The organism is Pseudomonas sp. FGI182, assembly GCF_000511325.1.
Taxonomy (GTDB): domain Bacteria; phylum Pseudomonadota; class Gammaproteobacteria; order Pseudomonadales; family Pseudomonadaceae; genus Aquipseudomonas; species Aquipseudomonas putida_Z.
Genome location: NZ_CP007012.1, coordinates 192,672 through 306,402 on the forward strand (window position 1 = coordinate 192,672; position 113,731 = coordinate 306,402).

The window sequence follows — 113,731 nt, forward strand, 5'->3', positions numbered from 1 at the left end:
GCCAAGCCAGCCGCCAAGGCCACTGCTGCTGCCAAACCTGCAGCCAAGCCGGCTGCCAAGGCCACTGCTGCTGCCAAACCTGCAGCCAAGCCAGCAGCCAAAGCCACCGCAGCCGCTAAACCTGCAGCCAAGCCAGCGGCGGCCAAAACGCCAGCCAAAGCCGCTGCTGCCAAGCCGGCCGCGAAACCAGCTGCCGCCAAGGCCCCAGCACGTGCGGCTGCCAAACCCGCCGCCAAGCCAGCAGCTGCGAAGCCTGTTGCCAGCAAGCCAGCCGAAGCCAAACCGGCTACGCCAGCCGCCAGCACTCCTGCCGCCGCGACCAACTCGGCCACCCCGGCAGCTTCGGTAGCGCCATCGGCACCTGCCAGCACCCCGGCTCAGGCACCGTCTTCGGCGTCCTGAAGCGCTGCCGCCGCGACGCGCAACCGAACCAGCGCGTCGTGGTGGCGGGCCTGGGCCGGCGCCAGCCGGTCCAGCCAGTTTTCCATGGGCTCATGGGCGCCCACCGGCCACTGTCGCGAACGCTCCTGCAAGCGTTCCAGCAAGGCTTTCTCGGCTTGTAACTCCAATCCTTTCACCTGCTCCCGCAACGCCGCCAGCTGCGCATCACCTTGCGCCGCTGCTCGCCACTGTTGGCGCAAGCTACGTAACGGGTTGACCACTTCGCGCTGCCAGGGCTCGGTAACCTCGCGCAATGCCTGTACGCGATCGTCCCGCACGGCCACGCCATGTGCCTGCAACCAGGTTGCGCACAGCAGCAGACAGACATCGCCACCCAGCGCCTGCAGGTCTAGGCAGGCGGCTTCTACGCCGGGCCTGGCGTACAGGGCCAGGGCGTGATTCCACAGGTCGGTGTGCATGGTTCCACTCGCGCTATGGGCCGAGGAAGCTGGTAGACTCCGCGACCATCATGATCAGACTATCCAACCTCACTTTACAGCGTGGTCCGCAGCGCTTGCTAGAAGGCGCCGAGATGACCCTGCACACCGGTCACAAGGCCGGCCTGATCGGCGCCAACGGCGCCGGAAAATCCAGCCTGTTCGCCTTGCTGCGCGGTGAGCTGTCGCCCGATGCCGGCGATTGCCAGCTGCCCGGTGACTGGCGCATCGCCCACATGCGCCAGGAAGTCGATACCCTCGACCGGCTGGCCGTGGACTATGTGCTCGACGGTGACGTGCGCCTGCGCAAGGTCCAGGCCGAGCTGGCCGCGGCCGAGCAGGCCCACGACGGTACTGCCCTGGCGCGCCTGCACATTGAGCTGGATAGCGCCGACGGCTATACCGCCGACGCCCGCGCACGCAAGTTGCTGGCCGGCCTTGGTTTCACCAACGAACAGATGGACCGCCGCGTCGGCGACTTCTCCGGTGGCTGGCGGATGCGCCTGAACCTGGCCCAGGCCCTGATGTGCCCGTCCGACCTGTTGCTGCTCGACGAGCCCACCAACCACCTGGACCTGGACGCTATCCTGTGGCTGGAGGACTGGCTCAAGGGCTACCCCGGCACGTTGTTGCTGATCTCCCACGACCGCGACTTCCTCGATGCCGTGGTCGACCATGTGCTGCACGTCGAGCAGCGCAAGCTGAACCTGTACAAGGGCGGCTACACCGCCTTCGAGCGCACCCGGGCCGAGCGCCTGGCGCAACAGCAGCAGGCCTACGAGAAACAGCAGGCCCAGCGTGCGCACATGGAAAAGTACATTGCCCGCTTCAAGGCCCAGGCCACCAAGGCCCGTCAGGCACAGAGCCGGATCAAGGCCCTGGAGCGCATGGAGGAGCTATCGGCGGCGCATGTCGATTCGCCGTTCGACTTCGTTTTCCGCGAGTCGCAGAAAATCTCCAGCCCGCTGCTCAGCCTGTCCGAAGGCCGCCTGGGCTACGGTGACAAGGCGATCCTCGACAAGGTCAAGCTGCAGCTCACCCCCGGTGCGCGCATTGGCCTGCTCGGCCCCAACGGCGCTGGCAAGTCGACCCTGATCAAGAACCTCGCAGGCGAACTCGAGCCACTGTCGGGCCGCCTGGTGCGGGGTGAGAACCTGGCCGTGGGCTACTTTGCCCAGCACCAGCTGGATTCGCTGGACGACAAGGCCAGCCCGCTGCTGCACCTGCAGCGCATTGCCCCCGCCGAGCGTGAGCAGACCCTGCGCGACTTCCTGGGTGGCTTCGACTTCCATGGCGATCGCGTCGACGAGCCGGTGGTGAACTTCTCCGGTGGCGAGAAGGCCCGCCTGGCGCTGGCCCTGATCGCCTGGGAGCGACCGAACCTGCTGCTGCTCGACGAACCGACCAACCACCTCGACCTGGAAATGCGCCTGGCGCTGACCATGGCCCTGCAGGAGTTTGCCGGTGCCGTGGTGGTGGTGTCGCACGACCGCCATCTGCTCAAGAGCACTACCGACGACTTCCTGTTGGTGGCTGACGGCAAGGTCGACATCTTCGATGGTGACCTGGACGACTACAGCCGCTGGCTGGTCGAGTACCGCCAGCGCAGCGCGCCGGCCAGTACCGCCCCGGTCAACCCGGACAAGACCGACAAGAAGGCCCAACGCCAGGCTGCCGCCGCCTTGCGCCAGCAACTGGCCCCGCACAAGAAGGCCGCTGACAAGCTGGAAGCCGAGCTCAACCAGGTGCACGCGCAACTGGCCGAGATCGAGACCGCGCTGGGTGATGGTGGCCTCTACGACGCGTCGCGCAAGGACGAGTTGCGTGACCTGCTGGCGCGCCAGACCAAGCTGAAGCAGCGCGAAGGCGAACTGGAAGAGGCCTGGATGGAAGCGCTGGAAACCCTCGAGAGCATGCAGGCCGAGCTCGAGGCGCTGTCCTGATGGAGGAACTGCGTTCGCTGCTGCCAGGGCAATGGATGGACACCTTCTGGCTGGGCTTGCAGATCCTGTTGATCCTGGTAGCGGCCTTCGTCCTGCAGCGCATCGTTGCACGCGGGCTGAGCCGCCTGAGCCAGCGTTACCCGTTGCCGCCGGAGCTGCTGGTGCCGGTGCGTGGCGGCCTGCGCTGGCTGATCATGGGCAGCGCGTTGCTGTTCGTGCTGGAGCGCCTGGGTGTATCGGCGACTGTGCTGTGGACAGCTCTGTCCGGCTTCGTCGCGGTGGCGGCGGTGGCCTTCTTCGCCATGTGGAGCGTGCTGTCCAACCTGCTGTGCGCGGTGCTGATCTTCACCGTCGGGCCGTTTCGTATTGGTGACGTGGTCGAACTGGTCGACACCCTGGACAAGCCGGGCGTCAAGGGCCGGGTGATTGCCATCAACCTGCTGTTCACCACCCTGATGGAAATGCCCGAGGCGGGCGGGGCGCTGGTGCAGGTGCCCAATAGCCAGTTCTTCCAGAAGTCGGTACGGCGCTGGCGCGGGGCTGAGGTGCAGTCCATGCAAAAAGAGTCGTCCGCCGAGGCTGACTGAACCTGCACCGGCCTCTTCGCGGGTAAACCCGCTCCCACAGGAGTTCCGCAGCCCTTGGGGACAGCGCGATACCTGTGGGAGCGGGTTCACCCGCGAAGAGGCCAGCACAGGCAATACAAATCCTTCAGAAATCGCTGGTTATTTTTTCACCAACACCTTAGCTTAACGTTTTGCAACATATGTTCGAGCGAGGTGTGTGATGTCGATGGAAGTGTGGTTGGGCTTCTTTGCCGCCTGTTGGGTGATCAGCCTTTCACCCGGTGCCGGGGCGATTGCCTCGATGTCCAGCGGCCTGCAATACGGCTTCTGGCGTGGTTACTGGAACGCCCTGGGCCTGCAACTGGGCCTGGTCGTGCAGATCGCCATCATCGCCGCCGGCGTCGGCGCCATCCTGGCCGCCTCGGCCACGGCCTTCCAGATCATCAAATGGTTCGGCGTCGCCTACCTTGTCTACCTGGCCTACAAGCAATGGCGAGCCTTGCCGATGGACATGAGCGATGAATCCGCCGTGCGCCCTATCGGTAAACCGCTGAGCCTGGTGTTCCGTGGCTTCCTGGTCAACGTCAGCAACCCCAAGGCACTGGTGTTCATGCTGGCGGTGCTGCCGCAGTTCATCAACCCGCATGAACCGCTGTTGCCGCAGTATGTGGCAATCACCGTTACCATGGTCACCGTGGATATGCTGGTGATGGCGGGGTACACAGGGTTGGCTGCGCGGGTTTTGCGCTTGCTGCGTACGCCCAAGCAGCAGAAGCGTTTGAACCGGACGTTTGCCGGGTTGTTCATTGGCGCGGCCACCTTCCTGGCGACCCTGCGCCGCGCGCCAGTCTGATAGGCCCGGGGGCTGCTTTGCAGCCCATCGCGACACAAGGCCGCTCCTACAGGGATCGCATGGCGGCCTTTGCTATTTCTGCTTGTCCACCAACCCCTTGAGCAAATCCACCGGCAGCGGAAAGACGATGGTCGAACTCTTGTCCCCGGCAATCGTCCCCAGCGTCTGCATGTAACGCAACTGCATCGCCCCAGGCTCCTTGCTCAGCATCTGCGCCGCCTGCATCAATTTCTCCGACGCCTGCAACTCACCCTCGGCATGGATCACCTTGGCCCGTCGTTCACGCTCGGCCTCGGCCTGGCGGGCAATGGCACGCACCATCGATTCGTTGAGGTCGACGTGCTTGATCTCGACGTTGGCCACCTTGATGCCCCAGGCATCGGTCTGTGCATCCAGCACCTGGCGAATGTCCGAGTTCAGCTGCTCGCGTTCGGCCAACAGTTCATCCAGTTCGTGCTTGCCGAGCACCGCGCGCAGCGTGGTCTGGGCCAGCTGGCTGGTCGCCACGAGGAAATCCTCGACCTGGATGATCGCCTTCTGCGGATCGAGCACGCGGAAGTAGACCACGGCGTTGACCTTGACCGAGACGTTGTCGCGGGTGATCACATCCTGCGGTGGTACATCCAGCACCACGGTGCGCAGGTCGACCCGCACCATTTGCTGGATCACCGGGATCAGCAGGATCAGCCCCGGCCCCTTCACCTGCCAGAAGCGCCCCAGCTGGAACACCACGCCGCGCTCGTATTCGCGCAGGATGCGGAATGCCGACAGCAACAGCATCGCCAGCACGATCAGCACCGCGCCGAAGCCCAATTGCATGAACATGGTCATTCTCCTTGCGCCGCGGGCGCGGCGGCGCTCACTTCCAGCATGACGCCATGGCGCGCGGTCACCCGCACGTTCTGGCCCGCTTGCAGTGGCGTTGCACACTGCGCCTGCCATTGCTCGCCCTGGGCCAGCACAAAGCCACAGAACGGGTTGCCCGCCATCACTTGGGTGACGGTGACCAGGCTGCCGACCAGGCCGGCGTCACCGCTGACCAGCGCCCGTCGGCGGGCCTTGAGCGCCATGCCCAGCACACCGCCGATCAGCAGCGCCGAGAGCACCGCCAGGGTGCCGATCAGGGCCAGCGGGATACCGAAACCAGGGGCATCGGTGTCGATCAGGATCAGCGCGCCGACCACGAAGGCGACGATGCCGCCAAAGCCGACCACGCCGAAACTGGGCAGGAAGGCTTCGGCGATCATGAAGGCGATGCCGAGCAATATCAGCGCCACCCCGGCGAAGCTCACGGGCAACAGCTGCAGGGCATACAGCGCCAGCAGCAGGCAGATGCCGCCGACCACGCCGCCTACCGTCGAGCCGGGGTTCATGAACTCGAACAACAGGCCGTACACACCGATCATGATCAGAATCAGCGCCACGCTGGGGTTGGTGATAACCGCCAGTACCTGAGTGCGCCAGTCCGGCAGGTGCTCGACCAGGCTGGCGCCGGCAGTCTGCAGTTGCTGGGGCTGGCCAGCGACACTGAGCGTTTTGCCATCGAGCTTGCGCAGCAGGTCGGGCAGGTCATCGGCCACCAGGTCGATCACGTCGAGCCGCAAGGCCTCGCTGGCGGACAGGCTGACCGCCTCGCGCACAGCCTTCTCCGCCCAGTCGGCATTGCGCCCGCGCAGCTGCGCCAGGCCACGGATGTAGGCCGCCGCATCGTTGACCTGCTTGCGCGCGAGGGTTTCGTCATCGCTGCCTTTGGCCTTGTCGTCCTTGGGCGTGCCTGGCGGGGCGCCTATCTGCACGGGCGTTGCGGCACCTAGGTTGGTACCGGGCGCCATGGCTGCGACATGGCTGGCATAGAGGATATAAGTGCCGGCGCTGGCGGCGCGGGCACCACTGGGGGCGACGAAGGTTGCGACCGGCACGGGGCTGGCGAGAATCGCCTTGATCATCTGGCGCATGGCGCTGTCCAGCCCGCCCGGGGTGTCCATGCGGATAACCACCAGTTGCGCACCCTGCGCCTTGGCCTGGTCGAGGCTGCGCATCAGGTAGTCGGCGCTGGCCGGGCCGATGGCGTCATCGATGCCCAGCACCCATACTGCACCGGGCGCTGCCCAGCCGCCTGGCGTGATACCAAGCAGCAACAGCAGCAACAGCCAGCGCCAGCAGCGGGTGATCACCTGTCGTCACCTCGTTTGCCTCTATTGCACAAGTTTAGCCCTGCCTGCTGGTACCCGGCCTAAAATTGGAAATTGGGGGGCGAAACCGGAGGTGCATCATGCGTATGGCAAAGACCCTGCAGGATCGCCTGGACAAGGCCAACTGCGATTACGACATCATTCCCCATCCACATTCGGCCACCAGCCTGGAGTCGGCCCGTACGGCCGGCGTGCCCGCCGAGCGGGTCGCCAAGTCGGTGATGCTCGATGACCGTCATGGCAACTACATCATGGCCGTGCTACCGGCCAACCGGCATCTGGACATGACCAAGGTGCGCATGTCCGGGGCCTGGCAACTGACCCGGGAAAGCGGCCTGCCGAGCCTGTTCGGCGACTGCGAGCGCGGTGCCGTACCGGCGCTGGGCGATGCCTACCAGATAAAGATGCTGCTTGATTCGAGTCTTACCCGCCAAGGCGATGTCTATCTGGAGGCGGGTGATCACGATCACCTGATCCACATGAGCATGGAGCAATATCTGAAGCTGGTGCCGCGCGCCGAAGTGCGTGAGCTCAGCTGATGCTCTCAACCCATGCCGGGCCGGCATCGTCGACGACCGGTCTGGCGACGAGGAGGAACCATGGATAAGCCGATTCATCCTTTGTCCGAGATTTTCAAACAGCTGGGGCTGTCTGACGATCCGGTCGATATCGACCGTTTCATCACCACCCATTCGCCGCTCGACGACGATATAAAGCTGGTTGACGCGCCTTTCTGGAACGATTCACAGCGCGCTTTTCTGAAAGAGAAGTACATCGCTGATGACGACTGGATTCCGATGATCGACCAACTGAACGAGGCTCTGCACCTGCGCAAAAAATAAAGCGCCGAGTGGTGCCTGACGAGTGATTGGCCGTTGCTATGCTCAGGAAAACAACAAGGGGATAGCGCGATGAAAGATCCCTACGCACCAGGCTTCTGGTGCTCCGTGACGATCCTGGGCACGTTGACGGCCAGTTATTTCTACGGCATACGGCAAACGCAACAGATGAACCAGGCGGTGCATTTCCTGTATGCCGCTGCCGCTGTCACTGTGGCGGTTGCACTGGTGGCGCTGGCCTGGATCGCCTGGCAGCAACTGCACCTGAACAAGCGTGAGGTGGCGCAGGGGCGAACGTTGCTGACCATCTGGAACACCAAGGTCGCGCTACGCCGCGTCGAGACGGTGTTCGACCGTTACTTCTGGGGCAGCTACTGGCATTCGGGGCGCACCTTCGAAGAGGTCATGGGCGAGCTCAAGGGCACGCCGCTGGAGCAGAGCCTGGATGCCCTGAAACGCCAGTGCCGCTTGCTCGATCGCGAAATTCATGACCACCATCACCACTGGCTGGCCAATGCCCGCGACCTGTCCAGCGTGGCCCAGGCCATGGCCCGTGAACGCTACCAGCTGGATGTGGGAGAGCCGACCCGCAGCGGCCATGGCAACACCGCCGTGCTCAACCGGGACCTGGAAGTGCTGGTGTACACCTGGTCGGCGCGCCTGCGCAGTTTCGACCATCAGCTGGACGAGCTGGAGCGCGCCTACCACTGAGGTGCTTCATTCGCCGCGGATGTATTGCTCCAGTTTGAGGATCAGGTTTGCCTGTTCGGCGATGGTTTCCTTGACTAGGTCACCGATCGACAGCAGGCCGAGCAGCTCGCCATTGCTGACCACCGGCAGGTGGCGCAGGTGGCGGTTGGTCATCAGGTTCATGCAGTACTCGAGGTTCTGCTTCGGTTCCACGGTGACCACCGGCGCACTCATGATCTCGCGCACGGGGGTAGCGGCGGACGAGCGGCCCTTTAGCACCAGTTTGCGCGCATAGTCCCGTTCACTGACGATACCCACTACCTGGTTGGCCTCGACCACCGGTAGCGCACCGACGTTTTTCTCCGCCAGCAGCTTCAGGGCGTCGAGTACCGAGTCATCCGGGCCGATGGTGTACACGGTCTGGTGCTGGGACTTGGTCTTGAGGATTTGTTCGACGGTCTTCATACGGGCCTCTGCGGGTGAAAAAAGCGATGTCTCGGAGTAAATAAAGCATCCGGTACGGCGCTCTGCACGGCAATGCAGGAAACGGCATCGAGTCGATTGAAAAACGTCATGAGCGGTCGCCTGTGCCGGCCTCTTCGCGGCTAAAGCCGCTCCCACAGGGTGGGAGCAACTGTCTTGTGTTGCCTGTACTGGCCTCATCGCCGGCAAGCCAGCTCCCACAGGGATAGCGCCTGGCTCGAGGCCGATGCGGTCGAGGTGGGAGCAACTGTCTTGCTCAATTTCAAAAAGCTGGCGCGATCCCTGTGGGAGCGGGCTTGCCCGCGAACACGGGCGAAGCCCGTGCCATCCACCACGGTGTTGGCTTCGCGGGCAAGCCCGCTTCCAGGCGGCTCACGCTGCGTTCTGGATTTACGTTGTACCTTCAGGCTGCGGTAGCACTAGATCGAGCCATGATGTACCCGTTCTGAGCATGGCATTTAACCGCACGATGAACGTTCTCATGCAGGCCACGATAGCGACTTTGGGAAGTTTTCCGCGCTCCCGCAGTGACTGATAACGAGCCTTGAGTGCTGGGTTGTATTTCATCGCCACAAGGCATGCCATGTACAGCGATCGCCTGACCGCAAATCGCCCGCCAGAGATAGAGCGCTTGCCCATGAATTTCCCGCTGTCGTGGTTGAAGGGCGCCACCCCAACCAGGGAGGCAATTTCTCTGGACTCAACCCGACCTAGCTCCGGCAGCAGCGCTATTAGTTTGCCCGCTGTCACCATCCCAATGCCTTTCACTTTGATCAGCTGGGCAACCCGTTCGTCGTTCAGCATCGCGATTTGCTGTTCGATCTCACACTCAACCCGTTTGATCTGCGCCTTGAAGTGTTTCAGGTTGGCATTCAGGTAGTTAGCAACTGCAGTCGATTGCACCTGCTTCAGGCGCCGCAGGTCGTCATCTCGCTGTTGAACCATCCGATCACGTTGCTGAAGCAACTCTCGCAGAAGCGCTCGTTCGGGGCTGACTCGCAGAGAGGGTTGATCTGGAATGACTTCGGCATAGTGCGCCAGAACCTCGGCGTCGATGGCGTCAGTCTTGGCCTTGATGCCTAAAGAGTCAGCGAATGACCTGGCTCGCCTGGGATTGACGCGTATGACCTTGTAGCCAGCGTCCTGTAGAAAACACATGACATCTCGCTCGTAGCCACCCGTCGCCTCTAACAGGACGCGCTTGATACTGAGCTTGCGAAGGCTCTCCAGTAGCGCCTCAAACCCTGTTGGATCATTGCTTAAATGCATTTTGATGCCCTGTGGCCGCACCGCAGCATCAAGGGAGAGACTGGAAACATCGATACCCAAGAAGGAAGCCATCACCAAAACCTCCTAAACTCAACACAGTGAGAGGACTTTGGCTTGGCCCACGCTTGTGATTCGAGATCAGAGCCGCATCCAACTGTTCGGGCTCTCGCCAAAGTGGAACGGTGAATGGCAGCTTTTGCTCCCACACGTGCTCAAGGCACCTACGGCATTCAGCTTGCCATTCACCGCTCTCACTCCAAATTCTAATCCCCCATCAAGACACAAGCGGCTTTAGCCGCGAAGAGGCCGGTAAAGTTGGCTCAGAGCTTCGGCATCTGCCCGATCCGCGCCACCATCTCGCTCACCACCTGCAAGTCCAGCATGAACTGCTCAACGGTCTTGAACTCGTTGTCGTTGTGCCCGGTGTATTTCACATCCGGCATGGCCAGGCCGAACTGCACGCCGTTAGGCAAGTCGTGTACCGAGGTGGCGCCCGCCGAGGTACCGAACTCGTGCTTCATGCCCAGGTTCTCGGTGGCCACATCAAGCAAGGCTTTGACCCATTCGCCCTCGGGGTTGCGGTACATCGGCTCGTCCAGGCTGTAGTCGAAGGCCACCGAGGTATGGCTCTGCCGGGTCCATTTGCCCAGCTTGTCAGCCAGTTCGTCCTTGATCGTGGCAATTGGCTTGCCTTTCGGAATGCGCAGGTTCACCGCCAGTTTCAGGCCTTTTTCATCCACCCCGACAAAGGTCAGCGAGGCGGTCAGCGGGCCCATGAACGAATCCTTGAAGGCCACGCCGAGCTTGTTGCCCAGGTAGTCCAGGCCCCAGTTGTCGGCAGCATAGCGGGCGGCATCGGTGAAGTGGTTGTGCTTGAGCGGCACATCCTTGCCCAGGCCGTTGATGAAACCAAGCATGCGCGCCACCGGGTTGACCCCGGACTCCGGCTCCGAAGAGTGAGCGGACACGCCGGTCACCGTGAGCAACACCTGCTTGCCATCGGCCTTGGCAGCGATGCTGAAGTCGCCGCCATTGCGCTTCACGTAATCGGCGCCGGCTTTTTCCAGCTGGCTGGCCAGCTTCGCCGGGTTGTCGGTGACCAGGGTCGCGACCGAGGTTGTCGGGATCTGGTTGGTGGCCAGGCCGCCGGTCAGGTTGACGATCTCGGCACCCTTGCCACTGGCCTGGCGCTTGCTGAAGCTGGCCATGATCGTGCCGTAGCCTTTCTCGGCGATGACCACAGGGTAGCCGCCATCGAGTGCCAGGTTGTAGTCGGGCGTGGGGTTGCGCTCGAAGTAGTAGGGGATGGCATCACCGCTGGTTTCTTCAGTGGTGTCGATCAGCAGCTTGAACTGGCGAGCCAGCGGCAGGTTCTCGTCCTTGGCCACTTTCAGCGCGTACATCGCCACGACAATGCCGTTCTTGTCGTCTTCGGTGCCGCGGCCGTACATGCGGTCACCGACCAGGGTGACCTTGAACGGGTCCAGGCGCGTGCCATCGGCCAGCTTCCAGTTGTCCGGGTTGACCGGCACCACGTCGGCGTGGGCATGGATGCCGACCACTTCCTTGCCGCTGCCCAGCGAAATCTCGTACACCCGGTTGTCGATATTGCGGAAAGCCAGGCCGAAGCTGTCGGCCAGGGCCTTGATCTTGTCGGCGATCCTGAGGAACTCGGGGTTCTCGTGCTGCGGCGTGCCTTCGACGTTGAAGGTGGGGATAGCCACCAGTTCACGCAGGGTTTCGCTGGCAGCCTTGCCGTACTTGATGCGGGTATACAGGCCGAGCAGGCGGTTGATCTCGTTCTGCTGCTCGACAGCCAATGGCTTGCCGGCCAGGTAGGCATCCAGGGTTGCCGCGAGGTTGTCGGCCTTGGCCAGGTCGCTGCCTTTGAGCTTGCCGAGGAACTGCTTGAAGTCGCTTGGGTCGCTGCCGTCGAAGGCTTTGACGATGGCCGCGGACTGCTGCTGGGTAAGGTTGGCCTGTGCCGGTTGGGTGAACAGGCCGATGCTGGCCAGCAGCAGGGTGGTGGCGGTAAGTTTTTTCAGGTGCATGGTTGTGCGCATTCCTTCGCCAATCATTGTTGTGGGTTACCCGTCGGGAAACGGGAAGACGCCCACGCTAACACCAATGACCCGTGGCACGGGAGTGCCAGAAACGCGACATGTCGCACAAACGAAAAAGCCCCGGGCACAGGCCCAGGGCTTTTTGATATGGCGCACTCGGCGGGATTCGAACCCACGACCCCTGCCTTCGGAGGGCAGTACTCTATCCAGCTGAGCTACGAGTGCAACGCGCACGCATGATACCCATCTGATCCGATGGCGTCCATCGCCTTGATCTGTAGCCGTTTTTACCTTTCGCCGAGAGCTGCCGACAGCAGCAATCACAAACGCATCTATCCATATGCGATATCGATATTTCCACAGCAGTTATTATGCCCTCTATTCTCTGGTCACAACTTGTTATAACAAGTATTCGATCAGCGAAGAGACCCCATGGCCGAACTGCTCCCCCTGTCCCCGGTACCGCTTTACACCCAGCTCAAGGAATTGCTGCGCGAGCGCATCCTCGACGGCACTTATCCATCGCATAGCCGCATGCCCTCGGAAAGCGAACTGGGCAAGGCTTTCGACGTCAGCCGCATCACCGTGCGCCAGGCGCTGGGCGACCTGCAGAAGGAAGGGCTGATTTTCAAGATCCACGGCAAGGGTACCTTCGTAGCCAAGCCCAAGGCTTTCCAGAACGTCAGTACCCTGCAGGGGTTGGGCGAGTCGATGACGCAAATGGGTTACGAGGTGATCAACCGCCTGCGCAGTTTCCGCCATGTGCCAGCCAATGCATTGGTGGCCGCGCGGCTGCAGGTCGAGGAGGGCAGCCTGGTCACCGAGATCCGCCGAGTACGGCTGATCAACCGCGAGCCGGTGTCGCTGGAGCTGACCTGGTTGCCCAAGGCCGTCGGCGAAAAGCTGGAAAAGGCCGACCTCGTCACCCGCGACATTTTCCTGCTCCTGGAAAACGACTGCGGCATTGCCCTTGGCCACGCCGACCTGGCCATCGATGCCGTGCTGGCCGACAGCGACCTGACCCAGGCCCTGGATGTTGAAGAAGGCTCGCCGATCATGCGCATCGAGCGCCTGACCCATGCCGCCGACGGTACGCCACTGGACTTCGAACACCTTTACTACCGCGGCGATGCTTTCCAGTACCGCCTGCGCATCGACCGCCAGAAGGGGAGCAAGGCATGAGCATCCAGACCCAGGACTACGACATCATCGTCATCGGTGGCGGTACCGCCGGGCCGATGGCGGCGATCAAGGCCAAGGAGCAGGACAAAAGCCTGCGCGTGCTGCTGCTGGACAAGGCCAACGTCAAGCGCAGCGGTGCCATCAGCATGGGCATGGATGGCCTGAACAACGCGATCATCCCAGGCCATGCCACCCCCGAGCAGTACACCAAGGAAATCACCGTGGCCAATGACGGTATCGTCAACCAGACCACGGTGCATGCCTACGCTACCCACAGCTTCGAAACCATCGAGCAACTCGACCGCTGGGGGGTGAAGTTCGAGAAGGACGAGACCGGCGACTACGCGGTGAAAAAGGTTCACCACATGGGCGCCTACGTGCTGCCCATGCCCGAAGGCCACGACATCAAGAAGGTGCTGTACCGTCAGCTCAAGCGTGCCCGGGTCGAAATCAGCAACCGTATGGTCTGCACCCGTGTGCTGCTCGATGGTGAAGGCGCGGCCGCTGGCGTGCTGGGTTTCGATTGCCGTAGCGGAGAGTTTCGCGTGGTGCGGGCCAAGGCGGTGATCCTTGCCTGCGGCGCGGCCGGGCGCCTGGGCCTGCCGTCGTCGGGCTATCTGATGGGCACCTACGAGAACCCGACCAACGCCGGTGATGGCTACGCCATGGCCTACCATGCAGGTGCCGAACTGGCCAACCTCGAGTGCTTCCAGATCAACCCGCTGATCAAGGACTACAACGGCCCGGCCTGTGCCTACGTCACCGGCCCACTGGGTGGATATACCGCCAACAGCAAGGGTGAGCGCTTTATCGAGTGCGACTACTGGAGCGGCCAGATGATGTGGGAGTTCCATCAGGAACTCGAGGGCGGCAATGGCCCGGTGTTCCTCAAGCTCGATCATTTGGCCGAGGAAACCATCCAGAACATCGAAGAGATCTTGCACAGCAACGAGCGCCCCAGTCGTGGCCAGTTCCACGCCGGGCGTGGCACCGATTATCGCCAGCACATGGTCGAGATGCATATCTCGGAGATCGGTTTCTGCTCGGGGCATTCGGCGTCGGGGGTGTGGGTCAATGAAAAGGCCGAGACCAGCGTCAAAGGGCTGTATGCCGCGGGCGATATGGCAGCGGTGCCGCACAACTACATGCTCGGGGCCTTCACCTATGGCTGGTTTGCCGGTGTGAACGCTGCGCATTACGTGACCGGGCGCGAATTCGCCGAGGTCGATGCCGAACAGGTCGAGCGCGAGCGCGCGCGGGTGTTTGCCCCGCTGCAGCGTCAGCATGGCCTGCCGCCAGCGCAGGTCGAGTACAAGCTCAGACGCATGGTCAACGATTACCTGCAACCGCCGAAGGTGACCAAAAAGATGGAAATCGGCCTGGCGCGCTTTGCCGAGATCGAACGTGACCTGGACCAGATGAAGGCCAGCAACCCTCATGAACTGATGCGTGCGATGGAAGTTTCGGTGATTCGCGATTGCGCCGAGATGGCGGCGCGGGCCTCGCTGTTCCGCGAGGAAAGCCGCTGGGGGCTGTACCACCACCGGGTGGACTTCCCTGAGCGCAACGATGGCGAGTGGTTCTGCCATTGCCATCTGAAAAAGGGCGAGAACGGTGAAATGACCAGCTTCAGGAAAGCGGTCGAGCCTTACCTGATTGCGTTGGACGCACAAGAGCAGACCGCCTACGACCAGCTGCGGGTAAAGGCCGATGCAGCCTAGGCGACGCTGTGTCCTGTGAACACTTCGAAGAACGAGGGCCGCAGGCCCCGAGGACTCCGTGAAATGGCCTACCAGCCGCAAGAAATCTTCTTCCGCAGCAGCGCCCCCGTCACCATCGACGAAGACAAGTGCATCGCCGAAAAAGGCTGCACCGTCTGCGTGGAGGTTTGCCCCATGGACCTGCTGGCGATCAACCCGGCCACGCAGAAGGCCTACATGGCCTTCGACGAATGCTGGTACTGCATGCCCTGCGAAAAGGACTGCCCCACGGGTGCGGTGAAGGTCGACATCCCGTACCTGCTGCGCTGATTCATCCCGCCATCCGGCGCACCACCGGACGCCCTCCTGCTGTGCCCCTCGTTTCCCACCACCCAAGCCGGGCGGCGGAGACGACCCAACTCTTATAACGACTCGAGGGGAAACACCCATGCGCCTTGTTGCAACCGTGGCCGGCCTCGCGCTGGCGCTCACTGGCCTGAATGCCAGCGCCGAAACCATCCGCATCGCCATTGGCACCCAGGACACCACCATCAACTGCGCCACTGGTGGCCTGCTGATACGCGAGCTTGGCCTGCTGGACAAGTACCTGCCGCATGACGGCAAATACAGAGATGCCAAGTATCAGGTGGAGTGGAAGAACTTCACCAGCGGCGCGCCACTGACCAATGAAATGGTCGCTGGCAAACTCGACTTCGGTGCAATGGCCGACTTCCCCGGGTCGTTCAACGGTGTTGCCCACCTGGATGCCGGCAAGCGCAGCCTGTTCATAAGCGTGCTGTCGGGCAGCGTGCACGGTAGCGGCAATGGCATCGTCGTACCGGCGGCGTCCAGCGTGCAGTCGCTGGCTGAACTCAAGGGCAGGACCATTTCCGTGCCGTTCGCCTCCACCGCCCACGGCATGCTGCTGCGTGCCGTAGCAGCCCAGGGCTGGGACCCGCAGAAGGATGTGCGAATCATCGCCCAGGCGCCGGAAATCGCCGGTTCCGCCCTGCGTAGCAACCGCATCGAGGCCCATGCCGACTTCGTGCCGTTCGCCGAACTGTTCCCCAACCGCGGCTTCGCCCGCAAGATCTATGACGGCGCCCAGGCCAACGCACCGACCTTCCATGGCGCTTTGGTCGATGCCGATTATGCGAAGAAATACCCCGAAGTGGTCACCGCCTACCTGCGCGCCAGCCTCGAAGCCGATCGGCTGATCGCTGCGGAACCTGAGAAGTACAGCGAGTTGATCGAGAAAGTCACCGGCATCGAGGCCGAGGTCAATTATCTGTTCCACGGCCCGCTCGGCCTGCAGACTCGCGACCTGACATGGAAGCCTGAATACCGTCAGGCTGTCGCAACCTCCATCGATACGCTCAAGCTGCTTAAAAAGACCGACCGCGGCCTCGACACCGACAAGTTCATCGACGACCAATACATCCGTGCGGCCTTCAAGGAGGCTGGCCTGGACTACGACAAGGCGCTGAAAGACTACGATCCGCAGCCACTCAAGGCCAATGACGCGCTGACAGGCAAACCGATTACCGACTTCAGCCGCCTGGCACAGATCTGGGTGCGCGGTGAAGGCAAGGTCCGCCACTACGCTTCGCCGGAGGCCGCGCTTGGCGCCTTGGCCCAGCTGGAGCAGGAGGGCAAGGACATCCGCGCCATCTACGCCCAGGCCGCCGACAGCGGAATCAAGTTGCTGGCGAACCAGGCCTGGTTCGTGCGTAACGCCAAGGGTGAACTGGCAGCGTTCCTGCTCAAGGACCAGGCCGAGCAGTATGCCAAGGCCCATGGCGGTGAAGCGCTGGACTTCGTCAGCGCCAACCAGAAGCTGGTCGCCCAGCGCTGACCGGGAGGCACCGACATGACCTGCAACCTCAAGCGCTGGCCGGTGCGCCTGGCTTCGCTGCTGGCCTGCCTGCTGTTCTGGCAGGTCGCGGCGAGCGTGAAGCTGGACCTCGGGCTGCTGACGTTCACCTATGTCCCCACACCGAGGGCGGTGCTGGAAGCTGCCTGGCAGTTGCTGACCTCCAGCACCCTGCTGGCGCACCTGGGCAGCAGCCTGTCACGGGTGTTTGCCGGTTATGGCGCCGCGGCGCTGATTGGCGTGGCCCTGGGGTTGTTGATCGGCCGCTCGAAATGGGCCGAGGACACCCTGCTGCCGCCACTCGAAGTGCTGCGGCCGATTCCGGCGGTGGCGTGGATCCCGCTGGCGATCCTGATGTTCCCATCGTCGGAACTGTCGATGGTGTTCATAACTTTCACTGGCGCGCTGTTCCCGATCCTGCTGAACACCGTGCACGGCGTCGAGGCCATCGACCCGCGCCTGGTGGCGTCGGCGCGCAGCCTCGGTGCAGAACGTTGGTCGATCCTGCGCGAAGTGGTGTTGCCTGGAGCGCTGCCAAGCATCGTCACTGGCCTGGCCATCGGCATGGGGACTTCATGGTTCTGCCTGGTCACCGCCGAGATGATTTCCGGACAGTTCGGTATCGGCTACTACACCTGGGAGTCGTACACCTTGCAAAACTACCCGGACATCATCGTCGGCATGCTGCTGATCGGCGTGCTGGGCATGGGCAGCAGTGCCCTGGTCAAGCGACTTGGGGAATTGGCCACGCCTTGGTACCGCACGCGGAGGGCCAGCTGATGAACAGTTATCAACCAGCGCCAGGGCGTATCGACGGGCGTGGCCTGTCGATACGACTGGGGCATGGCAGCGAAGCATTCGAGGCGGTTCAGCGTCTGGACTTTGTCGTAGAGCCTGGCGAGTTCGTCTGCATCCTTGGCCCCTCCGGATGTGGCAAGTCGACGTTGCTTGGCGCCCTGGCCGGGCACCTGGTGCCCAGCAGCGGCCAGTTGAGCGTGGATGGCCAGACCGTTGCCGGGCCGTCACCGCAGCGTGGCATGGTGTTTCAGCACCACACCTTGCTGCCTTGGCGTAGCGTGCTCGACAACGTGGCCTTCGGCCTGAAGATGCAGGGCCAGAGCCGCGCCGAACGTCGCCGGCAGGCTCGTGAAATGCTGCAACTGGTGGGGCTGGCCGACTTTGCCGGGCGCTGGCCCAGTCAGTTGTCCGGCGGTATGCAGCAACGGGCCGAGATTGCCCGGGTGCTGATCAACCGCCCGCGCCTTTTGCTGATGGACGAACCCTTCGGTGCCCTGGATGCGCAAACCCGTGCACGCATGCAAGAGCTGTTGCTGGATATCTGGGCAAGCATCCGCACCACCGTGGTGTTCGTCACCCACGATATCGACGAGGCGCTGTTCCTGGCCGACCGTATCCTGGTGATGAGCCCGCGACCTGGCCGCTTTATCGAAGACCTGCACCTGGAGTTTCCGCGCCCACGCCGCGCCAGCCTGCTGACCAGCCCTGAATTCACTCACCTCAAGCGTCACTGTCTGGCCTTGCTCCGTCACGAGGAAGGCCGCGAACTCCCGCGCCTGACCCCGCTGGGCCTGCCGGACACTGAGCACCCACCGCTACGGATCGCGCTATGACTGAACGAACGACTGACAACCCCGACATCCTTGCTCTTCTGCCTCGTCTTGGTGCCGCTGATGCAGGCGTGCGCCGCATCGCCCTGATCGAACTGGCCGACCTGGAAGACCCGGATGGCTTGCCATGGCTCACCGATGCACTGCTGGTGGATGCCGCCGACGAGGTGCGTGCCGAGGCCGCGCGCCTGCTCGAGGCCTGGGAAGAACCCGAAGTTGTGCAGGCCCTGTGCGCTGCGCTGGCCGATGCTGCCGAGCCGGTACGGCTGGCTGCCGCCCAGAGCCTCAGCGAACTCAAGAGCCTTGAAACTGGTCAGCTGATCCTGCCATGGGTCAAGCATGCCGATGCCTTCGTCCGTGCCAGCGCCCTGCGTGCCTTGCGCGAGCTGCGCCTGGATGATGCTGCAGAGCCTGCACTGCTGGCCCTGGCCGATGGCGACGCCGCGGTCCGGCGTGAGGCAGTGGGTATTCTTGGCTGGCTCAAGCACCAGCCGGCATTGCCAGCATTGGCAAAGCTTGCCGCAGACGAGCCGGACACCGAGGTGCGCCGCGCGGCCATTGGTGCGCTGGGCCTCGCCCGCGACAGCGCGGTGGTGCCAGCATTGGTGGCTGCATTGGCTGACAAGGCCTGGCAAGTGCGCGAAGAAGCCGCCACCACGCTAGGCAAGGTGGGCCTGGCCCCAGCAGGCCCGGCACTGGTAAATGCCCTTGCCGATGACTTCTGGCAAGTACGTCTGCGTGCGGCACGGTCCCTGGGGCGGCTGCGTCATGTTGCGGCCCTGGACGCGCTTGGCGAGTTGCTTGGCCACGGCATTGCCAACCTGCGCAAGGAGGCGGCTCTGGCCCTGGGTGAGCTGGGCCAGGCGCGTGCCTTGCCGGTGCTGCAGGCCGCCGAGGCCGATAGCGACCCCGAGGTGCGCAAGGCTGTGCGGATCGCCATGGCGCAACTGCGCGGGGCCTCCTGATGAACGCCCCGCAAGCTATTCGCAACATGCGCGGGCCCGGGCAACTGGTGCTGCAATGGCAAGACGGCGAACACAGCCTCAGCCATGCCCGCCTGCGCGGTGCTTGCCCCTGTTCACAATGCCGAGCGGCACGGCTGCAGGGGAGCATCAGCCTGGTTCGCGATGATGTGCGCGTGGTGCAAATCGAGCCGCAAGGATATGGCGTGCAGCTGGTGTTCAGCGATGGGCATGAGCGGGGTATCTACCCTTGGGCTTACCTGCGTGACCTCAGTGCCCGGTAAGACCTGAATTCGCAAGCGGTCCGCGCACCCTGTGGGAGCGGCTTTAGCCGCGAAGAATCCAACTCGGTGCATGGCACCGGCTGCGCCGGTGTTCGCGGCTAAAGCCGCTCCCACAGAGGCCCTGCTAATTCAGTGAGTCATGGGCAGTTCTATGAGTACGGGCCCGTGCCCACAGGCTCAGAGCGCAATCAGCTCCGGCCTCAGCCCTTCGACCCGGCGCACCGGCGGCGTCAGGTAGCCGCCATCCCCGGTGATCTGGTGCAGCACCTTCTCCCGCAGCTCGTGAAGTGCCACGCCCGTACGCAACCGTGGGTGTGGCAGGTCGATCTCCACCACCGACTTGATCCGCCCCGGGCGCGGCTCCAGAACCACCACCCGGTCGGCCAGGTAGGTGGCCTCCTCGGCGTCATGGGTGACCAGCAGCGTGGTGATGCCGGCTCGTTCGCGAATGGCCAGCAGCTCGTCCTGCAGTTGCTGGCGGGTCAGCGCATCCAGCGCGCCGAACGGTTCGTCGAGCAGCAGGATACGCGGGCTGGCTACCAGGCCTCGGGCGATCGCCACGCGCTGGGCCATGCCGCCGGACAGCTGGTGTGGGTAGGCCGACTCGAAGCCGACCAGCCCCACCAGTTGCACGAATTCGTGTACCCGCCGCGCGCGCTCACCCTGGGTGAGTGGTTCGTTGACCAGGCCCAGGGCAATGTTCTGTTCCACGCTCAGCCAGGGGAACAGCCGGTGTTCCTGAAACACGATGCCGCGTTCGCTACCAATGCCGCTGACAGTGTGGCCGTCCACACGGATGTTGCCGCTGTAGTCGGTATCCAGCCCTACCAGCAGGCGCAGCAGGGTGGATTTGCCACAGCCGGAAGCACCAACGATGGCGATGAACTCACCCTGGTTGATCGACAGGTTGAAGTTGCGGATGGCTTCCAGCGGCTGGCCATCGACGCTGAACACTTTGCCGACCCCCTCGAAGCTGACCAGGGGCGGGGTGACGTCGGGCTGGTTGGCCGCGTGCAGGTGCGAGGTATTGAAGGCGTTCATGCGGTTCTCCAGCGCGTGGCGCGCGATTCGAGGCGTTGTCCAAGGGTGCCGAGCAGGGCGCCGACCAGGCCGATCAGCAGCATGGCGGCCATTACCTGGTCCATGCGGAACAGTTGCTGGGCGCCGATCATCAGGCTGGCGATGCCACCGTCCGAGGGCATGAAGTATTCGGCACCGATGGTGCCCAGCCAGGCGTAGATCAGCGACAGGCGCAGGCCGGCAAAAATGGCCGGGGCTGCGCCGGGCAGCACCAGCAGGCGCAGGCGTTGCCACAGGTTCAGGCGCAGGGTGCACGCGGCTTCACCCAGCTGCGGCGAGAGGCTGGCGATACCGCGCTGGGTGGCGATCAGCAACGGGAAGAACGCAGCCATGCCGACGAATACCTGCTTGGCCCCTTCACCCAGGCCGAACCAGGCTGTGAGCAGCGGCACCCAGGCAAACAGCGCCACCTGACGCAAGGCCGACAGGCTGGGCCCGAAGATACGTTCGGCATTGGCCGAAAGCCCCAACAGCAAACCGACCAGCAGGCCAGCGCCACCGCCCAGCAGCAAGCCGGCCAGGGCGCGCTGCAGGCTCAGCAGCAAGGCCTGCGGCAGCGAACCATCGGCCAGGCCGGTCAGCAGGGTGCGCAACACTTCAAGTGGCGAGGTCAGGATGTTGCTGTCGACCCAGCCAAAGCTGCTGCTGGCCTGCCACAGGGCCAACAGTGCCAGTGGCAGCAGCAGGCTTTGCCAACCCCGCGGCACGGGGCCACGGTGCTGCTCCCCTGTGGCCGCTTGCGGCCAGTACAGCAGGCGCTTTTCCAGGGCCGAGAAGCCGCGCTCCAGCAGTGCGCCGACCAGGCCGATCACCAGGATGCACAGCAGCACCAGGTCGAGCATGAACAGCTGCCGTCCCCACACCATCAGGTAGCCAATCCCTTCGCTGGAGGCCAGCAGTTCGACCGCCAGCAGCGAGGTCCAGCCGGTGGCCAGGGCCAGGCGTACGCCGGTGAGGAAGGCGGGCAGGGCAGCCGGTAGCAGCAGGCGCAGGAACAGTAGATGGCGAGGCAGGCGCAGCACCGCAGCGGCCTCTCGCAGCTTGGGCTGGGCATCGCGTACACCGACCAGCGTGTGCAAGGTAACGGGGACCACCACGGCTTTCACCAGCACCACCAGCTTGAGCAGCTCACCGATCCCGAAGAACAGCATGAACAACGGGATCCAGGCCAGGGTAGGTATCTGTGCCAGCGCCACGAAGGTTGGCAGCACCAGCGTCTGCGCCCGCCGCGAAGCACCCAGCCAGACCCCCAGCAGCAACCCGCTGCCGATGCCGACCGCCAGCCCCCAGAACAACCGCTGCAAGCTTATCCACAGGTGCCCCCACAGCTCGCCGGAGCCAAACTCCACCGCGCTCTGCCACACCAATGCTGGTGCCGGCAGAATCTGCTCGCTCATCCAGTGCTCCCGGCTGGCCACTACCCACAGCACGGCAATTGCTGCAGGCACCAGGTATGCGAGGCCTTTGTAGGAGCGGCCTTGTGTCGCGATAGGGCCGCGCAGCGGCCCCCGGAGCCACCTCCGATTCCTGCTCAGAACTCCATTCATCGGCCATCTCTCGAAGCGTTGTTAGATTATTCATTTATGGAATTAAAAATTCTAAAAAATGATTTTCAAGAGATAAGAGCATGCGCTTCATGCATACGGAAGCCCCTCGTCGTTGCGTTTTCCTCATATTTTCCATGCGTTTTCCGCAAGCCTGCCGCAGGCCCGCATGCCGCCTGATTTATGCCTTCCAGTTACTGAAGAATGAAGTTTTGATCTTTGTAGGTTCTAACCAGACCTGCCTAGCTTCTGGCCAAAGCGCCGGCCATCGCCGGTGGCAGCCTGCCAAGGAGCCTTGCCATGAAAACCCCGCTGCGCCACCTGATCACCGCCCTTGGGCTGGCCTTCACCCTCAGCGCCCACGCAGCTGAACCGGCCAAGCCAGCAAGCATCCGCATCGCCGTGCCCGACCTCAGCGCGGGCAGCAAGCCCAGCGCCGGTGGCGTGGTCGACGTGCTGCGTGACCAGCAACTGCTGGAGAAGGAATTCGCCAAGGACAACATTCGCATCGACTGGCACTTCTTCAAGGGCGCCGGGCCGGTGGTGAACGAAGCGTTGGCCAACGGCCAGGCCGATTTCGCCTACCTCGGCGACCTGGCCGCCATCGTCGGCAAGGCCAATGGCCTGGACACCCGCGTGCTGTCGGCGGGGGTACGTGGGGTGAAGAGCTACCTGGGCGTGGTGCCCGGTTCCGGCATCAAGACCCTGCACGACCTCAAAGGCAAGCGCGTGGCGGTGTTCCGTGGCACCGCCAACCAGCTGTCGTTCGCCAGCGCCCTGGCCAGCCAGGGGCTTAGCGAGCGCGACCTGAAGGTGATCAACCTGGACTTCAACGCCGCCAATGCCGCACTGGCCGCCAAGCAGATCGACGCCACCTGGGGCCTGTCCAACCTGCTGTCGCTGCGCGAGCGCGGGCTGGTAGAGCTACCGGTCAACTCGCATGACCTGGAAGGTGCCGGCAGTACCCAGGCGGTACTGCTGGGCACTGGCGATTTCATCCGCAAATACCCCGAGCTGGTGCAGCGCCTGGTCAATGCCCAGCAACAGGCCAGCGCCTGGCTGCGCGACGAACACAACCGCGAGGCCTATGTCGAGCTGGTGGCCAGCAATGCCAACTGGCCGCGCAGCATCCTCAACGATGACCTGGCCAAGGAAGACCTGGCCCATTACTTCGATCCACGGCTGGACGCCGAATTCGTCGGCCAGCTGCAACAGGGCGTGGACCTGGCCGCCAAGGAGCGCCTGATCCGTCGTGGCTTCCAGGTGGCCGACTGGATCGAACCACGTTTCCTCGATGCCGCCCTGCAACAGAAACAGGCCGTGCAGGCCGCCCGCTGAACCCCGATAACCCGACAATGACCGCAAGGACACGACCATGAGCAACGCCGCCCTGGCCACCGCGCCACAAACCCTCGAACTCGACATCCACCCGGTTGCCGGCCGCATTGGTGCCGAAATTCGCGGGGTGCAATTGTCCGCCGACCTTGATGCCGCCACCCTCGACGCCATCCAGGCCGCGCTGGTGAAGCACAAGGTGATCTTCTTCCGTGGCCAGACCCACCTGGATGACCAAAGCCAGGAAGCCTTCGCCAAGTTGCTCGGTGAGCCGGTCGCCCACCCCACCGTGCCGGTGGTGGATGGCACCAGCTACCTGTTGCAGCTCGATGGTGCCGAAGGCCAGCGGGCCAACTCCTGGCACACCGACGTGACCTTCGTCGACGCCTACCCCAAAGCCTCGATCCTGCGCAGCGTGGTGGCACCGGCATCCGGTGGCGACACCGTGTGGGCCAACACCGCCACGGCCTACCAGGAGCTGCCCGAGCCGCTGCGCGAGCTGGCCGACAAACTGTGGGCGGTGCACAGCAACGAATACGACTACGCCAGCGTGAAGCCCGATGTGGACCCCGCCAAGCTGGAGCGCTATCGCAAAGTGTTCACCTCGACGGTGTACGAGACCGAGCACCCGGTGGTGCGCGTGCATCCGATCAGTGGCGAGCGGGTGCTGCAGCTGGGGCACTTCGTGAAGCGCATCAAAGGTTATTCGCTGGCGGATTCGCAGCACCTGTTCGCGGTGCTGCAAGGGCATGTGACGCGCCTGGAGAACACTGTTCGCTGGCGCTGGCAGGCGGGGGACGTGGCCATCTGGGATAACCGCGCGACGCAGCATTATGCGGTGGATGATTACGGGACCCAGCCGCGGGTGGTGCGGCGGGTGACCCTGGCGGGTGAGGTGCCGGTCGGGGTGGATGGGCAACTCAGCCGCACTACGCGTAAAGGCTGATATCGCCGGGGCCGCTTTGCGGCCCTTTCGCGACACAAGGCCGCTCCTACAGGCGATCGCATACCCTTGTAGGAGCGGCCTTGTGTCGCGAAACGGGGGCAAAGCCCCCGCCAGCTACAACTCGGTATCACAGGCAATCAATTGTCTGACCAGCCCCTGAGCCAACGGCGATAGCCCATACCCCACCCGGCTCACCACCCCATAACGGGTATAGAACGCTTCTTCCTGCTCCACCGTCAGGTCGGCCAGCTGCAATGCCACCAATCCCCCGTCACGCTGATACGGCCGCAAGTTGGCATTGCAGGCAATGCCGATGGTGTCCGAATGCATCACCACATTCAGCAGTGCATAGCCATGCTCGCACTCCACCGTCGGCAGAAAATCCTGTCGCCCGCTGAGGTCGCTGAGGATCTTGCGGATGTTCGGCGGGCGGAAGGTGGTGGCCAGGGGGTAGTCGAACAGGTCGCGCGCCCGCACGCTCTCGCGCTCGGTCAACGGGTGCCCGACGCGGCAGCAGAAATGCCAGCGCTGCGGCGTCAGCTTGTGCACCTGGTAGTCCGGGTCGGACTCGAACTGGCGGGTGTCAGCGACGAAGAACTCGATCTCCTCGGCAACCATCTTGCGGTTCAGCGCCTGCCAGTTATCCACCTGGAAGCAGGTACGCGCCGCGGGGTATTCGGCGACGAAGCGTGCCACCGCCCGCGGTACCAACCCCCCTGCTGGCGCTGGGCCGGAGCCGAAGCGCACCACGCCGGTAGTGGCACCGTTGAACTGGTGGATCTCGTTGACCAGGTTGTGCGCCCCATGCACCAGCCGCCGCGAATGCTCCAGCACCAGCAGGCCCTGGCGAGTCGGCGCCAGCTCCTTGCTGGCGCGGTCCACCAGGCGGCAGCCGATGTTGTGCTCGAGGGTCTGGATGCTGCGGCTGAACGCTGATTGCGACAGGTTCACCGCAGCCGCCGCAGCAACGAAGCTGCGGTGCTCGACAAGGGCAATGTAGTGGCGCAGCTGACGGAGATCGATATGCATTTTTTACATTGAAACTTTCGGTCGAATGCAATTGCTGACAAGGGTTAGCCCCCTTATAAAGGGAGTCACTTATTCCACAAAATATGATTTACAAATATTTATATCACCTAAAAGAATATAAGCCCGACTGACCGCGATTCGGTTCCGCCAACGGAAATGCTCGCCAGGGCCCATGCCTCAAGGAGCATTTGCATGTCCGGAGTTTCCCGTTGGCCTGCGCGCGCGTCGCGTTTCACCTTGCAACCCTTGGCTGCCGGCGTGCTGCTGGCGGCGTCCTCTGCCAGCTTCGCCGAAGAGCCGGTCACTGCCACCCCGGCGGTGGAGCAGGAAGCCAAGCTCGGCACTGTCACGGTCAATGCCCGCCGCCGCGAAGAAACCGCGCAAAGCGTGCCCACGCCGATCAGCGTGCTCGACAGCGAAACCCTGGAAAGCCAACGCATCTACCGCGTGCAGGACCTGCAGCAACTGGTACCCAGCACCAACGTCGCCTACGTTCATGCCCGCCAGTCGAGCATTTCGATCCGTGGCCTGGGCAACAACCCCGCCAGCGATGGCCTGGAAGGCAGCGTCGGCATCTACCTGGACAACGTCTACCTCGGCCGCCCCGGCATGGCGGTGTTCGACCTGCTGGACGTGGAGCAACTGGAGGTGCTGCGCGGCCCGCAAGGTACGCTGTTCGGCAAGAACACCACCGCCGGCGTGCTCAACATCACCACGCGCAAGCCCACCTTCCACCGCGAGGGCAGCATCCAGCAGTCGATTGGTGAAGACGGCTACCTGCAAACCCAAGGCAGCTTCTCGGGGCCGATCAGCGACACTCTGGCCGGGCGCATCAGCGCCTATCGCACCGAAGACGACGGCTATGTGAAGAACATCCACAACGGCGACGACCTCAACGGCGGCAAGCGCCAAGGTTTTCGTACCCAGCTGCTGTTCAAACCGAGCGAAACCTTCAACCTGCGCTGGATCGGCGAATACAACGAAGAAGACTCCGACAACGGCATCCTCAGCCTGTACAGCACCGGCCCTACCATCAATGGCGTCAACCGCTACGAAAGCCTGGCCGCCCAGGCCGGCGCGACGTTGGTGTCGGGCAAGCACCGCAAGGTCAACTTCGACGCCGACCAGCAGGTGACGGTGTTCCAGGGCGGTACCTCGGTGGAGGCCAACTGGACCCTGCCCAACGACTTCACCCTGACCTCGATCACCGCCTACCGCTGGTGGGACTTCACCCCGCGCAACGACGACGGCCTCAACGTGCCGGTGTTCTACAGCGCCGGGGTGTCGGTGCGCGACAAGCAGTACTCGCAGGAAATCCGCCTGGCTTCGCCCACCGGTGGTGCCTTCGACTACGTGCTGGGTGCGTACTACTTCAAGCAGGACCTGGACAACAAATCCTTCACTTTCTACGGGCCGCAGGCGGACATCTGGAACCTCACCCCGGCCGGCGCCCTGGCCAACGTCGACACCATTGGCAACGGGCACATCGACACGGACAGCTACGCGCTGTTCGCCCAAGGCACCTGGCACATCACCGACCGCCTGGACTTCACCGCCGGCGTTCGCGGCACCTATGAAGAAAAGAGCGCCTGGGTGACCCGCGATGCACCAACCGGCGGTGCGGCAGTAACCGGGGCCGCCGCAGCAGCACGCCAGGGCCGGGTAGGCGCCTACGATTCAGGCGACCTCAACCAGTACAGCTTCAGCCCCTCTGGCCTGCTGGGCCTGAGCTACCGCTTCAACGAGCAATTGCTGGGCTACGCCACCCTGACCCACGGCGAGAAGTCTGGCGGCATCAACCTTACCGTTGGCGCTGCGCCACGGCTGGGCACCGACTCGCTGCTGGTCGGCACCGAGCGGGTTAACAACGCCGAACTCGGCTTGAAAAGCTCGCTGTTCGACGACCGCCTGCAGCTCAATACCAACCTGTTCTGGGCCGAAGTGCATGGCTACCAGGCCAACGTCTACGACCAGATCAACCGCGTGCAGTACCTGGCCAACGCCGGCCGCGTGCGCTCGCGTGGCCTGGAGTTCGAAGCCACGGCGCTGCCGCTGCGCGGCCTCACGGTCAACTTCAACGGCTCGTGGAACGACGTGCGCTACACCGAGTACAAGGACGCCCCATGCCCGCCGGAAGTGAGCCTGGCCAATGCCACTGCCACCTGCGATTTGTCCGGCCACCAGGTGGTCGGCGCCTCCAAGTACATCGCCAACCTCAACACCCAGTACAAGTGGCAGGCCAGCGAGCACATCGAACCCTACGTCACCGCCAGCTACGCCTTCCGCTCCAAGGCGGTGGGCACCATCGACGATTCCGATTTCGGCCAGATCCCCAGCTACGCGCTGGTCAACCTTTCCGCCGGTGTGCGCCTGGACCAGGGCGACGGCGTGGTCGACCTGTCGTTGTGGGTGAAGAACGCCGGTGACAAGACCTACTTCACCAGCCTGTGGAACTCCGCCAACGGTGGCTATGCCGGCGTGCTCGGCACCCCGCGCACTTTCGGCGCCACCGCCCGTTACGACTTCTGAGCACAAGGAGCTATGCCATGAATGCCAAGACCGAAACCCCTGCATTGCCTGAAGGCGCCTGCCTGACCGCCAAGGTTCCCGAACGTGACGAGGCGCTGCTCGGCGACGTGGTGGTCAACCCGTATCGCCTGGCGCCGCTGACCGCGATCATTCGCGACGGTGGGCGCAGCCTGAGTGCCGCGCACGTGCGCGTGCTGGGGCGGGGCGAGCGCGGTGTGGACATCGCCTACGAGGTGTCCGACCGTTCGTTGTGGACCTATGGCGGCATCCCGGTATTCGGCCTGTACCCGGATCACGTCAACCAAGTGGAAGTGACCTACAAGCTCGACGGCGAGCGCATCCGCGAGCAGTACCAGATCTACGCCCCGGCCGTGCGTCTGCCGGTGGTGGCCAGGCAGACCGCCGCCTTGCCTGAAGTGCAGCCAGTCAAGGTAGCGCCAGGTTTTGAACAGCGCCTGTACCTGTTCAACCACCTGCAGGGGGACATCCCGGGCGGGCGCGCCTTCAAGTGGAATGCCCTCGGCGGTGCGGCGGAATGGGACCAGGTGGGCAACAACTGGATCGCCGACAGCAATGGCGATGTGCGCTGGTACCTGGACATCGAGCAGATCCACGACTCCAACCGCCGCGATGGCCTGGGCGGCACCATGGGCTTCCAGCAGACCCGCGACGGCAAGCTGATCTGGGGGCAGGGCCAGACCTACTCCAAGTACGACCTGCTGGGCCGGCGCATCTGGCAGCGCAGCCTGCCCGACAAGTTCGCCGACTTCTCCCATGAAATCCGCGAGACCGCCAATGGCACCTACCTGCTGCGGGTGGGCACCAGCGACTATCGCCGGCCCGACGGCAAGCGCGTGCGCTCGATCCGCGACCACATCATCGAGGTCGACGAGGCCGGTGACGTGCTGGACTTCTGGGACCTCAACCAGATCCTCGACCCGTACCGTGGCGACCTGCTGGAAACCCTGGGCAAGGCAGCCATCCAGTTGCCGGCCGGGGTGCAGAAACAGGACGAGCGGCTGGCCAATGAACTGGCCGAGGGTGACCTGCCCTTTGGTGACACCCCGGGGGTGGGCACCGGGCGTAACTGGGCGCACGTCAATGCCATCGACTACGACGCCGATGACGACAGCATCATCGTTTCAGCACGGCACCAGGGCGTGGTGAAGATCGGCCGCGACAAGCAGGTGAAGTGGATTCTCGCCTCGCCCCAAGGCTGGCCTGAGCGTCTGCGCGAGAAAGTGCTGAAGCCGGTGGCGAGCGAAGGCTTCGACTGGTCGTGGACCCAGCACACCGCCTGGCTGACCGGCAAAGGCACGCTGACCGTGTTCGACAACGGCTGGGGCCGCGACTTTGCGCCGACCAGGCTGACCGGCAACTACAGCCGGGCGGTGGAGTACCGCATCGACGAGGCCAAGGGCACGGTCGAACAGGTGTGGGAATATGGCAAGGAGCGCGGTGACGAGTGGTACAGCCCGGTGACCTCGGTGGTGGCCTACCGGCCGGAGACCGACACCCAGTTCATCTACTCGGCCTCGGTGAACTTCCTGACCCCGGAGAAACTGACCACCACCGTGCTCAACGAGGTGCGGCGCGGGACCCAGGAGGTGCTGGTAGAGCTGAAGGTGCACAGCCGGCAGCCGGGCAGCGTGGGTTACCGAGCCCTGGTGATCGACCTGGCCAAGGCCTTCTGACCCATCCCTTCCGGGAGGGCCGTCGGTCCTCCCATCACATTTCCTTCAGCTCGTTCGTCTAACCTGTACTGGCCTCTTCGCGGGCACGCCCGCTCCCACAGGTACTGCACCGAGATCGAAACCGGTGAGGTACCTGTGGGAGCGGGCGTGCCCGCGAAGAGGCCCATTGCCATTATGCAAATGATGAAATTTCCGCCAGGGTGTTCAACCATTCGTTCTTTTTTTCGAACAGCCTATTGTCCAACACCCCAGCAGCCGCTTAGCATTCGTTTGAGATTTCAAACGCTCGATGCCCTGCCTTGGGCGCTTTTCAACAATCAACAATTCGGGAAGCCGACATGCAGCTCAAAGACGCTCAGTTGTTCCGCCAGCAAGCCTACATCAATGGTGAGTGGCTGGATGCGGACAACGGCCAGACCATCAAGGTCACCAACCCGGCCACTGGTGAAGTCATCGGTACCGTGCCGAAGATGGGCACCGCGGAAACCCGCCGCGCCATCGAAGCCGCCGACAAGGCTCTGCCGGCCTGGCGTGCCCTGACCGCCAAGGAGCGTTCGGCCAAGCTGCGTCGCTGGTTCGAACTGATGATCGAGAACCAGGACGACCTGGCTCGCCTGATGACCACCGAACAAGGCAAGCCGCTGGCCGAAGCCAAGGGCGAAATCGCCTACGCTGCCTCGTTCATCGAGTGGTTCGCCGAAGAAGCCAAGCGCGTCTACGGTGACACCATCCCGGGCCACCAGCCAGACAAGCGCCTGATCGTCATCAAGCAGCCAATCGGCGTTACCGCGGCCATCACCCCGTGGAACTTCCCGGCCGCCATGATCACCCGCAAAGCCGGCCCGGCCCTGGCCGCTGGCTGCACCATGGTGCTCAAGCCTGCCTCGCAGACCCCGTACTCCGCCCTGGCCCTGGTCGAGCTGGCCCACCGTGCCGGCATCCCGGCTGGCGTGCTGAGCGTGGTTACCGGCAGCGCTGGCGAAGTTGGCGGTGAACTGACCGGCAACTCCCTGGTCCGCAAGCTGTCCTTCACCGGCTCGACCGAAATCGGTCGCCAGCTGATGGAAGAATGCGCCAAGGACATCAAGAAGGTTTCCCTGGAGCTGGGTGGCAACGCCCCGTTCATCGTGTTCGACGACGCCGACCTGGACAAGGCGGTCGAGGGCGCGATCATCTCCAAGTACCGCAACAACGGCCAGACCTGCGTCTGCGCCAACCGTATCTACGTGCAGGACGGCGTCTACGACGCGTTCGCCCAGAAGCTGGCCGCCGCTGTTGCCAAGCTGAAGATCGGTAACGGCCTGGAAGAAGGCACCACCACTGGCCCGCTGATCGACGGCAAGGCTGTCGCCAAGGTCCAGGAACACATCGAAGACGCCGTTGGCAAAGGCGCCAAGGTACTGTCCGGTGGCAAGATCATCGAAGGCAACTTCTTCGAGCCGACCATTCTGGTCGACGTACCGAAGACCGCTGCCGTCGCCAAGGAAGAGACCTTCGGCCCGCTGGCGCCGCTGTTCCGCTTCAAGGACGAGGCCGAAGTCATCGCCATGTCCAACGACACCGAGTTCGGCCTGGCCTCGTACTTCTACGCCCGCGACATGAGCCGTGTGTTCCGTGTTGCCGAAGCCCTGGAATACGGCATGGTAGGTATCAACACCGGCCTGATCTCCAACGAAGTGGCACCGTTCGGTGGCATCAAGGCTTCGGGCCTGGGCCGCGAAGGTTCCAAGTACGGTATCGAGGACTACCTCGAAATCAAATACCTGTGCATCAGCGTCTGATAGCACGGTAACGGCTTTACCTCTGCCAGCGGGGCGCGAGAGCGACGTCTCGCTGGCCTTTTTTACATCGCAGTACCTGGTGGCCAGGGCGTTCACGGCAGTCGATCAACGAATACTGTTCGCGAGCACTCCCAGCCACCCCCGAATAAAAGCGCCACTCCAGACCGGCGCAATGAGGGCATTATGAGCAAGACCAACGAATCCTTGATGCAACGTCGTGTCGCCGCCGTCCCACGTGGCGTTGGCCAGATCCACCCGATCTTCGTCGATACCGCGAAGAACTCGACCGTGATCGACGTTGAAGGCCGCGAACTGATCGACTTCGCCGGCGGCATCGCAGTACTGAACACCGGCCACCTGCACCCGAAAGTGGTTGCGGCCGTGCAAGAGCAGCTGACCAAGGTCAGCCACACCTGCTTCCAGGTGCTGGCCTACGAACCTTATGTAGAGCTGTGCGAAAAGATCAACAAGCTGGTCCCAGGCGACTTCGACAAGAAGACCCTGCTGGTCACCACCGGCTCCGAAGCCGTTGAAAACGCCGTCAAGATCGCCCGTGCCGCCACTGGCCGCGCTGGCGTCATCGCCTTCACCGGCGGCTACCACGGCCGTACCATGATGACCCTGGGCCTGACCGGCAAGGTCGTGCCGTACTCCGCTGGCATGGGCCTGATGCCAGGTGGCATCTTCCGCGCCCTGTTCCCGAGCGAACTGCACGGCATCAGCGTTGACGACGCCATCGCCTCGGTCGAGCGCATCTTCAAGAACGACGCCGAGCCGCGCGACATCGCCGCGATCATCCTCGAGCCGGTACAAGGCGAAGGCGGCTTCCTGCCAGCGCCGAAAGAGCTGATGAAGCGCCTGCGCGCCCTGTGCGACCAGCACGGCATCCTGCTGATCGCCGACGAAGTACAGACCGGCGCTGGCCGCACTGGCACCTTCTTCGCCATGGAACAGATGGGCGTTGCGCCTGACCTGACCACCTTCGCCAAATCCATCGCTGGCGGCTTCCCGCTGGCCGGTGTGTGCGGCAAGGCCGAGTACATGGACGCCATCGCTCCTGGCGGCCTGGGCGGCACCTACGCCGGTTCGCCGATCGCTTGCGCCGCGGCCCTGGCCGTGATCGAAGTGTTCGAGGAAGAGAAACTGCTGGACCGCAGCAAAGCTGTGGGTGAGCGCCTGACCGCTGGCCTGCGCGAAATCCAGAAGAAGTACCCGATCATCGGCGACGTCCGTGGTTTGGGCTCGATGATCGCTGTCGAAGTCTTCGAGAAAGGCACTCACACCCCGAACGCTGCTGCCGTTGGCCAGGTTGTCGCCAAGGCTCGCGAGAAGGGCCTGATCCTGCTGTCCTGCGGCACCTACGGCAACGTCCTGCGTATCCTGGTTCCGCTGACCGCCGAAGACGCTCTGCTGGACAAAGGCCTGGCTATCATCGAAGAGTGCTTCGCTGAAATCGCCTGATGTGACGTGCTTCAGAAAAAACCCGCTTCGGCGGGTTTTTTTTGTGCCCACGAAAGCCTTGGGGCGCTATCGTTGTCGGAGGATTTGCTCAGGAAGCTGCGACGGACTGTGTGTCAGGGCTATTCAGGAGTTGGCGATGAACGCTGCAGACCCCACCCCACCAAGTGTACTGATTGTCGAGGGCGACCCCTGGGTACGCGACATGCTCAGCGAAATGCTGTTGAGCGTGCGCTGTGATGCCCGCCTGCAGGTCTGCGCCGACGGCTCGCAGGCCTTGAGTGCGCTGTCCAGCAAACCCGACCTGATCATCGCCGCGCGCGAACTGGCCGGTGTCGATGGCCTCGACTTGTTGCGCAAGGTGCGCGCCAAAGGTTCGGGGTTGCCGTTCATTCTCATGAGCAACCGCAGCGACAGTGCCAGTGTGCGCGAAGCACTGCCCTTGCACCCCACGGCCTACCTGAGCAAGCCGCTGAACCTGGACACCCTGCGCAAGCGCCTGGAAGAATTGCTGCTGGCGGTTGGCGAAGAGATCGCCTGCCCGGTGCCAGCCTTGCAGGCTGGTGCCAGCCTGCCGGCCTACCTCGAACAGCGTCGCGCTACCGCCGATGGCGGGCCGCTGCTGGCCGATGTGCAGGTGGCGATCAAGCGCGCGCTCAACCCCCAGGGCCTGAACCTGAGAGTGCTCGAAGAGGAAGTGCAGGGCGACCCGCAGATCACCGCCGTGCTGATCGCTGCGGCCAACAGCGCAGCGCTGCACCGCGAAGCACCGGTGCAAACGTTGCTGCAGGCCTTGAACAAGCTTGGCAGCACCCAGAGCATGAACCTGATCCTGGGCATGACCCTCAAGCGCAGTGCGCGCCTCAGTGACCCGCTGCTTGCGGAGCATGCGGCCCGTTACTGGGAGTTGTCGCTGCACGCTGCCGAATATGGCCGCACCTTGGCACGCATGCTCGAGCTGGACGAAGGGCGTTGTTATTGCGCGGGATTGCTGCATTGCCTGGGCGACCTGGCGGTGCTGCGCTGCCTGCAGGAATGGCGGCTGGCTGGGGGCGAGCTGGATGAGGACCAGGTGCAGCTGTCGCTCAACGAGTTCGGGGCGGCGTTCGGCTCGGCGCTGCGTACGCGCTGGCGGTTGCCGCTGGGGTTGCGCGAGTTGATCGCGGCGATCTACCAGCTGGGCGGCGGGGTGTATTCGCGGGAGATCCTGGCCATGAACCTGGCCGGGCAATTGTCGCGGCTGCCGGCCGAGCAGGGGCTGGAGAAGGTGGCCAGCAGCAAGACTGCGCGGCTGCTCAAGCTTGGCCTGCCGGAACTGAGGCGGTTGCGTAAGGTGGAGAACCCTGAGGTGAAACCGCAGCAGGAAGAACCGCCTTTAGCTGAGGGTGAAGTTTCGGGCTGAGATCTTGGGGCCGCTTTGCGGCCCATCGCGACACAAGGCCGCTCCTACACGGGTGCGCGGTTGCCTGTAGGAGCGGCCTTGTGTCGCGATAGGGGGGCAAAGCCCCCCCAAAGGCTCAGCCGCGGACGATCTGGTTCTTGCCCTGTCGCTTGGCCTGGTACATCGCCGCATCGGCCCTGGCATACAGGCTGTCCAGTGCCACATCCTCGTCAGTCAGCCCGGTCACCCCCTGGCTCACCGTCACCCCGTAGGTCTGCTCACCATGGCTGAAACTCAGCCGCTGGATCTGCCGCTGCAAGCGCTCGGCAATCTGCTCCGCGACCTGGGCACTACAGCCGGGGAACACTGCCGCGAACTCCTCGCCACCAATGCGCCCGAACAGGTCACCTCGGCGTAGCACGGCCTTGCCGCTGTCGGCGATCTGCTGCAATACCTGGTCGCCTTCCTGGTGACCGTAGCTGTCGTTGATGCGCTTGAAGTCGTCGATGTCCAGCAGCAGGAAGGCCAGTGGCGTACCGTCTTCGCGGGCGCTGTCGAAGGCTTGCTGGGCGCATTCAAAAAAGTGCCGGCGGTTGCTGCTCTGGGTCAGCACGTCGATTGTGGCCAGGCGCTGCAGTTCACCTTCGAGCTGCTTCTTCTCGGTGATGTCTTCAGCGATGCCGACGATGATCACCCGGTCGCCATCGCGTTGCTGGTTGATGTAGCACTTGTCGCTCAGCCAGCGTAGCTGGCCGTCGGCATTGAGGATGCGGTACTCGCGGTCTTCCACCGAGCCCTTGAGCAGTACCTGGGCCAGGCTGCGCTCGGCGAACTCCAGGTCATCGGGGTAGATGCTGTCGCGCCACTCGTTGTAGTCGGCCAGCACCAGGCTGGCCGGGCGGCCGAAGATGCGCTCGTAGGCGGGGCTGACGTACAGCACCTGACGGGTTTCCCAGTCGAAGGCCCATAGCACCGCGTTGACGCTATCGAGCAGCGAGCTGAACAGCTGTTCGCGCTCGCTCAGGCGGGCAACCTCGCCCTGGGCGTGGAGCAGCGCAAGCAAGGTCTGGGCGGCTTCGGGAGGCGGGGTGCCGGGCAGTGTCGTTGGAATGTTCTTGGCCATGTGCACGGAGCAGATCTCGGCGTGAAAGCGTGCGGCCAGCATCTGGCCCGCCACGCGGGCGATGTGCCAGATATGAGTGTAAACGAGAGGGCGAAGTTCCGGGCGGCACGCCCCGCCAAAGGGGCGTGCCGATCAACGGCGGTCAGGCGCCGGTCGGGCGCAGGGAGTAGGTCTTGAGCTGTGCCGCGAAGTCGCGCAGGGCATGGATGCCGCTGGTTTCCGCCTCGTGTACCCAGTCCTTCATGGCGGCCAGCATGTCGTGGCCGTTGGCGCTGGTGCGCGCCCAGATCTGCTGCAGGGCCAGGCGTTTTTCGTAGATGGTCTTCAGCGCCTGGCTGTGGGCGAGCATCGACTCGATGCGCACATGGTGGCGGTCTTCCAGCAGGCTGGTCTCGCGCGACAGCAGGCGCTTGGCGCGGCGGAAGTGGTGGCGCAGCGAGGCATCGGCGCGGGCCAGTTCCTGCTTGACCAGCGGGCCGATCACCAGCTTGCGGTACTGGGCCATGATCTGGAAACGGTTGTTGAGGATGGCCATGGCGGTGTCCATGTCCAGGCTGGCCTTGCCGGCCACCCGGTGGGCGATGGGCGCGACGCGCTGCACCTTGGCCAGGCGCAGCAGGCAGAACAGGCGGATCCACGCCCAACCCATGTCGAACTCCCAGCGTTTGACCGACAGCTTGGCCGAGTTGGGGTAGGTGTGGTGGTTGTTGTGCAGCTCTTCGCCACCGATGACGATGCCCCACGGCACCAGGTTGGTGGCGGCGTCACGGCACTCGAAGTTGCGGTAGCCGAGGGCATGCCCCAAGCCGTTGACCACACCGGCGGCCCAGAACGGAATCCACATCATCTGCACTGCCCAGATGGTGATGCCGATGGTGCCGAACAGCAGCAGGTCGATTACCGCCATCAGCGCGATGCCGCCCAGCTTGTAGCGCGAGTAGAGGTTGCGCTCGATCCAGTCGTCCGGGCAGTTCTTGCCGTAGATGCGCAGGGTTTCGGGGTTGCGCGCCTCTTCCCGGTAAAGCTCGGCACCCTTGCGCAGCACCGTGCCCAGGCCCTTGTACAGCGGGCTGTGCGGGTCGTCGGGGGTTTCGCACTTGGCGTGGTGCTTGCGGTGGACGGCAGTCCATTCGCGGGTGTTCTGCGCCGTGGTCAGCCACAGCCAGAAACGGAAGAAGTGCTTGAGCGCGCCATTGAGCTCCAGGGCCCGGTGCGCGGAATAGCGGTGCAGGTAGACCGTGACGCTGACGATGGTCACGTGGGTCATCAGCAGGGTGATGCCGACCAGTTGCCAGGCCGACAAGTCGAGCAGGCCGTTGTACCACATAGGTGTAAATACCCTCGGAATGCAGGAGGAGGGGCTGATTATCCCTTGGGCAGGAAATAAATACAGTCACCCGTTCAGATAGGAAGTCACGACATGTTTCAGCCTTTATAATGCCCCATCATTTTTTATGGGCAATTGCACCCGACATGTCTGTTTCCGTTCGCGACGCCTTGCGCATGGCTGCGCTGTATGTGGTGCTCTCGATCCTCTGGCTGACGCTGGCCGAGGTGGTGTTGCACAGCATGACCGAGGATCCCCTGGCACTGACCGTGGGCCGGCAGATCAACGTGGTGGTCTGGGTGCTGCTGAGCGCCTTGCTGATCTATGTGTCGCGGGTGCGGCTGCTCGACTTCATCGGTGTTGGCGCGCGTATGCGTGGTGAAGACCGTGAACGCCTGCGCATGGCTGCGGCAGTGTTCGACAGCACCCTCGAAGGCGTGCTGGTGACTGACCGCCATGGCCTGATCGTGCACGTCAACCGTGCCTTCATGCGCATCACCGGCTACCAGCAGGACGAGGTCATCGGCCAGCGCCCGAACAAGTTCAAGTCGGGCCGCCATGGCCTGGCGTTCTACCAGCAGATATTCGCCACCCTGGCGGAAAAGGGCGAGTGGAGCGGCGAAATCTGGAACCGGCGCAAGAGTGGTGAAATCTACCCGCAGTGGCAGACCATTTGCGCCATCCGCGACGATGAAGGCGAGCTCAGCCATTACGTGGCGGTGTTCAGCGACATCAGCGCGATCAAGCATTCGGAACAGGAACTGGCCTACCTGGCCCACCACGACCCGCTGACCGACCTGCCCAACCGCCTGCTGTTCAACGACCGGGTCGAGCAGGCCCTGGCGGCAGCCCAGGCCAACAAGCGTGGTTGTGCCCTGCTGTTGCTGGACCTGGACCACTTCCAGAGCATCAACGACGGCCTTGGCCACACCATTGGCGACCAGTTGCTGAAACTGGTGGGCGAGCGCCTGGGTGAGGTGCTGGGCAGCGGCGTGACCCTGGCGCGCCTTGGGGGCGACGAATTTGGCGTGCTGGCGGAAAACTGCCATGAGGTCGGCCAGGCGGGCAAGCTGGCGCAGGGCATCATCGAGCGCATGCGCGAGCCGTTCCTGTTCGACGGTCACCGCCTGTTCATCAGTGTCAGCGTGGGCATCAGCCTGTTCCCCAGCGATGCCTTGAGTGCCGAGCAGCTGCTGCGCAATGCCGACTCGGCGTTGTACAAGGCCAAGAGCAACGGGCGGGCCTGCTATGCGCTGTACACCGAAGAGCTGACTGCCCACGCCCAGCAGCGGGTTGAAACCGCCGGCGAGCTGCGCCGGGCCCTGGAGCAGGACGAGCTGCGGGTGTTCTACCAGCCGGTGCACGACCTGGCGAGCGGCCGCCAGGTCGGCGTCGAGGCCCTGGTGCGTTGGCAGCACCCCCAGCGCGGCCTGGTGCCGCCGGGCGAGTTCATCCCGATTGCCGAGCGTACCGGGCTGATTGCCGAGATCGACGCCTGGGTACTGCGCCAGGCGTGTCGGCAGATGGTGCGATGGCAGGGTGAAGGGCGGCAGTTGGCGTTCGTGGCGGTGAATATCTCCAGCCGCCTGTTTGGCCAGCACGAGCTGTACCAGCAGGTGGCCGAGGTACTGCACGACACCGGCCTGGCACCGGCCTTGCTGGAGCTGGAGGTGACCGAGAGCGCGGTGATGGAGGACCCGGAGGTGGCCCTGGAGCAGTTGCATCGCCTGCGCGAGCTGGGGGTCACCCTGGCCATCGACGACTTCGGCACCGGTTATTCATCGCTGCTGCGGCTAAAGCGCTTGCCGGTGCAGAAGCTGAAGATCGACCAGGGCTTCGTTGCCGGGTTGCCGCTGGATGAGGACGACATCGCGATCGTCCGGGTGATCATCGCCCTGGCCCGCAGCATGGGCATGCAGGTGCATGCCGAGGGCATCGAGCAGGCAGAGCAGGCCAGTTTCCTGCTGCATGAGCTGTGTCAGCTGGGGCAGGGGTACTGGTTCGGGCGGCCGGTGCCTGCCGGGGATCTTCGCTGGGGTTGAAGGCCCCTTCGCGGGCATGCCCGCTCCCATAGAATAGAACTGCACATAACTCATTGAATCAGCAGGGACCCTGTGGGAGCGGCTTTAGCCGCGAACACCGGCGCAGCCGGTGCCATGCACCGCGTTGGATTCTTCGCGGCTAAAGCCGCTCCCACAGTGTATGAGGATCGCTTGCGAATTCAGTTATCTGCGCGACAGCGCAGCCCAAAGGGCTGGGCCATCTCCCACAGGGATATCGTTGTATTCAAGCCCTGTGCAGTACCTGTGGGAGCGGGCGTGCCCGCGAAGCATTCAGCGCTTGTTCAAGCCTTTCGCCAACCGGTCTCCACCCAGCTGGATCAACGCCACCAACGCCACCAGCATGGCAATCACGGTCAGCATGATCTGGCTGTCGAAGCGCTGGTAGCCATAGCGGTAGGCGATGTCCCCCAGTCCCCCGGCACCGATCGCTCCGGCCATGGCCGAGGAGTTGATCAGGGTCACCAGGGTAATGGTGAAGCCCCCGACAATCCCCGGCAGCGCCTCTGGCAGCAGCACGTGCCAGACAATGTGCCAGCGTCGGCAGCCCATGGCCTGCGCAGCCTCCACCAGGCCGTGGTCGACTTCGCGCAGGCTGACCTCGGCAATCCGCGCGAAGAACGGCGTGGCGGCAATGGTCAGTGGCACCACCGCCGCCCACACGCCATAGGTGGTACCCACCACCAGGCGGGTGAAGGGGATCAGCGCGACCATCAGGATCAGGAACGGTATCGAGCGGAACAGGTTGACGAAGGCACCCAGCACCCGGTTCAGCAGCGGCGCCTCGAAGATCCCGCCTTTGTCGCTGGTGACCAGCAGCACCGCCATCGGTACCCCCATCAGCAGGGCGATCAGCGACGACACGCCGACCATCAGCAGGGTATCGAGCAAGCCTTCCAGCAGGCGATCAAACCACATGGCCCAGTACCTCCACATCCTCGGCCCAGCGGCGGGCGCGTTCCAGCAATTGATGGGTGTCGTGCGGCGAGTGCTGCACCGACAGGATCAGCTGCCCCAGGGCATGCTCGCCAATGGTTTCCACACCGCCCTGCAGCAGGCGCACGCGGCCGCCAAGGTCGTTGAACAGGGCAGACAGTTCGGGCTCGCCGAGCAGGGTCAGCCTCAGCACCACGGCACTGTCGCGGCTTGCCGGGCTGGCCCGCAGGCTGGCTTGCAGCGCGGCTGGCAACCTGGCTTGCAACGGCGCCAGCAGGGTACGGGTGACCTCGTGGCGTGGTGAGCCAAACACCCGCCAGACCTCACCCTGCTCGACCACTTCTCCACGTTCCAGCACCACCACCCGGTGGCAGATATCGCGGATTACCGCCATTTCGTGGGTGATCAGCACGATGGTCAGGCCCAGGCGCTGGTTGATGTCGCGCAACAGTTCGAGAATGGAAGCGGTGGTTTCAGGGTCCAGCGCCGAGGTGGCCTCGTCGCACAGCAGGATCTCGGGGTCATGCACCAGCGCCCGGGCAATACCCACGCGCTGCTTCTGCCCGCCGGACAGCTGCGCCGGGTACACGTGGTGCTTTTCCTGCAGGCCGACCAGCTCCAGCAGTTCGCGCACCTTGCGCTGGCGTTCGGCCTTGGCCACGCCGGCCACCTTCAGGGGCAGCTCGACGTTCTGCCACACGGTCTTGGCCGACATCAGGTTGAAGTGCTGGAAGATCATGCCGATACGCCGGCGCAGGGCTACCAGGTGGTCCTCGTCGAAGGGCGCGATGTCTACCTGGTCGATCAGCACCCGGCCCTGGCTGGGTTGCTCCAGGCGGTTGATAGTACGCAACAGCGATGACTTGCCGGCGCCGCTGCGGCCGATGATGCCGAAGATCTCGCCATGGCGGATGTTCAGGTCGATGCCTTGCAAGGCCGGTTGCGCCTGGCCCGGGTAGGTCTTGCCCAGGCCGATGAAGCGCACATGGGCTTCATTGACCTCCGGGCGCAAGGCCTGCTCCCTGGCCGTTGGCGGCAGTGGTTGTGCGGTGGGCGCCCGGAGCGCGCTGGCCTGGCTCATGTCAGCCCTCCCAACCGGCCTGGTAGAGCTTGCCGTGGGCTTTGTCCAAGGCTGCGCGCACCACTGGCGAGTGCTGGTAGATGTCGACGAACCTGGCCAGGCGTGGGTCGTCCTTGCTTTGCGGGCGAATGACGAACTGGATCACGTACTCCTTGTTCTCCAGGCCGTCGAACAGCAGTGCGGAGCCGGCGTCGAAGCTGTTGGCCAGGCGGATGTAGGCCGGGTAGCCCTGCACCAGGTCGGCGTCGTCATAGGCGCGAACCAGCTGCACGGCCTCGACCTGAAGGATCTTCAGTTTCTTCGGGTTGGCGACGATGTCGTCCTCGGTGGCCTTGTAGCCGACCCCCGGCTTGAGGGTGATCAGCCCGGCCTTGGCCAGCAGCTGCAGGCCACGGCCGCTGTTGATCGGGTCGTTGGCGATGGCCACGCTGGCACCTTCGGGCAGGTCGGCGAAGCTCTTGTACTTTTTCGAGTACAGGCCGACGTTGTTGATGATGCCCGGGGCGTAGGGCACCAGGTTGAAGCCCGCGGCCGCCTTGGCGTTTTCCAGGAACGGGATGTGCTGGAAGTAGTTCACGTCGATGTCGCCGCTGTTGAGGCTGACATTGGGTGCGATCCAGTCGCTGAACTCGACCAGCTTCACTTCCAGGCCTTGCTTGTGCGCTTCTTCCACTGCGGCTTCCAGCGGGATGGCAAAGGCCGAGGTGGTGCCGATTTTCAGCGGTTCGGCAGCCAGCGTGCTGGCGGACAGGCCGAGGGTGAGGGCAATGGCCGCGACGGGCCGGAACAGTTTATCAAGCATGGTGCAGGGCTCCAGTCGGGGCAGGGGTAGAGGTAAAGCGGTAAGCCGAGCCAGGGTGGTCGGCGGGCAAATGCGGGTGGTCGGCCTGGAACAGTTTTTCGCGCAGGGTGCCTTCGGCGTAGGCGGTCTTGTAGCGGCCACGCTGTTGCAACTGCGGGATAACCAGGTCGATGAAGTCCTCGAAGCTTTCCGGGGTTACGGTGCGGGTCAGGTTGAAACCGTCCAGGCCGGTTTCATCGATCCAGGCGATCAGCTGTTCGGCTACCTGCTCGGGCGCGCCGACCAGGGTCACGTAACGGCCACCCAGGGCGTGCTGCTGCAGCAGGCGCCGGCGGGTCCAGGCGTTGTCCTGCAACTGGCGCGTGGCCGACTGGATGGCGTTGCCCTGGCTGAAGGCAATCGGCTCGTCCAGGGCGTAGGCGGCGAAGTCGATGCCGGTGGACGCTGCGAAGTGCGCGACCCCGGCCTCGGCGCTGGCATGGCGCAGGTACTCGGCATGCTTGGCCTGGGCCTGCTGCTCGGTGGCGGCGACGATCACCGTGATGCCCATGAACACCTTGACCGCTTGCGGGTCGCGGCCAGCGGCCTGGGCGGCGGCGCGCACCTTGTCGACCTGAGCGCGGGTGGCGGCCTTGTCCTGGCCACTGATGAACACGCATTCGGCATGGTTGCCGGCGAAGGCCAAGCCACGCTGCGAGCTGCCGGCCTGGAACAGTACCGGTGTACGTTGCGGCGAGGGCTCGCACAGGTGGTAGCCGTCGACCTTGTAGAACTCGCCCTGGTGGTTGACCTTGCGCACCTTGTCGGGCCTGGCATAGACGCGCTGCTGGCGGTCGGCGACCACGGCATCGTCGGCCCAGCTGCCTTCCAGCAGCTTGTACAGCACCTGCAGGTACTCGTCGGCCTGGTCGTAGCGGCGGTCATGCTCGGGTTGCTGCGTCAGGCCCATGGCCCGGGCAGCGCTGTCGAGGTAGCCGGTGACGATGTTCCAGCCCACCCGGCCATTGCTCAGATGGTCCAGGGTGGAAAGGCGCCGGGCGAACAGGTACGGCGCTTCGTAGGTGAGGTTGGCGGTAAGGCCGAAGCCCAGGTGGCGGGTGACGGCGGCCATGGCCGAGACCAGCAGCAACGGGTCGTTGACCGGTAGCTGGATCGACTCCTTGAGGGTGACGTCCAGCGACTGGCCGTAGATGTCGTAGGTGCCGACGATGTCGGCGATGAACAGCCCGTCGAACAAGCCGCGCTCCAGCAGGCGCGCCAGGCTGGTCCAGTATTCCAGGGTCTTGTACTGGGTCGAGGTGTCCCGTGGGTGGGTCCACAGGCCGTGGTTGATGTGCCCGATGCAGTTCATGTTGAAGGCATTGAGCAGGATCTGCTTGGCCATCAGATGGTCCCCCGGCGTGGTGGGTTGGCATCGTTGAGGTAGTAGTTGCCGATGGCGTGGTACTTCCAGCGCACCGGGTCGTGCAGGGTGTGCACGCGGGCGTTGCGCCAGTGGCGGTCGAGGTTGTGTTCGGCCAGGGTGGCCTGGCTACCGCCCAGTTCGAACAGGGTGGTGCCGGCCGCGAGGGAAATCTCGGTGCTGATGGCACGGGCCTCGGCCACCGCGATGGAAGCGGCGGCCACGTTGTCGGCAGTGCTATCGTCGCGGGCGCGGTCCAGGTATTCGCCGGCGCGCTCGAGCAAGGCTTCTGCGGCGTGCAGGCGGATCGCCAGGTGGCCGAAGCTCTTCAGCGTCAGCGGGTCATCGCTGGCCTTGTCCAGGCCGGAGTCGACCCAGGGGCGGCTGCGGGTGCGCACGAAGTGCAGGGCATCTTCGTATGCGGCGCGGGCGATGCCGGTGTCGATGGCGGCATGAAGGATCTGCGCCAGCGGGCCGACCGGGGTGGGGCGTTCGAAGGCGCTCTGGAACGGCACCACGTCGGCGGCGCTGACGTACACGTTGTCGAATACCACCGAGCCACTGCCGGTGGTGCGCTGGCCGAAGCCGCTCCAGTCGTCGATCACCTGCAGGCCCTGGCTGTCGGCCGGGACGAAGGCCAGGTGCTGTACGCCGTGCTCATCGACCACCGAGGTGGGAATGCGCTGGGCGTAGATGGCGCCGGTGGAGTAGAACTTGCGGCCGTTGATGCGAAAGCCATCGCCGTCGCGGGTCAGGCGAGTGGTGCGCTCGTTGGCAGTCTTGGTGCCCAGTTCGGCCAGGGCGTTGCCGAAGCGGCTGCCGGCCAGTACTTCGGCGTACAGGCGCTGTTGCTGTTCGGGTGTGCCGTTTACCCGCAGCACTTCCAGGCCATAGAAATGATTTTGCGGGATTTGCCCGAGCGAGCCGTCAGCCTGGGCGATGCGGGCGATGACCTTGGCCAGGGTGACGTTGGACACGCCGGCGCCGCCGAAGGCCTTGGGCACGCTGATGGCCCACAGGCCGGAGCGGGTGAACAGTTCCAGTTCGGCGTGCGGCAGACGGCGCTCGCGGTCGCGCAGGGCGCTGTCGCGGCGCAGGTGTCGGGCGACTTCTTCGGCGACGTTCAGGGCTTCGGTGTCGCTGGTGATGATGTTTGTAGTCATGGTGTTTCTCCGGGGCCTTGGGGCCGCTTTGCGGCCCATCGCGACACAAGGCCGCTCCTACAGGAGGTACGCGATCCCTTGTAGGAGCGGCCTTGTGTCGCGATGGGCTGCAAAGCAGCCCCAAGGCCCACAAATCAGATCCAGGAATGCCGCGCGGGCAAGGTGCCGTTGAGGTGGTAAGCGCCAACCGCGTGGTACTTCCAGCGCACCGGGTCATGCAGGGTGTGCACCCGGGCATTGCGCCAGTGGCGGTCAAGGTTGAACTCGGCGAGGGTGGCGCGGCTGCCGGCCAGCTCGAACAGCTTTTCGCTAGCCTGCAGGGCAATCTCGGTAGTCAGCACCTTGGCCTCGGCCACCGCGATCGAGGCCCGCGCCGCGCTTGCTGCATCGATCGGCGCGGCGTTGACCTCGTCGAGGACCCGCGCGGCCTTGCGCAGCAGCGCTTCGGCGGCGTGCAGCTCGAGCTTCAGGCGGCCAATGTCGGCGATCACATAGGGGTCGTCGCTGGCGCGGTCGACCTTGGCCTCGATCCATGGCCGGGCCTTTTCGCGCACGAAGCTGATGGCGTCTTCGATCGCCGCTTCGGCAATGCCAGCATCGATCGCCGCCTGGATCAGCTGCGAGGCAGCGCCCTGGATGTTGGGAATGTCGCGCTGGCGCCAGTTGTCGATCACCAGGTCGGCATCCACCGGTACCTGGTCGAGCAGCACGGTGCCGCTGGCAGTGGTGCGCTGGCCGAACCCGGACCAGTCATCGACAATGCGCAGCCCCGGGCTGCCTCGGCGCACGAATGCCAGGCGCTGGCGGCCTTCGTCGTCCAGTGCCTTGACCGCCACCCAGTGGGCGAACAGGGCGCCGGTGGAATAGAACTTCTCACCGCTGATGCGATAGCTGTCGCCGACGCGGGTGATCCTGGCCTTGAGGGTCAGGGTGTCCTTGGTGCCGCGTTCGGGGCCGGCATTGCCGATGCGCCAGCCATCGAGCACGCTGCGGAAGATCACCGCCTGTTGCGCCTCGGTGGCAGTCAGGCGCAGCAGTTGCAGCATGCCGAACTGGTTCTGCGGGATCTGCCCCAGGGCCGGGTCGGCGGCGCTGATCAGGCGGAACACTTCGGCCACGGTCTCGAATGACACATCGGGGCCGCCATGGGCCTTGGGTACGCTGATGCTGCCCAGGCCGCTGCGGGTGAACAGTTCGATCTCGGCCCATGGCAGTTTGCGTTGCTGGTCGCGGCGGGCGGCCTGCTCGCGGGCGACCTCGGCCAGTTCGCGGGCCGCTTGCAGGGCTTCGGCGTCGTTGCGCAGTACCTTGGCCGGCAGCAGCAGGGGCGAGCTGTCGAGATCGCTGTGGAATTGGGTATTGGGTTGGCTGGACATCAGTACCGCTCCTTGGCTGCACTCAATGCCCTGGCGTTACGCACTGGGGTGATTGTGATCCTGACCATTCCTGACCTCACAAAAAAGTAATGCCGCTACAGCTGATCGCGACAGATGTGTGCTGGTCCGGTGGTCCGGTTTATATACCCTAATGCTTTATAAAAAGTTTATGAACTAACTCTTTGGAATATGTATAGATGGAAGGAGGAGAGTGTCTGTTCCAGGCAGGCGCGATCGGTGTAGGAGCGGCCTTGTGTCGCGAAAGGGCTGCAAAGCAGCCCCGGCAATCTCGGCGGTGATGCTGAAAAAGCCTGGGGCCGCTGCGCGCCCCATCGCGACACAAGGCCGCTCCTACAGGGATCTGTGTATGTGCGTGCCTATTCGGAAGCAGCAGTACCGAGGAACTTGCGCAAGAACTGCCGGGTACGCTCTTCCTTCGGCGCCGCAAACAGCGCCTTGGCCTCGCCCTGTTCCACGATCACGCCCTTGTCGAAGAAGATCACCCGGTTCGCCACATCGCGGGCAAAGCTCATCTCGTGGGTAACGATGATCATGGTGCGCTTCTCCTCGGCCAGGCCGCGGATGGTCGCCAGCACTTCACCCACCAGTTCGGGGTCCAGCGCCGAGGTCGGCTCGTCGAACAGGATCACCTCCGGTTCCATGGCCAGGGCGCGGGCGATGGCCACCCGTTGCTGCTGGCCACCGGAAAGGCGCCGCGGGTAGGCATCTTCCTTGCCCGCCAGGCCAACCTTGGCCAGCAGGCGCCGGCCCAGTTCGATGGCCTGCTCGCGGGGCGTCTTCTTGACGATCACCGGCCCCTCGATCACGTTTTCCAGGGCGGTGCGATGAGGGAACAGGTTGAAGTTCTGGAACACGAACCCGGCCTGCTGGCGCAAGCGGCGAATCGCACTTTGCTGCCCACCCAGCGGGCGGTTGGCATCGATGCTGATGTCGCCAATCTGGATCTGCCCGGCATCGGGTGTTTCCAGCAGGTTGAGGCAACGCAGGAAGGTGGTCTTGCCCGAGCCGCTGGGGCCGATGATGGCCACCACTTCGCCGGGCTGCACGGTCAGGTCGATACCGTTGAGCACGGTCTGGCCCTTGAACCGCTTGGTCAGGCCTTTGACTTCAATCATGCTCAATGCTCCTGGTCATGCTGGTTGACTCGCGCTTCCATGCGGTTCTGGAAGTGCGCGAGGATGCTGCACAGCACCCAGTAGATGACCGCCACCGCCACGTACATGGTGAACACTTCGAAGGTGCGCGCGGTAATCAGCTGGGCCTGGCGGAACAGCTCGGGCACCTGGATGGTCGCCGCCAGGGCGGTGTCCTTGACCAGCGAGATGAAGCTGTTGCCCAACGGCGGCAGTGCGGTGCGCAAGGCCTGGGGCAGGATCGCCCGGCGCATGGCCTGGACGCGGGTCATGCCGATACTGGCGGCGGCTTCCCACTGGCCACGGTCGATCGAGGAAATCGCCGCGCGCAGGATTTCGCAGATGTAGGCGGCCATGTTCAGCGACAGGCCGATCAGCGAGGCCGGGATCGGGTCGAGCTCGATGCCGATCTGCGGCATGCCGAAGTAGATGACGAACAGCTGCACCAGCAGCGGCGTGCCGCGGAAGAACGACACGTAGACCCGCGCCAGCCAGTTCAGCGGCAAGATCTTCGACAACCGCATCAGTGCCAGGGCAAAGCCCAGCAGCAGGCCGAAGAACATGCCGCCAACACTGAGCAGCACTGTATAACCCGCGCCCTTCAGCAGGAAGGGCGCGGAGTCGACAACGAGTTGCAGGCTTTCAGCAATCATTTGGTGACATCGGCACCGAAGTATTTCTCGGACAGCTTGGCCAGCGTGCCGTCAGCCTTGAGCTTGTCCAGTGCCTTGTTGATCGCTGCCAGCAGTTCCGGCTCGCCTTTGCGCAGGGCCACGCCGCTTTCCAGGCGCGAGAAGGCATCGCCGGCCAGTTCGGTGTCCTTGGCTTTTTGCGCGTATTCCAGCGCGGCCAGGCGGTCGATCAGGATGGCGTCGATACGGCCGTTGCGCAGGTCGGCGAACTTGCTCGGGTCGTCTTCATAGGTGCGCACATCGGCTTGCGGCACGTCCTTCTTGACCCATTGCTCGTAGTTGGTGCCCAGGCCCACGCCGACCTTCTTGCCGGCCAGGTCTGCGGCCTTGTGGATGTTCAGCTGCTCGGCCTTCTTCTTCAGGATCAGCGCCTGGATGCCGGAGATGGTGTAAGGCTCGGAGAAGTCATACTTCTTCTTGCGCTCTTCGGAAATGGTCACCTGGTTGATCACCACGTCCAGGCGCTTGGACTCCAGTGCGGCGAGGATGCCGTCCCACTTGGTCGGCTGCACCTTGGCCTTTACCCCCAGCTCCTTGGCCAGCAGTTCGGAGAGTTCCACTTCGAAGCCGGTCAGCTTGCCGTTTTCGTCCTGGAAGCTGAACGGTGGGTAGGTGCCTTCGAGGCCGACGTTGATCACGCCTTTTTCCTGGATGGTCTTCAACTGCTCGCCGGCGAAGGCCTGGCCGAGCAGGCCGGCACCCAGCAGGAGTGCCAGGCTGGCGTTGAGTAGCGGTTTGGCGAATTTCGACATTTCAGAGCCCCGCGCTTGTTGTGTAAGTGGTGGGTGGCGACTATAGGGTCGGCTGCTTAGGCCAGGAAATACTAAAAAATTATTTTGTTATTTCCTTTTTAGTTTTTGCCAGGTGCTGGCTGCTTTGAGGGTAGGCGAGGTTGCCTGCTCCGTCATCGCGGCTTATGCCTGACTTAGCGCAGGATGGAATAAAGCGTTGTTTTTTCCAAGGGATGGATTTGCCGTAGAGTGGATTGCATGTAGGCAGGTTCGGCCCTTTCGCGGGTAAACCCGCTCCCACAGAGCCCGCACAGGCATCGAAACCTGTGCAGTCCCTGTGGGAGCGGGCGAGCCCGCGAAGAGGCCGGACCTGCAAATAAAAATGAGTTTGGCCTACTCAGGCAGGAGAAAACCGTGAGCGAACAACCTTCATCCGGGCACTGGCAGTTGCAGAGCATCGTCAACGGCCTGCGCGGAGCCCGTGAACAATGGCGTACCCGCAATGGCCGCAGCAGCGGCGAGCAGGGCGGGCGTGAGCTGCCTTCGCGCGAAGCGATGCGGCACATCCTGGAGCAACTGTGCGGCGCACTGTTCCCCATGCGCCTTGGCCCGGTCGACCTGCGCGAAGAAAGCGAAGACTTCTACGTCGGCCATACCCTGGATGCCGCGCTGACCGCCTTGCTGGCCCAGGCCCGCCTGGAGTTGCGCTACGCCGCACGGCAAAGCAAGGGCGAGCTGGCCGGCGTCGATGCCCATGCGCTGAGCCTGGTGCAGGGCTTCGCCGCCGCCCTGCCGGGCCTGCGCGTGCTGCTCGACACCGACGTGCTGGCCGCCTACCACGGCGACCCGGCGGCGCGCAGTGTCGATGAAGTGCTGCTGTGCTACCCAGGCATCCTGGCGATCATCCACCACCGCCTGGCGCACCACCTGTACCAGGCCGGCCTGCCGCTGCTGGCGCGGATCAGCTCGGAGTTGGCGCATTCGGCCACGGGGATCGACATTCACCCCGGGGCGCAAATCGGCCCGAGCTTCTTCATCGACCACGGTACCGGCGTGGTGATCGGCGAAACCGCGATCATCGGCGAGCGCGTGCGGATCTACCAGGCAGTGACCCTGGGCGCCAAGCGCTTCCCCAGCGATGAGTCGGGCACCCTGCACAAGGGCCTGCCACGCCACCCGATCGTCGAGGACGATGTGGTGATCTATGCCGGGGCCACGGTGCTGGGGCGGATCACCATCGGCAAAGGCTCGACCATTGGCGGCAATGTGTGGCTGACCCGCAGTGTGCCGGCCGAGAGCAACATTACCCAGGCCAACCTGCAGCTGGATTGCCAGGACAAGAACTGATCTGGCATTTCCTTGGCCTGTACCGGCCTCTTCGCGGGCTTGCCCGCTCCTACAGGTACTGCACAAGATTCAATGTTTGTGCGGTCCCTGTGGGAGCGGGCAAGCCCGCGAAGAGGCCAGTGCAGGAGGGCACCAATCAGCGCCCCAATTCGCATTGAAATCCGATCCATGTTTAACTTGAACGCTTGTTCAATGAAAAACGCTGGTCCGCTGCCGGTGTTCAACAGGAGGATTCCTTTGCTGAACCCGTTCATTCCGAGCCTTACGTCATTCGACGAGGTGCGCCCCCAATGAGTGCACCGACCCCTTCCCTTGCCAATGGCAAGATCCGCATGAACCCCCCGGTGTTCTATTTCGCGGCAAGTTTCATCCTCATCTTCGGCCTGGTGGTCATTTCCTATCCGCAAGCAGCAGGCGACTGGTTGCTGGCGGCGCAGAACTGGGCGGCCAACACGGTCGGCTGGTACTACATGCTGGCGATGACGCTGTACCTGGTCTTCGTGGTGGTCACCGCCTTGTCCGGCTACGGCAAGATCAAGCTCGGTGCCGACCACGACGAGCCCGAGTTCAGTTACCTGTCGTGGGCCGGCATGCTGTTTGCCGCCGGCATCAGCATCACCTTGTTCTTCTTCTGCGTGTCCGAACCCCTGACCCACATGCTGCAGCCGCCCCAGGGCGAAGCGGGCACGGCCGAGGCCGGGCGCCAGGCGATGCAGATCCTGTTCCTGCACTGGGGCCTGCATGGCTGGGGCGTGTTCGCCTTCGTCGGCATGGCCCTGGCCTACTTCGCCTACCGGCACAACCTGCCGCTGGCCTTGCGTTCGGCGCTGTACCCGCTGATCGGCAAGCGCATCAACGGGCCGATCGGTTATGCAGTGGACGGCTTCGGCATCATCGCCACGGTGTTCGGCCTGGGCGCCGACATGGGCTTTGGCGTGCTGCACCTGAACGCCGGCCTCGACTACTTGTTCGGCATCGACCACAGCCAGTGGGTGCAAGTGCTGCTCATCACCCTGATGATGGGCGCGGCGGTGGCCGTGGCCGTGGCCGGGGTGGAAAAGGGCGTGCGGGTGATGAGCGACATCAACCTGTTCCTGGCCTGCGCGCTGTTGCTGTTCGTGTTGTTCGCCGGGCCTACCCAGCACCTGTTCAACACGCTGATTCAGAACCTCGGCGACTACCTGGGTGCCTTGCCGCGCAAGAGCTTTGACGTTTATGCCTACGGCGAGAACCGTGACTGGCTGGGCGGCTGGACGGTGTTCTACTGGGCCTGGTGGATTGCCTGGGCGCCGTTCGTGGGCCTGTTCATCGCCCGCATCTCTCGTGGCCGCACCATCCGCGAGTTCGTCTTTGGTGTGCTGTTGATTCCGCTGGGCTTCACCCTGGCGTGGATGTCGATCTTCGGCAACAGCGCCCTGGACCAGGTCATCAACCACGGCATGACCGCTCTGGGCCAGTCGGCGCTGGATAACCCGTCGATGAGCCTGTACCTGCTGCTGGAGACCTACCCCTGGAGCAAGACGGTGATCGCCATGACGGTGTTCATCAGTTTCGTGTTCTTCGTCACCTCGGCCGACTCGGGCACCGTGGTGCTGTCGACCTTGTCGGCCAAGGGTGGTGATGCCGACGAGGATGGGCCGAACTGGCTGCGCATCTTCTGGGGCGCGATGACGGCGTTGATCACCAGTGCGCTGTTGTTCGCCGGCAGCATCGATTCGTTGAAGTCGGCGGTGGTGCTGACCTCGCTGCCGTTCTCGCTGATCCTGCTGTGCATGATGTGGGGGTTGCACAAGGCGTTCTACCTGGAGTCGCAACGGCAGATCGCGCAGATGCATTCGCTGGCCCCGTTCGCCCAGTCACGCCGCGGCCGTGGTGGCTGGCGCCAGCGCCTGAGCCAGGCGGTGCACTTCCCGTCGCGTGATGAGGTGTATCGCTTCATGGACGACGTGGTGCGCCCGGCAATTGCCGATGTGCGTGAAGTGTTCGAGCAGAAGGGCCTGGTACTGATTACCCAGGACGACCCGAGCCACGACAACGTCAGCCTGAAGATTGGCCATGGCGAGGAACAGCCGTTCATTTACCAGGTGCAGATGCGTGGCTACTTCACGCCATCGTTCGCCCTGGGTGGGCTGGGTACGCAAGAGTTGAAGAACCGCCGTTACTACCGGGCGGAGGTGCACCTCAGCGAAGGCAGCCAGAACTATGACCTGGTGGGCTACAGCAAGGAGCAGATCATCAACGACATCCTCGACCAGTACGAACGGCACATGCAGTACCTGCATCTGGTCCGCTAGATCGCTGGGGCCGCCTTGCGGCCCATCGCGACACAAGGCCGCTCCTACAGGAAATCGCGTTCCCCTGTAGGAGCGGCCTTGTGTCGCGAAAGGAGGCCGAAGGCCTCCCCAGGTCCCTGTCAGAAGGGCGCATCTCCAAGAATGGTCGCCCGATGCATCACCCGCCGGTTCGGTCGGTAGTCATCCACGGCAAAATGCTGGGTCACGCGGTTGTCCCAGAACGCCACGTCATTCTCCTGCCACCGCCAGCGAATGCTGAACTCCGGCCGCGTCGCATGGGCGAACAGCAGCTTCAACAGTGCCTCGCTTTCCAGTTCGCTCAGCTCATTGATGCGCGTGGTGAACCCCTCATTGACGAACAATGCCTTGCGCCCGCTCACCGGATGCGTGCGCACCACCGGGTGCGACAGCGGCGGGTTGTTGCGCCGGGTTGCTTCCCAGCGCGCCAGGTCTTCCGACGTGGTACCAAAGCGCTCCAGCGGGAACGACTTGGTGAAGTCATGGGTGGCGGTCAGCCCGTCGAGCAGCTTGCGCAGCGGCGCCGACAAGGCTTCGAAGGCAGCGATGCCACTGGCCCACAGGGTGTCGCCGCCGTAGGCCGGCAACTGCTTGGCGCTGAGCACCGCGCCCAGGGCCGGGGTCGGCAGGAAGGTCACGTCGGTGTGCCACACGGCGTTGTCGCGCACATCGGTAACCGCCGTGTCGAGGATCAGCACCTGCGGGGTTTCCGGCACGTTGGGGTAGATCGGGTGGATGTGCAGGTCGCCGAAGCGGGCGGCAAAACGTGCCTGCTGCTGCGGGTTGATCGGCTGGTCGCGGAAGAACAGCACCTGGTGTTGCAGCAGCGCCTGCTCGATGGCGTCACGTTCTTCGAGGGTGATATCGCGGCTGATGTCCACGCCGCTGATCTGGGCGCCAAGCGCCGGGCTGAGGGGGGTGATGGTCAGGCTCATGTCGGTCTCTTCAATCAGGCGCCAGGCTGCTGGCGTGGTCAACAGGATTCAGTGGCTCTGCCCGTGCCAAGGCACCAGTTTGCGTTGCAGGGCACGCAGGCTCATTTCCAGGGCGAAGGCAATCAGCGCGATCAGCAGGATCCCCAGCACCACCACATCGGTAACCAGGAACTGCGCCGCCGACTGCACCATGAAGCCCAGGCCACTGGTGGCGGCGATCAGCTCGGCGGCCACCAGGGTCGACCAGCCAACCCCCAGGCCAATGCGGATGCCGGTGAGGATGTCGGGCAGGGCGCTGGGCAGGATCACGTGGCGGATCAGCTGGGCCTTGGTCGCGCCCAGCGACTGCGCGGCACGCAGCTTGGCCGGGTCGACCGTGCGCACGCCGGTGGCTGTGGCAATGGCGATGGGGGCGAAGATTGCCAGGTAGATCAGCAGCACCTTGGACAGCTCGCCGATGCCGCACCAGATGACGATCAGCGGCAGGTAGGCCAGCGGCGGGATCGGCCGGTAGAACTCGATCAGCGGGTCGAGAATGCCGCGGGCCACGCGGTTGTAGCCGATGGCGATACCCACCGGGATGGCGGTGAGGGTGGCGGCAAGCAGGGCCACGCCGATGCGCCCCAGGCTGGCACCCAGGTGCTGCCACAGGCTGGCATCCATGTAGCCTTGGGTCAGCAGGGCCCCGGCCTTGGCCAGGATGTCGGCGGGCGAGGGCAGGAACAGCGGCTCGATCCAGCCGGCCGCGGTCACCAGCCACCAGGCCAACAGCAGGCTGGCCAGGGTCAGTGTGCTGATCCAGCGGGTAGGCAGGGGGCGGCGCAGCTTGGTGGCTGGCCGGGGTTGGGTGTTGCGTTTGCCGGCGACCGGCAGGCCCAGGCTGCTCATGCGCGCTCCTGCAGGCTTTGACGTTGGGAGAACACCCGCGCCAGTACGTGCTCGCGGGTTTCGATGAAGGCCGGATCGGACTTGATCGCCCGCGCCGGTTCACCGGCTGCGTAGCGTTGGCCGAAGTCCAGTTGCAGGCGTTCCACCACGCGCCCCGGGTTGGGCGCCAGCAGTACCAGCTCGCTGGCGAGGAACACTGCTTCTTCGATGTCGTGGGTAATCAGGAACACCGGCTTGGCGGTGCGTTGCCATACCTGCAGCAACAACTCCTGCATCTGTTCGCGGGTGAAGGCATCCAGTGCGCCGAACGGCTCGTCCATCAGCAACACCCGTGGGTCGGCTGCCAACGCCCGGGCCAGGCCCACGCGCTGCTTCTGGCCACCGGACAATTGCCAGATACGCCGCTCGCCAAAGCCGTCGAGGTCGACCAGGGCCAGCATTTCGCGGGCTTTGGCTTCACGCTCGGCGCGGGGCACGCCGGCCAATTCCAGGCCGAAGGCGACGTTGCCCAGCACGTTCTGCCAGGGCAGCAGCGCATCGTCCTGGAACACTACGCCGCGCTCGGCGCCGGGGCCCTGGACGGGCACGCCGTCCAGGGTGATGCGCCCGCCGCTGGGGGCGACGAAGCCGGCGATCAGGTTGAGCAGCGAGGTCTTGCCGCTGCCGGAAGGCCCCAGGGCCACCAGCAGTTGGCGTGGCCCCAGGCTCAGGTTGATGTCGGCCAGTACCGGGGCTTCGGCGCCGGGGTACTGTGCGCTGATGCGCTCCAGTTCGAGCAAGGCCATGGCAGGCTCCGGTCGGTTTTCTACAGGCTTAGTTGGGGAGGTACTGGGCGCTGACGTACGGGGAGTAGTCCGGCAGCACCGTGTCGACCTTGCCTTGTTGCTTGAGGAAGGTGGCCGTGTCGGTCAGCGCCTGGGTGGTCGGTGCGCCCAGTGCATTGGCCTGGTCGGCGGCCAGCGGGTAGACGTTGCCCTGCAGCAGCACCGGGATGTCAGCAGGCTTGGCGCCAGACAGTTTGGCCAGCTTGCTCACGTTGTCGGGGTTGGCCAGCCAGGCTTGCGGGTTCTTGCGGTAGTCGGCGTAGGCGTCGAGGGTGACCTTGGCAAAGGCCTTGACCACGTCGGGGTGCTTGGCGGCAAAGTCCTTGCGCACGATCCATGCGTCGAAGGTCGGTGCGCCTTTCTCGGCCAGCTCGCCGGAGGTGATCAATACCTTGCCGTTTTCCTTGGCCACGCCCAGCGCTGGGTCCCAGACGTAGGTGGCGTCGATGTCGCCGCGCTTCCAGGCGGCAATGATCGCCGGCGGCGCCAGGTTGAGGATCTGCACCTTGGACGGGTCGATGTTCCAGCTCTTCAGCGCGGCCAGCAGGCTGTAGTGGCCGGTGGAGACGAACGGCACGGCGACTTTCTTGCCGACCAGGTCTTGCGGCGTCTTGATGCTGTCGCGGGCGACCAGTGCTTCACCGGCGCCAATCTGCGTGGCGATCAGGAAGGTCTCGACTGGCAGCTTGCGGGTGGCTGCGGCGGCAAGCGGGCTGGAGCCCAGGTAGCCGATCTGTACATCGCCGCTGGCTACGGCGGTGATCACGTCGGCACCGTTGTCGAATTTGCGCCAGTCGATGCTGGCCTTGCTGGCTTTTTCGTAGTTGCCATCGACCTGTGCCACCTTGGCCGGGTCAACGGTGGTCTGGTAGGCCACGGTCAGGTCGGCAGCTTGGGCCAACCAGCTGGCGCTGGCGAGGGTCAGGGCGGCGAACAGGCGCAGCGGAGCGTGCGGGATCATGGTGAACCTCTCGTCAGGCAATCGATGTGATGGATGGCGAGAAGGCTAAATGATCTAAGAAAGGTAAAATAAATAACTTTTTTGCATTAGCTTAGGAGCCAATTGTTTGAAATCACCGCCTGCCTTTACGCGATCCCTGTAGGAGCGGCCTTGTGTCTCGATGGGCCGCAAGGCGGCCCCGGCAATTTATGCGGCGTTAGCTGAGATTTTGGGGGCTGCTTCGCACCCCATCGCGACACAAGGCCGCTCCTACAGGGGGGCGCGTTAGCAGGGAGGGCTGGTGATTTCGCTCAATGGCGAAATCCGAGAGTGCTGCTAGGCTTTTTCGTCCCGATAGAACGATACGGAATTAGGTTATGAGCAAACGTTTGCAAATAACCAAAGGTTATGAAAAGCGAGCTGCTGCTAACGAATCGCAGTAACAGTTCCTAACATATTCCTTAAAAATCTTACCAATTCATAAAACGGTCATTTTGGATTTATAGGATTGTCATTATCCTGTAGCGCAGGTGGCGTCTTAGACCAAAGTCGCGAAACGTTTAGAAACGATTGACTAAACGGTCACGCTTTGGGACTAAATCGCCAATCCACGGTGAGCGGGGCAGCAGATCCCACCGCCAGAGATACACAAGAATTAGAACGTAGAGGAGCAAAACATGTACAAGTCCAGCCTGGCCCTGGCCGTGGCACTGGGGGTTCTCGCCCAACAAGCAGGCGCTGCCGGTTTCGTTGAAGACAGCAAACTGTCGCTCAGCTCGCGCACCATGTACTTCAACGACGACAACCGCGAAAGCGGTATCGACCAGAAAGAAAGCGGTCAGGGCTTCAAGCTCGACTACCTGTCTGGCTTCACCGAAGGCACCGTAGGTTTTGGTGTCGACGTTCAGGCACTGTGGGGCATTCACCTGGATGGTGGCCGTGGTAGCCGCCCAGATGCCAACAACACCTTCTTCCCAAGCGACTCCGATGGTTCGGCAGTCCACAACTGGGCACGCATTGGTGGTAACGCCAAGGCTCGCTTCTCCAAGACCGAGGTCCACTACGGTAGCGCCCTGGCGCCTATGCTGCCGATCCTGGTCTCCAACGATGGCCGTCTGCTGCCGCAGACCTTCGAGGGCGGCACCCTCCAGTCGAAGGAAATCGACAACCTGACCTTCAACGCAGGTCAACTGACCCACGCCATGGGTCGTGCTTCGAGCAACCGTACCGGTCTTTCCGTTTCTGGCGCCTTCCGCGACAGCAACAAGTTCCAGTTCGCCGGTGGTGACTACAAGCTCACTCCAGACCTGACCCTGCAGTACTACTACTCGAACCTGGAAGACTTCTACAAGCAGCACTTCCTGGGTGCTACCCACGTCTTCAAGATCGCCGACAACCAGTCGTTCAAGACCGACCTGCGCTACTTCGATAGCCGCAGCGACGGCAAGAATGGCGAGACCGGTTACGCCTTCGACAACAACGGTGGCTACGCGAAGAACGGGGGCGAGGTCGACAACAAGACCTGGAGCGCCATGTTCACCTATACCCTGGGTGGCCACGCGCTTATGCTCGGTCACCAGCAAGTGGGTGACGATGGTGGTTTCGTCTGGCTGAACCAAGGTAGCGTCCGCAAGGACGGCGCCACTTCCTCGCTGGAAGGCAATGGCGGCGCAAGCTTCTACCTGTTCACCGACAGCATGATCAACCAGTTCGCTCGTGCCGGTGAGAACACCACCTTCGGTCAGTACTCCTATGACTTCGCGTCCCTGGGCGTTCCAGGCCTGAAGGCTTCGGTGGCCTACCTGCGTGGTGACGACATCCGCAACAAGTCGGGCGACGGCAGCTACAACGAATGGGAACGTGACGCACGCGTCGACTACACCATTCAGCAAGGCTCCCTCAAAGGCCTGGGCTTCAGCCTGCGTCAGGGTGTCTACCGTGGTAGCGGCGAAAGCATCGGTGACAAAGACCAGACTCGCTTCATCGTGAACTACACTTACAACTTCCTGTAAGCCGTAGCTGAACAAGAAGCCTCGCCTAGTGCGAGGCTTTTTTGTGTCTGCAATTTCGTATGCCTAATGGTTATAAACAAATCATTATTTATTCTTTTTGTTTTTAATCGAATGCAGGCACATTGAACCCACACGGTACAGAACCCAGCACAGGAGCCGCAGCCCATGAGCCTAAAACTCGGCGATATCGCCCCCGATTTCGAACAGGATTCCAGCGAAGGCAAGATCCGCTTCCACGAGTGGCTGGGCAACAGCTGGGGGGTGTTGTTCTCTCACCCGGCCGACTTCACCCCGGTGTGCACCACCGAGCTGGGCCTTACCGCCAAGCTTAAGGACGATTTCGCCAAACGCGGGGTCAAGGCCATCGCCCTGTCGGTGGACCCGGTCGATTCGCACCACCGCTGGATCGATGACATCAACGAAACCCAGAACACCGTGGTCAACTTCCCGATCATTGCCGACGCCGATCGCAAGGTGTCCGACCTGTACGACCTGATCCACCCGAACGCCAGCGACACCCTGACCGTGCGCTCGCTGTTCGTCATCGACCCGAACAAGAAGGTGCGCCTGACCATCACCTACCCGGCCAGTACCGGGCGCAACTTCAACGAAATCTTGCGGGTGATCGACTCGCTGCAGCTGACCGACAACCACAAGGTCGCCACGCCAGGTAACTGGCAGGACGGTGACGACGTGGTAATCGTGCCTTCGCTGAAGGACGAGGAAGAGATCAGGCAGCGCTTCCCCAAAGGTTACCGGGCGGTCAAACCCTATCTGCGGCTGACCCCGCAGCCCAATCGTTAAAGGATTCCTCGTTGCATTGCTCTTAGCCAAAGCAGGGATATTCGGGCCGTTTCGACGGCCCTTTTTTATACCTGCTGAAACTGCGTTGGCTTCTTCGCGGGCATGCCCGCTCCCACAGGAACAGTGCAGGACTTGGCTTTGCCACAAAACCTGTGGGAGCGGGCGTGCCCGCGAATAGGCCCTTGAAGATAAAAACAAAAATGGAATAAACAAATGAAAAAATATGATTTCTAGATATATGCGGCGACTGTTAATGTCACCTCCAACAGAACACAAGGAAGCGCTGCAATGCTGGTCGTCTCAATCGGTGGTAGCCCCAGTACCCGTTCACGCTCCGGCGTGCTGCTGGAGCGTTCTCGCCAGTGGCTGCAGGACCGTGGCGTCGAGGTAGTGACGTTCCAGGTACGTGACTTTCCCGCCGAAGACCTGCTGCACGCCCGATTCGACAGCCCGCAGGTGCAGCACTTCCAGCAGCTGGTGGCCCAGGCCGATGGCCTGATCGTCGCCACGCCGGTGTACAAGGCCTCGTTCGCCGGTGCCCTGAAAACCTTGCTCGACCTGCTGCCCGAACGCGCCCTGGCACACAAGATCGTGTTGCCGATCGCCACCGGCGGCAGCATCGCCCACATGCTGGCGGTGGATTACGCACTGAAACCCGTGCTGTCGGCACTCAAGGCGCAAGAGACCCTGCAAGGGATCTTCGCCGACGACAGCCAGGTCGCCTACGCAGAAGGCTCCAGGCCCGCGCAGCTGGTAGCGGCGCTGGAAGAGCGCCTGCAGGACGCGCTGGAAACCTTCCACGTTGCACTGGCCCGTCGGCCGCGCCCCGTGGCCCCCGGCGTATTGAACGAACGCCTGATCAGCGCTCGCTGGAGCATCTGACCGGCCCAACCCGCTTTACCACCTTACTCGCCCGACAACGAGGCAAGCAGGTGCAACCCGAACCCACTCGCACAGGAGAGCGCCATGCGCACAGTCTTCTTGCGTCGCGGTCTGGTCGCCCTGTTTGCGGCGGCTGTGTCCTTCGGCGCCATCACCCAAGCCCAGGCCGAGAGCCTGCGTATCGGTTACCAGAAATACGGCACCCTGGTGCTGCTCAAGGCCAAGGGCACGCTGGAAAAGCGCCTGGCCGAGCAGGGCGTGCAGGTGCAATGGACCGAGTTCCCCGGCGGCCCGCAGCTGCTTGAGGGGCTGAACGTTGGCTCCATCGACTTTGGCGTCACCGGTGAAACCCCGCCGGTGTTCGCCCAGGCCGCCGGTGCCGACCTGCTGTACGTCGCCTACGAGCCGCCAGCGCCGCACAGTGAGGCGATCCTGGTGCCGAAGGGCTCGCCGATCCAGTCGGTCAAAGACCTCAAGGGCAAGAAAGTCGCCCTCAACAAAGGCTCCAACGTTCACTACCTGCTGGTTCGCGCCCTGGAAGACGCCGGCCTGAAATACAGCGACATCCAGCCGGTGTACCTGCCCCCGGCCGACGCCCGCGCCGCCTTCGAGCGCGGCAGCGTGGACGCCTGGGTGATCTGGGACCCGTACCAGGCTGCCGCCGAGAAACAGCTGCAGGCTCATACCCTGCGTGACGGCAAGGGCCTGGTCGACAACCATCAGTTCTACCTGGCCACCCGCAACTACGCGACCCAGCACCCGGCGGTGATCAACACCCTGATCGAAGAAGTGCGTGCCGTAGGTCAATGGTCCCAGGCCAACCCGCAGGAAGTGACCGACCAGGTCGCGCCGCTGCTCGGCCTGCCTGCCGACATCACCCTGACCTCGGTCAAGCGCCAAGGCTACGGTGCCGCGCCGCTCACCCCGGAAGTGGTGGCCGCGCAACAGAAGATCGCCGACACGTTCCAGGCACTGAAGCTGATTCCCAAGCCGCTGAGCATCAAGGACGTGATCTGGACACCCCCGGCCAAGGTCGCCAGTGCGCCTTGATTGATTTGCCTGCGCCGGGGCGCCGCCCTGGCTGAGCCCCCTTGAGGAGACAACTCCAATGAGCCTTAACATCTTCTGGTTCCTTCCTACCCACGGTGACGGCAAGTACCTGGGCACCTCCGATGGCGCGCGCGCCGTCGACCATGGCTACCTGCAGCAGATCGCCCAGGCGGCCGACCGGCTCGGCTTTGGTGGCGTGCTGATCCCTACCGGGCGCTCCTGCGAGGACTCCTGGCTGGTCGCGGCATCGTTGATCCCGGTGACCCAGCGCCTGAAGTTCCTGGTCGCCCTGCGCCCCGGGATCATTTCGCCGACCGTGGCGGCACGCCAGGCAGCAACCCTTGATCGCCTGTCCAACGGCCGCGCGCTGTTCAACCTGGTGACCGGTGGCGACCCGGACGAGTTGGCCGGTGACGGCCTGCACCTGAACCATCAGGAACGTTATGAAGCCTCTGTGGAGTTCACCCGTATCTGGCGCAAGGTGCTGGAAGGCGAGGTGGTCGACTACGACGGCAAGCACATCCAGGTGAAGGGCGCCAAGCTGCTCTACCCGCCGATCCAGCAACCACGCCCGCCACTGTATTTCGGCGGTTCCTCGGAAGCTGCGCAGGACCTGGCCGCCGAGCAGGTCGAGCTGTACCTGACCTGGGGCGAGCCGCCGAGTGCGGTCGCTGAAAAAATTGCCCAGGTGCGTGAGAAAGCCGCCGCCCAGGGCCGCGAAGTGCGCTTCGGTATCCGCCTGCACGTGATCGTGCGGGAAACCAACGAAGAAGCCTGGGCCGCTGCCGACAAGCTGATCTCGCACCTGGACGACGACACCATCGCTCGCGCCCAGGCCTCACTGGCGCGCTTCGACTCGGTCGGCCAGCAACGCATGGCCGCCCTGCACAACGGCAACCGTGACAAGCTGGAGGTCAGCCCCAACCTGTGGGCCGGTGTCGGCCTGGTGCGTGGCGGTGCCGGTACCGCGCTGGTGGGGGATGGCCCGACCGTGGCGGCGCGGGTCAAGGAATATGCCGAGCTGGGCATCGATACCTTCATCTTCTCCGGCTACCCGCACCTGGAAGAGTCGTACCGGGTGGCCGAGCTGTTGTTCCCGCACCTGGATGTGCAACGCCCGGAGCAAGCCAAGACCGGTGGTTATGTGAGCCCGTTTGGCGAAATGGTGGCCAACGACATCCTGCCCAAGTCCGTTGCGCAGAGCTGAGGGCCAGGCCATGAGTCGTGCAACTTCCAACAACCTTGGCCAGCGCCTGGCGCCATGGGCGCTGCCGGTACTGCTGCTGGCTGCCTGGCAGCTGGCGGTCAGCGCCGGCTGGCTGTCGACGCGCATCCTGCCGGCGCCCAGCGCCGTGGTCAGCGCCGGCGTCGAGCTGGTGCGCAGCGGCGAGATCTGGACCCACCTGGCCATCAGTGGCTGGCGTGCCGGGCTGGGCTTCGTCATCGGTGGCAGCATCGGCCTGGTGCTGGGCTTCATCACCGGCCTGTCGAACTGGGGCGAACGCCTGCTCGACAGCTCGGTGCAGATGATCCGCAACGTGCCGCACCTGGCGCTGATCCCGCTGGTGATCCTGTGGTTCGGTATCGACGAGTCGGCAAAGATCTTCCTGGTCGCGCTGGGCACGCTGTTCCCGATCTACCTGAACACCTACCACGGCATCCGCAACGTCGACCCGGCGCTGGTGGAGATGGCGCGCAGCTATGGCTTGTCCGGCTTCAGCCTGTTCCGCCAGGTGATCCTGCCCGGGGCATTGCCTTCGATCCTGGTAGGCGTGCGCTTTGCCCTGGGCTTCATGTGGCTGACCCTGATCGTTGCCGAAACCATTTCGGCCAATGCCGGCATCGGTTACCTGGCGATGAACGCCCGTGAGTTCCTGCAGACCGACGTGGTGGTGCTGGCCATCGTCCTGTATGCGGTGCTCGGCAAGTTTGCCGACCTCGCCGCCCGCGGCCTGGAGCGTGTGTGGCTGCGCTGGCACCCGGCCTATCAAGTGGCGAAGAAGGAGGGCGCATGACCGTACTCAAAGAACAGCCGCCACGCCTGCTGCGTGGCATCCCGCTGGCTTCCAGCGGCCTGCGCAAGACCTTTGGCCAGCGCGAGGTACTGAAGGGTATCGAGCTGCATATTCCTGCCGGCCAGTTCGTCGCCATCGTCGGCCGTAGTGGCTGCGGCAAGAGCACCTTGCTGCGCCTGCTGGCCGGTCTCGACCAGCCCACTGCAGGCCAGTTGCTGGCCGGTGCCGCGCCGCTGGAGCAGGCCCGTGAAGAAACCCGCCTGATGTTCCAGGACGCGCGCCTGCTGCCATGGAAGAAGGTGATCGACAACGTTGGCCTGGGCCTGTCTGGCGACTGGCGCCCGCGTGCGCTGGAAGCGTTGGAGTCGGTTGGCCTGGCCGACCGCGCCAATGAATGGCCGGCGGCTCTGTCGGGCGGCCAGAAGCAGCGCGTGGCCCTGGCCCGGGCGCTGATTCACCAGCCGCGCCTGCTGCTGCTGGACGAACCGCTCGGTGCGCTGGATGCATTGACCCGTATCGAGATGCAGCAACTGATCGAACGCCTGTGGCGTCAGCACGGCTTCACCGTGTTGCTGGTTACCCACGATGTCAGCGAGGCAGTCGCCGTGGCTGACCGGGTGATCCTGATCGAGGACGGCGAGGTCGGGCTCGACCTCACTGTCGACCTGGCACGGCCTCGGGCGCGTGGTTCGCACCGCCTGGCCGCGCTGGAAAGCGAAGTGCTCAACCGTGTTCTGTCGGCCCCGGGCGCTGCGCCCGAGCCGGATCCTGTAGCCCCTTTGCCCACGCAACTGCGTTGGGCGCACTGACTCACTTACCAGACTGAAGCCATAGAGAAGGAATCAAATCATGACCATCAAAGCCATCAACGTTCGCAACCAGTTCAAAGGCACCGTGAAGGAAATCCTGGAAGGCCCGGTACTGTCGGAAATCGACGTGCAGACTGCCTCGGGCATCGTCACTTCGGTCATCACCACCCGCTCCGTGCGTGAGCTGGAGCTGCAGGTGGGCAGTGAAGTGATTGCCTTCGTGAAGTCGACTGAAGTGTCCATCGCCAAGCTGTGATGGGTGTTGGCCATGGGGCTGCTTTGCAGCCCTTCGCGGGCACGCCCGCTCCCACAGGTACTGCGCAGGTTTCAGGTTTTGCGCGGACCCTGTGGGAGCGGGCGTGCCCGCGAAGGGCCGCACAGCGGCCCCAATGATCTCAGCTGGAACGCTTGGCCAGAAATGGCGGCAGATACAACCCCAGATACGCCTCGAACACTCGCTTGCCTTCCTCGGCCATGCGTGGGGTGATCGCCTCATGCAGCTGCACCGACCGCGCATACACCCGGTCACTCAACTCCATGGCCAGGGCAAACACATCCACATCCGCCGGCATCACTGGCAGATGAAAGTGCTGGTCGAACAACTTGTGCATCAAGTCGCCCAGTTCCATGTCGTGCTGCCGGTCGGCCTGCACCACTTCGCTCAGGCCATGCTGGGCCAGGATCAGTTGTCGCGCCGCCGCGTCCTCGTTGTAGATATCCAGCATGCGCTGCTCGATCAGCCGTGACAGTTCGTGCCAGGTGTTGAACGCACTGCTGTCGATCGGCGCGCTCAGCGCTTCACGGAAGGCCCGGTGTACATCGGCCGTCAACGCCTCCAGCAGCGCCGGCACGCTGGCGAAGAAGTGGTACACCGAAGACGGTGGAATCTGCGCACGCTCGGCCACGCTGTAGATCGACAGGCTCGCCACCCCCAGCTCGGCCAGCAACTCGCGTGCAGCCGCCAGGATCGCCTCGATCCTGGCCTGGCTGCTGGCGCGCGGCTTGCGCGGGGTGGCAGTGCGGGTCATCAGTTGCTGATCGCCAGGATGCTGGCCTGGTAGGCGCCGACGAACAGGTCGAAGTCGCCGACTTCCTGCTGTTCCAGGCGCGACTGCTCGGCCAGCGAGTCGCGGGCGAGGGTTTCGAAGGCCTGCTGGCGCTCGACCGGCAGTGGCTGCTCGCGGAAGGTTTCGGCGTGGATGCGGCTCTGGCGCAGGGAGAACTTGACGAAGCTTTCGTCATGCTCGGTCATGCGCGCCAGTACCTGGGCCGACGGGGTCAGCGAGGCGTCGTCGACCTTGGCCTGCTGGGCATCCAGGGCCTTGCCGTGTTCTGCACCGCCTTGCGCCTGGTCGAGCAGATCGGCCAGTGGCCGAATACGCTCGATCAGCTCGCTGGCCCAGGCCTTCAGGCCGATCGGCTGGCCATTGCGATGCAGTTCCAGGCCCGGGCGCCGGCCTTCCTTGACCACGGTCAGGAAGTTGTTGGTGCACTGGCCGCATTCGCCGTTGTCCAGTTGCGGGCTGTCTTCCAGCGCGCAGAACAGCAGGAACGCGTCGAGGAAGCGCGCCTCGGTCAGGTCGATGCCCACCGGCAGGAACGGGTTGATGTCCAGGCAACGCACTTCCACGTACTGCACGCCGCGCGAGGTCAGGGCCTGGATCGGTCGCTCGCCGGTGTAGGTGACGCGCTTGGGGCGAATGTTCGAGTAGTACTCGTTTTCGATCTGCAGGATGTTGGTGTTCAGCTGTACCCACTCGCCATCAACGTGCGTGCCGACTTCGACGTAAGGCGGGTAGGGCGTGCCCACCGCCTTGCGCAGGCTGTCGGTGTAGCTGGCCAGGTTGTTGTAGCACGGCGTGAGGCCGGCCTGGGCGTTGCTCTGGTAGCCCAGATCGCTCATGCGCAGGCTGGTGGCGTAGGGCAGGTACAGGGTTTCGGCGTCCAGCTCTTCGAGCTGGTGCGGGCGGCCACGCAGGAAGCCTTTGTCCAGGGCCGGCGAGGCGCCGAACAGGTACATCAGCAGCCAGCTGTAGCGGCGGAAATTGCGGATCAGCGCGATATAGGCCGACGACTGGTAGTCGCGGTCGCTCTCGCTGCCGCCTTCTGCGGCGCGCAGCAACGGCCACAGCGCTTCGGGCAGCGAGAAGTTGTAATGGATACCGGCGATGCACTGCATGGTGCGGCCGTAGCGCAGGGCCAGGCCCTTGCGGTAGACGTGCTTGAGCTTGCCGATGTTCGAGCTGCCGTACTCGGCGATCGGGATGTCCTCCTCGGCCGGCAGCGTGCAGGGCATCGACGGGCTCCACAGGTATTCGTCGCCCAGCTTGCTGTAGACGAAACGGTGGGTCTCTTCGAGGCTTTCCAGCACCTTGGCCGGGTCGGGCAGGGCCGGGGTGATGAACTCCAGCAGCGACTCGGAATAATCGGTGGTGATCTGCTCGTTGGTCAGCGCCGATCCCAGGGCTTGCGGATGCGGGGTCTGGGCCAGGCGACCTTCGTCGGTCACGCGCAGGCATTCGCGCTCAATACCGTGCAGGCACTGCTTGAGCAGGGGGAGATTGGCGCCGAGCAGGCTCAGGCGGCGGTTGAGGAGGTCGCTCAAGATGTATTCCTTCACGCGTCAGTCGCCCCAATATGGGGGTAGAAAAGACGGTCTACAAGGGTAGTGGGAAAAGGAACTGGCGTTGTCGCCTGGTTTACGCGGTTCCGGCATTGCGCAGCGCCGACTTCGGGGGCCGCTTCGCAGCCCATCGCCGGCAAGCCGGGCTCCCACAGGTAAACCACGATATTCAGGCTTGTGGATTACCTGTGGGAGCCCGGCTTGCCGGCGATGGGGCGCGAAGCGGCCCCCGGCTGTTGCCGAAAATACCGCAGATACCGCTTGGTGAGCTAGAGAACCGCGAAGGTTCCTTGCGCTTTCGCCACCAGCTTGTCGCCCTGAACTACGTCGGCGTCGACCACCAGGGTGCGCCGCCCGGCATGCAGCACACGGGCGGTGCACAGGACCTCGCCGTCACTGACGGCGCGCATGTAGTTGATCTTGCACTCGATGGTGACGCTTTGCTGGTCGAAGCCATGGCTGGCCGAGCAGGCCAGGCCCATGGCGATGTCCACCAGGCTGAAGATCGCCCCGCCGTGCAGCTTCTGGCCACGGTTGCGCAAGTGTGGCTCGAGCGCCAGGGCTACCTCGGCAACACCTGTTTCCAGGCGTTGCAGGCGGCAGCCGAGGAGCTGGCTGAAGGCGCTTTCGACGTATTCGCGTGGAACGTCCATCACTTCTTCTTCAGCTGCTTGGCGTTGGCGAACAGGGCGGCCATGGCGTTGTTGGCCGGTGCCGCAGTGGCGGTTTCGCGCTGGCGCGGCGCCTGCTGCTGGCGGTTGCCGCCATTGCCACGGTTACCACCGCGGTTGCCGTCTACCTTCTCGCCCGGGGTGTCGCTCATGCGCATGGACAGGCCGACGCGTTTGCGCGGTATGTCCACTTCCATGACCTTGACCTTGACCACGTCGCCGGCCTTGACCGCTTCACGCGGGTCCTTGATGAACTTCTCCGACAGCGCCGAGATGTGCACCAGGCCGTCCTGGTGCACGCCGATGTCGACGAAGGCACCGAAGTTGGTGACGTTGGTCACCACGCCTTCGAGGATCATGCCCGGTTCCAGGTCCTTGAGGTCCTCGACGCCGTCCTGGAAGGTGGCGGTCTTGAACTCGGGGCGTGGGTCGCGGCCAGGCTTGTCCAGTTCCTGCAGGATGTCGGTGACGGTCGGCAGGCCGAAGGTTTCATCGGTGAATTTCTTCGGGTCCAGGCGCTTGAGGAAGCTGCTGTCACCGATCAGCGAGCGGATGTCGCGGTCGGTGTCGGCGGCAATGCGCTGTACCAGCGGGTAGGCCTCGGGGTGAACTGCGGAGGCGTCCAGCGGGTTGTCGCCGTTCATCACGCGCAGGAAGCCGGCGGCCTGTTCGAAGGTTTTCTCACCCAGGCGGCTGACCTTTTTCAGCGCAGCACGAGTGGCGAACGGGCCGTTGGCATCGCGATGGGCGACGATGTTCTGCGCCAGGGTGGCGTTGAGGCCGGAGATGCGCGTCAGCAGCGCCACCGAGGCGGTGTTGACGTCCACGCCCACGGCGTTCACGCAGTCCTCGACCACAGCGTCCAGGCCGCGCGCCAGTTTCAGCTGGGACACGTCATGCTGATACTGGCCGACACCGATGGATTTCGGGTCGATCTTCACCAGTTCGGCCAGCGGGTCCTGCAGGCGGCGGGCAATCGACACGGCGCCACGGATCGACACGTCCAGGTCCGGGAATTCGCGGGCGGCCAGTTCCGATGCGGAATACACCGAAGCGCCAGCCTCGGAGACCATGATCTTGGTGATCTTCAGCGCCGGGTACTTCTTGACCAGCTCTGCCACCAGCTTGTCGCTTTCGCGGCTGGCGGTGCCGTTGCCGATGGCGATCAGCTCCACCGAGTGCTTGGCGCACAGTGCAGCCATGATCGAAATGGTGCGGTCCCAATCGTTCTTCGGCGCGTGCGGGTAGACCGTGGTGTGGTCCAGCAGCTTGCCGGTGGCATCGACCACGGCAATCTTGCAGCCGGTGCGCAGGCCCGGGTCGAAGCCCAGGGTGGCACGTGGGCCGGCCGGGGCGGCCAGCAGCAGGTCGTGCAGGTTGTGGGCGAACACATTGATCGCCTCGCCTTCGGCGTTGTCGCGCAGCTCGCCGAACAGGTCGGTTTCCAGGTGGGTGTAGAGCTTGACCTTCCAGGTCCAGCGCACCACTTCGCCCAGCCACTTGTCGGCCGGGCGGTTGCGGTTCTCGATACCGACGTGGTTGCCGATCATCAGTTCGCACGGGTGCAGGGTGCCGGGCAGTTCTTCGCCGACTTTCAGCGAGGCGCTCAGCACGCCTTCGTTACGCCCGCGGAAAATTGCCAGGGCGCGGTGCGACGGAGCGTTGCGCAGCAGTTCGTCATGGGCGAAGTAGTCGCGGAACTTGGCGCCTTCTTCTTCCTTGCCAGGCACGACGCGGGCGCTGAGCACCGACTCCTGCTTGAGGAAGCTGCGCAGCTTGTCGAGCAGGGCGGCGTCTTCGGCGAAGCGTTCCATGAGGATGTACTTGGCGCCTTCCAGCGCGGCCTTGACGTCGGCCACGCCCTTGTCGGCGTTGACGAAGCGTGCGGCTTCGCTTTCCGGGGCGAGGTCGGGGTTGTTGAACAGGCCGTCGGCCAGCTCGCCGAGGCCGGCTTCCAGGGCGATCTGGCCCTTGGTGCGGCGCTTTTGCTTGTACGGCAGGTACAGGTCTTCGAGGCGGGTCTTGGTATCGGCCAGCTTGATCTCGCGGGCCAGTTCCGGGGTCAGCTTGCCCTGCTCCTCGATGCTGGCCAGGATGCTGGCGCGGCGCTCGTCGAGTTCGCGCAGGTAGCGCAGGCGCTCTTCCAGATGGCGCAGCTGGGTGTCGTCCAGGCTACCGGTCACTTCCTTGCGGTAGCGGGCGATGAAGGGCACGGTCGAGCCTTCGTCCAACAGGCCCACGGCCGCCTCGACCTGCTGGGGGCGTACGCCCAGTTCCTCGGCGATACGGCTGTTGATGCTGTCCATGTAAACCACCTGACATTTGTGAATACGGGGGTCGCCTGTGGGCCTGTCGCCCGGCGGCGCTGGATGAAAGCCGCGCATTATACCCATCGCAAACGGCTTGCGGTGATGGCGCCCGGCCAGCCGGAACTGGCGCCGGGGGAAAAATCTGCTAACAATGCTCACGCAACGTGCAGCAATGGCTACGCCATAATGCGCGGCGATATCAGAGGAGTTATTCATGACCGGCACGCCAAACACCGCTGAAGGTGACAAGATTCTCATCGTCGACGACGACCCGGGGCTGAGCAGCCTGCTGGAACGTTTCTTCACCAGCAAGGGCTACCGTGCCCGCGCGGTGCCCAACACCGAGCAGATGGACCGCCTGCTGCAGCGTGAGGTGTTCAACCTGGTGGTGCTCGACCTGATGCTGCCCGGCGAGGATGGCCTGTCGGCGTGCAAGCGCCTGCGCCAGCAGAACAACCAGATCCCGATCATCATGCTCACCGCCAAGGGCGACGAGCTCAGCCGTATCAAGGGCCTGGAGCTGGGCGCCGACGACTACCTGGGCAAGCCGTTCAACCCGGACGAGCTGATGGCCCGGGTCAAGGCCGTGCTGCGCCGTCAGGCACCGAGCGTGCCGGGTGCGCCTGGTAGCGAAGACGAGTCGGTCACCTTCGGCGACTACGAGCTGTCGCTGGCCACCCGCGAACTCAAGCGTGGCGAAGAAGTGCACATGCTCACCACCGGCGAGTTCGCCGTGCTCAAGGCGCTGGTGATGCACGCACGCGAGCCGCTGACCCGCGACAAGCTGATGAACCTGGCGCGTGGCCGCGAATGGGATGCGCTGGAACGCTCCATCGACGTGCAGATTTCGCGTCTGCGCCGCATGATCGAGCCGGACCCGTCCAAGCCGCGTTATATCCAGACCGTGTGGGGCGTGGGCTACGTGTTCGTGCCGGACGGAAACGCCGGTAAATGATGCCGCGCCGTCGATGAAAACACCGCTCTGGTTTCCGCAAAGTTTCTTCGCCCGCACCCTGTGGCTGGTGTTGATCGTCGTCCTGTTCTCCAAGGCCTTGACCCTGGTCTACCTGTTGATGAACGAGGACGTGCTGGTCGACCGTCAGTACAGCCACGGTGTTGCGCTGACCCTGCGCGCCTATTGGGCGGCCGACGAAGAAAACCGCGACAAGATCGCCGAAGCGGCAGGCCTTATCCGGGTCACCGGCTCGGGCGTGCCCGAGGGTGAGCAGCACTGGCCCTACAGCGAAATCTACCAACGGCAGATGCAGGCCGAGTTGGGCGAAGACACCGAGGTACGGCTGCGCATTCATGCGCCGCCGGCGTTGTGGGTCAATGCGCCGAGCCTGGGCCCGGGCTGGTTGAAGGTTCCGCTGTACCCGCACCCGCTGCGTGGGCAGAAGATCTGGAACGTGCTGGGTTGGTTCCTGGCCATCGGCCTGTTGTCCACAGCTTCGGCCTGGATCTTCGTGCGCCAGCTGAACCAGCCGCTCAAACGCCTGGTGTTCGCCGCCCGGCAGTTGGGCCAGGGGCGCAGCGTGCGCCTGCCGATCAGCGATACGCCCAGCGAGATGACCGAGGTGTACAAGGCCTTTAACCAGATGGCCGAGGATGTCGAGCAGGCTGGGCGCGAGCGCGAGCTGATGCTGGCCGGGGTTTCCCACGACCTGCGCACACCGCTGACGCGCCTGCGCCTGTCGCTGTCGTTGCTGGACAGCGACAGCGAACTGAGTGACGACATGGTCCGCGATATCGAGGACATGGATGCGATCCTCGATCAGTTCCTGGCCTTTATCCGCGATGGCCGTGACGAGCCGGTTGAGGAGGTCGACCTGGCCGACCTGGTGCGCGAAGTGGTGGCGCCGTACAACCAGCCGGAAGAACGGGTGCGGCTGTGCCTGGAGCCGATCCCACCGTTCCCGCTGCGCCGGGTTTCGCTCAAGCGCATGCTGGGCAACCTGATCGGCAATGCCCTGCACCACGCCGGCAAGGGGGTCGAGGTGGCCGCCTATGTGTCGGGCGACGAGAGTGCACCGTATGTGGTGCTGAGCGTGCTGGACCGCGGGACGGGGATCGACGAGTCGGAGCTGGAGACCATCTTCAACCCGTTCATTCGTGGTGACCGGGCCCGGGGTGGCAAGGGCACCGGGCTGGGGCTGGCGATCGTCAAACGGATTGCGGCGCAGCATGGTGGGAATGTGGAACTGCGCAACCGCTCTGGTGGCGGGATCGAGGCGCGGGTACGGTTGCCTTTGGGGCTGTTGCTGCCGCGTAATGCCGTGTGATTGCCGGGGCCGCTTTGCGGCCCTTTCGCGACACAAGGCCGCTCCTACAGGGCGCGCGATCCCTTGTAGGAGCAGCCTTGTGCTGCGAATGGGCTGCAAAGCAGCCCCAAAATCTCAGCCCTTACCCTTGGTCCGAGTCTGATTAGGCCCACCATTCTTCTCCAGATGCTCGATGATCATGGCGGCCACGTTCTTGCCGGTGGTTACTTCAATCCCCTCCAGCCCCGGCGACGAGTTCACCTCCATCACCAGCGGCCCGTGGTTGGAGCGCAGGATATCCACACCCGCCACACTCAAGCCCATCACCTTGGCCGCGCGAATGGCGGTCATGCGTTCTTCCGGGGTGATCTTGATCAGGCTGGCCACCCCACCGCGGTGCAGGTTGGAGCGAAATTCCCCCGGCTTGGCCTGGCGCTTCATCGACGCGATGACCTTGTCGCCGACCACGAAGCAGCGGATATCCGCGCCACCCGCTTCCTTGATGTATTCCTGCACCATGATGTTCTGCTTCAACCCCATGAACGCCTCGATCACCGATTCGGCGGCCTTGGTGGTTTCGCACAGCACCACGCCGATGCCCTGTGTGCCTTCCAGCACCTTGATCACCAGCGGGGCGCCGTTGACCATCTGGATCAGGTCGGGGATGTCGTCCGGCGAGTGGGCGAAGCCGGTAATCGGCAGGCCGATGCCGCGCCGCGACAGCAGTTGCAGCGAGCGCAGCTTGTCGCGGGAGCGGGCTATCGCTACCGACTCGTTGAGTGGATACACGCCCATCATCTCGAACTGGCGCAGCACCGCGCAGCCATAGAAGGTCACCGAGGCACCGATGCGTGGGATCACCGCGTCGAAGCCTTCCAGCGGCTTGCCGCGGTAGTGGATCTGCGGCTTGTGGCTGGCAATGTTCATGTAGGCCCGCAGGGTATCGATCACCACCATTTCGTGGCCCCGCTGGGTACCGGCTTCGACCAGGCGGCGGGTGGAATACAGACGCGGATTGCGCGACAGCACAGCGATCTTCATGCAGCACCTGTGGCAGTAGAAAGGGTGGCCGGGAAGGCCGGTTTGTCTTGTACGTATTTGAGGCCAGGGTTGACCACCAGCTGGCCATGGATCAGAGCCTTGGAACCCAGCAACAGGCGATAACGCATGTTCTTGCGGCAGGCCAGGGTGAACTCCACCTCCCACACACCATCGCCCAGGGCCAGTGACGTGCGGATGACATAGCGGGTCTGGGCCTGGCCGTTGGAGCTCTTGATGGTTTTCATGGTCACCAGCGGTGCCTCGCAGCGGCGGTGGCGCAACTGCACCACCGAGCCCAGGTGTGCGGTGAAACGGACCCAGGGCTGGCCGTCGCGCTCGAACGGTTCCACCTCGGTGGCGTGCAGGCTGGAGGTGCTGGCGCCAGTGTCGATCTTGGCGCGCAGCCCGGCCACGCCAAGGTCGGGCAGGGCGACCCACTCGCGCAGGCCGATCACAGTCAAATGGTCAAATGTCTTCACGGAACGCACCCTGCGGATGAGGTGGTGAACTGTAAGCACGGCGGGGATTTTTTGCATCCGATCGTTACGGTAGTACAGTTCGATGAAACACAGCGTTCGAGGTAACGGGATGGCACAAAAAGCCGAAGACGACGACAAGGTCCGCCTGGACAAATGGCTGTGGGCGGCACGCTTCTACAAGACCCGCGCGCTGGCCAAGGCGGCGATCGAGAGCGGCAAGGTGCATTGCCGGGGTGAGCGCTGCAAGCCGGGCAAGGAGCCGCGGGTGGGTGACGAGTTCGTGCTGCGCACCGGGTTCGACGAGCGCACCGTGGTGGTGAAGGCTCTGTCGGTAGTGCGGCGTGGGGCGCCAGAGGCGCAGACGTTGTACGAAGAGACCGAGGACAGCGTGCGCCGGCGTGAACAGGCGGCGGAACTGCGCAAGGCCGGGGCGATGGGCGTGACCACCGATGGGCGGCCGACCAAGAAGCAGCGGCGGCAGATTCACCAGTTGCATGGGAGCTTCGAATAGCCGGGGCCGCTTTGCGGCCCATCGCCGGCAAGCCAGCTCCCACAGGTACTGCACAAGCCCTGAAACTTGTGCAATCCCTGTAGGAGCGGCCTTGTGTCGCGATGGGCTACGCAGTAGCCCCAAGGATCTAGCGGGTCACCGCCAAGCGCCCGACCAACGGTAACTTGGCCGCTATCGCGAACAACGGCGCCGTCCAGCGCATCAGCACCGCGCTCCCCTTGGCCGCCAGCGGCGTGTAGCAGCTCCAGCCCAACGCCAGCACCGCCATCAGCAGCCCGCCGATGTAGTCATCCTGCCCCCAGTGGGCACCGGCCACCAGGCGCGGCAACATGAACAACACCGCCAGCCCCCAGACCACCAGATACTGCACCAGGCGGCGGCTGAACACGCTCATGAAAAGCGCCCAGACCAGCAGCACCGAGGCATGATCCCCCGGGAAACTCTTGCTGGAACGGTCCTTGAGCTCCCAGGCCGCCTCCAGGTTCGGATAGTAGTCGCTGAGGTGCACCACATCGTCGAACATCATCGAAGGGCTCTTGTGCTGCCAGCCGGCTGCATCCACCCACTTGGAAAACAGCGCGCGAATCACCACTAAGAGGATTAGCGTGACCAGGAAGCCGAAAAAGGCCTGGCGCACCTGGGTTGCCTTGAACACCCAGTCGCCACGGATAAGCACTGCCAGAAGGATCAGGCCGACGACGATGTCGAATGGGCGCAGGCTACCGACGGTCCAGATGTAGCGCCAGGTGGTGTTGTCGGCCAGCGGCGCATTCAGGCTGTGGAACAGCCACTCGTCGAAAGTCAGGCACAAGATCTGGCCAATGGGCCATAACCAGAAACACAGTAGAGCGATAGGAAGCAGCGTACAGGCTGCCAATGGCCCCCAGGACCACCTTGCTTGGAACAGTGGTCGATTGTCCATAAAATACCTCTATTGCAAACAGGAATCGGAGCGCCTTGTGAGCGCTCTGTCACGGGGTTCTCGGATGTTTTCCGACAACCCTTGTAACCATTTTGTCATCATTTTCAGATAGCCAAAACCTATGAGCGACTTGCCTGATACCGATTTCACCCAACGTTTCATCTTCGACGAGCGCGATGTGCGCGGCGAGTGGGTGTCTCTCGATGACAGCTACGCCGCGGTGCTGGCGCGTCATGAGTACCCGCAGCCGGTGCAGGCACTGCTGGGCGAGCTGATGGCCGCCACCGCCTTGCTGGTGGGGGCGCTGAAGTTCGACGGCCTGCTGATTCTGCAGGCGCGTTCCGCAGGGCCGATCCCGCTGTTGATGGTCGAATGTTCCGGTGACCGGGACATCCGTGGCATGGCCCGCTACGAAGCGGACCAGATCCCGGCGGATGCGACCCTGTCGCAGCTGATGCCCGACGGCCACCTGACCCTGACCATCGATCCGGTCAAGGGCCAGCGCTACCAGGGCACCGTCGACCTCGACGGCGCCACCCTGTCGGAGTGCTTCACCAACTACTTCGTCCAGTCGCAACAGCTCAACACGCGCTTCTGGCTCAACGCCGAAGGCGGCAAGGCCCGTGGCCTGCTGCTGCAGCAACTGCCGCGCGATCGCCAGCCGGACGATGAAGAGCGTGAAGAAAGCTGGCAGCACGTTGTGGCATTGGCCACCACGCTCAAGGCTGATGAGTGGGCGCTGGACAACGAAACCCTGCTGCACCGCCTGTACCACGAAGATGCCGTGCGCCTGTTCGATATCCAGCCGCTGCGCTTCAATTGCAGCTGCTCGCGCGAACGTTCCGGCAATGCGCTGGTCAGTTTGGGCGAGCACGATGCCAAGGCGCTGGTGGAAGAATGCGGCGGGCAGGTGGAGATCGATTGCCAGTTCTGCAACGAGCGCTATTTCTTCGACGCCAGCGATGTGGCGCAACTGTTTGCCGGTGGCGGCACTGACGTAGCCTCAGAAACTCGTCACTGAAACGTTTAACTACAGGACAATCTCCTGTCGAATTGCGCAAAAGCGCAGTTCTGACAGGAGGGGCCTACTTTTTTTGGGCGTTTCTGGCATAATCCGGCCACTTTTTTCGCTGTAGTAGTTTTTTCAAGACAACTACAAAACGTTTGGAGCACTCGGCCTCGGGCCGGATGGGGTATCTCATGACGCAAGCCAACAACACCGTGTACACCGACCTGAGCGTCGATGAGCTGGTAAAAGAAGCGCTGCAACGCGGTGAAGGCGTACTAGCCGATACTGGCGCACTGGTCGTGGAGACCGGTCACCGTACTGGCCGTTCGCCGGCTGACCGTTTCATCGTCGAAGAGCCTTCCACCCAGGACGCCATTTCCTGGGGCCCGATCAACCGCAAGTTCCCGGCCGACAAGTTCGATGCCCTGTGGGACCGCGTCGAGGCGTTCAACAACGCCCAGGATCACTTCGTTTCCTACGTTCACGTAGGGGCTGCCGCCGAGCACTACCTGCCGGTGAAGATGACCACCCAGACTGCCTGGCAGAACCTGTTCGGCCGTTGCCTGTTCATCAACCCGGAGCAGTACAACCCGGCGGGCCGTGGCGAGTGGCAGGTCCTCAACGTCGCCAACTTCGTGTGCGAGCCTGAGCGTGACGGCACCAACTCCGATGGTTGCGTGATCATCAACTTCGCCCAGAAGAAGGTGCTGATCGCTGGCATGCGCTACGCCGGCGAAATGAAGAAAGCCATGTTCTCGGTGCAGAACTTCCTGCTGCCGGCTGCCGACGTGCTGCCAATGCACTGCGCGGCAAACATCGGCGAACAAGGCGATGTGACCCTGTTCTTCGGCCTGTCCGGCACCGGCAAGACCACCCTGTCGGCCGACGAAAGCCGTTACCTGATCGGTGACGACGAGCACGGCTGGGGCGAGGGCGTGGTCTTCAACATCGAAGGCGGTTGCTACGCCAAGTGCATCGACTTGTCCGAGAAGAACGAGCCGGTCATCTGGAAAGCCATCAAGCATGGCGCCGTGCTGGAAAACGTCGTACTCGACGCCAACAAGCACGCCGACTACACCGATGTCAGCCTGACCCAGAACAGCCGTGCGGCCTACCCGCTGGAGCACGTTGCCAAGCGTTCCGAAGCGAACCTGGGCGGCGAGCCGAACGCAGTCATCTTCCTGACCTGCGACCTGACTGGTGTTCTGCCTCCGGTTTCGATCCTGAACAACGAGCAGGCGGCCTACCACTTCCTGTCCGGCTACACCGCGCTGGTCGGTTCCACCGAAATGGGTTCGGGCAGCGGCATCAAGTCGACCTTCTCCACCTGCTTCGGCGCACCGTTCTTCCCGCGCCCGGCTGGCGAGTACGCCGAGCTGCTGATCAAGCGTATCAAGGGCTTCGACTCGAAGGTCTACCTGGTCAACACCGGCTGGACCGGCGGTGGCTACGGCGTTGGCAAGCGCTTCAGCATCCCGACCACCCGTGCCGTGATCGCTGCGATCCAGAGCGGCGCGCTGATCGGTGCCGAAACCGAGCACCTGGACATCATCAACCTGGACGTGCCGAAGGCCGTTCCGGGCGTTGATACCGAGCTGCTCAACCCGCGCACCAACTGGGCTGACAAGGCTGCCTACGACGAGGCCGCCAAAGGCCTGGCCAAGCTGTTCATCGAAAACTTCAAGAAGTTCGAAGTTTCCGACGCCATCAAGGCCGCTGGCCCGCAGCTGTAAGCTGCACCCGCCCGCAACGAGAAAGCCGCCCCTTGGGGCGGCTTTTTTGTTTTCTGATTCCCGGCGGGTGCAGTCTCTTGTAGGAGCGGCCTTGTGTCGCGATGGGCTGCAAAGCAGCCCCGGCAATTCAGGCATGGAAGCTGAAACCCCCGGGGCCGCGTTGTGGCCCATCGCGACACAAGGCCGCTCCTACAGAGGATCGCGACCCGCGAAGAGGCCGGCACAAGCAGCGGAAATCCGGTTTTTCTGTTTCACTGTCAGCATCCATCGCGAAGACAAGAGCCAGCCAGATGACCGAATCCCCTCAGCGCACTGCCTTCTCCCACTTCCACCCCATCCTCACCCGCCCCCAGGATAATGACCTGAACGGCCACATCGCCGGTGCCACCGTGCATGGCTTCTTCGAAACCGCCATCCAGGCGTTCCTCGTCGAACAGGCCGAGCTGGACCTGCGGGACGGCGAGCTGGCGGCCTTCGTGGTCAGTTCGGCGGCGGATTTCTACGCGCTGCCAGGCTTCCCGGACGTGCTGGAAGTGGGGCTGGGGGTGGCACGCCTGGCGTGCAGTACGGTGGAGTACCGCCTGGCCCTGTTCCGCCCAGGCGAGCCGGAGGCGTGTGCGGCAGGCACGGTGGTGCAGGTGTTCATCGAACGCGCCAATGGCCGGCCAGTGGCATTGCCAGAGGCGCTGCAGGTGATCCTGTCTGGCGTACTGCTGGAACAGCAGGCATAAAAAAGCCCCGCTGGCAGGGGCGGGGCTTTTGTTGCCGGGGCAAGGCCTCAGGCGTTAGTCGCGCCAGTGGCGCTTGTGCTTGCGATGGCCGTAGTGGTGGCCACGGTCCCAGTGGCGGCGGTCGTCGTCATAGCCACGACGGTAGCGGCGGCCTTCGTGGTAATCGTCTCTGTCGGCCTCTTTACCCATGTAGTTACCCAGTGCGCCACCGGCACCACCGCCGGCTGCTGCGCCAATGTAGCTACCGGTAGTACCGCCCACGGAGCGGCCGACCACGTTACCGCCTGCTGCGCCCAGCGCGCCGCCGATAGCGGCTTCGCCACGTTGACGCTTGTCGGCACCCAAGGCACCGCCAGCCGCGCCGCCCAGACCGGCACCAATGGCGCCGCCGGTGCTACCACCGATGGAGTTGCCCACCACTGAGCCCAGTACCCCACCCAATGCGCCGCCAATGCCGGCCTCGGTGGTGCCGCCTGCCATGGCAACGCCGCTGAGCAAGCTGAAAGACAACAACAGTATCGAGGAGTACTTCTTCATCAAGAGAGCCTCATAAGGATGACGGGGCGATTTTTGAGCCTTGCAGGCACGCCTGGCAACGGAAATCCGACGAGTAACACGAGTTGTACACAATTCTCTAACTTACTGTATTTACTGTGAAACTTTATCGTTTTTTCGCTGTCTGAGACCTTTATGACGAAGCCCTGAACCGCTATGGAACAGGGCTTTTTTCGTTTTTGGCGACATGGCTTCCGGCCTCTTCGCGGGCACGCCCGCTCCCACAGGTACAGCACAGGAATCGAAACATGTGGAACTCCTGTGGGAGCGGGCGTGCCCGCGAAGAGGCCAACACCATTCCTACAGGATGCGCCCGTCGTCCCGCGCCCGCTCCAGCTTGATGGCGATGAACTTCGACGTCGGCGTATGGCTGCCATCGCCAATGCTTTCCAGCGGCACCAGCGGGTTCACTTCCGGGTAGTACGCCGCTGCCTGCCCGGCCGGGATGTCGAAGGCCAGCAGGGTGAAGCCGTGCACACGGCGCACATGCTCATCCCCCCACAACGACACGATGTCGACTTGCTGCCCCGGCTGGAAGCCCAGGCGGATGATGTCGGCTTCGTTGGCGAACAGCACCTCGCGCTGGCCACGCACGCCGCGGTAGCGGTCGTCCAGGCCGTAGATGGTGGTGTTGTACTGATCGTGCGAGCGCATCGACTGCATGATCAGGTCAGGCACCTGGCCACTGGCGCGTACACGCTCGTCGAGCAGCGTGTCGGGCAGCAGGTTGGCCTTGAAGTTGGCGCGGCCGGTGCTGGTATTCCATTCGCGGCTGGCAGCGCTGTTGCCCAGGTAGAAACCGCCCGGCTCGCGCAGGCGCTGGTTGAAGCCGCTGAAGCCAGCGATGGTGTCGCCGATCAGCTCGCGGATACGGTCGTAGTCAGCCACCAGCCAGTGCCAGTCCACGGGCTTCTTGCCCAGGGTGGCGGCGGCGATACCGGCGATGACCGCAGGCTCCGAGCGCATCTGCGTCGACAGCGGCTTGAGCTGGCCATTGGAGGCGTGGACCATGCTGAACGAGTCCTCTACCGTTACCGCCTGTGGCCCTTCTGCCTGCAGGTCGATGTCGGTGCGCCCCAGGCACGGAAGGATCAGTGCCTGCTTGCCGTGCACCAGGTGGCTGCGGTTGAGCTTGGTGCTGATGTGCACGGTCAGCTCGCAGTTGCGCAGTGCCTGGGCGGTACGCTCGGTGTCTGGCGTTGCCTGGGCGAAGTTGCCGCCCAGGCCGATGAATACCTTGGCGCGGCCGTCGAGCATGGCGTGGATCGCCTCGACGGTGTTGTGGCCGTTGTGCCGGGGCACGGGGAAGCCGAAGCGCTGCTCGATGGCGTCCAGCAGGGCCGCCGGCGGGCGCTCGTTGATGCCCATGGTGCGGTCACCCTGCACGTTGCTGTGACCACGCACCGGGCACAAGCCTGCGCCTGGCACGCCGATATTGCCGCGCAGCATTTGCAGGTTGACGATTTCCTGGATGGTCGGCACCGAGTGGCGGTGCTGGGTAATGCCCATCGCCCAGCACATGATCACCCGCTTGCCACGGCAGTACATGCGCGCGGCCAGTTCGATGTCGGCCAGCGCCAGGCCGGACTGGGCCTGGATGTGCTCCCACGGGGTGGCATCCACTACCGCCAGGTAGTCGTCGACGCCATGGCCATGTTCGGCGATGAAGGCGTGGTCGAAGACTGCCGGTTCGCCGTTGGCCTGGGCTTCGCGTTCCCATTGCAGGACGAACTTGGCCATGCCGCGCAGCAGCGCCATGTCGCCGCCCAGGGCCGGGCGGAAGAATGCGGTGTTGGTCGGCCGGTCGCTATTGGTCAGCATTTCCAGCGGGTTCTGCGGGTGCTGGAAGCGCTCCAGGCCACGCTCCTTGAGCGGGTTGATGCACACCACCTGGGCACCGCGCTTTACCGCATCGCGCAGCGGGTCGAGCATGCGCGGGTGGTTGGTACCGGGGTTCTGGCCCCAGACGAAAATCGCGTCGGCGTGCTCGAAGTCGTCGAAGGTGACGGTGCCCTTGCCGACCCCGACGCTTTGCCCCAGGGCCACGCCGCTGGCCTCGTGGCACATGTTCGAGCAGTCGGGGAAGTTGTTGGTGCCGTAGGCCCGCACGAACAATTGGTACAGGTACGCTGCTTCGTTGCTGGCGCGCCCCGAAGTGTAGAACTCGGCCTGGTCAGGACTGGCCAGCTTGTTCAGCTCGCGGGCGATCAGGGTGAAGGCGGCGTCCCAGCTGATCGGCTGGTAGCGGTCGCTGGACGCGTCATAGACCATCGGCTCGGTCAGGCGCCCCTGGTACTCCAGCCAGTAGTCGCTCTGCTGCAGTAGCGAAGTGACGCTGTAGCGGGCGAAAAAGGCGGCATCGACGCGGCGCTTGGTCGCCTCCCAGTTCACTGCCTTGGCACCGTTCTCGCAGAACTTGACCATGCCGCTTTCCGGCGAGTCGCCCCAGGCGCAGCCGGGGCAATCGAAGCCGCCGTTCTGGTTGGTCTTGAGCAGCGCGCGAATGTTCTTCAGCGCGTTATCGCTGCCAACCCAGGCCTTGGCCACGCTGCGCAGCGCGCCCCAGCCACCGGCGGGGCCGTGGTAGGGCTTGTAGCGAGGGGAGGAGGCTGGGGCGTTGTCCGGGAGGTGTTGGTACGAGGTCACGACTGTTACGACTCCGCCGCTGGGCTGTAGACCCGCGGTGCGCTGTGCTTGGGCAGATGGATAAGGTTGAGGTTGTGCTTGCGCGCCCATTGCAGGGCAAGGCCGGTGGGCGCCGACAGGCTGACAAGGGTCTGGATACCGGCCCGCAGCACCTTCTGGATCAGCTCCAGGCTGCAGCGGCTGGTGACGATGGCCAGGCCACCCTGGCTGTCGATGCCTTGGCGCAGCAAGGCGCCGATCAGCTTGTCGAGGGCATTGTGCCGGCCGATGTCTTCGCGGCCGAGCAGCAGTTCGCCGTGGCGGTCCATGAACAGCGCCGCATGCACCGCGCCGCAGTGCTGGCCGAGGGGCTGGAAGGCATCGATGCGCTCACGCAGGCCGACCAGCCATTGCGCCGGTGGCAAGGGTGCGCCAGGCAGCTTGGCCAGCTCTGGCAGTGCCTGCTCCAGCGCTTCGACCCCGCACAGGCCGCAACCACTGGTGCCGGCCAGCTGGCGGCGCTGGTTTTTCAGGTTCCAGAACGCACGGCTGGAAATCTCCAGGTCGGCATACATTGCCGAGCCGCTGCCGGAGAGTTTCAGGTCGTAGATTTCCGTGGTGCCTTCCACTATGCCGCTGCCGACACTGAAGCCGACGGCGAAGTCTTCCAGGTCGGTTGGGCTGACCAGCATCACCGCCTGGTTCAGGCCGTTGTAGACAATGGCCAGGGCCACTTCTTCGGCCAGGGGCGTGGTGTCGCGTCTGGCGTCATTGAGCTGGACGTAATCGTAGGTGTTGCTGGCGGCGGGCATGGTCAAGGGCGATGAGGCCGCGCAGACCGGAGGTTTGCTGTTCATCGGGGCTGACTTTTCATCGGGGCTATCGGCAGCGTTCAGATAGCACAAGCCTAGGCGTGCGGGCCGGCGGCGTCTAATCGCTAGGGTCTATGCCTTGATAGACCGCGTCGATTGGTCGCATGGGGGCGGTAGGGGAAAAGCTGGCCTAGACTGCTGTGTCCGAGGTTTCGTCAACAAGGAGAGCGCTATGAGCTTGTTCAGTTTCGTCAAGGAAGCGGGCGAGAAGTTGATCGACCTGCTGACCCCCGGCAATGCCAATGCCGAAGAGCAGCTGAAGAAACACGTGGAAAGTGTCGGCCTGGGTAACCCGAATATCACGGCCACTGTAGAGGGAGACACGATCATCCTCAAGGGTGAGGTGGCCAGCCAGGAGGAGAAGGAGAAGATCATCCTGGCGGCGGGCAACGTCGCTGGCGTGGCCAGTGTCGATGATCAGATCACCGTGACCGGACCGGTGGCCCAGGCCGCGCGGTTCGTGACGGTGGAGAAGGGTGATACGTTGAGCGCCATTTCGAAGAAGGTGTATGGCGACCCCAACAAGTACCAGAAGATCTTCGAGGCCAACAAACCGATGCTCAAGCACCCGGACAAGATCTATCCGGGGCAGGTGTTGCGTATTCCTGACTGATCTCTGCAGCCTGTACCGGCCTTTTCGCGGGCTCGCCCGCTCCCACAGGTACAGCGCCAGCCGTGAATGTGGCGCTGTACCTGTGGGAGCGGGCATGCCCGCGAATGGGGCCTCACAGGCCGACCAATAGCTCCCGGTAATCCTCGACCGCCGCAAACTCTTCGGTATCCCGCGGCCCTGCCTGGCTATCCGGCTGGCGCACCGCCAGCAGATGCCCCACGCCAAACCGTCGCGCACTGCGCAGAATCGCCAGGGTGTCATCGATGAACAGGCTGCGCTCCGGTTCAAAGCCGATGTCCGCCTGCAATGCGTCCCAGAACTGCGGGCTTTCCTTCGGGTAGCCATAGTCATGCGAGCTGATCAGCCGTTCGAAATACGGCGCCAGCTCCACCCGCTCCAGCTTCAGCGACAGCGAATCCCGGTGCGCATTGGTGATCATCACCACGCGCTTGCCTGCGTCGCGGATCGCGGCAAGGAAAGTATCGGCATCCGGGCGCAGGGCGATCAGGTCGGCGATTTCCTGTTTCAGCTCGCGGATCGGCAGCCGCAGTTCGCGGCTCCAGAAGTCCAGGCAATACCAGTTCAGCGTGCCGGCATTGCGTTCGAACAGCGGCTGCAGCTCCATTTCCGCCATGGCCCGGCTGACCCCGTGCAGCTCGGCATAGCGCTGGGGCAGGTGGTCCAGCCAGAAGCGGTTGTCGTAATGCAGGTCAAGCAGGGTGCCATCCATGTCCAGCAGGACGGTATCGATGGCAGACCAGGGAAGAACAGGCATGGGAAACTCTCGATCAGTCGGCAAGCCACGGTATAGTAACCCGTTCACGCCAAGGAGCCGCCCCATGCGCCAGAAACCCACCGTCCTCAGCCGCGAAATCGTCGCCAGCAGCCGCCTGTTTCGCGTCGAAGCCGTGCAATTGCGCTTCAGCAATGGCAACGAGCGTACCTACGAGCGCCTGGTGGGCCGGGGTAATGGCTACGGCGCGGTGATGATCGTGGCCATGCTCGATGCCGAGCACGCGGTGCTGGTGGAGGAATACTGCGGCGGCACCGACGAATACGAGCTGTCGCTGCCCAAGGGCCTGATCGAGCCGGGCGAGGACGTGCTGGCGGCAGCCGACCGGGAGCTCAAGGAAGAGGCCGGTTTTGGCGCGCGCCAGCTGGAGCACCTGACCGAGCTGTCGCTGTCGCCGGGCTACATGAGCCAGAAGATCCAGGTGGTGCTGGCCAGCGATCTCTACGAGGAGCGCCTGGAGGGCGACGAGCCGGAGCCGATGCGGGTCGACAAGGTCAACCTGCGCGAACTTTCGGCCCTGGCCATGCACCCGCAGTTCACCGAGGGGCGTGCCCTGGCGGCGTTGTACCTGGCGCGTGACCTGCTGATTCAGCGGGGGCTGCTGGAAGCATGAACGACCTGCAATTGATGCACGAAGTGGTCAAGCTGGCCCTGTTGGCGGGCGAAGCGATCTTGCCGTTCTGGCGCGCCGATGTGGCCGTGACCAACAAGGCCGACGATTCGCCGGTCACCGCCGCCGACTTGGCGGCGCACCGGGTGATTGCCGATGGCCTGCTGGCGCTGGCGCCGCAGATCCCGGTGCTGTCCGAAGAGGACTGCAACATTCCGCTGGCCGAGCGTCAGGGCTGGAGCCGCTGGTGGCTGGTCGACCCGCTGGACGGCACCAAGGAATTCATTGCCGGCAGCGAAGAGTTCACGGTCAACATCGCGCTGGTCGAAAACGGCGAGGTGGTGTTTGGCGTGGTTTCCATGCCGACCAACGGGCGCTGCTACTTCGGTGGTCGCGGGTTGGGCGCCTGGCGTACAGACGCGGGTGAGGTCGCCCAGGCGATCCAGGTACGCAATGCGCCGCCGGCGGGTGGGCGTTTCACCGTGGTTGCCAGCCGTCGCCATTCCAGCCCGGAACAGGAAGCCTTGTTGGCTGGGTTGGGGGCTGCGGTGGGTGAGCTGGAGCTGGCCAATATCGGCAGTTCGCTGAAGTTCTGCCTGTTGGCCGAGGGTAGCGCCGATTGCTATCCGCGCCTTGCACCGACCTCGCAGTGGGATACCGCGGCGGCGCAGGGCGTGGTGGAAGGGGCTGGTGGGGAGGTAATCGGGCTGGATGGCTTGCCGTTCCGGTACCCGGCGCGGGAGTCGTTGCTCAACCCGCATTTCCTGGCATTGCCGGCAAATGCTGCGTGGCGCCAAGCCTTCCTGAGCCTGATCTGACAGGCGGACATGATCGTGTAGGAGCGGCCTTGTGTCGCGATCGGGCCGCAGCGCGGCCCCAGGGTTTCAGCATTGCCGCATTAATTGCCGGGGCCGCTTCGCGGCCCGATCGCGACACAAGGCCGCTCCTACAGGAGTCGCGACAGTCCATTGGTTTCAGCGGTGCAGCACGTACTGGCCGCTGAAGGTTACAGCAGGCTCGTCACCACCGGCATTGCTCACCGTGGTCTCCAGCGTCAACCGTGCCCGCCCGCGGCGCTGGTACATGGTCAAGAACCGCTCCCAGGTCTTTTCATCCGGCGCCGCACAGCGCGCCACCGCCGCCCCGGTAACCGGCAACGGATAACTGATCTGCCCTTCCTGGATGACGATATGCCCGTCATCGATCCCCAACTCGCGCAGGCGCAGGTGCAGCCAGCCCCAACCCACCAGCACCGCGGCGCAGTACAGGCTGCCGCCGAACATGGTGCTTTTGTGGTTGACGTTGGCCGCCAGCGGCAATTGCAGGCGCAGGGTGTGCTGCTGCCAATCGAGCACTTCCAGGCCCATTTCGCGGGTCAGGGGGATGTCGCCGTGCAGGACGGACTGCAAGTACTGGCTATCGGTGTTCATTAACGGTTGTCCTCTTGATCGTCATGCCCGCCGCTACCGCCGTCGAAGCTCAAGCCATGCTTGCGCAGCTTGTCGTGCAGGGTCTTGCGGGGGATGCCCAGCGCCTCGGCCAGGCTGCGCATGGAGCTGTGTGGCTGGGCCAGTTCGGCAGCGATCAGCGAGCGTTCGAACTGCTCGACCTGTTCGCTGAGGTTGCCGCTCGGCATCGGTACCGCAGGCATTGCCGCAGGTGGCGCCTGGCCGTCCAGGGCCAGTTCCAGGCCAAGGGCGAAACGCTCGGCGGCGTTCTGCAGCTCGCGTACGTTACCGGGCCAGTCGTGACGCAGCAGCATGGCGCGCTGGGCCGGCTGCAGGGCGTGTGGCGGCAGGCCATGGCGCTGGCTGGCGGCGTCGGCGAAGTGCTGGAACAGCACCAGGATGTCATCGCCGCGTTCGCGCAGCGGTGGAATACGCAGCGGTGCCACGTTCAGGCGGTAATACAGGTCGGCGCGGAAACGCCCCTGGTCGGCCGACTGGCGCAGGTCTTCCTTGGTCGCGGCGATGATGCGGATGTCCAGCGGGATCAGCTGGTTGCCACCCAGGCGCTCGACCACCCGTTCCTGCAGCATGCGCAGCAGTTTCACCTGCACATCCAGGCTCATGCTCTCGATTTCGTCGAGGAACAGCGTGCCACCGTTGGCGAACTCGAACTTGCCGATGCGGCGTTTCTGCGCGCCGGTGAACGCCCCAGGCTCATGGCCGAACAGCTCGCTTTCGACCACCGACTCGGCCAGTGCGCCGGCGTTGATCGCCACGAACGGCCCGTCGCGGCGGCTGGACAGGTCGTGCAGGGCGCGGGCCACCACCTCTTTGCCGGCACCGGTCTCACCCAGGATCAGCACATCGGCGCGGGTGCCGGCCAGGGCGCCGATCTGCTCGCGCAGGCGCTGCATGGACGGCGACTGGCCCACCAGGCGGGTGGCCAGTTGCTGGCGATCGCTCAGGGCCAGGCGCAAGCTGCGGTTGTCCAGCACCAGGCGGCGCAGGGCCAGGGCGCGGCGCACGCTGTCCAGCAGGGCATCGCTGGCAAAGGGCTTTTCCAGAAAGTCGTAGGCGCCGGCGCGCATCGCCTGCACCGCCAGCGGCACATCGCCGTGGCCGGTGATCAGCAGCACCGGCAACTCGTTGTCACGGCCGTGCAGTTGTTCCAGCAGCTGCAGGCCATCGATGCCCGGCATGCGGATGTCGCTGACCACCACCCCGGGCCAGTCGGCCTCGATGCGTTCGGCCAGGCCCTGGGCATCGGCCAGGGCGACCACCTTGAGGCCGGCCAGGTCCAGGGTCTGGCTCAGGGCCTGGCGCAGGTGCGGGTCATCATCGACCAGGATGACCTGGGCTCGGCTGTCGATCAGTGTCTCGGTGGTCATGCCGAGGGGTCCTCCGAATTGGGCAAAGTAGCGCCAGGCGCGGCCACACGCAGCTGCAGGGTCAGCAGTGCGCCACCCTCCGGGTGGTTGGCCAGCAGCAGTTCACCGCCCAGCGCGCGCATCAGGCTTTCGCAGATGGCCAGGCCCAGGCCCAGGCCTTGGGTGCGGGTCTTGGTGGTGAAGAACGGCTCCTTGGCGTGCTCCAGGGCCTGGCGGCTGAAGCCGGGGCCGTTGTCGCGAATGTACAGGTAGACGCAGTCATCGCGCTGCTCGGCACTTAGCCACAGGCGGCGCGGGTTGGCCTTTTCGGTCAGGGCATCGAGGGCATTGGCCAGCAGGTTGCCGAGCACCTGGCGCAGGCGGGTCTCGCCGGCCTGTACCCACAAGGTGGCTTCCGGCAGGTCGCGGATCAGCTCCACGGCCATCGCCCGGCGGCGCTTGGCCAGCAGCGCCAGGGCATCGTCCAGGGCCGGCTGCAGGGCCACGCTCTCCGGGGCATGGCGGTCACGGCGGGCGAAAGCGCGCAGATGGGCGATGATCGAGGCCATGCGCCCGGTCAGCTCGCCGATCAGCTTGAGGTTGCCGCGGGCGTCTTCGGTACGCTGGTGGTCGAGCAGGATCTCGGCGTTTTCCGCGTAGCTGCGGATGGCGGCCAGCGGCTGGTTGAGTTCGTGGCTGATGCTGGCCGACATGGTGCCGAGCACCGACAGCTTGCCGGCCTGCACCAGTTCGTCCTGGGCGCGCACGGCCTCCTGTTGGGCGTTCTCGCGCTCCAGCACGGCGCTCTTGAGCCGGGTGTTCAGGCCTTCGAGGTCGGCGGTGCGCTCGGCCACGCGTTTTTCCAGTTCCTGGCGCCCACGTGCCTCGAAGTCGATCCGGTCGATGTAGTGACGGCGCCGCTGCATCACCAGGCCGGCCAGCAGCATCAGCACCAGCAGGGTGCCAGCGCCGATGGCCATCACGGTTTGCACCGAACGGTCGACCAGCATGCGCGGGGCGAGGATGCTGACCTGCCAGCCGGTTTCCTTGATGTCGCGGGTCTGGCTGATCCAGGCATCCTGGTTCAGCACCAGCGGTTGCGGGGCCTGGGTCGGGTAGGGCTGGATGGCGATGATGGCCTGGCGCTCGGCCTCGGTCAGCGCGCGGGTCGCGCGGAAGCGCCAGTCGGGCCGCGAGGTCAGGATGACCACGCCATTGTGGTCGGTCAGCAACAGCTGCTCGGGGGTTCGGCCCCACAGGGTTTCGGTATGGTCGAGGTCGACCTTGACCACCAGTACGCCAACGATGCGTTCACGGTCTCGCACGGCGGCGGCGAAGAAGTAACCGCGCTTGGCCGATGTGGTGCCCTGGCCAAAGAAGCGCCCCAGGCGGCCGGCCATGGCTTCGTTGAAGTAGGGGCGGAAGGCGAAGTTGCGGCCGACGAAGCTGTCGCGCTTGTCCCAGTTGGAGGCGGCCAGGGTGTTGCCGCTGACGTCCATCAGGTACATCACCTCGGCGCCAGTCTGCTGGACGATGTCCTTGAGCAGGCGGTTGGCATTGGTCACCGCTTCCAGGCGGAACGGGTCGGCCAGCACCCCGCGCAGCGCCGGCAGGTCGCCGAGAATCTGCGGCAAGGTTTCGTAGCGGTGCAGGGTACCGAGCAGGTTGGCGACGTACAGGTCGAGGGTCTGGCGGTTCTGCGAGGCCAGTTCTTCCTGGTAGTAACGTTCGGCCAGGTGATGCAGGGGCCACAGTAATGGGGCCAGGCACAGGGCCAACAGGGCCAGGCTGCGCCAGCGGGGACGGCGTGGGGGCGTGGGTTTTGCAATCATCACGTAAAGGCGCCAGAAAAGTCTGCCGCAATTATGCGCTAGTTAAGGCAGCAGTTCCGCCTCTGCCAGTGGCAGGCCGAGCTTGTCCTTGTCCGACAGCACCGGTGGCTGCTGCAGCCCCCAGTCGATGGCCAGCGTCGGGTCATCCCAGCGGATGCAGCGGTCGGCGCCCGGGTTGTAGTAGTCGGTGGTCTTGTAGAGAAACTCGGCCGACTCGCTCATCACCGCAAAGCCATGGGCGAAGCCGGGCGGAATCCACAACTGGCGATGGTTGTCGGCCGACAGCTGCACCGCGACCCATTGGCCGAAGGTTGGCGAGCTCTTGCGCACGTCCACGGCAATATCACGGATTTCCCCCTGCACCACGCGCACCAGCTTGCCTTGGGTGTTTTCCACCTGGTAGTGCAGACCACGCAGCACACCCTTGATGGAGCGCGAGTGGTTGTCCTGAACGAACTCGACATTCACGCCGGTTTGCCGGGCGAACTCACGGGCGTTGAACGCCTCGAAGAAAAAACCACGGCTGTCACTAAAAATCTTTGGCTCGATGATCAGTACTTCAGGGATCGCGGTAGGGATGATGTTCATGGCGGTTCGCTGGCCCGTTCTGCTCATGTATTGACCCTAGCCGGTCTGGCCGTTTTTTCCGCCTTGGGCTTCAACGGCATTCACAAGGGCTGGCTATGGTAGAGGTCGTGCGGCTTTGGTTCTCGGCCAAGGTTGCGTATGTTTCGATTGTTATCGATTTACTAGCGGTATTCGCTCATAGATTTCCCGATTATCGGGCTTCAAATATCGATATATATCGGTTATAAATTGACAAACGCCCCAGCACAGTCCGGCTCAGGGCCATCACAGAGGTCAATCATGAAAACCCTCAACTCCACTCCCCGTGCCGATGGTTTCCACATGCCCGCCGAGTGGGCCCCGCAAACCCAGGTGTGGATGGTCTGGCCGGAGCGGCCGGACAACTGGCGCCTGGGCGGCAAGCCGGCGCAGGCTGCCCATGTGACCCTGGCCAAGGCCATTGCCCGCTTCGAGCCGGTAACCGTCGCGGTTTCCGCTGGCCAGTACGAAAATGCCCGTCGCCAGCTCGACCAGCCGAACATCCGCGTGGTCGAGATCAGCAACGACGATGCCTGGGTGCGTGACACCGGCCCGACCTTCGTCATCAACGACCAGGGTGAAGTGCGTGGCGTGGACTGGGGCTTCAATGCCTGGGGCGGCTTTGACGGCGGCCTGTACGCACCGTGGAACCGTGACGAGGAGCTGGCAGCCAAGGTCCTGGAAATGGAGCGCTGCCAGCGCTACCACACCGAAGGTTTCGTGCTCGAGGGCGGCTCGATCCACGTGGACGGCGAAGGCACCGTGATCACCACCGAAGAATGCCTGCTCAATCGCAACCGCAACCCGCACCTGAACCGCGAGCAGATCGAAGCGGTGCTGCGCGACCAGCTGGCGGTGGACACCGTGGTCTGGCTGCCGGATGGCCTGTACAACGACGAGACCGATGGCCACGTCGACAACTTCTGCTGTTACGTGCGCCCGGGCGAAGTGTTACTGGCCTGGACCGATGATTCCAACGACCCCAACTATGCACGCTGCCATGCCGCCATGGAGGTGCTGAAGAACACCCGCGATGCCAAGGGCCGCGAGTTCATCGTGCACAAGATGCCGATCCCGGGCCCGCTGTTCGCCACCGCCGAAGAGTGTGCCGGTGTCGATCAGGTGGCCGGCAGCCAGGAGCGTGACCCGTCGGTGCGCCTGGCCGGCTCGTACGTGAACTTCCTGATCGTCAACGGCGGCATCATCGCGCCAAGCTTCGACGACCCGGCAGATGCCGAGGCCAGAGCGATTCTGGCGAAGATCTTCCCCGACCACGAGGTGGTGATGATCCCAGGTCGCGAGTTGTTGTTGGGCGGTGGCAACATCCACTGCCTGACCCAGCAGCAGCCGGCACCGGTCAAGCGTTGAGCGCACGGTGAATGAAGGGGCCCGTCAGATGACGGGCCTTTTTTGTTTCCGGGGCAGTCCGCAGGCCTGTGCTGGCATATGTTTTGTATTGTTTTCAGTCAGATAGCTCGGCCATGCCGCGCTCTCGGATCTGTAACAATCCTTACGTAGATTAGCCGCTCACGGGCCAGGGAGTACGTGTAGAGATGAACGCAGCAAGTGAGTCGGCTTTGCGCCCATCGGCAGTGAATCACCAATCGCTCAGGCTTGTGGCGAAGTGGTTGAAACACCATGGAAGCATCAGGGTCAGGACGACCGACCCACGACGTCTGCTTGCCGGACGATACCCCCAAGGGCTGATCAGCGAAGCAGAAATGCAGGCGCTGATGGCGGTGTGGCACTGATCGAATCGGTATTACCTGTACCGGCCTCTTCGCGGGCATGCCCGCTCCCACAGGTACTTCACAGGCTTCGAGGCATGTGGTGCCCCTGTGGGAGCGGGCGAGCCCGCGAAGAGGCCGGCACAGGCAATAAAAATCAGAAGCTGTAGCTGCCAGTCACCACCAGGCTACGCGGGTCACCCACCTGGATTTGCGCCGCACTGGTCGCCGAGCTGTAGTAGGTCTTGTCGGTGATATTGCTCAGCGCCGCCCGCACATCCCAGTCCTGCGTGCGGTACCCCGCCAATGCATCCCAGCGGCCATACCCCGGCAGCACCGTGGTGTTCTGGTTGTCCGCATAACGCTCGCCCACCAGCGTCAGGCCGGTTTCGGCGTACCAGCCCAGTTCCGGTTTCCAGGTCACGAACAGGCTGCCGTTGCGCTTGGCCACGTCATTGATGCGGTTGCCTTCCTGGCCGTTGTTGTCCTTGACGATGGTCGCGTCCTGCAGGCCGATACCACCGCGCACGTACCAGTTGCCAACGATGTTGCCGGTGGCGGTCAGCTCGATACCGCGCGAACGCTGCATGCCGCTGAGCAAGATGTTTTCCGGGACAAGCGGGTCGCGGGTGCGGCGGTTGTACAGTTCCAGCTCGTAGATGGCCAGGGTGGTGGTCAGGCGCTGGTCGAGCCAGTCGCTTTTCACGCCGATTTCCTTCTGGCGGGTTTCTTCCGGCTTGGCGTCGTTACCGTTGCCCTTCGCGCCCGGGGTGATGCCGATCAGACCGCCGCCAACCGGCGAGAAGGTCTTGCTCCACGAGGCATAGAACGAATGGTCGCGCCACGGTGTATAGACCACACCCAGGCGTGGGCTGGTGCTGTTGCTGTCCTGTGTTTCGCTCAGGCCATCCTTGTTGGTGGTCTGCACGTCGAACTGGTCGAAGCGTACGCCGGCAAGTACCTGCCACTGATCGTTCAGGCGGATCTGGTCTTGCAGATAAAGGCCGCGGCTATCGACCACGGTATGGTTGTCACTAAACAACGTCATCGGGCCATTGAGCTGCTGGTCGCGGCCGGGCTTGCCCAGGCCCTGCAGCTTCTGGTCGACCGCTTTGTACAGCACCGGGTCGCGCTTCTGGTTGCCGAACTCCAGGCCCAGCAACAGCTTGTGCTCCAGGCCCAGGGTGTCGAAGTCGCCCTCGGCCTCCAGGGTGTTGAACAGGTTGCGGGTGTTCAGGTCCTGCTGCCAGCGCTGGCGGGTCAAGGTGTCGGTGCTGGCGTCGTAGCCCGTGACGTAGGTGTTGTCGAACTCACTGTCGAGCTTGAACAGGCCCAGGGTATGGCGCAGCTGCCAGGTTTCGTTCAGCTGGTAGTTCAGGCGCGAGCGCAGTGACTGGGCGCGGTCGTCGATGTAGTCGCGCTGGGTGTCGCCATAGGTGGTGCTGCGGCTGACATCGGCCGGGCGGCCGTTGACCCCGGGGATGCCACGGTCCGGGGTGCGGTTGTAGCGGCTGTATTCGTATTGCACCAGCCAGTTCAGGTCGGGGGTGACCTGCCAGCTGATCGACGGGGCGAACAGTTGGCGGCTGCCGTCGATGCCGTCGCGGAAGCTGTTGTTGTCCTGGTTGCCCATGTTCAGGCGCAGGCTGACGGTGTCGCTGGGGTCGGCACTGAGGTCGGCATACAGGCTGCGCAGGTCTTCGCTGCCGGCCTGCGCCTCGATGCTCGAGCGGCGGCCGTGCTCCGGCGCCTTGCTCACCCGGTTGACGATACCGCCCTGGCTGCCACGGCCATACAGCACCGCTGCCGGCCCTTTGAGCACTTCGACCCGCTCGATGTTATGCAGGTCGCGGATGTACTGGCTGTCGTCGCGAATGCCGTCCAGGTAGAAGTCGTTGCTGGCTTCGAAGCCGCGGATGCGCACGCTGTCGAAGCGGGTGTCGGCACCGCTGCTGACGTTGGGGATGCCTTCCAGCGCCTTGCCCAGGGTGTTGCTGCCGTAATCCAGCACGTTGACGGTCTTCACCGTGTCGATGGCCTGCGGCACATAACGTACCGGCGTCGAGGTGCGGGTCGCGGTGCTTACCTCCTTGACCCGCGGGTTGTCCTCTTCGCGCTCACTGTCGGCGGTTACCGACAGTTCCGGCAGGGTGGTGGTGGCGGCACTGGTCAGGCTGGCGCCGAACAGCAGCGACAGGCCAAGCGTCAGGGGTGAAAGACGGCAGGGTACAAGCATGGGCACATCCGGATCGAGCAGGTGAAAAAGAGGTGCGGATGGTAATGCTTGTTATTTGCTCTTGCTTGAGTATTTGTAAAGGGTTGTCATTACATCTGTGTCAGTTTGTTACGGTCGCTGCTGCGCCGCGTTTCCGGGTAGGAGCAGCCTTGTGCTGCGAAAGCGCCCTCACCGGAAATTGTCCGTTCGATCAAAAGGCTATTTCCTACACAAGATAAATTGTCCGCTGATTGCGCAAACCTGCATGGAAATGCACCAGACCCACAGGCAATTTTGGTTATATCAACCTGCATTTCACGACTTTTTGACATTTGTAATCGCACACGGCTAGGATTCGGCCAACGCCTGCTGGCCATGATCTTGGCCATGCTGCTGCCAGAGGCCGCCGTGTGATTACCGGCAGGCCTTCCAGTCTGGATCCGCATAGCGTCGAACCTACGAAGGGGCGTTGGTTCCTGGCGTCATATTGCAGAGCGTTTTTGATTAAGAAATAAGGAAAACAACATGTTGAAAACCAGGATCAGCCTGGTCGCCCTGGCGATGATCGCCGCGACCCAGGCACAGGCCAATGATCAGGCCGACAGCAAAGGCTTCATCGAGGACAGCCACGCCAACGTCCTGCTGCGTAACGCCTACATCAATCGTGACAAGAAGCACGGCACCGACGACCAGATCGAATGGGGCCAGGGCGTCATCGCCAACTTCTCCTCCGGCTTCACCCAGGGCACCGTCGGTGTCGGCGTCGATGCATTCGGCCTGTACGCCGTGCGTCTGGACGGCGGCAAGGGCCACAACGGTGGCGCCGGTGTCGACTTCTTCAAGCCTTCGGACTTCAAGGACGAGAACGGCAATGCCAACTCGCCGCACAACCTGGCCCGTGGTGGCGCTGCAGTGAAGTTCCGCATCTCCAACACCGTGCTCAAGTACGGTGACCAGATGCCGGCACTGCCAGTGCTGCAGTACGACGACGCCCGTCTGCTGCCAGAAAGCTTCACCGGTACCCTGATCACCTCCAAAGAGATCCAGGGCCTGGAACTGAACGCCGGCCGCTTCACCCAGGAAGCGCGCAAGAGCGCCGAGCGCCGTGACGGTGGTGGCCTGAAGTCGATCAACGTCCTCGGTGGTAGCTACAAGTTCACCGACAACTTCACCGCTTCGCTGTACACCGCCGACAACGAAGACGTGATGAAGAAGCACTACCTGGGCCTGAACTACGTCTTCCCGATCGCCAACGACCAGTCCCTGACCCTGGACTTCAACGGCTACAAGTCGGACATCGACAACAAGTTCGTCAAGAGCGCCAAACTCAACGGCGACTCCAACACCATCTGGAGCTTGGCAGCTACCTACGCGTTCGGTGCGCACTCGTTCACCATCGCCCACCAGCGCAGCACCGGCAGCACCGGCTACAACTACGGCTGGTACCAGAACGAGGGTGGCGTGGGTGACGGTGGTTCGACCATCTACCTGGCCAACTCGTACTGGTCCGACTTCAACGCCGAAGACGAGCGCTCCTGGCAGCTGGGCTACGGCCTGGACTTCGGTGCCTACGGCATCCCGGGCCTGACCTACAAGCTGGCCTACGTGGTGGGTGACAACATCAACACCCGTAACGTCGACAACCCGCAGGGCTTCGGTGAAGGTAAAGAGCGCGAGATCTTCAACCAGATCCGTTACGTGGTGCAGGACGGCCCGGCCAAGGACCTGTCGATCAAGCTGCGTAGCTCGTTCGTGCGTACCAACAACGCCGTGCAGCAGAACGGTTACAACGACGACGGCAACGAAGTCCGCGTATTCGTCGAGTACCCGATCAGCATCTTCTGATCCTGATCTGATGGCCTAGGGGCTGCTTTGCAGCCCATCGCGACACAAGGCCGCTCCTACATGAGATTGCGTACTCCTGCAGGAGCGGCCTTGTGTCGCGAAAGGGCCGCAAAGCGGCCCCCGGCTTTCACGCCGTCTCCACCACTTCCCTGCGCCGCACCCCAGCAACCTTCACCTCTCCCTCCCCAGTCTCCGGCGCAAAGCTGTCACTACGCGCCATCTGCCACATCCGCGCATAAAACTCGCTTTCAATCGAGCCACTGAGCAATTCGCCCGGCTTGAGGAACGTGTGCAGGTCCGAGAACAGCCCGATTTCGCTGGGGCTGATACGCCGCGCCAGGTGCTTGGGCTTGAGCTCCGAAGGGTGTTCCAGGCCTGCGGCAGCCAACATTTCGGCCAACGTATGCAGCGTGTTGCGGTGGAAGCTGGCCACCCGCTCGGCCTTGTCCGGCACCACCAGCGCGCGCTGGCGCAGCGGGTCTTGCGTGGCCACGCCGGTCGGGCATTTGTTGGTATGGCAGCTCTGCGACTGGATGCAGCCAATGGCGAACATGAAGCCGCGCGCGGAGTTGACCCAGTCCGCCCCGATGGCCAGCACGCTGGCGATGTCGAAGGCGCTGACGATCTTGCCTGCCGCGCCAATGCGGATACTGGCGCGCAGGTTCAGGCCGACCAGGGTGTTGTGCACGAACATCAGGCCCTCGCGCATCGGCACGCCCATGTTGTCGCTGAACTCGCGTGGCGCCGCACCGGTGCCGCCTTCCTTGCCATCGACGACGATGAAGTCCGGAGTGATGCCAGTGGCCAGCATGGCCTTGGCAATGCCCATGAACTCCCAAGGGTGGCCCAGGCAGAATTTGAACCCCACCGGCTTGCCGCCCGACAGCTCGCGCAGGCTGGCAACGAACTGCAGCAACTCGACCGGGGTACGGAAGGCACTGTGCGCCGCCGGCGAGATGCAATCCTCGCCCACGCGCACGCCACGGGTGGCGGCAATTTCGGGGCTGACCTTGTGCCCCGGCAGGATGCCGCCGTGGCCCGGCTTGGCGCCCTGGCTGAGCTTGATCTCGATCATCTTCACCTGCGGCGAGCGCGCCTGCTCGGCGAAGCGCTGTGGGTCGAAGCGGCCGTCCTCGGTGCGGCAGCCGAAGTAGCCACTGCCGATCTCCCAGATCAGGTCACCGCCATGTTCGCGGTGGTACGGGCTGATGCTGCCTTCGCCGGTGTCATGGGCAAAACGGCCCATGCGTGCACCGCGGTTCAGGGCAGCGATGGCGTTGGCACTGAGGGCGCCGAAGCTCATGGCCGAGATATTGAAGATCGATGCCGAGTAGGGCAGGCGGCATTGCGGCCCGCCGATGGCGATGCGGAACGATGCCGGGTCTGGCGTGGCCACTGGCAGCATGGAATGGCTGATGAACTCGAAGCCGGGCTTGTAGGCATCGTTGAGGGTGCCGAAGGCCTTCTCGGCGCTTTCGTTCTTGGCCCGGGCGTAGACCAGCGAACGCTGCGAGCGGGAGAACGGGAGCTTGTCGTCGTCGCCCTCGATCAGGTACTGGCGGATTTCCGGGCGGATGGTTTCGATCAGGTAGCGGATGTTGCCCAGGATCGGGTAGTTGCGGCGCACGGCGTGGTGGCTTTGCCGCAGGTCGTTCAGGCCGACCAGGCTGAGCAGCGCGGTGATCAGTGTCAACGGCCACAGCCAGGCATGCTGGGGTAGCAGCGGCAGGCTGGCGAAGGTGAACAGCAGGCAGAGGGCGAGGCAGGCGTAGCGGCTGGGTAGAGAATGTTTCATGGGTCCATCGCAGGCAGGATGACCGGGCATAGGATAGGCAAAGGCGGGGAGGGGAAAACCTGGGTAATCGGTAAAAGACTGTTACCTGATCGCGTATTTCCAGGCTAATGCGGTCCTTTGTAGGAGCGGCCTTGTGTCGCGAAAGGGCCGCGACGCGGCCCCGGCACTCTTTGCATCAACTCCAGGATCCGGGGCTGCTGCGCAGCCCATCGCGACACAAGGCCGCTCCTACAAGGGGGCGCGTAAAGGCTGATTGGGTAGCAACACGCTGACCCGCAACCCACCCCCCTCGCGGTTCGCCAGCAGCAACTCGCCCCCATGGCTGGCAGCAATCCGCTGGGCGATGCTCAACCCCAGCCCATACCCCCCGGACGCCTGGTTGCGCGACCCTTCACCACGCACGAACGGGTCGATGATGGTCGCCAGCAGGCCCGGAGCAATCCCCGGGCCGCGGTCATCGATATGGATGAACACCCCCGTGGTCGCCTGTTCCAGCGTGACCGAAACCTCCTTGGCATAACGCAACGCATTGACCAGCAGGTTCTGCAGGCAGCGCTGCAGCAGCAGGGCATCGACCCGCAGGCTACCCGCCTGGCCATGCACCGGCAGTGGCTCTTCGGCGGTGGCCAACTCCGCGCACTGGCGCACCACCAGCCGGTCCAGGTCTACCTGCTGCAAGTTCTGTTGCTCCCCCGCGCGCAGGTAATCGAGCACCTGGCCGATCATGTTGTCCATCTGCGCAATGTTCTGCCGCAGGCGCTGCCGGTTTTCGTCGTCCGGCAGGCGCTCCAGGCGCAGGCGCATGCGCGTCAGCGGGGTGCGCAGGTCGTGGGACACGGCGGCCAGGAAGTAGGCCTTGTCGTTGACCATCGCGATCAGCCGCTGCTGCATGGCGTTGAAGGCCTGGGCCGCCTGGCGCACTTCCTCCGGGCCATCCAGCGCCAAGGGCGGCTGCTCGAGGTTGCTGCCCAGGCCGCGCGCGGCATCGGCCAGGCGCCGCAGCGGGCGCAGGCACAGGCGCACGGCTATCAGGCACACCAGCAACACCGCGACGATGCGCAGCGCGTACACCCGCAACAGGTAATCGCTGATCAGCACCCAGGCCGACTCACCGCTCCAGCCTTGCAGTTCCTGGCCCTCGATGGTCAGCCAGTACCCATCGGCCAACGGCACCGCGAACTGCAAATGCGCCTGGGCCGTGCGCAGGCCGAACAGGCTGCGCCAGACGATCGGCTGGCCCTGTTCGTCGGTCAGCTGCACCTTCATCAGGCGCACGTCCTGGGCATGCCCCAACTCGTACTCGAGGGCCTGGTGCAGCAATAGCTCGACACGCCTGCGCCCGCGGCGCTCGTCCTGCACCGGCGTGGGCAGGGCTTCGCTGCAACGCAGTTGGTAATGCGCTGGCGCCTGCAGTGCACCGGCACGGCAGTCGGCCTGGGCGATCAACGGCGCGCTGCGTGCGGCAATCAGCCGGACAGGGGCCTCGAGAACCTGGGCAAAACGCACATCGAACCAGATGCTGCTGGACATCAACTGGATCAGCACGGTGCCGCTGACCATGATCAGCAGCAACTGGCCGAACAACGTGCGTGGCCACAGCCGGCGCAGCCAGCGCATGTCAGGTATCGGCCCCGTTGGCGGCGATGCTCAGCAAATAGCCTTCGTTGCGGATAGTGAGAATTTGCGCGGCACCCGCCGGCGCGTGGCGCAGGTGCTGGCGCAGGCGGCTGACGCACATGTCCACCGAACGGTCGTCGGGCAGGTGGTCGCGGCCGAATGCACTGCGCGTCAGCTGGTCGCGGGACACCACGCGGTTGTTGGCTTCCAGCAGTTCGCGCAGTACCCGGTAGTCGGAGCGGGGCAGGGTCAGGGTCTCGCCATCGGGGCGGGTGAGCAGGCGCTTCACGTGTTCCAGGCGGAAGCCGGCGAACAGCTGGGCATCTTCTACCGGCTCTTCGGCGGGGGCATCCAGGCGTTGCGGACGACGCAGCACGGCCTTGATCCGGGCGATCAGCTCGCGTGGCTCGAAGGGCTTGGCCAGGTAGTCATCGGCACCCACCTCCAGGCCGATGATGCGGTCCAGCGTGCTGCCCTTGGCCGACAGCATGATCACCGCCAGCCCCGGCGTGGCTTGCAGCTGGCGGCACAGGCTCAGGCCGTCTTCGCCCGGCAGCATCAGGTCCAGCACCACCAGTTCCACCTTGTGCCTGGCCAGTTGTTCGCGCATCTGCTCGCCGTCAGCCGCTGCCAGCACGTTATAGCCGGCATCTGTCAGGTAATCACAAAGAAGTTCGCGGATCTCGTCGTCATCGTCGACAACAAGCAAAGTTGTGCTCATGCAGAAAAACACCTGTTCGGTGAGGGCCGGTGGCGCTCGTTACGTTCGATTACATCCCCGTACAAGCCGGATCTGGAGCCCGGGGGGCCGATCCCTAGAATCCTAACAAAAAATCATCTGCAAATACGAAGCCTTCCCAAATGAACTCCGAGAGCACCCCGAACGCCTTCCCCTCCATCAGCCGAGGCGGCACGCGCCTCAAACCGCTGGCCCTGTTCATTGCCGTGGCCGTCAGCGGTGGCGCGATAGCTGCCGACAGCAAGCCGCTGGAACTGGAGGCCACGCAGATCGAAGACAGCGCCCTGCTGCCTGCCGACGAAGCCGGCCAGCTGGGTTACACGGTCGAAAGCACCCGCAGCTCCACCGGCCTGGCCCTGACGCCGCGCCAGACGCCGCAGTCGGTCACCACCATTACCCGCCAGCAGATGGATGACCGCGACATCCACACCATCGAGCAAGCGCTGGAAACCACCCCAGGCGTGACCGCGAGCAAGTCCGAAGTGGGCGGGCGTACCGACTACCGTGCCCGTGGTTACTCGATCAGCAACTGGAAGGTCGATGGCCTGCAGTTCCAGGGCGGCTCCGACTTCAGTGGCGGCGGCAACGCACTGAACATGGACCTGTACGAGCGCATCGACATCGTGCGCGGCGCCAACGGCCTGCTGGGCGGTACCGGCGACCCGTCGGCCACCGTCAACCTGATCCGCAAGGCACCGACCAGGACGTTCGGCGGTAGCGCCTATGCCACCTACGGCAGCTGGGACAAGCGCCGCCTGGGCGCCGACCTCAACCTGCCGCTGTCCGAAGACGGCCGCCTGCGTTCGCGCTTCGTGATGACCCAGCAGGACGCCAACTCATTCCGCGACAACCAGTCCGAGCGCTCCCGCGCCGCGCTGGCCAACTTCGAGTTCGACCTGGACGACGCCACCACCCTCGGCGCCGGCTACCAGTACGAGTACAACAAGATTGTTGGCGGTGGCTGGGGTGCGAACATCCCGATCTGGTACAGCGATGGCAGCAAGACCGACCTGCCGCGCAGCACCAACGTGGTACCCAGCTGGAGCTTTGGCGAGTACACCACCCGCACCGCGTTCGGCTCGCTGGAGCACCGCTTCGACAACGACTGGACGCTGAACCTGAAAGCCGCCCAGAGCACCGCCGAAACCCTCAACCACCGCGGCCTGGCCAAGGTCAACTCGGCGGGCCGTGGCAGCTACGGCGGCTATTGGGACCAGGATGGCAGCGGTGCCGTGCTCAACGGCTTGCACAGCTCCACCGACACCACCCAACAGTCGGCGCAGGTCGACCTGTCCGGCCCGTTCCAGCTGTTCGGCCGTACCCACCAGGCGATGGTTGGCTACAACGACAGCCGCACCGTGGCTTGGTCGCCGGAATACACCTGCACCATGGTTGGCGACGGCATGGCCAGTGCGCCTGCGCTGGGTTGCCAGTTCCGCGCCAACAACGGCTTCCCGCTGACCGACTGGCGCAATGGCGTGGATGACGACTACAACATCAGCGCCTCGCGCACCGGCCGCCACAGCAAGACCACCACCCGCCTGCAGGGCATGTACGCGGCAACCCGCCTGAGCATCACCGACCCACTTTCGGTCATCCTCGGCGTGCGCACCAGCAACTACTCGGCCACCACCCGCAGCGTGGCTGGCGCACGTACCAGCCAGGAAGAGAACGGCATCGTCACCCCGTACCTGGGCGCCGTGTACGACCTCAACGACAACTACTCGCTGTATGCCAGCTACACCGACATCTTCACCCCGCAAACCGCTGAAACCAGTAGCGGCAGCAAGGTCGAGCCGATTCGCGGGCAGAGCTACGAGACGGGAATCAAGGGTGAGTGGTTCGATGGCCGCCTGAACGCCTCGGCGGCGTACTTCCGCACCAAGCAGGAAAACAAGGCAGTGCTCGACGGCGACCTCACCACCCCGACCGGTAGTGACGCCTACAAGGCCGGTTCCGGCCAGGAAACCGACGGTATCGACCTGGAAATCGCCGGCGCCCTGACCCCCAGCTGGAACCTGTATGCCGGCTACACCTACCTGCACTTCCGCCGCGTCGACAGCGACGGCCGCAGCGACCCATCGCACCTGTTCAAGGCCTCGACCACCTACCGCCTTTCCGGCCCGCTCGACCGCCTGACCCTGGGCGCCGGGGTGACTGCGCAGAGCAACATCCGCGCAATCTCCAGCCCGGCGGGCCAGCCGAGCAATGGTGTGAGCAACGGTGCCACTGATGTGAATTGGTCCGGTTATGCCATCTGGAATGCCATGGCCAAGTACCAGCTGACCGACGACACCAGCGTCAGCCTTAACGCCAATAACCTGTTCGACAAGCACTACTACACCCGCTACGGGTTCTATGCCGGGGCGATTTATGGTGACCCACGCAACCTGTCGCTGACGGTCAGCACAGCGTTCTGATCTGGCTGGCGCAGCCAGGTGTAGGAGCGGCCTTGTGTCGCGAAAGGGCTGCGCAGCAGCCCCAGAATTTCGGCGTAAATGCACAAGTTGCCGGGGCTGCTGCGCAGCCCTTTCGCGACACAAGGCCGCTCCTACAAGGGACTGCGTAAAGCTCACTTGGGCCTTGTGTCCTGCTCTTGTTCAATCGGCTTCTCCAGCCGGTCCTCGAAACTGTCCCAGTCCTCACCAAACAGTTCCACCGGGTGCATGGTCCGACTCGCCCCATTGCCACAGGCCAGTGACTTGGCCGGGCAGTACAGGTCGCAGCCCCAGCAGATGCGCTCCGGGTGGCTGGGGTTTGTGGGGAATTTCTTGGCCATGGTCAGCTTCCCTCAGGACTATGTGCCCAACCTATACCTCGGCCCGCTACTCAGCTTGATCGACATCAATATCCAGGTGACCCTCAGCGGAGCGTATATTCCGGATCCAGATATCTGCTTTACAGATATCTGGATCCGGAATAATCTGTAGGCACCTTGGTACGCCGGGACAACACAATGCGGGTGATAACGAAAGCGGCGGTTACCAAAGCCATCGAAGCTCACGCCCAGTGGAAAGCCCCCCTGAGCCTGTGGCTCACGACCTTTGATAGGGCGACGCTGCGCTTCGAGTCTTTTGAGCAGCTAAGGAATACGTGGTCTACCGCCTTTAGCTGGAACGTTGACCGCATTCCTTGTTCAAAACTCAGGCCCTCCAGCCGAAAAGGGCCGCTTGATGTCTATGTGTTCGATATCAAGAAAAACGAATGCCGTCTGATCGCATGGCTCAACACACGAACGGGCACCCTCTATATCAAAGCCATTCTGTCGCACGCGGAGTACGACAAGTGGTGCAAGAGCGATGTCAGGTAGCCGCCTGGCACTTGCCCAAAACCTACCGATTCGACAGGTGACAACCATGAAGCGGGATAAAATCGAAGCCAATGGACTAGATGCCTTCATCGCTAATATCTCACCCATGCTGGATGGCCTGAACGCCCAGATGGCAACCATGGCCCAGCTTCTTGCTGCCTGCCATGACCCTATCAAGGACGATGCAGAGCTCCAGGCGCGGATGGCATTGATCGATGAGCTCTACTCGCATGCCGACAGCGAAAGTCACGCAGCAGCGCGCTTTGCGGAGATGGTGGCGGATCGTGTCTACGAGTATGAGAGTGAGTCGGTACTCGTGCCGTTTGCGAGCCAGGCCGAAGCGTTGGCCTTCCTGCTGTCGGACAGGGGCGTGAAGCAGAAGGACCTTGCCTCGATAGCAACTCAGAGCGCGGTTTCAGAGATTTTGAACAACAAGCGGAAGATGACGGTTGCCCAGATAAAGGGCTTTGCTGAGTTTTTCAGCGTACCGGTTGAGTTTTTCATGCATGGGGTGGTTTGAAATTGGTAGGGGCGCTGGGATCGCTGGGCACAGAAGGCAAAAAAGGCTCACCTTTCGGTGAGCTTTTTTTGATACGGCGCCAGGAGTCAAAAATATTCATGACTACATGATTTATAAGCGTGATCCGTTCATATCTTTCACATGCGAACGCTGCTCGTGACTCGTGGAGGCCTTTAAGATTCTGTGTATGAAGGATGTCCCGCGCCGGGCGGAGACTTCCTGCAAAACGTTCAAGTAGCTTTCATTTGGCGCAATCAAGTTGCGGCTACCCAGAGGCGACACCTGATCCGCCAATGCAAGCGCATCAAGTACGTAGTCATCAACCGAAATCCAACGTGGCGCCGAGGTGCCGGAGCGGCCACCTTTCGTACCGTGTTGGATAGATCAGTGGTGAGGGGGACGCGTTGCCAACTGGGAATAGCCGTTCGGCAGATGATGGGCATCTACGAAGTGCCGGGTTTGCAGGTCTAGTACCAGGCTCATCAGGCTGGATACGGGCTCAGCCACGCCCCAGGTAGCAGCAACCTTGTCGTAACGGTTTACCGCTTGCGCCTTTTCTACCTGTTTGCCATTCAGATCTTGAGCCAGGTCCTTCCAGCGGGTGACCAGCTTCTTCATTTGCTCGGCTTGTTCCGGCTTCATGCATGGAAAACGGCGAAGCCGGTCAACCAGATACATCAGGCGCCGCTTCCTTACGGGGGCGAGCCTTGGCATGCTCAAGCGATTTTCCAGTGCTTCGCGCATATCCTCGTTTCTATACCAGAAGAGGAGAGCGAAAGTCTCGGCAACGGCCTTGTCGAGCTTGTCCAGCGAGGTTTTTGTAGCTTGAACGACCAGGTGCTCAAGTGCCTGACGGGCATGTTGATCAGAGGGGGGGGCATGTCAGAGGACACAAGCGCCCAGAGTTTTTCTAGCGAGTAATCGAGCGGGGAGGTGTCGCAATGGGCCCCATGCGCCGTATTCGAGGGCACAGTCATCGCCTCACTGGTATCACTGGCCCCACTCTCGCGCTTCATCGAGAATCAATCATTTGCAAGCTCGGATTTTCGGGATTGGGTTACGTTCAGCCTGACCGCAGCATCATGCTGCTTGAGGCCCATTTTCTTGATGCAGTCCGTGATGAAAATGGACAGGTCCATTTTCAAGGCCATTTTGCTGGCTGTGTCTGCATCGTGGGTGGCGTGGAAAGGGCTTTCGTGGAATTGAAGCGCCATCGGCTTGCCTCAGCGGGAATATCTAAAATTTACGATAAAGCGTGGCGGGGCCAGGTGGGCGAGTCAAAGCGTTTATGTTGGAAGACGTGTCTGGTCTCTGGCTGCGCTCTTCTTTGGAATCGCTGGGGGCCGCTGCGCAGCCCATCGCAGGCAAGCCAGCTCCTACACCGAGCGCATCGACCTCAAGGCCGAGGCTGATGTGGTTGGGCGACCCTGAAAACAAAAAAGGCCCACCTTTCGGTGAGCCTTTTTTGATACTGCGTATGGTGCGGCACCAGGAGTCGAATTACATCATAAGATATTGTTTTTTATGATTTTTTAAAATATGTGAAACTCTTCTATCCCTAAGATTACCCTCTCATGAGCATTAGACCAGTTTAAAAAATCTAAAAGGTGGGCAGAGGAGGTCGTCTACAGCGGACGCTAATGACATAAGCTTCCCCTTCGGCACTGTTCCCAAGTCCTACTGATTGGGATTATTTTCATTACTATCAAATGACACGGACGCTCTTCTATGGCACCGCAAAGAAACCATGGCGATACCGGAGTTGACGACGCTGTGGCAGATGAGAGTGGAGGAGGTGCCGCCTCACTCGCCGGTTACGAGTATCAGATTGACGTTTCGGTATGGCTAGCGCTCGACTTGATTCTGATCTCGCGGCAGGCTGAAGACCTCGTTCTGGAGCCTGCAAGCCAGGAAGATTTGGAGGCCACGCTTACTGATCCAGAGCCTGGGCGGCTCGTTAGTCGTGTGCCAATGACGGGTTATACGCTTATCGTTCAAGCGAAGCGTCGCGGGGGGGATGCCTGGACTCCTACAACGCTCAAGACCCTGCTCGAACACGGTAGTGACCAACGGATATCGGCTGCAGATCGGCTCAAGGACGCCAACTCCCGGTATCTTCTAGTCACCAGTGCCGGTGTCAATGGCGATGCGCAAAAACTCAAACGGCGGCGAGCAGGAACGTGGCCCAAGCCCAGCGCGCTGCCGCGAGTCATCGCCGATGGTATCGGTCATGACATCTCTGGTCGCCTGTCAGTCATCGCGAATCAGGACGACGAGCGCCTGCGCGGGGATATTGATCGCCTGCTCACCGAGGGCTGCCGTGTACCCAATTCTCAGCTGGGTGCGTGCCGCACCAGGCTACGCGAGGACGCGCGTGCACGTATCGCTCGGGCGGGTGGAGGTCGCTGGAGTCGTGCGGAACTCGAAGCGGTTATCCGTATACACGAAGGTTATCTAGCCAGCTCACCCGAGCTCGAACATTACGTCCATCCTAACAACTGGGGCGATCTGCAAGCCGCAATGAAAAAGGGATCTGCTGCGATCATCATCGGCCAGTCCGGCACGGGGAAAACGCTCGCGACCCAGATGCTTTACGATGAGTTACGCAAGGAAAACCCTGGTTTGACGCGTGTATTAATCAGGCTCGGACCCTCCCAACTACGCGACGATACGACCCCCCCGCCCGTCCTCTATGACATTGAGGATCCATGGGGACGATTCGATTTCGACCCGGACAGCCGTCCATGGAATGATCAGTTGGGGGATTTCCTCGCTGCCGCTAGACCCGACCGAATGATCATCGCTACTTCGAGACTGGACGTGGCATATGCTTCAGGTGCTTTCGGAACGATTAAACCTTGGGTCGTTGGGCTGGAAGCCGAGAATTATGGTAAAGCGGAGCGACATCGCCTCTACAGCAGTCGGATCGACAGCTTGCCGCGCGATATGCAGACTCTTGCTCGTACGTCCGAGAACTTAGTGCTCGAAAGGCTGGCGACACCGCTTGAGATCCAGAAATTCTTCGATGCGATGCGTACGCAGGATCGCGATGGCCTCAAAAATCCACCTGGTTTTGTGACTGCAGCCATCGATCATGCGCACCAGAATTCGATCGAGCAGACTGTCATTGAACAGATTGAGAAGAGGGATGACGTTTGCGCTGCGGCTATTATCTGGGCACTTCTCGCCGCGAACGATAAGGTTACACGCACGCTACTTCGCGAGATCGAGGATGGCCTAGCCGACATGGATACGGCGATGGAGGACGATGTGTCCCCTCTTGTTGATTTCTTCGTCGCCGCACGCAATCTGCGCCAGAATGGCGGAGGAATCATTACCTATTACCATCCGCGCGTCGAAGCGGGTATTACGCGAACGCTCAAGAAACATCGGCAAGTCGTCCGCAAAACACTGCGCCGACTGATCGAGCTTCTTGTTTCAGAGTTGGGACCAGGCGCTGAGTGGGGCGCGGGCGCTGCCGCGCGCATGCTTGCACGCACGCGCGAGCAGTTCGGGGTTAAGCCAAGTAATGATGTCGTTGCCAAGATTGATGCCTGGCTGGAAGCGAAGCTTGCCAAAGGCGGAAAGGAGTTCAATGCTCATCTTGAACTTGCTGCTCGCTCTGGTTCTGTAGCAAGCAACGGTGCCGAAATGGCTCGTTTTTTACTGCATCGTCCCGATAAAACCTTTCCGGGCCTGGATACTTGGGGAGATCCAGAGCGGAGCTCTGAGTGGTATCATATGCGTGCGAGCGCTCCTTCGACTAAACCGCTCATTGAGTCTTTCATTCGGATGATTTTGCCGAAAGATCGTGCTTATTACCCTACGTCGTTTGTGGATGACCTTGGTCGACTTTCTTCTGGGTTGGAGGAAGCATTTTTCGATGCGGCATGCGTGGTTGTCCACCATGGTTGCATTGCCACCGACAATGTCATCGCGCACGGGGCGCTAAATGATATATGTCGCTTCGAAGCGGTTATAGATATGGCTGTCGACGTGCTAACTCCGAGGGAAAAGGATTTACAGGAAAGGGCCGAAACGCGCCTCGACATTATCAACGATGTTTACAGCGATGACTATGCACAGCATCTCATGGAAGATGACCACGGTTACACCGCCAGCGAGTTCTTAAAGGTCTATATTGAGCGCGTGCGCAAGGAAAAAGGCTGGCAACATATTGTCCAACACCCGCACAACAATCAGCTGCGATGCTATTGGCTCCGTGCTCTTGCTGAAGAGGCACGCGAAGGTCGGGTTGATGCTGTCGAGTTCGCGGGTGCGTTTCAGTCAGGTTATGGTACTAAGGATGAGGAGGATCTTTGGCTAGCACTCCTAAAAGGGTGGGAACCTAAATATGGTGGGGCGCTCGAGACTCGAGTGCGTCAAGGGGCATCAGACGTTAGCATCGAGCGTGCAGCGCTTGCTTGCTTGATTAAGTATGATCTCGATGCTTTTTCCTCGATTGTGGTTGACCTTGTCGAGCAAGGGATGGAAGGACGCTTGGTCGAGATCAGTCGCGGAATCGCTTATCTCAGTCGCGGTCGCGTACTCGACGGTGAGAAGTATACGAATGTTGCTGAAGTCGCCGCTGCGCGGTTACCTCAGCCTTTCGGTGAGATTTGCAGCGCTGAGATCGCTTTGGTCGACAAAGAACTCCCTCTACTATCTGATGTCGCGCAGCAAGCTCTCGCAGCGATTCTCAATGCGGGTGATCAGGTGCGCGCGCTCCGGCTTGAGCTTGACGCGAGCATAACGCTTCCGGTTGAGGACGACATTCGCTGGGCGCTTGAATTTAGCGATGACTCCCATACCGTCGTTTTAGCAGTGGAGGCCGCGATCCGTCATGGGTTGACCGAAGAGGTGGAAGCGGCGCTTGATCACCGTTTCGCCCATGCTGTCGCTCGCGCAATTACGGCGCGCGCTGCCTCAGTCGCCACGCCGTTGCCTGAGCGTTTGCTGGCCTTTGCCACTCACCGCGCAAGCCCTGTCCGAAAGGCGCTTGTAGATGCTCTCAGAACTAAGCCGGATCCCGCACACCAGACGGCATTGATCTGCCTTGCAGGCGACCAATGGTCTAAACAAACGATGCACCACGGTAACGATACTGACGATTATCCGATCGCGCAGGCAGCAATCGCCTCGCTCCTGGATTTTAGCCTCCTTGACGACCAAGACCAAGAAGACCTATTTGCCATTGCGATCGACACTTCGGATCCAGAAGTACGAGATGACATCTTCCTGTTGCTAGCGAAATCCGGCGTGACGATGCAAAAAAAGCTTTTTGACCTTGCGGTACAACGGCGCCGGATACGGCCACGGATACGGTCATCTGCTGCTTATGCGCTTCTTCTTACTGGAGAGCAGCTTGATCAGCAGTTAGTCGACGAAATATCGGCACGACACATCACCACTTGCTATGAGCCGGTGTCAGGTGTTCTCTCCGTGCTTCTGGGCGCGCGTGGAGCTATTCCCACTGTAAAAGCGGTGGCGGAAGAAATCGCAACCGACTCCATGCGTCGAGTCCTTTTGCTACTCGTGGCTTGGTCTCTCAATGACCGTAGTCAACTAGTAGCCCAGGAGATAGCGCAGCTGCTACCAGCAGCTCACAAGGCCGTAGCTTGGGCATTGGGGACCATGGCCACAAAAATTGACGACGCGACAATTGCTGATCTTGGAGATCCGGCAACCTGCGCTGAAGTTCTAAGATACATGGAGTTGAAAGGGAACTGATTGATTTGTTCTGGTTTATTTTTAGCTATAGCCGGATGATGGTGCAGAGGCAATTCTTGATCCTTGCATAGAGCAAAGCCGCCCGTAGGCGGCTTCAATAAAAACGCAGTTGAGTTTGCTTCACCGTCTGCGCCGGATCCAAAGTCCTGACAACTCTCACTGATGAAGAATCGATTTTTAAGCTGGAGCCAGTCTCTACCTTAAAAAGTAACTACCAGCGCTTAAGAATGGTCGGGGGGAATCCCCTGGAGAAGGTGCGCCGACTCAAGTTCTACGAGACGGAAATGGCGTACACGAAGAAAGGCGAGATACCGTCTCTGCTCAGTGCTTTGGACGGGATCTCGGGCAAGGCAGGGGGGCGAGGGCGTGCCTGGCAACCGGCGCCCGTTGGTCTGAGGCTGAAGGGTTGACAGCGAAGCAGGTCCGGGGCAACGGGTCAGCTACCACCGGAACAAGAACTCCAAAAGCAGAGTGGTGCCGATTATTCTCCGAGATAGTGTGGAGGTTTGGTGTCCTCTTTACTTGTGGCAAAATGCCATCCATGAGCTATATTAGGTCATTTGTTCCGCCAAAATGGGCTGTTCATGAAGGTCGCATCTATTCTAGTAAGTACGTGAGTCAAGCCTGCACGCGGGGCTCCCGACATTGATAAATTGGAAAATTAGGTTCTAAGTTTTTCTCGAAATGGATGTATGAGATAAAGTATGAAAATAACTAAAATTTCTGCTGTTAATTTCCGGGCACTCCAGAATGTGACACTCGATCTGCGGGATAGTCTATCGCTGCTTATTGGTAGGAATAATAGCGGCAAAACTTCATTGCTTGTATTGTTTGAGAAGTTTTATGAGCCTGGGATGTCGTTCAATTATCATGATTTTCCGTTAGCGGTGCGTAAAGATTTAGCGGCAATTGACCACAAAACTGATGTATTGCCGTTATCGATAAGCATGAAGGTCGAGATTGAATATATTGAAACAGATAGTTTAAGGCATCTGTCAGAGTTTATGTTGGATCTTGATAGTAGCAATAACAATGTAAAAATTTTGTTTGAGTGTGTTGTAAATAAGGACTTGTTGCTGAGGGATATTGAGCAGTTCGATGGGGAGCGAGAAAGGTTTTTGAGAAAAAACCTGGATAAGTATTTGCAGGTCAACGTATACGCATATGCCGATGAAGAAGATCTTTTACTTGAAAACCGAAGTAGGTTAGTAAAAAAAGAAATAGCCACGGTTAGAGATCTGATAAACTTTCAGATAATTCATGCTAGACGAGATGTTGCTAGTAGCGAGGGCGGAAAGAAAATGCTCTCTAAGTTGACTACGCAATATTTCAATAAAGCAAACAAGAATGTAACAGATTTCGATCCGATCAATAACTTGCTTCTTAAAATCGATGAGAGCCTTGAAAGTAGCTATAAGGATTTCTTCGAGCCTTTCCTGAAAACCTCAAAGGCATTCCTGGGGATTGAAGATATTAAGGTCGTATCTAATCTCGAGTCCAATGAAGTGCTGGAGAATAGTTCTCAAGTAGTTTACGGGGATCGCTCTGAGTATCTTCCGGAAACATTCAACGGCCTAGGGCATATGAATATTCTTTATCTCTTGTTAAGCGTAGAGATTAAGAAGGAGTCATTTGCCAAGACAGGTAAAAATATAAATCTTTTGTTCATAGAGGAGCCTGAGGCGCATACGCACCCTCAGATGCAATATGTTTTTGCTAATCAAATAAAAAGCATATTGAACGAGATTGAGAATATTCAGGCGGTAATCACTACTCATTCGTCTCACATTGTATCTCAATGCGATTTCAAAGACATTAGATATTTGCAGAACTTAGATGGCTGTACAAAGGTGAAGAATTTCTATTCGGAATTGAAAGCCAAATATGGTAAAGACGAAGATTCATTTAAGTTTCTAGAGCAGTATCTGACCCTGAACTCTTGTGAGCTTTTCTTTGCAAGCAAGGTTATATTTATTGAGGGGGTTACGGAGCGAATGTTGTGGCCGTACTTCGTGGAGTTGTTTGATAAATCGAAAAATCAAAGTAAGGATCATATTTCGTTGTTCTCCCAGAATGTCACAATTCTGGAAGTCGGTGCTAATGCTAAGGCATTCAAGCATTTCCTTGATTTTTTAGAAATTAAGACTCTGGTCATAACTGATATCGATACAACGAAAAAGACTGTTGATACTTCCAAGGTAAAACCAAAAACTATCTATCCATCATTTAAAGTTTTAGGTGCGGATCATACCAGTAACGCTACGCTGAAACACTATTATGAAGCGCCCGACTTCTCTGAAGAGGCTAAGTTTTCAAGCTGGTTTGAAAAGTTAGTCGAACACAAACTTAAGCATTCGTACCCGAAAATCCATATTGCTTATCAGAAACAAGAAGAAGGGTACCACGCTAGGAGTTTTGAGGATGCCTTTGTGCACCTAAATAGGGACGTAATAAAAAAGAAAATCGATAAAATAAATGGGCTAAAAAATACACACGAATTTGATGGCGCGCTTGATGCGTATGATCTGATTGAAAAAGTTTTAGATAAGAAGTCAGCGTTCGCTTCTTCTCTATTGTACCTAGCACTGACAGATGATGAAGTCACTTGGCGTATACCTGCTTATATCGTGGAGGCATTAGAATGGATATCGGAATGACTCCCCTTGAGAGTATCGTATCTTGCTTGGAAAGAGGTGAAAGCTTTGTCCTGCAAGGAGGCGCTGGAAGTGGGAAAACTGAAACCCTGAAAACTTTGTTGGATCATATATCTAAACATATGCCGGAAAAAAGAGTGGCATGTATAACTCACACAAATTTGGCTGCAGATGAAATTAAGGCTCGCGCAGGAGAGTTGCACGCTATTAGCACGATTCATTCGTTTCTCAACGGGATTATCAACTCCTTTCGCATAGATTTGCATAAAGTAATACATGAGCTTTTCCTATTGACAGAATTTAGAGTAGGGCAAGCCATGGAAGACGAAAAGGAGTATAAGAAACGCGAGCATGAACGTTATAAAAAGGCCTACGGAAAATATGCAGATAAGGCATACCACATCCTCAAGATTAAAGAGGACAAGGTCTTGGGGAAGCCAATGTATGACAAAGATCCGCAAGCGGCAAATGCTGTATTAAATGAGAAAATAAAGCAGCTTAACATAAGTGTGCTTGAACACATTAAGAAAACCTCACCTCAAAAGGTTCGTTATAACGAAACTGCATTCGATAGCTTTCGCGATCTAAGCTTTGGTCATGACGGGCTTGTTAAGTTATCTGTCTCGTTGATGTGTGAAAGAAAAAAATTAAGAAAAATATTGGCCGATAAGTATGATTATATATTCGTCGATGAGTATCAAGATACTTCTCCTGATATAGTCAAGGCGTTTCTTGATTTTGTGGTAAAAGATCAAGATATAGTATTTGGGTTCTTTGGTGACTCGATGCAGGGTATATATGAGGATGGTGTCGGAGACTTAGATTGTTATGTACAAGCAAAAGCGATAAAAAAAATAAACAAAGAGGATAATTACAGATGCTCGGAGCAGGTAGTCAAGATCATTAACAACCTCAGGGACGATGAACTGGAACAAAATGTTGCATTCAAAACTCGGGAGAATGGAGATTTAGAAACACTGGCGGACCGCCAGGGTAGGGTCAAGCTCGTTTATTCAGTTTGCGACGATAAGCCTACCCAGCACAGTCCACGCGAAGACAAGGAGTTATACCTTAAAAAGCTTAATAAATTGATTGAAGTGGCGCGTGGTATCGATAGCTATAAAATGTTGATGCTGACAAATAAGGCTGTTGCTTCTGAGGCGGGGTTCAGTCAATTGTATGAGATATTTAACTCCAGGTTTGGACAGGCAACAAATGAGAATTTAGAAAAATTGTTGGCAATATGCCATTTTGCTGAGTTATATGAGCTGTACGAAGATTATGAAAATAAAAGATATGCAAAGGTCATCCGTTTCGTAAAAAAATCTGGCTTCGTGTTGGATTCGGTTTTTCACAAAGATGAATTGTTGGCCGCGTTCAAAGGTGTTTTTGAATTGAACTCTCCAGCGCATCTTGCAATACATGAAGCGTTTAAATTGAAGCTGCTGAAGCAGTCGGATTCATATGAACGGTTCATGAGAAGAAGAGAAGAATTTTTCGAAGGTATTAAGGGGAATCCAAGATACGCCGCTTTCAAAGATCAATATGTATCCGGGTTTGATAGCCTTAGCAAGTTAAGTAAAACTGGATTTGATATTGATGAGTATGAGTTTGGAGATTTAGAGCGTGATGTAAGGCGAGAGCTGTTTTATAATGAATATTTTGGAGGGAAAATAACCCTGGGCGAAGTGTTTAAGTACTATGATTATTTGTCGGAGAAAACTAATTTCATAACTATGCACAAAACGAAAGGTTCGGGGATCGAAAACGTTTTGGTGGTAGCAGATGAGTTTTTTTGGAGGGATTATAAGTTTGGTAATGTTTTTTCGCAGGGGAATGTAACTTCCGAGAATAGAAAGATTATGTATGTTGCGTGCTCTAGAGCTATCAAGAATTTGACGTGTGTGCGGATAATGAGCACTGAAGAATCCTCAAGTATTAAAGATTATTTCAATGAGATAGAATATGTGCATTTGGATTGATTTTCACGGGGATATTTAGCTTCCCGCTTAAGTATATCGGATTTGCTGGATGTTTGGATTTCGTTGCGAAGGCAGCCAAGCCTTGCTCTGTATTGATAGTGTTGTGCATATATGGCTTTTAGATTTGTGTGGGTGATTGCTAGCTTAGCTGCCAAGCACCCACTTTTTGTCTAGTCGCCGGATGAGTAGATTCAACGTCAGTGAATAGTAATACTTCGTCGCACTACTATGCTCTGCCAAATGGTACTGAATGAACCAATCCAAATGCTTCCTTCGCCAACACCAAGGTGTTTCCTGCTTCCAGCGATCTGCGATAGCTGCCTGAATAATTTTCGCCTGCCGCAAATGACGCTTTCGCGTTGCGTACGACCCTGTCAGCACCGCAGCCAAGAATAGCTCCATGTCGAATTGCTTCTTCATATACGCCCTCCAATGTACGCGGCGACCACGTCGATCCGACCGTGCCCCAGCTCGTAGCAGATTTGCCTCCGAGCCTCACAATCAAGGTCTCTGTCAACCTGGCAGCATTGGCCTCCGTTGATAGGCGCGCGGTGTTGAGTGATTTGCTCATAGCGCTCACATGCATACGCCGCACGGAGCTCATGGAAGCCTCTGAGGTTGTGTGCATGCAGGATGGCCCGCGCAGGTCGAATGATTTCTTGCAGAAGATTCAGGTAGCTTTCGTGTGGCGCAATCATGTTGCGGCTACCCGCAGGCGAAACCTGCTGTGCAAACCCAAGCGCCTCGCGAACATGGTCGTTCACCGCAATCCAACGGGGCGCCGAGGCCCCGGCGCGGCCGCCTTTGGTGCCTTCCTGAATGTTAATCCTGCCTAGCTCATTAGCCTCACGCCTGAGTCGTGGGAGATCCGCCAAGATGGCCTCACGCAAGCGCATGCCGGTGGCTCGCGCTAAAAGAACAGTCGCGGCGGCCCGTTGCTGATGATTGAGGCAAAGCGCATCGACGATCTGTTTAACCTGTTCGCGGTCTTGGCCTTGTGGGATCGACTGGCGAACCCCGCTGCGCTGCATGCCCAGTGCCTTGCTCGGGCTTGGCAATTTCACGCACTGATCACCGCGAAGCGCCGCCATGGTCCTGTTAACGCTGGATAGGCGGTTTTGTGCGGTGCTGACGGCGAG

The 113,731-nt window shown here is 62.2% G+C and carries 98 protein-coding genes, 1 tRNA gene and 2 pseudogenes (2 of these 101 only partly in view); 51 read left to right on the forward strand and 50 right to left on the reverse strand.

Annotated features, from left to right (window positions below):
- Positions 1-402 carry the 3' portion of an AlgP family protein gene (locus tag C163_RS00825; protein WP_025337282.1) on the forward strand. The gene continues 546 nt to the left of window position 1, outside the view, so 402 of the gene's 948 nt are visible here — the last part of the coding sequence; its start codon lies beyond the left edge, outside the window; it ends in the stop codon at positions 400-402.
- Here the strand turns inward: C163_RS00825 and C163_RS00830 are convergent.
- On the reverse strand, positions 378-860 hold the full coding sequence (locus C163_RS00830; RefSeq protein ID WP_025337283.1) for a TIGR02444 family protein: 483 nt from the start codon (positions 858-860) through the stop codon (positions 378-380). The two genes, C163_RS00825 and C163_RS00830, sit on opposite strands and share 25 nt — an antisense overlap.
- A gap of 50 nt (positions 861-910) precedes the next feature.
- On the opposite strand from C163_RS00830, the gene abc-f reads away from it, so the two are divergent.
- From abc-f to C163_RS00845, 3 genes are all read left to right on the forward strand, one after another.
- Positions 911-2,821 carry a ribosomal protection-like ABC-F family protein gene (gene abc-f / locus C163_RS00835; RefSeq protein WP_025337284.1) on the forward strand — a complete coding sequence of 637 codons (1,911 nt, stop codon included), beginning with the start codon at positions 911-913 and terminating at the stop codon, positions 2,819-2,821.
- Complete coding sequence (locus C163_RS00840) at positions 2,821-3,408, forward strand: mechanosensitive ion channel family protein (protein ID WP_025337285.1); 588 nt, start codon at positions 2,821-2,823, stop codon at positions 3,406-3,408. Before abc-f ends, C163_RS00840 begins: the two co-directional genes overlap by 1 nt.
- 199 nt (positions 3,409-3,607) lie before the next feature.
- The gene (locus tag C163_RS00845) at positions 3,608-4,240 is read left to right on the forward strand and encodes a LysE family transporter (RefSeq protein ID WP_025337286.1); all 633 of its coding nucleotides are present in this window, start codon (positions 3,608-3,610) and stop codon (positions 4,238-4,240) included.
- Between the two features lie 72 nt (positions 4,241-4,312).
- Here the strand turns inward: C163_RS00845 and C163_RS00850 are convergent, their stop codons facing one another.
- A complete protein-coding gene (locus tag C163_RS00850) occupies positions 4,313-5,065 on the reverse strand; it encodes a slipin family protein (protein ID WP_025337287.1) in 753 nt (250 codons plus the stop codon).
- A gap of 2 nt (positions 5,066-5,067) precedes the next feature.
- Positions 5,068-6,414, reverse strand: a complete 1,347-nt coding sequence (locus C163_RS00855; RefSeq protein ID WP_025337288.1) for a nodulation protein NfeD — start codon at positions 6,412-6,414, stop codon at positions 5,068-5,070.
- Between the two features lie 98 nt (positions 6,415-6,512).
- Here C163_RS00855 and C163_RS00860 point away from each other — a divergent pair, with 98 nt between their 5' ends.
- The 3 genes from C163_RS00860 to C163_RS00870 all read left to right on the forward strand — a co-directional run bounded on the left by C163_RS00860 (position 6,513) and on the right by C163_RS00870 (position 7,982).
- Complete coding sequence (locus tag C163_RS00860; RefSeq protein WP_003260230.1) at positions 6,513-6,971, forward strand: aminoacyl-tRNA deacylase; 459 nt, start codon at positions 6,513-6,515, stop codon at positions 6,969-6,971.
- 60 nt (positions 6,972-7,031) lie between these two features.
- On the forward strand, positions 7,032-7,274 hold the full coding sequence (locus C163_RS00865; RefSeq protein ID WP_025337289.1) for a DUF2789 domain-containing protein: 243 nt from the start codon (positions 7,032-7,034) through the stop codon (positions 7,272-7,274).
- A gap of 69 nt (positions 7,275-7,343) precedes the next feature.
- Positions 7,344-7,982, forward strand: a complete 639-nt coding sequence (locus C163_RS00870) for a hypothetical protein (protein WP_025337290.1) — start codon at positions 7,344-7,346, stop codon at positions 7,980-7,982.
- A 6-nt stretch (positions 7,983-7,988) separates the two neighbouring features.
- Here the strand turns inward: C163_RS00870 and C163_RS00875 are convergent, their stop codons facing one another.
- The 4 genes from C163_RS00875 to C163_RS00890 all read right to left on the reverse strand — a co-directional run bounded on the left by C163_RS00875 (position 7,989) and on the right by C163_RS00890 (position 12,001).
- Positions 7,989-8,426 (reverse strand): CBS domain-containing protein, encoded by a 438-nt coding sequence (locus tag C163_RS00875; protein WP_025337291.1) that lies wholly within the window; start codon positions 8,424-8,426, stop codon positions 7,989-7,991.
- Positions 8,427-8,834: 408 nt separating this feature from the next.
- On the reverse strand, positions 8,835-9,785 hold the full coding sequence (locus C163_RS00880; RefSeq protein WP_025337292.1) for an IS110 family transposase: 951 nt from the start codon (positions 9,783-9,785) through the stop codon (positions 8,835-8,837).
- A gap of 248 nt (positions 9,786-10,033) precedes the next feature.
- Complete coding sequence (locus C163_RS00885) at positions 10,034-11,764, reverse strand: dipeptidase (RefSeq protein WP_025337293.1); 1,731 nt, start codon at positions 11,762-11,764, stop codon at positions 10,034-10,036.
- Between the two features lie 160 nt (positions 11,765-11,924).
- Positions 11,925-12,001, reverse strand: a tRNA-Arg gene (locus C163_RS00890).
- Between the two features lie 207 nt (positions 12,002-12,208).
- On the opposite strand from C163_RS00890, the gene C163_RS00895 reads away from it, so the two are divergent.
- The 8 genes from C163_RS00895 (at position 12,209) to C163_RS00930 (ending at position 19,405) form a co-directional block, all read left to right on the forward strand.
- Positions 12,209-12,958, forward strand: coding sequence for a GntR family transcriptional regulator (locus C163_RS00895; RefSeq protein WP_015268562.1), 750 nt, complete (start codon positions 12,209-12,211; stop codon positions 12,956-12,958).
- Positions 12,955-14,679, forward strand: a complete 1,725-nt coding sequence (locus C163_RS00900) for a fumarate reductase/succinate dehydrogenase flavoprotein subunit (protein WP_025337294.1) — start codon at positions 12,955-12,957, stop codon at positions 14,677-14,679. The genes C163_RS00895 and C163_RS00900 overlap by 4 nt, the downstream gene beginning before the upstream one ends.
- A 63-nt stretch (positions 14,680-14,742) precedes the next feature.
- Entirely contained in the window at positions 14,743-14,988 is a 246-nt protein-coding gene (locus tag C163_RS00905; RefSeq protein WP_008096634.1) for a ferredoxin family protein, read from the forward strand.
- A 118-nt stretch (positions 14,989-15,106) separates the two neighbouring features.
- Complete coding sequence (locus C163_RS00910; RefSeq protein WP_025337295.1) at positions 15,107-16,513, forward strand: ABC transporter substrate-binding protein; 1,407 nt, start codon at positions 15,107-15,109, stop codon at positions 16,511-16,513.
- Positions 16,514-16,528: 15 nt separating this feature from the next.
- Positions 16,529-17,311, forward strand: a complete 783-nt coding sequence (locus C163_RS00915) for an ABC transporter permease (RefSeq protein WP_025337296.1) — start codon at positions 16,529-16,531, stop codon at positions 17,309-17,311.
- Positions 17,311-18,162 (forward strand): ABC transporter ATP-binding protein, encoded by an 852-nt coding sequence (locus tag C163_RS00920; RefSeq protein WP_025337297.1) that lies wholly within the window; start codon positions 17,311-17,313, stop codon positions 18,160-18,162. The genes C163_RS00915 and C163_RS00920 overlap by 1 nt, the downstream gene beginning before the upstream one ends.
- Positions 18,159-19,124: a HEAT repeat domain-containing protein gene (locus C163_RS00925; RefSeq protein ID WP_025337298.1), complete on the forward strand. Its 966-nt coding sequence runs from the start codon at positions 18,159-18,161 to the stop codon at positions 19,122-19,124. The genes C163_RS00920 and C163_RS00925 overlap by 4 nt, the downstream gene beginning before the upstream one ends.
- Positions 19,124-19,405, forward strand: coding sequence for a gamma-butyrobetaine hydroxylase-like domain-containing protein (locus C163_RS00930; RefSeq protein ID WP_025337299.1), 282 nt, complete (start codon positions 19,124-19,126; stop codon positions 19,403-19,405). Before C163_RS00925 ends, C163_RS00930 begins: the two co-directional genes overlap by 1 nt.
- 177 nt (positions 19,406-19,582) lie before the next feature.
- Here the strand turns inward: C163_RS00930 and C163_RS00935 are convergent, their stop codons facing one another.
- Together C163_RS00935 and C163_RS00940 are read right to left on the reverse strand one after the other, a co-directional pair.
- Positions 19,583-20,446: an ABC transporter ATP-binding protein gene (locus C163_RS00935; RefSeq protein WP_025337300.1), complete on the reverse strand. Its 864-nt coding sequence runs from the start codon at positions 20,444-20,446 to the stop codon at positions 19,583-19,585.
- Complete coding sequence (locus tag C163_RS00940; RefSeq protein WP_025337301.1) at positions 20,443-22,032, reverse strand: ABC transporter permease; 1,590 nt, start codon at positions 22,030-22,032, stop codon at positions 20,443-20,445. The genes C163_RS00935 and C163_RS00940 overlap by 4 nt, the downstream gene beginning before the upstream one ends.
- Positions 22,033-22,329: 297 nt before the next feature.
- On the opposite strand from C163_RS00940, the gene C163_RS00945 reads away from it, so the two are divergent.
- A complete protein-coding gene (locus tag C163_RS00945) occupies positions 22,330-23,367 on the forward strand; it encodes an ABC transporter substrate-binding protein (RefSeq protein WP_025337302.1) in 1,038 nt (345 codons plus the stop codon).
- Positions 23,368-23,404: 37 nt separating this feature from the next.
- A complete protein-coding gene (locus C163_RS00950; protein WP_025337303.1) occupies positions 23,405-24,310 on the forward strand; it encodes a TauD/TfdA family dioxygenase in 906 nt (301 codons plus the stop codon).
- A 114-nt stretch (positions 24,311-24,424) separates the two neighbouring features.
- Here the strand turns inward: C163_RS00950 and C163_RS00955 are convergent, their stop codons facing one another.
- Positions 24,425-25,339, reverse strand: coding sequence for a LysR family transcriptional regulator (locus C163_RS00955; RefSeq protein ID WP_025337304.1), 915 nt, complete (start codon positions 25,337-25,339; stop codon positions 24,425-24,427).
- A gap of 156 nt (positions 25,340-25,495) precedes the next feature.
- On the opposite strand from C163_RS00955, the gene C163_RS00960 reads away from it, so the two are divergent.
- The 5 genes from C163_RS00960 to C163_RS00980 all read left to right on the forward strand — a co-directional run bounded on the left by C163_RS00960 (position 25,496) and on the right by C163_RS00980 (position 34,203).
- The gene (locus C163_RS00960; RefSeq protein WP_371257954.1) at positions 25,496-27,868 is read left to right on the forward strand and encodes a TonB-dependent receptor; all 2,373 of its coding nucleotides are present in this window, start codon (positions 25,496-25,498) and stop codon (positions 27,866-27,868) included.
- A 17-nt stretch (positions 27,869-27,885) separates the two neighbouring features.
- Positions 27,886-29,562 carry an aryl-sulfate sulfotransferase gene (locus C163_RS00965; protein WP_025337306.1) on the forward strand — a complete coding sequence of 559 codons (1,677 nt, stop codon included), beginning with the start codon at positions 27,886-27,888 and terminating at the stop codon, positions 29,560-29,562.
- Positions 29,563-29,900: 338 nt separating this feature from the next.
- Positions 29,901-31,343 (forward strand): NADP-dependent succinate-semialdehyde dehydrogenase, encoded by a 1,443-nt coding sequence (gene gabD / locus C163_RS00970; RefSeq protein ID WP_015268576.1) that lies wholly within the window; start codon positions 29,901-29,903, stop codon positions 31,341-31,343.
- Between the two features lie 183 nt (positions 31,344-31,526).
- Positions 31,527-32,804, forward strand: a complete 1,278-nt coding sequence (gabT, locus tag C163_RS00975; RefSeq protein ID WP_003255866.1) for a 4-aminobutyrate--2-oxoglutarate transaminase — start codon at positions 31,527-31,529, stop codon at positions 32,802-32,804.
- Between the two features lie 136 nt (positions 32,805-32,940).
- Complete coding sequence (locus tag C163_RS00980; RefSeq protein ID WP_025337307.1) at positions 32,941-34,203, forward strand: response regulator; 1,263 nt, start codon at positions 32,941-32,943, stop codon at positions 34,201-34,203.
- A gap of 115 nt (positions 34,204-34,318) precedes the next feature.
- Here C163_RS00980 and C163_RS00985 read toward each other — a convergent pair whose 3' ends face one another.
- Entirely contained in the window at positions 34,319-35,347 is a 1,029-nt protein-coding gene (locus C163_RS00985; RefSeq protein ID WP_025337308.1) for a sensor domain-containing diguanylate cyclase, read from the reverse strand.
- Between the two features lie 100 nt (positions 35,348-35,447).
- A complete protein-coding gene (gene desA, locus C163_RS00990; RefSeq protein ID WP_025337309.1) occupies positions 35,448-36,632 on the reverse strand; it encodes a delta-9 fatty acid desaturase DesA in 1,185 nt (394 codons plus the stop codon).
- Between the two features lie 146 nt (positions 36,633-36,778).
- Between desA and dibA the strand changes: the two genes are divergently transcribed.
- Complete coding sequence (gene dibA, locus C163_RS00995) at positions 36,779-38,674, forward strand: phosphodiesterase DibA (RefSeq protein WP_025337310.1); 1,896 nt, start codon at positions 36,779-36,781, stop codon at positions 38,672-38,674.
- 291 nt (positions 38,675-38,965) lie between these two features.
- Here the strand turns inward: dibA and C163_RS01000 are convergent, their stop codons facing one another.
- The 9 genes from C163_RS01000 to tcyJ form a co-directional block, all read right to left on the reverse strand.
- Positions 38,966-39,610 (reverse strand): methionine ABC transporter permease, encoded by a 645-nt coding sequence (locus C163_RS01000; protein WP_025337311.1) that lies wholly within the window; start codon positions 39,608-39,610, stop codon positions 38,966-38,968.
- Positions 39,600-40,709 carry a methionine ABC transporter ATP-binding protein gene (locus C163_RS01005; protein ID WP_025337312.1) on the reverse strand — a complete coding sequence of 370 codons (1,110 nt, stop codon included), beginning with the start codon at positions 40,707-40,709 and terminating at the stop codon, positions 39,600-39,602. The genes C163_RS01000 and C163_RS01005 overlap by 11 nt, the downstream gene beginning before the upstream one ends.
- A gap of 1 nt (position 40,710) precedes the next feature.
- Positions 40,711-41,511 carry a MetQ/NlpA family ABC transporter substrate-binding protein gene (locus C163_RS01010; protein ID WP_025337313.1) on the reverse strand — a complete coding sequence of 267 codons (801 nt, stop codon included), beginning with the start codon at positions 41,509-41,511 and terminating at the stop codon, positions 40,711-40,713.
- On the reverse strand, positions 41,504-42,895 hold the full coding sequence (locus tag C163_RS01015; RefSeq protein ID WP_025337314.1) for an LLM class flavin-dependent oxidoreductase: 1,392 nt from the start codon (positions 42,893-42,895) through the stop codon (positions 41,504-41,506). Before C163_RS01015 ends, C163_RS01010 begins: the two co-directional genes overlap by 8 nt.
- A complete protein-coding gene (locus C163_RS01020) occupies positions 42,895-44,076 on the reverse strand; it encodes an SfnB family sulfur acquisition oxidoreductase (RefSeq protein ID WP_025337315.1) in 1,182 nt (393 codons plus the stop codon). Before C163_RS01020 ends, C163_RS01015 begins: the two co-directional genes overlap by 1 nt.
- A gap of 134 nt (positions 44,077-44,210) precedes the next feature.
- Positions 44,211-45,452, reverse strand: a complete 1,242-nt coding sequence (locus C163_RS01025; RefSeq protein WP_025337316.1) for an SfnB family sulfur acquisition oxidoreductase — start codon at positions 45,450-45,452, stop codon at positions 44,211-44,213.
- A 377-nt stretch (positions 45,453-45,829) separates the two neighbouring features.
- Positions 45,830-46,588, reverse strand: a complete 759-nt coding sequence (gene tcyN, locus C163_RS01030; protein WP_013970435.1) for an L-cystine ABC transporter ATP-binding protein TcyN — start codon at positions 46,586-46,588, stop codon at positions 45,830-45,832.
- A gap of 2 nt (positions 46,589-46,590) precedes the next feature.
- Positions 46,591-47,259 carry a cystine ABC transporter permease gene (tcyL, locus tag C163_RS01035; RefSeq protein ID WP_025337317.1) on the reverse strand — a complete coding sequence of 223 codons (669 nt, stop codon included), beginning with the start codon at positions 47,257-47,259 and terminating at the stop codon, positions 46,591-46,593.
- Positions 47,256-48,050 (reverse strand): cystine ABC transporter substrate-binding protein, encoded by a 795-nt coding sequence (gene tcyJ / locus C163_RS01040; protein ID WP_003257420.1) that lies wholly within the window; start codon positions 48,048-48,050, stop codon positions 47,256-47,258. The genes tcyL and tcyJ overlap by 4 nt, the downstream gene beginning before the upstream one ends.
- A gap of 393 nt (positions 48,051-48,443) precedes the next feature.
- Here tcyJ and epsC point away from each other — a divergent pair, with 393 nt between their 5' ends.
- A complete protein-coding gene (gene epsC, locus C163_RS01045; RefSeq protein ID WP_025337318.1) occupies positions 48,444-49,376 on the forward strand; it encodes a serine O-acetyltransferase EpsC in 933 nt (310 codons plus the stop codon).
- Between the two features lie 332 nt (positions 49,377-49,708).
- A complete protein-coding gene (gene betT / locus C163_RS01050; RefSeq protein ID WP_170929293.1) occupies positions 49,709-51,670 on the forward strand; it encodes a choline transporter BetT in 1,962 nt (653 codons plus the stop codon).
- Between the two features lie 119 nt (positions 51,671-51,789).
- Here betT and tauD read toward each other — a convergent pair whose 3' ends face one another.
- From tauD to tauA, 4 genes are read right to left on the reverse strand one after another with little or no spacing between them, the layout of a single operon-like run.
- A complete protein-coding gene (gene tauD / locus C163_RS01055) occupies positions 51,790-52,623 on the reverse strand; it encodes a taurine dioxygenase (protein ID WP_025337320.1) in 834 nt (277 codons plus the stop codon).
- Positions 52,624-52,671: 48 nt separating this feature from the next.
- A complete protein-coding gene (gene tauC, locus C163_RS01060; protein WP_025337321.1) occupies positions 52,672-53,511 on the reverse strand; it encodes a taurine ABC transporter permease TauC in 840 nt (279 codons plus the stop codon).
- On the reverse strand, positions 53,508-54,296 hold the full coding sequence (tauB, locus tag C163_RS01065) for a taurine ABC transporter ATP-binding subunit (protein ID WP_025337322.1): 789 nt from the start codon (positions 54,294-54,296) through the stop codon (positions 53,508-53,510). The genes tauC and tauB overlap by 4 nt, the downstream gene beginning before the upstream one ends.
- Positions 54,297-54,324: 28 nt before the next feature.
- Positions 54,325-55,296, reverse strand: coding sequence for a taurine ABC transporter substrate-binding protein (tauA, locus tag C163_RS01070; RefSeq protein ID WP_025337323.1), 972 nt, complete (start codon positions 55,294-55,296; stop codon positions 54,325-54,327).
- Positions 55,297-55,952: 656 nt separating this feature from the next.
- On the opposite strand from tauA, the gene C163_RS01075 reads away from it, so the two are divergent.
- From C163_RS01075 to C163_RS01110, 8 genes are all read left to right on the forward strand, one after another.
- Positions 55,953-57,287, forward strand: coding sequence for an OprD family porin (locus C163_RS01075; RefSeq protein WP_025337324.1), 1,335 nt, complete (start codon positions 55,953-55,955; stop codon positions 57,285-57,287).
- A 165-nt stretch (positions 57,288-57,452) separates the two neighbouring features.
- Positions 57,453-58,091 carry a peroxiredoxin gene (locus C163_RS01080; protein WP_015268594.1) on the forward strand — a complete coding sequence of 213 codons (639 nt, stop codon included), beginning with the start codon at positions 57,453-57,455 and terminating at the stop codon, positions 58,089-58,091.
- A 288-nt stretch (positions 58,092-58,379) separates the two neighbouring features.
- Positions 58,380-58,973, forward strand: coding sequence for an NADPH-dependent FMN reductase (gene ssuE / locus C163_RS01085; RefSeq protein ID WP_024087992.1), 594 nt, complete (start codon positions 58,380-58,382; stop codon positions 58,971-58,973).
- 84 nt (positions 58,974-59,057) lie between these two features.
- The gene (locus C163_RS01090; RefSeq protein WP_025337325.1) at positions 59,058-60,023 is read left to right on the forward strand and encodes a sulfonate ABC transporter substrate-binding protein; all 966 of its coding nucleotides are present in this window, start codon (positions 59,058-59,060) and stop codon (positions 60,021-60,023) included.
- 58 nt (positions 60,024-60,081) lie between these two features.
- Positions 60,082-61,230: an FMNH2-dependent alkanesulfonate monooxygenase gene (gene ssuD / locus C163_RS01095; RefSeq protein WP_025337326.1), complete on the forward strand. Its 1,149-nt coding sequence runs from the start codon at positions 60,082-60,084 to the stop codon at positions 61,228-61,230.
- Positions 61,231-61,240: 10 nt separating this feature from the next.
- Positions 61,241-62,038, forward strand: coding sequence for an aliphatic sulfonate ABC transporter permease SsuC (ssuC, locus tag C163_RS01100; RefSeq protein ID WP_025337327.1), 798 nt, complete (start codon positions 61,241-61,243; stop codon positions 62,036-62,038).
- Positions 62,035-62,847: an aliphatic sulfonates ABC transporter ATP-binding protein gene (gene ssuB / locus C163_RS01105; protein ID WP_013970450.1), complete on the forward strand. Its 813-nt coding sequence runs from the start codon at positions 62,035-62,037 to the stop codon at positions 62,845-62,847. The genes ssuC and ssuB overlap by 4 nt, the downstream gene beginning before the upstream one ends.
- 40 nt (positions 62,848-62,887) lie before the next feature.
- A complete protein-coding gene (locus C163_RS01110) occupies positions 62,888-63,103 on the forward strand; it encodes a molybdopterin-binding protein (protein WP_003255829.1) in 216 nt (71 codons plus the stop codon).
- A gap of 139 nt (positions 63,104-63,242) precedes the next feature.
- Here C163_RS01110 and C163_RS01115 read toward each other — a convergent pair whose 3' ends face one another.
- From C163_RS01115 to C163_RS01130, 4 genes are all read right to left on the reverse strand, one after another.
- On the reverse strand, positions 63,243-63,875 hold the full coding sequence (locus C163_RS01115) for a TetR/AcrR family transcriptional regulator (protein WP_025337328.1): 633 nt from the start codon (positions 63,873-63,875) through the stop codon (positions 63,243-63,245).
- Positions 63,875-65,452: a glutamate--cysteine ligase gene (gshA, locus tag C163_RS01120; RefSeq protein WP_075044319.1), complete on the reverse strand. Its 1,578-nt coding sequence runs from the start codon at positions 65,450-65,452 to the stop codon at positions 63,875-63,877. The genes C163_RS01115 and gshA overlap by 1 nt, the downstream gene beginning before the upstream one ends.
- Before the next feature lie 287 nt (positions 65,453-65,739).
- On the reverse strand, positions 65,740-66,123 hold the full coding sequence (locus C163_RS01125; protein WP_003257433.1) for a PaaI family thioesterase: 384 nt from the start codon (positions 66,121-66,123) through the stop codon (positions 65,740-65,742).
- Positions 66,123-68,447 carry a Tex family protein gene (locus tag C163_RS01130; RefSeq protein WP_025337330.1) on the reverse strand — a complete coding sequence of 775 codons (2,325 nt, stop codon included), beginning with the start codon at positions 68,445-68,447 and terminating at the stop codon, positions 66,123-66,125. Before C163_RS01130 ends, C163_RS01125 begins: the two co-directional genes overlap by 1 nt.
- Before the next feature lie 217 nt (positions 68,448-68,664).
- Here C163_RS01130 and ompR point away from each other — a divergent pair, with 217 nt between their 5' ends.
- Together ompR and C163_RS01140 are read left to right on the forward strand one after the other, a co-directional pair.
- A complete protein-coding gene (gene ompR / locus C163_RS01135) occupies positions 68,665-69,405 on the forward strand; it encodes a two-component system response regulator OmpR (protein ID WP_025337331.1) in 741 nt (246 codons plus the stop codon).
- A gap of 13 nt (positions 69,406-69,418) precedes the next feature.
- The gene (locus tag C163_RS01140) at positions 69,419-70,732 is read left to right on the forward strand and encodes an ATP-binding protein (protein ID WP_013970454.1); all 1,314 of its coding nucleotides are present in this window, start codon (positions 69,419-69,421) and stop codon (positions 70,730-70,732) included.
- Between the two features lie 114 nt (positions 70,733-70,846).
- Here the strand turns inward: C163_RS01140 and rimK are convergent, their stop codons facing one another.
- Together rimK and C163_RS01150 are read right to left on the reverse strand one after the other, a co-directional pair.
- The gene (gene rimK, locus C163_RS01145) at positions 70,847-71,752 is read right to left on the reverse strand and encodes a 30S ribosomal protein S6--L-glutamate ligase (protein WP_013970455.1); all 906 of its coding nucleotides are present in this window, start codon (positions 71,750-71,752) and stop codon (positions 70,847-70,849) included.
- Entirely contained in the window at positions 71,749-72,231 is a 483-nt protein-coding gene (locus C163_RS01150; RefSeq protein ID WP_003257436.1) for an ATP-dependent zinc protease, read from the reverse strand. Before C163_RS01150 ends, rimK begins: the two co-directional genes overlap by 4 nt.
- Positions 72,232-72,340: 109 nt before the next feature.
- Between C163_RS01150 and C163_RS01155 the strand changes: the two genes are divergently transcribed.
- Complete coding sequence (locus tag C163_RS01155; RefSeq protein WP_013970457.1) at positions 72,341-72,742, forward strand: RNA-binding S4 domain-containing protein; 402 nt, start codon at positions 72,341-72,343, stop codon at positions 72,740-72,742.
- Between the two features lie 127 nt (positions 72,743-72,869).
- Here C163_RS01155 and C163_RS01160 read toward each other — a convergent pair whose 3' ends face one another.
- The gene (locus C163_RS01160; RefSeq protein WP_025337332.1) at positions 72,870-73,664 is read right to left on the reverse strand and encodes a phosphatase PAP2 family protein; all 795 of its coding nucleotides are present in this window, start codon (positions 73,662-73,664) and stop codon (positions 72,870-72,872) included.
- Positions 73,665-73,785: 121 nt separating this feature from the next.
- Between C163_RS01160 and hslO the strand changes: the two genes are divergently transcribed.
- The 3 genes from hslO to C163_RS01175 all read left to right on the forward strand — a co-directional run bounded on the left by hslO (position 73,786) and on the right by C163_RS01175 (position 77,137).
- Positions 73,786-74,685: an Hsp33 family molecular chaperone HslO gene (gene hslO / locus C163_RS01165; RefSeq protein ID WP_015268604.1), complete on the forward strand. Its 900-nt coding sequence runs from the start codon at positions 73,786-73,788 to the stop codon at positions 74,683-74,685.
- A gap of 179 nt (positions 74,686-74,864) precedes the next feature.
- The gene (locus C163_RS01170) at positions 74,865-76,406 is read left to right on the forward strand and encodes a phosphoenolpyruvate carboxykinase (protein ID WP_025337333.1); all 1,542 of its coding nucleotides are present in this window, start codon (positions 74,865-74,867) and stop codon (positions 76,404-76,406) included.
- 290 nt (positions 76,407-76,696) lie between these two features.
- Complete coding sequence (locus tag C163_RS01175) at positions 76,697-77,137, forward strand: thioesterase family protein (RefSeq protein ID WP_025337334.1); 441 nt, start codon at positions 76,697-76,699, stop codon at positions 77,135-77,137.
- Between the two features lie 54 nt (positions 77,138-77,191).
- On the opposite strand, the gene C163_RS01180 is transcribed toward C163_RS01175, so the two are convergent.
- From C163_RS01180 to fdhD, 3 genes are all read right to left on the reverse strand, one after another.
- Positions 77,192-77,674: a glycine zipper domain-containing protein gene (locus tag C163_RS01180; RefSeq protein WP_025337335.1), complete on the reverse strand. Its 483-nt coding sequence runs from the start codon at positions 77,672-77,674 to the stop codon at positions 77,192-77,194.
- 318 nt (positions 77,675-77,992) lie between these two features.
- The gene (locus C163_RS01185) at positions 77,993-80,338 is read right to left on the reverse strand and encodes an FdhF/YdeP family oxidoreductase (protein WP_025337336.1); all 2,346 of its coding nucleotides are present in this window, start codon (positions 80,336-80,338) and stop codon (positions 77,993-77,995) included.
- A gap of 5 nt (positions 80,339-80,343) precedes the next feature.
- Positions 80,344-81,174, reverse strand: coding sequence for a formate dehydrogenase accessory sulfurtransferase FdhD (gene fdhD / locus C163_RS01190; protein WP_025337337.1), 831 nt, complete (start codon positions 81,172-81,174; stop codon positions 80,344-80,346).
- 187 nt (positions 81,175-81,361) lie between these two features.
- Here fdhD and lysM point away from each other — a divergent pair, with 187 nt between their 5' ends.
- On the forward strand, positions 81,362-81,802 hold the full coding sequence (gene lysM, locus C163_RS01195) for a peptidoglycan-binding protein LysM (RefSeq protein ID WP_023661080.1): 441 nt from the start codon (positions 81,362-81,364) through the stop codon (positions 81,800-81,802).
- Positions 81,803-81,914: 112 nt separating this feature from the next.
- Here lysM and yrfG read toward each other — a convergent pair whose 3' ends face one another.
- Complete coding sequence (gene yrfG, locus C163_RS01200) at positions 81,915-82,577, reverse strand: GMP/IMP nucleotidase (protein WP_003257447.1); 663 nt, start codon at positions 82,575-82,577, stop codon at positions 81,915-81,917.
- Positions 82,578-82,641: 64 nt separating this feature from the next.
- Here yrfG and nudE point away from each other — a divergent pair, with 64 nt between their 5' ends.
- The gene (nudE, locus tag C163_RS01205; RefSeq protein WP_015268611.1) at positions 82,642-83,208 is read left to right on the forward strand and encodes an ADP compounds hydrolase NudE; all 567 of its coding nucleotides are present in this window, start codon (positions 82,642-82,644) and stop codon (positions 83,206-83,208) included.
- The gene (gene cysQ / locus C163_RS01210) at positions 83,205-84,023 is read left to right on the forward strand and encodes a 3'(2'),5'-bisphosphate nucleotidase CysQ (RefSeq protein WP_025337338.1); all 819 of its coding nucleotides are present in this window, start codon (positions 83,205-83,207) and stop codon (positions 84,021-84,023) included. The genes nudE and cysQ overlap by 4 nt, the downstream gene beginning before the upstream one ends.
- Before the next feature lie 156 nt (positions 84,024-84,179).
- On the opposite strand, the gene C163_RS01215 is transcribed toward cysQ, so the two are convergent.
- From C163_RS01215 to rfbC, 4 genes are read right to left on the reverse strand one after another with little or no spacing between them, the layout of a single operon-like run.
- Positions 84,180-84,635 carry a YiiD C-terminal domain-containing protein gene (locus tag C163_RS01215; protein WP_025337339.1) on the reverse strand — a complete coding sequence of 152 codons (456 nt, stop codon included), beginning with the start codon at positions 84,633-84,635 and terminating at the stop codon, positions 84,180-84,182.
- Positions 84,635-86,041 carry a sigma-54 dependent transcriptional regulator gene (locus tag C163_RS01220; protein WP_025337340.1) on the reverse strand — a complete coding sequence of 469 codons (1,407 nt, stop codon included), beginning with the start codon at positions 86,039-86,041 and terminating at the stop codon, positions 84,635-84,637. Before C163_RS01220 ends, C163_RS01215 begins: the two co-directional genes overlap by 1 nt.
- Entirely contained in the window at positions 86,038-87,852 is a 1,815-nt protein-coding gene (locus tag C163_RS01225) for an ATP-binding protein (RefSeq protein ID WP_025337341.1), read from the reverse strand. Before C163_RS01225 ends, C163_RS01220 begins: the two co-directional genes overlap by 4 nt.
- Positions 87,853-87,894: 42 nt before the next feature.
- On the reverse strand, positions 87,895-88,440 hold the full coding sequence (gene rfbC, locus C163_RS01230; RefSeq protein WP_025337342.1) for a dTDP-4-dehydrorhamnose 3,5-epimerase: 546 nt from the start codon (positions 88,438-88,440) through the stop codon (positions 87,895-87,897).
- Positions 88,441-88,719: 279 nt separating this feature from the next.
- On the opposite strand from rfbC, the gene aguA reads away from it, so the two are divergent.
- Both aguA and C163_RS27425 read left to right on the forward strand, forming a co-directional pair.
- Complete coding sequence (gene aguA / locus C163_RS01235) at positions 88,720-89,826, forward strand: agmatine deiminase (protein ID WP_025337343.1); 1,107 nt, start codon at positions 88,720-88,722, stop codon at positions 89,824-89,826.
- A 185-nt stretch (positions 89,827-90,011) separates the two neighbouring features.
- Entirely contained in the window at positions 90,012-90,209 is a 198-nt protein-coding gene (locus C163_RS27425) for a hypothetical protein (RefSeq protein WP_080563721.1), read from the forward strand.
- A 133-nt stretch (positions 90,210-90,342) separates the two neighbouring features.
- On the opposite strand, the gene C163_RS01240 is transcribed toward C163_RS27425, so the two are convergent.
- Positions 90,343-92,421 (reverse strand): TonB-dependent siderophore receptor, encoded by a 2,079-nt coding sequence (locus C163_RS01240; protein ID WP_025337344.1) that lies wholly within the window; start codon positions 92,419-92,421, stop codon positions 90,343-90,345.
- 504 nt (positions 92,422-92,925) lie between these two features.
- On the opposite strand from C163_RS01240, the gene C163_RS01245 reads away from it, so the two are divergent.
- Positions 92,926-94,245, forward strand: coding sequence for an OprD family porin (locus C163_RS01245; RefSeq protein ID WP_015268619.1), 1,320 nt, complete (start codon positions 92,926-92,928; stop codon positions 94,243-94,245).
- Between the two features lie 127 nt (positions 94,246-94,372).
- On the opposite strand, the gene C163_RS01250 is transcribed toward C163_RS01245, so the two are convergent.
- The 3 genes from C163_RS01250 to C163_RS01260 all read right to left on the reverse strand — a co-directional run bounded on the left by C163_RS01250 (position 94,373) and on the right by C163_RS01260 (position 98,378).
- A complete protein-coding gene (locus tag C163_RS01250; protein WP_025337345.1) occupies positions 94,373-96,040 on the reverse strand; it encodes an FMN-binding glutamate synthase family protein in 1,668 nt (555 codons plus the stop codon).
- Positions 96,041-96,268: 228 nt separating this feature from the next.
- On the reverse strand, positions 96,269-97,657 hold the full coding sequence (locus tag C163_RS01255) for an ATP-binding protein (RefSeq protein WP_025337346.1): 1,389 nt from the start codon (positions 97,655-97,657) through the stop codon (positions 96,269-96,271).
- A gap of 1 nt (position 97,658) precedes the next feature.
- Entirely contained in the window at positions 97,659-98,378 is a 720-nt protein-coding gene (locus C163_RS01260; RefSeq protein ID WP_025337347.1) for a response regulator, read from the reverse strand.
- A gap of 140 nt (positions 98,379-98,518) precedes the next feature.
- On the opposite strand from C163_RS01260, the gene C163_RS01265 reads away from it, so the two are divergent.
- On the forward strand, positions 98,519-100,816 hold the full coding sequence (locus tag C163_RS01265; protein WP_025337348.1) for a TonB-dependent siderophore receptor: 2,298 nt from the start codon (positions 98,519-98,521) through the stop codon (positions 100,814-100,816).
- A 152-nt stretch (positions 100,817-100,968) separates the two neighbouring features.
- Here the strand turns inward: C163_RS01265 and C163_RS01270 are convergent, their stop codons facing one another.
- The gene (locus tag C163_RS01270) at positions 100,969-101,175 is read right to left on the reverse strand and encodes a DUF3079 domain-containing protein (RefSeq protein ID WP_025337349.1); all 207 of its coding nucleotides are present in this window, start codon (positions 101,173-101,175) and stop codon (positions 100,969-100,971) included.
- A gap of 177 nt (positions 101,176-101,352) precedes the next feature.
- Here C163_RS01270 and C163_RS01275 point away from each other — a divergent pair, with 177 nt between their 5' ends.
- Positions 101,353-101,706, forward strand: a complete 354-nt coding sequence (locus C163_RS01275; RefSeq protein ID WP_081742214.1) for a type II toxin-antitoxin system HigB family toxin — start codon at positions 101,353-101,355, stop codon at positions 101,704-101,706.
- A gap of 46 nt (positions 101,707-101,752) precedes the next feature.
- Positions 101,753-102,226, forward strand: coding sequence for a type II toxin-antitoxin system HigA family antitoxin (locus C163_RS01280; RefSeq protein ID WP_025337351.1), 474 nt, complete (start codon positions 101,753-101,755; stop codon positions 102,224-102,226).
- Between the two features lie 118 nt (positions 102,227-102,344).
- On the opposite strand, the pseudogene C163_RS27430 reads toward C163_RS01280, so the two are convergent.
- The 3 genes and pseudogenes from C163_RS27430 to C163_RS01290 all read right to left on the reverse strand — a co-directional run.
- Positions 102,345-102,610 (reverse strand): annotated as a pseudogene (locus tag C163_RS27430) (integrase); the annotation flags it as partial.
- A complete protein-coding gene (locus C163_RS26070; RefSeq protein WP_256220385.1) occupies positions 102,611-102,970 on the reverse strand; it encodes a hypothetical protein in 360 nt (119 codons plus the stop codon). It abuts the pseudogene before it with no gap.
- A 284-nt stretch (positions 102,971-103,254) separates the two neighbouring features.
- Positions 103,255-103,440: pseudogene (locus C163_RS01290) on the reverse strand (XRE family transcriptional regulator); the annotation flags it as partial.
- Between the two features lie 514 nt (positions 103,441-103,954).
- Here C163_RS01290 and C163_RS01295 point away from each other — a divergent pair.
- The 3 genes from C163_RS01295 to C163_RS01310 all read left to right on the forward strand — a co-directional run bounded on the left by C163_RS01295 (position 103,955) and on the right by C163_RS01310 (position 112,592).
- Positions 103,955-107,956, forward strand: a complete 4,002-nt coding sequence (locus tag C163_RS01295; RefSeq protein ID WP_025337353.1) for a hypothetical protein — start codon at positions 103,955-103,957, stop codon at positions 107,954-107,956.
- Between the two features lie 704 nt (positions 107,957-108,660).
- Positions 108,661-110,613: an ATP-dependent endonuclease gene (locus tag C163_RS01305; protein WP_025337355.1), complete on the forward strand. Its 1,953-nt coding sequence runs from the start codon at positions 108,661-108,663 to the stop codon at positions 110,611-110,613.
- Positions 110,598-112,592, forward strand: coding sequence for a UvrD-helicase domain-containing protein (locus C163_RS01310; RefSeq protein WP_025337356.1), 1,995 nt, complete (start codon positions 110,598-110,600; stop codon positions 112,590-112,592). Before C163_RS01305 ends, C163_RS01310 begins: the two co-directional genes overlap by 16 nt.
- A 144-nt stretch (positions 112,593-112,736) precedes the next feature.
- Here the strand turns inward: C163_RS01310 and C163_RS01315 are convergent, their stop codons facing one another.
- Together C163_RS01315 and C163_RS01320 are read right to left on the reverse strand one after the other, a co-directional pair.
- Positions 112,737-113,012 (reverse strand): hypothetical protein, encoded by a 276-nt coding sequence (locus C163_RS01315; protein ID WP_025337357.1) that lies wholly within the window; start codon positions 113,010-113,012, stop codon positions 112,737-112,739.
- Positions 113,009-113,731, reverse strand: partial view of an integrase domain-containing protein gene (locus C163_RS01320; RefSeq protein ID WP_025337358.1) — the 3' portion only. Its footprint extends 258 nt past the window's final position; the window shows 723 of its 981 coding nt (coding positions 259-981); its start codon lies off the right edge, out of view; the stop codon is at positions 113,009-113,011. Before C163_RS01320 ends, C163_RS01315 begins: the two co-directional genes overlap by 4 nt.

What these genes read in the sequence shown, in the direction of transcription:
- C163_RS00830 (WP_025337283.1), bottom strand. Translation starts at nt 860, where the DNA reads ATGCACACCGACCTGTGGAATCACGCCCTGGCCCTGTACGCCAGGCCC.
- abc-f (WP_025337284.1), top strand. Translation starts at nt 911, where the DNA reads ATGATCAGACTATCCAACCTCACTTTACAGCGTGGTCCGCAGCGCTTG.
- C163_RS00840 (WP_025337285.1), top strand. Translation starts at nt 2,821, where the DNA reads ATGGAGGAACTGCGTTCGCTGCTGCCAGGGCAATGGATGGACACCTTC.
- C163_RS00845 (WP_025337286.1), top strand. Translation starts at nt 3,608, where the DNA reads ATGTCGATGGAAGTGTGGTTGGGCTTCTTTGCCGCCTGTTGGGTGATC.
- C163_RS00850 (WP_025337287.1), bottom strand. Translation starts at nt 5,065, where the DNA reads ATGTTCATGCAATTGGGCTTCGGCGCGGTGCTGATCGTGCTGGCGATG.
- C163_RS00860 (WP_003260230.1), top strand. Translation starts at nt 6,513, where the DNA reads ATGCGTATGGCAAAGACCCTGCAGGATCGCCTGGACAAGGCCAACTGC.
- C163_RS00865 (WP_025337289.1), top strand. Translation starts at nt 7,032, where the DNA reads ATGGATAAGCCGATTCATCCTTTGTCCGAGATTTTCAAACAGCTGGGG.
- C163_RS00870 (WP_025337290.1), top strand. Translation starts at nt 7,344, where the DNA reads ATGAAAGATCCCTACGCACCAGGCTTCTGGTGCTCCGTGACGATCCTG.
- C163_RS00875 (WP_025337291.1), bottom strand. Translation starts at nt 8,426, where the DNA reads ATGAAGACCGTCGAACAAATCCTCAAGACCAAGTCCCAGCACCAGACC.
- C163_RS00880 (WP_025337292.1), bottom strand. Translation starts at nt 9,785, where the DNA reads ATGGCTTCCTTCTTGGGTATCGATGTTTCCAGTCTCTCCCTTGATGCT.
- C163_RS00885 (WP_025337293.1), bottom strand. Translation starts at nt 11,764, where the DNA reads ATGCACCTGAAAAAACTTACCGCCACCACCCTGCTGCTGGCCAGCATC.
- C163_RS00895 (WP_015268562.1), top strand. Translation starts at nt 12,209, where the DNA reads ATGGCCGAACTGCTCCCCCTGTCCCCGGTACCGCTTTACACCCAGCTC.
- C163_RS00900 (WP_025337294.1), top strand. Translation starts at nt 12,955, where the DNA reads ATGAGCATCCAGACCCAGGACTACGACATCATCGTCATCGGTGGCGGT.
- C163_RS00905 (WP_008096634.1), top strand. Translation starts at nt 14,743, where the DNA reads ATGGCCTACCAGCCGCAAGAAATCTTCTTCCGCAGCAGCGCCCCCGTC.
- C163_RS00910 (WP_025337295.1), top strand. Translation starts at nt 15,107, where the DNA reads ATGCGCCTTGTTGCAACCGTGGCCGGCCTCGCGCTGGCGCTCACTGGC.
- C163_RS00915 (WP_025337296.1), top strand. Translation starts at nt 16,529, where the DNA reads ATGACCTGCAACCTCAAGCGCTGGCCGGTGCGCCTGGCTTCGCTGCTG.
- C163_RS00920 (WP_025337297.1), top strand. Translation starts at nt 17,311, where the DNA reads ATGAACAGTTATCAACCAGCGCCAGGGCGTATCGACGGGCGTGGCCTG.
- C163_RS00925 (WP_025337298.1), top strand. Translation starts at nt 18,159, where the DNA reads ATGACTGAACGAACGACTGACAACCCCGACATCCTTGCTCTTCTGCCT.
- C163_RS00930 (WP_025337299.1), top strand. Translation starts at nt 19,124, where the DNA reads ATGAACGCCCCGCAAGCTATTCGCAACATGCGCGGGCCCGGGCAACTG.
- C163_RS00935 (WP_025337300.1), bottom strand. Translation starts at nt 20,446, where the DNA reads ATGAACGCCTTCAATACCTCGCACCTGCACGCGGCCAACCAGCCCGAC.
- C163_RS00940 (WP_025337301.1), bottom strand. Translation starts at nt 22,032, where the DNA reads ATGAATGGAGTTCTGAGCAGGAATCGGAGGTGGCTCCGGGGGCCGCTG.
- C163_RS00945 (WP_025337302.1), top strand. Translation starts at nt 22,330, where the DNA reads ATGAAAACCCCGCTGCGCCACCTGATCACCGCCCTTGGGCTGGCCTTC.
- C163_RS00950 (WP_025337303.1), top strand. Translation starts at nt 23,405, where the DNA reads ATGAGCAACGCCGCCCTGGCCACCGCGCCACAAACCCTCGAACTCGAC.
- C163_RS00955 (WP_025337304.1), bottom strand. Translation starts at nt 25,339, where the DNA reads ATGCATATCGATCTCCGTCAGCTGCGCCACTACATTGCCCTTGTCGAG.
- C163_RS00960 (WP_371257954.1), top strand. Translation starts at nt 25,496, where the DNA reads ATGCTCGCCAGGGCCCATGCCTCAAGGAGCATTTGCATGTCCGGAGTT.
- C163_RS00965 (WP_025337306.1), top strand. Translation starts at nt 27,886, where the DNA reads ATGAATGCCAAGACCGAAACCCCTGCATTGCCTGAAGGCGCCTGCCTG.
- gabD (WP_015268576.1), top strand. Translation starts at nt 29,901, where the DNA reads ATGCAGCTCAAAGACGCTCAGTTGTTCCGCCAGCAAGCCTACATCAAT.
- gabT (WP_003255866.1), top strand. Translation starts at nt 31,527, where the DNA reads ATGAGCAAGACCAACGAATCCTTGATGCAACGTCGTGTCGCCGCCGTC.
- C163_RS00980 (WP_025337307.1), top strand. Translation starts at nt 32,941, where the DNA reads ATGAACGCTGCAGACCCCACCCCACCAAGTGTACTGATTGTCGAGGGC.
- C163_RS00985 (WP_025337308.1), bottom strand. Translation starts at nt 35,347, where the DNA reads ATGCTGGCCGCACGCTTTCACGCCGAGATCTGCTCCGTGCACATGGCC.
- desA (WP_025337309.1), bottom strand. Translation starts at nt 36,632, where the DNA reads ATGTGGTACAACGGCCTGCTCGACTTGTCGGCCTGGCAACTGGTCGGC.
- dibA (WP_025337310.1), top strand. Translation starts at nt 36,779, where the DNA reads ATGTCTGTTTCCGTTCGCGACGCCTTGCGCATGGCTGCGCTGTATGTG.
- C163_RS01000 (WP_025337311.1), bottom strand. Translation starts at nt 39,610, where the DNA reads ATGTGGTTTGATCGCCTGCTGGAAGGCTTGCTCGATACCCTGCTGATG.
- C163_RS01005 (WP_025337312.1), bottom strand. Translation starts at nt 40,709, where the DNA reads ATGAGCCAGGCCAGCGCGCTCCGGGCGCCCACCGCACAACCACTGCCG.
- C163_RS01010 (WP_025337313.1), bottom strand. Translation starts at nt 41,511, where the DNA reads ATGCTTGATAAACTGTTCCGGCCCGTCGCGGCCATTGCCCTCACCCTC.
- C163_RS01015 (WP_025337314.1), bottom strand. Translation starts at nt 42,895, where the DNA reads ATGGCCAAGCAGATCCTGCTCAATGCCTTCAACATGAACTGCATCGGG.
- C163_RS01020 (WP_025337315.1), bottom strand. Translation starts at nt 44,076, where the DNA reads ATGACTACAAACATCATCACCAGCGACACCGAAGCCCTGAACGTCGCC.
- C163_RS01025 (WP_025337316.1), bottom strand. Translation starts at nt 45,452, where the DNA reads ATGTCCAGCCAACCCAATACCCAATTCCACAGCGATCTCGACAGCTCG.
- tcyN (WP_013970435.1), bottom strand. Translation starts at nt 46,588, where the DNA reads ATGATTGAAGTCAAAGGCCTGACCAAGCGGTTCAAGGGCCAGACCGTG.
- tcyL (WP_025337317.1), bottom strand. Translation starts at nt 47,259, where the DNA reads ATGATTGCTGAAAGCCTGCAACTCGTTGTCGACTCCGCGCCCTTCCTG.
- tcyJ (WP_003257420.1), bottom strand. Translation starts at nt 48,050, where the DNA reads ATGTCGAAATTCGCCAAACCGCTACTCAACGCCAGCCTGGCACTCCTG.
- betT (WP_170929293.1), top strand. Translation starts at nt 49,709, where the DNA reads ATGAACCCCCCGGTGTTCTATTTCGCGGCAAGTTTCATCCTCATCTTC.
- tauD (WP_025337320.1), bottom strand. Translation starts at nt 52,623, where the DNA reads ATGAGCCTGACCATCACCCCCCTCAGCCCGGCGCTTGGCGCCCAGATC.
- tauC (WP_025337321.1), bottom strand. Translation starts at nt 53,511, where the DNA reads ATGAGCAGCCTGGGCCTGCCGGTCGCCGGCAAACGCAACACCCAACCC.
- tauB (WP_025337322.1), bottom strand. Translation starts at nt 54,296, where the DNA reads ATGGCCTTGCTCGAACTGGAGCGCATCAGCGCACAGTACCCCGGCGCC.
- tauA (WP_025337323.1), bottom strand. Translation starts at nt 55,296, where the DNA reads ATGATCCCGCACGCTCCGCTGCGCCTGTTCGCCGCCCTGACCCTCGCC.
- C163_RS01075 (WP_025337324.1), top strand. Translation starts at nt 55,953, where the DNA reads ATGTACAAGTCCAGCCTGGCCCTGGCCGTGGCACTGGGGGTTCTCGCC.
- C163_RS01080 (WP_015268594.1), top strand. Translation starts at nt 57,453, where the DNA reads ATGAGCCTAAAACTCGGCGATATCGCCCCCGATTTCGAACAGGATTCC.
- ssuE (WP_024087992.1), top strand. Translation starts at nt 58,380, where the DNA reads ATGCTGGTCGTCTCAATCGGTGGTAGCCCCAGTACCCGTTCACGCTCC.
- C163_RS01090 (WP_025337325.1), top strand. Translation starts at nt 59,058, where the DNA reads ATGCGCACAGTCTTCTTGCGTCGCGGTCTGGTCGCCCTGTTTGCGGCG.
- ssuD (WP_025337326.1), top strand. Translation starts at nt 60,082, where the DNA reads ATGAGCCTTAACATCTTCTGGTTCCTTCCTACCCACGGTGACGGCAAG.
- ssuC (WP_025337327.1), top strand. Translation starts at nt 61,241, where the DNA reads ATGAGTCGTGCAACTTCCAACAACCTTGGCCAGCGCCTGGCGCCATGG.
- ssuB (WP_013970450.1), top strand. Translation starts at nt 62,035, where the DNA reads ATGACCGTACTCAAAGAACAGCCGCCACGCCTGCTGCGTGGCATCCCG.
- C163_RS01110 (WP_003255829.1), top strand. Translation starts at nt 62,888, where the DNA reads ATGACCATCAAAGCCATCAACGTTCGCAACCAGTTCAAAGGCACCGTG.
- C163_RS01115 (WP_025337328.1), bottom strand. Translation starts at nt 63,875, where the DNA reads ATGACCCGCACTGCCACCCCGCGCAAGCCGCGCGCCAGCAGCCAGGCC.
- C163_RS01125 (WP_003257433.1), bottom strand. Translation starts at nt 66,123, where the DNA reads ATGGACGTTCCACGCGAATACGTCGAAAGCGCCTTCAGCCAGCTCCTC.
- C163_RS01130 (WP_025337330.1), bottom strand. Translation starts at nt 68,447, where the DNA reads ATGGACAGCATCAACAGCCGTATCGCCGAGGAACTGGGCGTACGCCCC.
- ompR (WP_025337331.1), top strand. Translation starts at nt 68,665, where the DNA reads ATGACCGGCACGCCAAACACCGCTGAAGGTGACAAGATTCTCATCGTC.
- C163_RS01140 (WP_013970454.1), top strand. Translation starts at nt 69,419, where the DNA reads ATGAAAACACCGCTCTGGTTTCCGCAAAGTTTCTTCGCCCGCACCCTG.
- rimK (WP_013970455.1), bottom strand. Translation starts at nt 71,752, where the DNA reads ATGAAGATCGCTGTGCTGTCGCGCAATCCGCGTCTGTATTCCACCCGC.
- C163_RS01155 (WP_013970457.1), top strand. Translation starts at nt 72,341, where the DNA reads ATGGCACAAAAAGCCGAAGACGACGACAAGGTCCGCCTGGACAAATGG.
- C163_RS01160 (WP_025337332.1), bottom strand. Translation starts at nt 73,664, where the DNA reads ATGGACAATCGACCACTGTTCCAAGCAAGGTGGTCCTGGGGGCCATTG.
- hslO (WP_015268604.1), top strand. Translation starts at nt 73,786, where the DNA reads ATGAGCGACTTGCCTGATACCGATTTCACCCAACGTTTCATCTTCGAC.
- C163_RS01170 (WP_025337333.1), top strand. Translation starts at nt 74,865, where the DNA reads ATGACGCAAGCCAACAACACCGTGTACACCGACCTGAGCGTCGATGAG.
- C163_RS01175 (WP_025337334.1), top strand. Translation starts at nt 76,697, where the DNA reads ATGACCGAATCCCCTCAGCGCACTGCCTTCTCCCACTTCCACCCCATC.
- C163_RS01180 (WP_025337335.1), bottom strand. Translation starts at nt 77,674, where the DNA reads ATGAAGAAGTACTCCTCGATACTGTTGTTGTCTTTCAGCTTGCTCAGC.
- fdhD (WP_025337337.1), bottom strand. Translation starts at nt 81,174, where the DNA reads ATGAACAGCAAACCTCCGGTCTGCGCGGCCTCATCGCCCTTGACCATG.
- lysM (WP_023661080.1), top strand. Translation starts at nt 81,362, where the DNA reads ATGAGCTTGTTCAGTTTCGTCAAGGAAGCGGGCGAGAAGTTGATCGAC.
- yrfG (WP_003257447.1), bottom strand. Translation starts at nt 82,577, where the DNA reads ATGCCTGTTCTTCCCTGGTCTGCCATCGATACCGTCCTGCTGGACATG.
- nudE (WP_015268611.1), top strand. Translation starts at nt 82,642, where the DNA reads ATGCGCCAGAAACCCACCGTCCTCAGCCGCGAAATCGTCGCCAGCAGC.
- cysQ (WP_025337338.1), top strand. Translation starts at nt 83,205, where the DNA reads ATGAACGACCTGCAATTGATGCACGAAGTGGTCAAGCTGGCCCTGTTG.
- C163_RS01215 (WP_025337339.1), bottom strand. Translation starts at nt 84,635, where the DNA reads ATGAACACCGATAGCCAGTACTTGCAGTCCGTCCTGCACGGCGACATC.
- C163_RS01220 (WP_025337340.1), bottom strand. Translation starts at nt 86,041, where the DNA reads ATGACCACCGAGACACTGATCGACAGCCGAGCCCAGGTCATCCTGGTC.
- C163_RS01225 (WP_025337341.1), bottom strand. Translation starts at nt 87,852, where the DNA reads ATGATTGCAAAACCCACGCCCCCACGCCGTCCCCGCTGGCGCAGCCTG.
- rfbC (WP_025337342.1), bottom strand. Translation starts at nt 88,440, where the DNA reads ATGAACATCATCCCTACCGCGATCCCTGAAGTACTGATCATCGAGCCA.
- aguA (WP_025337343.1), top strand. Translation starts at nt 88,720, where the DNA reads ATGAAAACCCTCAACTCCACTCCCCGTGCCGATGGTTTCCACATGCCC.
- C163_RS27425 (WP_080563721.1), top strand. Translation starts at nt 90,012, where the DNA reads ATGAACGCAGCAAGTGAGTCGGCTTTGCGCCCATCGGCAGTGAATCAC.
- C163_RS01240 (WP_025337344.1), bottom strand. Translation starts at nt 92,421, where the DNA reads ATGCTTGTACCCTGCCGTCTTTCACCCCTGACGCTTGGCCTGTCGCTG.
- C163_RS01245 (WP_015268619.1), top strand. Translation starts at nt 92,926, where the DNA reads ATGTTGAAAACCAGGATCAGCCTGGTCGCCCTGGCGATGATCGCCGCG.
- C163_RS01250 (WP_025337345.1), bottom strand. Translation starts at nt 96,040, where the DNA reads ATGAAACATTCTCTACCCAGCCGCTACGCCTGCCTCGCCCTCTGCCTG.
- C163_RS01255 (WP_025337346.1), bottom strand. Translation starts at nt 97,657, where the DNA reads ATGCGCTGGCTGCGCCGGCTGTGGCCACGCACGTTGTTCGGCCAGTTG.
- C163_RS01260 (WP_025337347.1), bottom strand. Translation starts at nt 98,378, where the DNA reads ATGAGCACAACTTTGCTTGTTGTCGACGATGACGACGAGATCCGCGAA.
- C163_RS01265 (WP_025337348.1), top strand. Translation starts at nt 98,519, where the DNA reads ATGAACTCCGAGAGCACCCCGAACGCCTTCCCCTCCATCAGCCGAGGC.
- C163_RS01270 (WP_025337349.1), bottom strand. Translation starts at nt 101,175, where the DNA reads ATGGCCAAGAAATTCCCCACAAACCCCAGCCACCCGGAGCGCATCTGC.
- C163_RS01275 (WP_081742214.1), top strand. Translation starts at nt 101,353, where the DNA reads ATGCGGGTGATAACGAAAGCGGCGGTTACCAAAGCCATCGAAGCTCAC.
- C163_RS01280 (WP_025337351.1), top strand. Translation starts at nt 101,753, where the DNA reads ATGAAGCGGGATAAAATCGAAGCCAATGGACTAGATGCCTTCATCGCT.
- C163_RS26070 (WP_256220385.1), bottom strand. Translation starts at nt 102,970, where the DNA reads ATGCGCGAAGCACTGGAAAATCGCTTGAGCATGCCAAGGCTCGCCCCC.
- C163_RS01295 (WP_025337353.1), top strand. Translation starts at nt 103,955, where the DNA reads ATGGCACCGCAAAGAAACCATGGCGATACCGGAGTTGACGACGCTGTG.
- C163_RS01305 (WP_025337355.1), top strand. Translation starts at nt 108,661, where the DNA reads ATGAAAATAACTAAAATTTCTGCTGTTAATTTCCGGGCACTCCAGAAT.
- C163_RS01310 (WP_025337356.1), top strand. Translation starts at nt 110,598, where the DNA reads ATGGATATCGGAATGACTCCCCTTGAGAGTATCGTATCTTGCTTGGAA.
- C163_RS01315 (WP_025337357.1), bottom strand. Translation starts at nt 113,012, where the DNA reads ATGAAGAAGCAATTCGACATGGAGCTATTCTTGGCTGCGGTGCTGACA.